Raw genomic sequence first — 115343 nt, 5'->3', positions numbered from 1 at the left:
TCATCGCCGCCAGCTGACCGGCGAAGAACGCGCCACCGGCGCGGAGCGCGTCGATGATGCGCTGCTCCGCCGCGGAGGGCTCCTCCGGGTCTTCGGGCGGGGCGAGGGTGAGGGTCACGGTGTCGGCCGGGTGGAGGGCGATCCAACCGTCGCGGCCCGGCAGCGAGCCATGGCCCGACCAGACGACGTCGCCGGTCGAGGTGAGCTCGTCGAGCATCGCCGGTGTGTAGTCGCTCACCCGCAGGGGCAGGATCAGCGACTCCCAGGCGCTCGCCGGAAGGGGCACGCCCGCGAGCTGCTCGATGACGGCGAGCACACCGTCGACGCCTTCGAGCGGACGTCCGCCGGCCGCCCCGGCGATGTGCTGCCACGCCGGGAGGAAGCGCGCGTAGGAGGCCGGCGCCACCGGTTCGACGGTGCCGCGGATCGAGGCGAGGGAGCGCAGGCGCAGACGTCGCAGCACCTCGCTGTCGCACCATTCCAGGTCATCGACGCCGGTGCGGGCGCCGCCCTCGTCGCCGGGAACCGATCGCGGGGCCGCCCCCTCAGGCAGGAAGAAGCCGCTCGCCACGCGCCCCTGCGACTCCAGGCGTTGCAGTGTCTGGCGGGCCACGGCGGCGCCGATGCCCAGCCGCCGGGCGACATCGGCCGTGCGGAACGGGCCGTGCGTGCGCGCGTGGCGCGCGATCAGGTCGGCGAGCGGGTCGACGACGGGTTCGAGGAAGGCCAGCGGGATGCCGACGGGCAGCGCGGCTCCCAGAGCGTCGCGGAGCCGGCCGGCGTCCTCGATGGCCGCGACTCGCTCCACGCCGCCGACACTCACGCGGATCGCGCGGCGCGCGGCGACGAGCTGGTCGAGGAAGGCGGATGCCGCGCCGTGTGCGGCCGCGTCGGCCTCGGCATCCGACGGGGGAGGTGCTGTTGCGGTCGCGGTGGCGGTGTGCGGGGCGCCGGCAGACGCATCCTGCGTCGGCGTGGCCGTCTCTGCCAGTCGCGCCGCGACCTCGGCGGCGTCGAGCGGTCCGAGAAGCCGCAGCAGATCGGCGACGCCCTCCAGCCCGCGGACGCGCCGCGACGGGTCGAGCCGCTGGGCCTCGCGTTCGAACTGCGCGATGACGGCGGGGTCGAGCAGCTCGCGCATCTCGACCTTGCCGAGCAACTCGCCCAGCAGGGCGGGGTCGACCGACAGTGCCGCCGCGCGCCGCTCGGCGAGGGGCGAGTCGCCCTCGTACATGAAGGCGCCGACGTAGCCGAACAGCAGGTCGCGGGCGAACGGCGAGGGGGTGCTCGTGGTGGTCTCGACCAGACGGATGCGGCGGTCGCCGATGGAGCGGGCGATGCGCAGCAGCGCAGGGAGGTCGTAGACATCCTGGAGCACTTCGCGGAGCGTCTCGAGGATGATGGGGAACGTGGGGTGGTTCTTCGCCACCTCCAGCAGCTGGGCCGACTTCTGACGCTGCTGCCACAGCGGCGAGCGCTTGTTGGGGTTGAGGCGGGGCAGCAGCAGGGCGCGTGCCGCGCACTCGCGGAAGCGGGAGGCGAACAGGGCCGAGCCGCCGACCTCGTCGGTCACGAGTTGTTCGAGCTCGTCCGGTTCGAAGACGAACAGTTCCGCTCCGGGCGGTTCGCTCTCGGCATCCGGCACCCGCGCGATGATGCCGTCGTCGCTCGCGACGGCCGAGCCTTCGACACCCAGGCGCTCGCGGATGCGCGCGTTGACGGCCAAGGCCCACGGCGCGTGTACGTGCATGCCGTACGGGGAATGCAGGATGATCCGCCAGTCGCCGACCTCGTCGCGCGAGCGTTCGACCGTGAGGGTGCGGTCGGTCGGAAGGCTGCCGGTCGCCTCTTTCTGCTCGTCGAGGTAGGCCAGCAGGTTGCCGATCGCATTGTCGTCGAGCCCCGATTCGCGCAGGCGTGCGGTTGCCTTCTCGGCGTCCGCCGCCGCCACCTCGCGCGAGAACCGGCCGAGGGCCTCGCCCAGCTCGGCGGGGCGGCCGAGCCCGTCGCCGTGCCAGAACGGGAGCTTTCCCGGCTGGCCGAACGCGGGCAGGACGTTGACACGATCGTGGGTGATCTCGACGATGCGCCAGCTCGTGGTGCCCAGGGTGAACACATCGTTCACGCGCGACTCGTAGACCATCTCCTCATCGAGCTCGCCCACGCGGGCGTTGCGCGTCTCGCCGGCGACGAAGACGCCGAACAGGCCACGATCGGGGATCGTGCCGCCGCTCGTGACCGCCACGCGCTGCGCACCGGGGCGCGCCGTGAGCGTGCCGTGATCGCGGTCCCAGACGACGCGGGGGCGCAGCTCGGCGAACTCGTCGGAGGGATACTTGCCCGCGAGCAGGTCGAGCGTGGCCTCGTAGGCCGAGCGGGGCAGCGTGCGAAACGGTGCCGAGCGCCGCACCGTCTCGAACCACCCCTCGACGTCGACCGCTCCCACCGCGCACGCGGCGATCGTCTGCTGCGCGAGGATGTCGAGCGGGTTCTGCGGCACGCTGATCGCCTCGATCTGGCCCGCGAGCATCCTCTCCGTCACGACGGCGGTGTGCAGGACATCGCCGCGATGCTTGGGGAAGAGGGCGGCGCGGCTCACTTCGCCCACCTGATGGCCCGCGCGTCCGACGCGCTGGAGGCCCGAGGCGGCGGACGGCGGCGCCTCGACCTGGATCACCAGATCGACCTCGCCCATGTCGATGCCGAGCTCCAGCGAGCTCGTCGCGACGACGCAGCGCAGGATGCCGCGCTTCAGCTCGTCTTCGACCTGGGCACGCTGCTCCTTCGACACCGAGCCGTGGTGGGCCTTTGCCAGCTCCGGTGGGGCGCCGGCACTCGCTCCTGCCTGGGCCATCGTGGCGGCGGGAACGGTCTGCTCGGGAAGGTCGAGACCGAGCCGTTCGGCGTAGATCTCGTTGAGGCGGCCCGTGAGACGCTCGGCGAGACGTCGCGAGTTGGCGAACACGATCGTCGAGCGGTGTGCGAGCACGCGGTCGACGATGGCCTCCTCCACGTGCGGCCAGACCGATCCGGTGATCTCGGACGGCTGTGACGGAGTGAACCAGTCCCCGTCGCCCTCGGCATCCGTCTCCGCGCTCGTCTCGGGGTCGGCCCGCTCCGGCGGCGGGGGCGGGTTGAGCATGTCGGCCATCGGCACGACGACGCGCAGATCGAACGCCTTCGTCGCACGCGGGGCGACGATCTCGACCGGGGCGGAGCCGCCGAGGAAGCGCGCGACCTCGTCGATCGGGCGCACCGTTGCCGACAACCCGACGCGCTGTGCGGCAGGGCGATCGGGATCGTCGCCGCGGCGCAGGGCGTCGAGCCGTTCCAGGCTCACCGCGAGGTGCGCGCCGCGCTTGGTCGCCGCGACCGCGTGCACTTCGTCGACGATCACCGTGTGCACGTCGCGCAGGGTCTCGGCCGCCTGCGACGTGAGCATCAGGTAGAGCGACTCGGGCGTCGTGATGAGGATGTCGGGCGGGTCGGCGATGAGCTTGCGGCGATCGGCGGCCGGCGTATCGCCGGAGCGCACGCCCACGGTGACCTCGGGAAGGGGGATGCCGAGACGTCGCGCGGCCTGCCCGATCCCCACCAGCGGCGACCGGAGGTTCCGTTCGACGTCGACGCCGAGAGCCTTGAGCGGAGAGATATAGAGGATGTGCGTGCCGGCGGCATCCGTCTTCTTCTTCGCCGCCCTCTTCTTGCGCGCATCGGCATCGTCCGCCGCTGCGGCCGGGGCCTTCTCGCGGAAGACGCGGTCGATCGCCCACAGGAACGCCGACAGGGTCTTGCCCGAGCCGGTGGGGGCGACGACGAGGGCGTGCTTGCCCGCGGAGATCGCCTCCCATGCCCCCGCCTGAGCGCTCGTCGGCTGGGCGAAGGCGCCACGGAACCAGTCCTGGGTCGCAGGACCGAACCGCTCCAGCACATCGGCCATCGATCCATCATCCCGCGGACCGCCGACACCCGGGCGGATGCTCGCGTTCGGCGTACACGGACGCACCCGGGCGCACCCGGACGCCGCGGCTGCGGCGCGCGCCCCGCCGTCCCCCGCTCGCCCTGTTCCGTCTTCAGTCTCTGCGCGCCCGGACCCGCGCCGGAGCCTGGAGAACCCGGGTCCGTGCGCCGCCGTCGCGTTCGCGCGGACTGAATACGGAACGGACGAGCCGACCCGTGCCGCGGCGCTCGCGCCGGTCGACCCCGCGGATGCCGCGACCCGCGGCATCCGCGCTCATTCGAGCCGCATCTCGGTCAGCACCCCCTCGCGCAGCTCCAGCACGAGGTGGGGGCGGATCCGCTCGAGGAACCCGTCGTCGTGGCTGACGAGCACGACGGCGCCGCGGAACGCGGCCAGCGCGGCGACGAGCTGGTCGACCGTGCCGAGGTCGAGGTTGTTCGTCGGCTCGTCGAGCACCAGCAGCTGCGGCGGCGGGTCGGCCATCACCAGAGACGCCAGCGCGAGGCGGAAGCGCTCGCCGCCCGACAGCGCTGCCACCGGGCGCATGACGGTGTCGCCGCGGAGCAGAAAGCGCGCGAGTCGGTTGCGCAACTCGACGTCGCCGACGCCGGGTGCCGCGCGGCGCAGGTTCTCCAGGGGCGTCGCCTGCTCGTCGAGGAGGTCGATGCGCTGCGACAGGTATCCGATGCGGTCGGTGTGGGCTGTCGCGTCTGCGCAACTCCGCCTGAGCGGGCCATCAGAGCCCGTTGTGCTCGCGTCGGTGTCGGTTGAGGCGGAGATGTGCACGCCGTCGACCGCCAAACCCGCAGGAGTCCCCGCGCCACCCGCGACCAGCCGCTCCAGGAGGGTCGTCTTGCCCGCGCCGTTGGGACCGATCAGCGCGACCCGCTCCGGGCCCTGGACCGTCCACGAGCGCTCGCCGTCGCTGATCGTCGCGATCCGTCGACCGGCCGCGACATCGGGGTCGGGCAGCTCGATGTGCACCGGCTCGTCGTCGCGGACGCGCCGTTCGGTGGCGTCGAGCACCGCGCGCGCCTCCGCCTCCTTGTCGCGCGCCTCGACGCGTAGCCGCCCCGCCGACGCCTGGGCGGCACGCTTCTTCTCGCCGAGGACGATCTTCGGTGCGCGCCGATCAGCGGCCGCCTTACGGCCGATCGCAGCGCGTGTGGCCATCACCTGTTCCTGGTGGATGCGGTCGCGCTTCTCGCGCCGCACCTGTTGTCGCGCCGCCGCCTCGGCCTGGCGGGCTGCCGCCTGCTGTTCCTCGTGAGCGGCGCGCCACGCCGAGTACGCGCCGCCGAACGTCGACAGCGAGCTCGCGTACAGCTCGGCGGTCTCGTCCATCAGCTCCAGCAGCGCCGTGTCGTGGCTCACGACGATGAGCGTGCCGCGCCAGCTGCGCACCAGATCGTGCACGCGCGCCCGCGCGTCACGGTCGAGGTTGTTGGTCGGCTCGTCCAGAAGCGCGATCGGGGCTCCGCGCAGTCTCACGCCGACGAGGGCGGCGAGGACGGCCTCGCCACCGGAGAGGGCGCCCACCCGTCGGTCGAGAGCGTCCTCGGGAAGGCCCGCTTCGGCGAGCGCAGCCGTGGCGCGTGCCTCGATGTCCCAGTCGTCGCCGACCGCGTCGAAGTGGCGCTGATCGACGTCGCCGGACGAGATGGCCCGCACGGCATCCAACGCCGCATCGACGCCCAAGAGTGCCGCGACGCGGGTGTCGGCGGTGAGCCGCTGGGGCATCACATCGACGGTGCCGCTGCGCACGACCGTGCCGGATGCCGGGATCAGGGCTCCCGCGATGAGGCCGAGCAGCGTGGACTTGCCGGCGCCGTTACGTCCGATGAGTCCGGTGCGCACAGCGGCGAAGGCCCCGGAGACGTCGTCGAGAGCGACGGTGCCGTCGGGCCAGGTGAAGGTGACGCGGTCGAGCACGACCGCGGGAGAAGCGTGGGGCATGGATGCCTCCTGTCGGTGTCGATGACACTGACGAGATCAGTGTCGGAGCGCAGGCGCGCACGACACCGTTCCCGGACGACGGGAGGGATCGACGGCCGGCGCGGATAGAGATGCGCCGACGCGTCGGAGAACCCGGTGTCCGAGGAGGGACGGAGGGTCGACGGCTCAGCGCGGGATCACAGCGCGGCGTCGAAACCCTTCAACGGTCTTCCTCACGGTCGGGACAAGAACGCCGACAGCCTAACGCACCCCCACGCCGAAGGCCACAGCCGGGTCAGCCCGCGGCGGCGAGCTGCTTGTCGAGGAAGACGTGGACGTCGTCGAGCTCCTCCTGCGACACGCTGTGGGTGAGCCCGGCGTAGACCCGGCCGCTCAGCTCCGCGTGCGCGGGCAGCCACTGCACCGTGTGGGCCACCGCAGCGGGGGGAATCACCTCGTCGCGCGCGCCGCGGCCCCAGAAGACCGGGGGGCGACGTTCGGCGAGCGCCTCGTCGCCCGGAAGGGGTGACGGGTCTGCGTAGCCGGCGAGGTTCACGACGAAGGCGAAACGCTCGGGCTGCAGGCGCAGAGCCTGCAGAGCGACCGCGGCGCCCTGAGAGAAGCCGAGGATGCCGATCGTCTCGGCATCCGTCGCCCGATCGATCCACGCGATCAGGGCGTCGGCGGCGGCCGTCACCGCTCCGCTCGAGCGGCCGTCGAGACCCTCGATGGGATACCACGACCAGCCGGGGGCGGGAAAGGGCGGCGCCAGCGGCGCACGAACCGCGGCCAGCACGAACGCGTCGGGGAGGAAGGGAGCGAGCCCGAAAAGATCGCGCTCATCCGAGCCGTATCCGTGCAGCAGCAGCAGGAGGGGTCTGCCCGCCCGCGTCTCGGGGCTTTCCGACCAGAGGACGGCCTCGTCGTCGATCGCGATCGCGCTCATGACCACCATCCTCGCAGGAGGCGCCGACACTCGCGTCGCCGCCCGGCCGACGGCACGGGCGCGCCACCGGCGGCGGTACGGGTATACATGGAGGCATGGCCGTTCGCACCCCCGACCCCGATCCGAACGAACGCGACGACGACGGGAACCCCCGTGACCCGCTGCGCGGCTTCGGCAGCGGCGGGGGACGGCCCGGCCACCCCCTCGGCGATGGATCGTTCGGCTCGCCGACGCCGGGAAGCGCCGGCAACCCCGGCTGGCTGAGCGACGTCGAGCTCGCCGAGGCGCGTCGACGGCTGCCGATCCTGTACGTCGAGGCGGTGCCGGTGCGCACCGACGGCGTCGGCGCGGTGACCCAGGTGGGCGTGCTGCTGCGGGCGACGCCGCTGGGCGAGATCACCCGGTCGATCGTCTCGGGGCGTGTCCGCTACGGCGAGACGGTCCGTGATGCCCTCTTCCGTCACCTCGAGAACGACCTGGGGCCCATGGCGTTCCCGCAGCTTCCGCCGCAGCCGGTGCCGTTCACGGTGGCCGAGTACTTCCCGCTGCCCGGGGTCAGCGCCTTCCACGACGACCGTCAGCATGCGGTGTCGCTGGCGTTCGTCATCCCGGTCACCGGCACGTGCGAGCCGCGCCAGGATGCTCTGGAGGTCACGTGGATGACCCCCGAAGAGGCCTCGTCGGAGGCGTTGGCTGCCGAAATGGAGGGCGGGCGCTCGACGCTCATCCGCCTGGCTCTGGCCAGCGTCGGCGCGCTGCGCTGATCGCCCGTCGTCCCTTGTCCCTCGTCTTCAGGTGATCACCGTGCCCCGCAGTGAGATGCTCGTCGAGGTCGCCGGCGCGCTGCCGCTCGCGCTGCTGCTGTCCTTCATGATCGCGTGGGTGCTGCGTCGCCTCTTCGGCGCTCGGCTGTCCCTGCCGCTGTCGGTCATGACGATCGTGTCGTTGCTGGGAGTGAGCCTCGGGCTCTTCCTGGCGGGCTGGTTCTTCGTCGGGCTGAGACTGTGGATGCCGACGGCGCTGCTCCTGGCGGTCGGCAGCAGCCTCGGGCTCTCGTTCCTCGTCGCGGGCATCGCCGCACTGCTGCGACGTGACGGCGCCATCGACGTCGCGGCGCTCCTGGAGAGGGGCGAGAGCGACCGCGTCGAGTTCAAGGAGACCGCGCGCTGGAACGTCCGCGACGACAAGAAGGACGCCCGCATGGAGCAGGTGGTCGCCAAAACCGTCGCCGCCTTTCTCAACAGCTCCGGCGGAACACTGCTCATCGGCGTCGACGACGCGGGTCGCGTCCACGGGCTGGACCGCGACTTCGCGACCCTGCGCACCCCCGACGCCGACCGTTTCGAGCTCTGGCTGCGCGACATGCTGGCGACGAGCCTCGGAAAGAACGCGGCCGCCATGCCGCGCATCCGCTTCGCCGAGATCGACGGCGCCACGGTCTGCGCCGTGCGCTGCCCGCGAGCACCCGAGCCCGTCTTCGTCGCCCAGGGCGGCGGCACCGAGCTGTGGGTGCGGGTCGGCAACTCGACCCGGGCGTTCGGCGTCGACGAAGCCGTCACCTACGTCGCCCGCCACTTCCGGCCCAACCTCGCCGATCTGCTGCTCGGGCGTCGCTGACGACGACACGGTGACGATCGGTTTCTCCGATATCATTCGCGTGCCGGCGCGCCCGAGTCGGTGACATGCCGCCGTGCCCACCGTGGCAGGCGCCGCTTCGGAGTGCTGCCATGACTGACCGCTACGAGTCCGACCACACCGCCTTCGATGACCTCATGTCGGGGTCGCAGGAGTCCCGATCCGACGGGGAGGCCGCCACGTTCCCGACCGTCTTCCGCGGCTACGATCGCGCCGCCGTGGATGCCGCCCTCGCTGCGCTGACGGCCGACGGCGATGCCCGTCGCGCCGACGCCGACGCGCTCGCTCGTCGGCTCGAGACGGCGCAGCAGGAGGCACAGGACCGCGCCGATGAGCTCACGCGAATGGAGGCGCGCGTCGCGCAGCTGGAGGGTGAACTCGCGGTGCAGTCCGCGCGGGCCGACAATGCGGAGGACAAGGTGCAGACCCTGTCGGCGGAGTTCGTGAGCTCTGCCGCGGAGTCCTCCCGCGAGCGCGAGCGGTTCGAGGACGTGCTGCGGGTCGCTGAGGATCAGGCATCCGTGATCATCAAGAACGCGAGTGTCCAGGCCGAGCGTCTTCTGCAGGCTGCGCGCGAGGAGATCGCCGCGCAGCGGGCGGGGGCTCAGGCCGACATCGAGACCCTCCGTGCCCAGGCGGCGACGGATGCCGCACAGGCGAGACTGACGATCGACACCGAGCTGACGGCACACACCGCCCAGCTCGAGCGCGAGGCGGCGCACGCCGCCGAGAAGGTCGCGCAGGCCGAGCAGGAGGCCGCTGCCATCCGCACCGAAGCCGAGAAGGGGGCCGCAGCGCTGCGCTCGCTCGTCTCGCGTGAGACGGAGCAGCTCCGTGCGGAGGCGGAGGACGCCGTGCGCGAGCAGCGCCTGCGCGCCCTGGAGTTCGAGGAGGCACTGAGCCGCCGGCAGGACGACGCCCAGCAGGAGTTCTTGATGCTGCACAACCAGGCCGTCGCGCACGCCGAGCGCATCACGCAGGACGCCAACGAGCAGGTCGCCGCGTCGCTGGAGCACGCGCAGCGCATCACGGCGAAGGCCGACGACTTCGACAAGCTCATGCGCGCGCAGGCTCAGCAGCACGAGGCCGACGCACGGTTGCGCTCGCGCGAGATCCTCGATCGCGCGAGCGTCAAGGCCCAGAAGATCATCGACACCGTCACCGGGCATTCGCAGAGCGTGCTGCGCGACGCCGAAGACCGCACGCGGGCACTGCGCTGGCAGCAGCAGCAGTTGACGAGCTTCATGTCCGAGGTCAAGGAGCTGCTGCGCACCGAGGCTGCGGCGGCCGACAGCGCCGAGGCCGCGCCCGCGCCTGGCGACGACGAGAACGACGACGAGAACGACGACGATCAGACGCCCGAGTGATCGCCGATCGTTGAGGTCGCAGCCCCGACGTAGGCTCGGATCATGACCTCGATCGAGCCCCTCGTCTTCCCGACCGACGCCGACGGCTGGGTGGCGTTCGCGTCCGGACGACCCGCCGCCGCTGTCGCTCTCGTCGCCGGGTTCGACGCCCGTCTCGTCGATGCGGCGGACGAGATGGATGCCGCGACGCGCCTGGACCTGTGGAACGACGCCGATCTGGCGCTGCGGCAGGCCACGTGCGAGGCCTATCTGCTGAGTGAGGCGCACCCGGATGCCGAGGTGCGCCGCATCGCGGAGGAGCAGGTGCAGGCGCTCGAGGCGCTCTCGGCATCCCGCCTTCTCGACGCGAAGCTGTTCGCCGCATTCGAGGCTCTCACCGATGACGCTCTCGACGCCGACCAGGCGCGGCTGGTCGCGCAGGTGCGCCGCGACTTCCACCGCGGGGGCGTCGCCCTTCCTGCGGCGGATCGTGAGCGTGTGCGCGTGCTCACCGACCGCGACACGGAGCTGAGTCTCGAGTTCTCACGCAACATCCGCGACGGACGGCGCGAGATCCGCGTCGCCCCCGCGGCACTGGCGGGTCTGCCGCAGGACTTCATCGACGCGCACCCCGTCGACCACGACGGGCTGATCGTGCTCACGACCGAGTACACCGACCTTATGCCGGTGCGGGAATACGCGACCGACCGAGCGACGCGCACGGCGCTCGTCGCGGCCTACAACGACCTCGCGTGGCCGGTGAACGACACTGTCCTCGCCGAGCTGCTGGCCGTCCGCGCGGAACGTGCGCAGCTGCTCGGCTACCGCGACTGGGCCGACTACGAGACCGAGACCCGCATGATCGGCGCCGATCGTGTCGACGGCAGCAGTGCGGCGATCGCGGAGTTCCTCGCGCGTCTCGACGACGCATCGGCCGACGCGGCCGCTCGTGAGTACCCGGTGCTGCTCGAACGGCTGCAGCAGGACGACCCGGCGGCGACCGAGGTCACGATCGCCGACTTCTTCTACCTTCTCAGTGCGCTGCGCCGTGAGCGTCACGACGTCGACGCTCAGCTCGTGCGCTCGTACTTCTCCTTCGACCGGGTGCTGCCGGGCGTGCTCGACACGACCGCGCGCCTGCTCGACGTCGAGTACGTGCCCGTCGAGATCCCCACCTGGCACGACGATGTGCGCTCGTACGACGTCGTCCGCGAGGGTCAGCGGCTCGGTCGCATCCACCTCGACCTGCATCCGCGTGACGGCAAGTACAACCACGCCGCCTGCTTCCCCCTCGCCCCCGGCGTCGCGGGGCGTGTGCTGCCCGAGGCGGTGCTCCTGTGCAACTTCGCGCGCGGGCTGATGACCCACGACGAAGTCGTCACGTTCTTCCACGAGTTCGGCCACCTCGTGCACGACATCCTCGGCGGTGCGCAGCGCTTCGTGCGCTTCTCGGGCGTGGCGACGGAGTGGGACTTCGTCGAGGCGCCGAGCCAGCTGCTGGAGGAATGGGCGTGGGATGCCGAGGTCCTCGCCTCTTTCACCGCGAACGCCGAGGGCGAGCCGATCCCGGCCGATCTGGTCGCCAAGATGCGCGTCGCCGACGGGTTCGGGCGGGCCCTGGAGGTGCGTCGCCAGCTCGGCCACGCGAACGTGTCGTACCACCTGCACGTCGACCGTCCGGAAGACCTGCAGGCGGCCACGGAGCACTGGTACGCCGTGACGAGCCCGGTGCAGCCCCTGCGCGGTCGGCACTCTTACGCCGGATTCGGTCATCTCACCGGCTACGGTGCCTGCTACTACACGTACCAGTGGAGCCTCGTCATCGCCCGCGACCTGCTCTCGGGCTTCGGCGGCGACCTCATGGATGCCGAGGCGGCCTCCCGCTACCGCCGCGAGATCCTCGAGCCGGGCGGCAGTCGTGACGCGACCGCGCTCGTCGAGGCGTTCCTCGGACGGCCGTACTCCTTCGACGCGTACCGGGCGTGGCTCGCCGGCGCCTGACCCGGTGACGGGTCGGTGTCGAGCCGGCGCGTGTCAGGTGAGGCGCGCGAGAGCGGCGACGAACGCGTCGACGTCGTCTTCGGACGTGTCGAACGAGCACATCCAGCGGACCTCGTTCTTCGCGGCGTCCCAGTCGTAGAAGCGGAAGCTCTCGCGCAGGGCATCGGCGACGCCGTCGGGCAGTACCGCGAAGACGCCGTTGGCCTGCGTCGGCTGGCTGAACGACACCCCGGTGACCGATCCGTCGGCGATCCCGGCTTCGACACCGGCCCGCAGGCGCTGGGCCATCGCGTTGGCGTGGCGCGCGTTGCGCAGATACAGGTCCCCCTCGAGCAAGGCGACCAGCTGCGCGGAGATGAATCGCATCTTCGACGCCAGCTGCATGTTCAGCTTTCGCAGGAACAGCAGCCCCTCCGCGGCCGCCGGGTCGAGGACGACGACGGCTTCGCCGCCCAGGGCGCCGTTCTTCGTGCCGCCGAAGCTCAGCACATCCACGCCCACGTCGGTGGTGAAGGCGCGCAGCGGCAGGTCGAGTGCCGCGGCCGCATTGGAGATGCGGGCACCGTCCAGGTGCAGGCGCATACCGCGCGCGTGCGCATGGTCGGCGAGGGCGGCGATCTCGTCGGGCGTGTACAGCGTGCCGAGCTCGGTCGACTGTGTGATCGAGACGACGAGCGGCTGCGCGCGGTGCTCGTCGCCCCATCCCCAGGCCTCGCGGTCGACGAGCTCAGGAGTCAGCTTGCCGTCGTCGGTGGGGACGTTCAGGATCTTGATCCCCGCAACCCGCTCGGGAGCGCCGCCCTCATCGACATTGATGTGCGCGGTGGATGCCGCGATCACCGCACCCCACCGCGGCAGCATCGACTGCAGCCCGACGACGTTCGCGCCCGTCCCGTTGAAGACGGGGAACGTCTCGGCGTGGTCGCCGAAGTGGTGGCGGAACACCTCCTGCAGCCGGGCCGTGTAGGCGTCCTCGCCGTACGCGATCTGATGCCCGTGATTGGCGGCGGCGATGGCTTCGAGGATCTCGGGGTGGACGCCCGAGTAGTTGTCGCTGGCGAAGCCGCGGACGGTCGTGTCATGCAGGGTGGTCACGGATATCCAATCTAGTTCGGCGCGCCGAGGCTGACGATCGTGTCGTTGACCTCGGCCGCGTCGGCATCCCAGAGCCCGACGAAGGCCGATCCGAGCGCCTCCTCCAGGCCCGCGAGAGCCCGGACGCGGAAGATGACGGATGCCGCGGTCTGCGCGACCCCGCGATCGCGCGCGTCCTTCGCGAAGCCCTGCGCCATCGCGCGAGCCCACGCCTCCTCCGCGGCCTTGACAGCGGCGTAGTTGGCCCCGCCCGCCAGGGGACGCGCGACCGCCGTGGACGACACGATCGCCGTCCGGGCGGCGGGGGAGGCGCTCAAGTCGTCCCACCACGCGCGCGTGACGTGTCGCAGGGCGCTCAGCCCGCTCTCCAGCGCGCGGTAGTCGGCCTCGGTCTGGCCGCGGAGCCCCCCGCCGCCGCGCCACCCCCCGACGAGGTGCAGCAGCCCGTCGACACGCACGCCGTCCGCCGCGAGTATCGCCGCGAACGCCGCGACCTCCGCCTCGTCGGCGAGGTCGCACACGGCCGTGCGCGCGCCCAGGTCGCGCAGGGGAGCGAGAGCGTCATCGCGGCGCCCCACCGCGATGACGCTCGCTCCGGCCGCCACGAGCGCGCGGGCGGCGGCGTGGCCACTCGCGCTCGTGGCGCCGGCGACGACGACCGTCCTCCCGCGGACGCCGTCACCCATCGCGGCCCGTGATGCCCGCGGTCGAGGAGATGACGCCGTGCATCTTCTTGTCGAGCGCCTCGAAGAACATCGACAGCGGGAACTCGTCGTCCAGCACGGCGTCGGTGTAGCCCTTCGGAGCTCCGGCCAGCACCTCGTCGGGCAGACCCCGCGCCCACACAGACGCCGGATGGGGCGTCACGACGCCGCGGACGAGCTCATACGCGGCGAGCCAGTGCGCGACTTTCGGCCGGTCGATCGACTCCCAGTACAGCCGGTCGATGGCGTCGCTGAGGGCGATGACCGCCGCCGGCACGTCGTCCCAGTCGAACGCCAGTGCGGTGTCGGTCCAGTGCAGCACGCCGCGCTGATGCAGCCAGGCGAACAGCAGCTGGCCGCCCAGTCCGTCGTAGTTGCGCACCCGCGTCCCGGTGATCGCGAACCGGAAGATCCGGTCGAAGAGCACGGCGTACTGGACGAGTCGCGCGTGATCGAGCATCTCCCGCTCGGCATCCGTCAGATCTTCGCCCTGATCGGCCCGCGCGCTCAGCCGCGCGGCGATGCCGACGCACTCCCGGTACGCGGTCAGATCGCAGCGCAGCTCCTCGAGCGAGTACAGGAAGTACGGCATGCGCTGCTTGATCATGAACGGGTCGAACGGCAGGTCGCCGCGCATGTGACTGCGGTCGTGGATCAGGTCCCACATGACGAAGGTCTGCTCGGTCAGGCCCTGGTCGGTGAGCATGCGCGCGACGCCCTCCGGTACGTCGAGCTTCGTGATCTCGGATGCCGCGGCCACCACGCGCCGGAAGCGCGCCGCTTCGCGGTCCTGGAAGATCGCGCCCCACGTGAACGCCGGAATCTCACGCATGGCGACCGTCTCGGGGAACAGCACCGCGGAGTTCGTGTCGTAGCCGGACGTGAAATCCAGCAGGCGCAGGGAGACGAACAGACCGTTGGTGTACGTGTGCTCCAGCTCGGCGATGAACTCCGGCCAGATCACCTCGCAGAGCACCGCCTCCAGGTGCCGGTCGCGGGAGCCGTTCTGCGTGTACATCGGAAAGACGACGAGATGGCGCAGGCCGTCGACGCGGTCGCGCTGCGGCTGGAAGGTCACCAAGGAGTCGAGGAAGTCGGGCACGCCGAAGCCGCTGTCGGCCCACCGGTGCAGGTCGACGACACACGCCGACAGGTAGGCGGCATCGTGCGGGAACAGCGGGGCGAGGCTCGCGATCGCCTCCGCGACGACGGCGACCAGTTCCGCGGCGTGATCACGGTGGGCGGGATCCGTCACCGAGCCGTCCTGTGCTTGCAGCGGCTGCAGTTGCGAGACGGCATCCTTCAGGGCCAGCCACGCCGGCTGCTGCGTGATCGGTCGGTCGTCTTCGACGAGCTGAGTGATCGGTCGGTCGTCTTCGACGAGCTGCGTGATCGGTCGGTCGTCTTCGACGAGCTGCGTGATCGGTCGGTCGTCTTCGACGACCTCGGGCTCTCCGATGACGGACTTCGCGGGCGTGAGAAGGGACATGGTGGGCACCTCCGATCGTTCGGACAGGAATATTTACGGCCTGAGCGGCTCGCATCGGATATTCTTCCATGTGTGGAAGATGATGTCGACCGTCGAATCGTTGCCGAGGTCTCCCGTGACGGGCGGATGACCCTCGCCGATCTGTCCGCCGCGGTCGGACTGTCCGTCTCGGCGGTGCAGGCGCGGCTCAAGCGCCTCGAGTCCCGCGAGGTCATCACCGGGTACCGCGCCCTCGTCGATGCCGACGCGGCCGGACGTCCTCTGGCCGCATTCATCGAGATCACTCCGCTCGACCCCGCGCAGCCCGACAATGCGCCCGAACTGCTCGAGCACCTCGACGCCATCGAGGCGTGCCACTCCATCGCGGGCGACGCCAGCTACATGCTCTTCGCGCGGGTCGCCTCGCCGCGCGCACTCGAAGACCTCGTGCGCGACATCCGTCTCGCCGCGTCGGTCCGCACGCGCACCACCGTCGTGCTGCAGACGTTCTACGAGCACCGGCCGATCGTTCCGCTCGGCGCGTCGTAGCGCCGCGTCGCAATACACCCCGCGATGGATGCCGCCGCTCGCGCCGTCGCGTAGCGTCGAAGCGTGTTCCGCAGGCTCACCCGTACGCAGCTGACGGTCGACATCGTCGCCGCCGGCGTCTTCGCGATGTTCGCGGTGCTGGCCACCGTCGCGCCCTGGGACGCCGTCAGCTCGGGCGTCCTGCCCCCGCGCGTGGCGCTCGCCGTCGCGATGGTGCTCACCGTGGTCTTCTCGGCCGCCGCCGCGATCCGGCGGCTGGCTCCGGAGCTGGCGCTGGCGGTCTGCTGGGCGGCCGCGATCCTGCAGATGGCCGGCGGGCTGCCGCCGCTGCCCGCGAACGTGGTGATCTTCGGCGTGCTCTACACCACCGCCGCGTACGGGGCCCGACGCACGTTCTGGCTCGGGCTCGCCTCATCGCTGGTCGGCGCGGTCGCGATCGCCGTGTACATCATCGTGGTGCCGCTCCTGCTCGGATCGGGCACCCCGAACGGCATCGGCACCTACGTGTTCGCCAGCATCGCCACCTTCGCCTCCGCCGCGTTCGCCCTGCTGCTGTCGTGGACGACCGGTGCGCTGGTGCGCACCACGCTGCGTGCTCGCGAGAACCGCCGCGCGCAGGAGCTCGCCGAGGCCACGGCGCTCGCCGAGGCCGAGCGCACCCGCATCGCCCGCGACATGCACGACGTGGTCGCACACTCGCTCGCGGTCGTGATCGCTCAGGCCGACGGTGCCCGCTACGCCGCGGCATCCGACCCGGCGGTCGCCGCAGCGACGCTCGGCACGATCTCCGCCACGGCCCGCGCCGCACTGTCGGACGTGCGGATGCTGCTGACGCAGTTGCGGCACACGCAGGCCGAAGGCCCTCAGCCCACGCTCGCCGACCTGGAGCAGCTCTACGCGCAGGTGCGCGCGGCGGGCGTCGCACTGCGGGTCGACATCGACCCCGTGCCGACCGCCGAGGTGCCGTCGGCGGTGCAGCTCGCCGTCTTCCGCATCCTGCAGGAGGCGCTCACCAATGCGTTGCGCCACGGCGCGGGCGCCGAGGTGAGCGTGGGCCTGGCGTGGCACCCTGAAGGGGTGGAGCTGAGCGTGAGCAACCCCATCGATCCGCCGTCACCGCTTGCCGCCGCGCACGGCGACCGCGGGGAGGGCGAGACGCGCGGACACGGGCTCATCGGCATGCGCGAGCGCGCACAGCTCGTCGGCGGGCACCTCGAGGCGGCGCCCCGCGGGCAGGTCTTCGTCGTGACCGCCTCGCTGCCGATCGCCGGGCAGCCGATCACTCCGGGACCCCTCCCCGGGCCGAACCTTCCGGGTTCGCACGTGCCGGGGGAGGCCCTGTGAGCGCGCCGATCCGCGTCGTCCTCGTCGACGACCAGGCCCTCTTCCGTGCCGGCATCCGCATGGTCATCGACTCGCAGCCGGATCTGACCGTCGTCGGCGAAGCCGGCGACGGGGCCGAAGGCGTGCGCGTCGTCCGCCAGACGCGACCCGACGTCGTGCTCATGGACATCAGGATGCCGGTGATGGACGGCCTCGCAGCGACCGCCGAGCTGCTGGCGGATCCGAGCCTGGCGGCCGCGCCGCCGCGCATCGTCATGCTCACGACGTTCGACCTCGACGAGGCGGCCGCCCGCGCGATTCGTCAGGGGGCGAGCGGCTTCCTCCTGAAAGACGCCGATCCGGAGTTCCTGCTCGCCGCGATCCGCACGGTGCAGTCGGGCTCGGCAGTCATCGCCGCCGCGGCCACCCGCGAGCTGTTCGCCCAGTTCTCCGCCCCCCTGCGCGCGACGCCCCCGGCCTTCGCCGAGCTCACCGAGCGGGAGCGGGAGATCTTCGCCCTCGCCGCCCGCGGCCTCTCCAACGCCGAGATCGCCCAGCGTGAGTTCCTCTCCGAGGCCACGGTGAAGACCCACATCAGTCGCGTACTGGGAAAGCTCGGACTCCGCGACCGCGTGCAGCTGGTCGTCTTCGCCTTCGAGCACGGCCTGGCCTGAGAGAGCACCCGCCCCGGATCATCCTTGCGATGTACGGCGCCGCGACGCGAGGCCGACGCGGCGGCGCGGGCGCCCTCCGTAGCGTCGGGGGCATGCAGATCACCACGACCGAACTCGGGCTCGCCGCTCGCGTGCAGAGCCTCACCAAGACCTACGGCGGCGGCGAGAGCGGGGTGCGCGCCCTCGACGGCGTCACCGTCGGCATCCGCCGTGGCGAGTTCACCGCCATCATGGGCCCGTCGGGATCGGGAAAGTCGACGCTCATGCACATCATGGCCGGGCTGGACGGCGCCACCAGCGGTCGGGCATGGATCGGCGACACCGAGATCACGGCGCTGTCCGACCTCGAGCTGACGATTCTGCGCCGTCGTCGGATCGGCTTCGTCTTCCAGGCGTTCAACCTCGTGCCGACGCTCGACGCGATCGGCAACATCATGCTGCCCTTCGATCTCGACGGGCGCCGTCCGACGGCACTGGAGCGGGCTCGCATCGACGACCTCATCGACACCCTGGGTCTGCGGGCACGCCTGCAGCACCGGCCGCACGAGCTCTCCGGCGGGCAGCAGCAGCGCGTCGCCATCGCCCGCGCCCTCGCGACGTCTCCCGACCTCGTCTTCGCCGACGAGCCGACCGGCAATCTCGACTCCCGATCGAGCCGCGAAGTGCTGGCCCTTCTCGCCGCCGCCAGCCGGGAGCGCGGGCAGTCCATCGCGATGGTGACGCACGACCCGGTCGCCGCCGCCCATGCCGACCGCGTGCTGTTCCTCGGCGACGGCCGCGTCGTGGCCGACAAGCCGGCGCAGACCGCCGAACAGGTCTCGGCGTTCATGCTGGCCGCGGAGGTGAGGGTGTGAGCGCGCTCGTCGCCGACCGCGCGGCGCCGCCGACGGCCGCGCCCCGCCGCGCCTGGACACGAGGGGCGTGGCTGCGCGAGCGCGGCATGGGAGCGAGCATTCTGGTCGCCGCGATCTCGTCCGCGTTCGGCGTGCTGCTGCTGACCGCCACCGGCTACATCGCGACGTGGGCGCGCACCGACCCCTACCTGGGAGACAGCGAGACGGTCGCGATCGTCCTCGGCATCCTCAGCGTCCTGCTGGTCGGCGTCGCCGTGTACGTCGCGGCGATCGTGACGGCCAACACCTTCGCGACCATCGTCGCCGGCCGCACACGCCAGATCGCCCTGATGCGGCTGATCGGCGCGTCCGCGCGGGCTCAGCGCCGCCAGGTGGGGAGTCAGGGCGTCGGAGTCGGCGTCATCGGAGCCACGGCGGGCCTCGTCGTGGGAGCGGCCGTCGCCGCCGCGCTCGTTCGTGCCGCCGACGCACTGCTGCACGTCACCGTCGGCTATGCCGTGCTGCAGCCGGTGCTGCTGGTTCCGGCCGCCGTCGTGGCGCTGACGACCTGGGCCGGTGCCTGGAGCGGGTCGCGCCGGGTGCTGGCGGTGACGCCCCTGCAGGCGCTCGGTGGAGCGACGCCGCGCACGCGCGACGAGACCCGATCGCGCGGGCGTACCGCGGTCGCGGTCGCGCTCGGGTCCTCCGGTGCGGCGCTGCTCGCCGGCGGCGTGGTCGTCGGGACGGCATCGCCGCTGGGTGTCATCGTCGCCTTCTTCGGCGGCGTGCTGTCCTTCACCGCTCTCGCGCTGGGCGCCGTCCTCGTCATGCCGCCGCTGTTGCGCCTGAGCGGACGCGCCTTCGGACGCTCCGCGCCCGCGCGTCTGGCCGCCGAGAATGCGCTGCGCTACCCCGAGCGCGCCAGCCGGATGGCGATCGGTGTCGTGATGGGGGTGACCCTCGTGGTGATGTTCGCGGTCGCGAGTGCGTCGGTGAAAGCGCTGCTGACCGCCGCAGCCGATGGGGTTCCGGCCGCCGAGCTGAGCCGCGTGCTCGACACGTTCGCGGCCATCATGATGGGGCTCGTCGCGGTGTCGGCCGTGATCGCCGCCGTCGGACTCGTCAACCTTCTGACGATCGGTGTCGTGCAGCGTCGGCGTGAGCTCGGCCTGTTGCGCGCGCTGGGGCTGTCGTCCGCGCAGGTGCGCACCGTGGTGCTGCTGGAGGCCGTGCACGTGACGATCACGGCGCTGGCGTTCGGGCTCGTGCTCGGCGTCGTCTACGGCTGGGTGGCGGCGCAGTCGCTGCTCGGCTCGGTCGCGCTGCCGCCGTCGTTCGCGGCGCCGACGGTCGTGGCCCCCGCCGTGCCGTGGATGCCGGTGCTCATCGTCGTCGCGGCGACGACGCTGCTGACCGTTGTCGCCACGGTCGTTCCCACGCGGCTGGCGACGCGGGTGAGTGCCGTGGAGGCCCTCGCCGAGTGAGACTCCGGGCGCGTCGGGAGCGCCCGGACGCCGGCTGCCGCGGTCACGGCTTCGACCGCGGCGGCCGGCTTTTTCGGGAAGGCGGCTGTCAGCGTTCGGACGGATCGACGGAGGTGTCCTCCGCGGCTTCGGGGTCGTACGCCCAGGTCGGCGCCAGCGCCTTCAGCCGCGCGCCGCGCCACTGCCACGTCGCCCAGAGCACGGGCCACAGCGGGGCCGCCGCCGCACCGCCGATGACGAGCCGGTCACGCCAGAGCGTGCGAGACGGATCGCCCGGCGCGGGGGAGACGGCCATCTGGTGGTCCCAGACATCGAGGGCCGCGAGGGGACCGGTCAGCGGGATGCCGCTGTCACGGAAGATGCGCACGGGACCGTTCGCATCGTCGACGTGCCGCTCGCTCACATGGATCAGCTGCTGGCCGAGCCCGATCCGTCCGGCGACGCTCATGCGCACGGGGACGTCGGCGCCCGGCTCGAGACGCAGCGGCAGTCCCTCCGCCGCCATCGGTGCCAGCTCGACGAACGGGCCGTACAGGTCGGCGACCGCGCGCGGCGAGTGCAGGGCGCGCCACGCGGCATCCGCGTCGCAGTCCAGGACGAGCTTCAGCATGATCCGCATGCGCCCAGTCTCGCATCCGCCTGCCCGTAGCCTGGAGACATGGCTTCCCCGTTCGATCAGTCCCGCTATCAGGTGCGCATGGAATGGGGTACCTCGGGGCTCGAGCGCGTGGCGGCATCCGATGTCGTGGTCGTCGTCGACGTGCTCCGATTCTCAAGCACGGTCGCGCGGCGCATCGAGGCGGGCGAGACCGTCGCGCTGGATGCCGAAGCCCACGCCCTGTCGCTGAACGGCGCCGCCGTCGCCGCCCGCGCCGCCGAGAGCGACGCGGTGGTGTTCCTGGGGGCACTGGTCAATGCCGCCGCGGTGGCCGCCGCCGTCATGGCCGAGCAGCAGCGCCGCGCGGCGCGCACGAGCATCCTCGTCATCGCCGCCGGCGAGCTCTCGTCCCGTGAACCCGGCGCCGCCCTTCGCGTCGCGGTCGAAGACCTCCTCGGCGCCGGCGCGATCGTCGATGCGCTCGGAGCGCTCGGCATCGACCACACCTCGCCCGAGGCGGCGGCCGCCGGTGAGGCGTTCCGAGGCCTGCGTCCTGCGCTGCGGCACCTTCTGACCGCCGGCGGATCGGGGCAGGAGCTCATCGACCGGGGCCTGCGCGATGACGTGCTCGCCGCGGCGCAGGTGGATGCCGTGTCGTCGGCGCCCGTGCTGCGTGACGGGACGTTCGCGGCGTACGCCTGAGCCGCGCTCAGAACGGCGCGCCGACCGCCTCCCGCGGCGTCATCGCCGCCCGACGTGTGGCCGGTGAGATCTCGCGGCGCGTCCAGACGAAGAGGAAGCGGTCATCGAAGGATGCCGAGCAGCGCGCGCACGACGTCGGCCTCGTGGCGCGGCGATGCCGATAGGCGATGTGACCGGTGGGGCAGACGCCCACCCATGGGGCCAGCTCGGTGGCCGTCTCGCCGTGATGGGTCGTGCCGCCGGTGTAGCCGAGCATGCGGGCCGTGCGCTTCCACGCCGCGCCGTGCCCGGCCCGCGGACCGGCGAGCGCGTGCGCGACCTCGTGCAGCAGCGTCTGGCGGTTGGTCTCGTCGTCGTATCGCGCGGCGAGGTACCGGGAGACGGTGATGCGCTGGCGGGTGTAGTCGCAGGCTCCCGCGCGCCGCTTCGCGTTGTCGAAGGCGAACGTCCACGACGCGTCGAGATGCGTGCGGATGAGAGCCTCGGCCTCGCGCCGGACGACGTCCAGATCGGTCATGCGGACACGCTAGAACGGGTGTCCGACACTCAGCTCGCGACGGCCGTGCTGCGACGGCGGTCGGCGGCTTCGATGGCCAGCAGCGTCGATTCGAGCTGCTCCTCCGGCGCGCCCGTCTGCTGACGCAGGAACAGCGCGCGCTTGAAGTCGGCGCGGGCGTCGGCGTAGTCCTCGGCGTCGTAGCTCACCTTGCCGCGATGTTGGAAGGCGAACGCCGCAAGGGCTGCCCAGCCCTGCCCTTCCGCCTCTTCGGCGCACGTGGTCAGCTCCTGGTGGGCCGCGGCGTACGCTCCCCGCACCTGCAGCACGCTCGCGTGCAGGATCCGCGCGCGCAGCAGATCCTTGCGGGTCCCGCCCATCCGTGCCACACGCACCGACTGCTCCGACACGACGAGGGACTCGTCCCACCGACCGAGCACCTTCAGCAGCCACACCCGTTCGAGCAGAGCCGGAAGGCTGCGCTGGTCGCCCAACTCGTCGAGGCGCTCCTGGCACTCGCGAGGGTCCACCATCTCGCGCAGCGTCTGCGGGTCGTATCCCTTGATGTAGCTCACGGGCAGGCCCCCTTCGTCGTGCGGATCGTCGTGCGAACGCGCCCGCGTGAGGCGCACCCCTCCAGTGTGACCCGAGGCCATCGGGGGGCCCGCCTGTACACGCCGCGGCCGCCGATTCTCAGCGTTCGAACACGGATGCCGCGGGCTTGGGCGATGCGGTGGCATCGGCATCCGTCGCCACTCGGGCACCTCGGACGAACTCGTCGAGCTCTGCGCCCTGCGCGACCTTCGCCGGGTGGGGACCGGCGGCCATCAGTCGCGGCAGCCACTCGACGGGCAGGGGAGAGGGGGAGGCCGCGATGACGAGATTGCCGAAGCGGCGACCCTTCAGCGTCTGCACCTCCGCGAGCACGATGACTTCGGGAAGCACCTCTCGCACGGTGGCGACCTCGCGGCGGGCGAAGGCGAGTCCCGCGCCGTCGGCGACGTTGACGAGAAGCACCCCGTCGGGCGCGAGCAGCCCGCCGAGGATGCGGAAGTACTCGACGGTGGTGAGGTGCGCGGGCGTCTGCGCACCGGCGAACACGTCGGAGACCACGAGGTCGGCGGCACCCTGCAGCCCGGCCGGAAGGCGACCGGCGACGTCGCGCGCATCGCCGATGCGCACCCGCACCTGCGCGCCGCGCGGCAGCGGCAGACGGGCGCGCACGAGGTCGACGAGGGGCTGCTCGAGCTCGATCACCTGCTGTCGCGAGCCGGGGCGCGTGTGCTCGACGTAGCGGGGGAGGGTGAGCGCTCCCGCGCCGAGGTGGATTGCGGTGAGCGGCTGCCCCGGCATCCGGAGCCGGTCGATGACCGCGCCCATCCGGGCGACGTACTCGAAGTGGAGGTGCCCCGGGTCGTCGAGGTCGACGTGCGACTGCGGTGTGCCGTCCACATCCAGCTCGTAGCCGCCGGCGTAGCGGCTCGGCACGACCCGCGCGATCGTGCCGTCCGACAGGCGCGCCTGCGGTTCGTCGTCCTCCACGTGCGCGCGAGCCATGCCCCCACGCTAGTCGGGACGCCACCACGCGTCGCGTGTCGCTGACCCCGCCGACGGAGCCGGCGGCCGGGCACCCCCGCCGCCGGTACGCTCGGATCGTGGCGGTCATCGATCTCAACGCCGATCTCGGCGAGACGGTCGACGGGGTGCCCACCGCCGATGACGACGCCATGTTCGCCCTGATCTCCAGCGCCTCCGTCGCGTGCGGGGGCCACGCCGGCGACACGACGTCCATGCGCTCCGCGGTCGAGCGCGCCGCCCGCACCGGCGTCGCGATCGGGGCGCATCCCTCCTACCCCGACCGGGCGGGATTCGGACGGACGCCGCTGTCGATCACGCAGGCCGACCTCCGCGCGAGCGTCGACGCCCAGCTCCGCGCGCTCGCAGGAGCCGGAGCCGACATTCGCTACGTCAAGCCCCACGGAGCGCTCTACCACGCGGTCCGCGGCGACGTCGGGCACGCCCGCGCGGTGGTGGATGCCGTGGCCTCGGTGTCGGCCGCGCTCGGCCGCGCCGTTCCGATCCTGGGTCTGGACGGCGTCATCGCCGACGAGGCGTCGCGCACCGGCCTTCCGTTCGTGCGCGAGGCGTTCCTCGACCGCGGCTACCTGCCCGGCGGTGGCCTCGTGCCGCGGAGCGATCCCCGTGCGCTCCTGCGTGACCCCGAGGCGGTGGCCGCGCGCGCCGTGCGTCTGGCCCGCAGCGGCGTCGTCGAGGCGATCGACGGCAGCCTCGTCGAGGCCGCGGCGGCGTCGCTGTGCGTGCACGGTGACTCGCCGGGTGCGCTCGCCATGGCCCGCGCCGTGCGGGCGGCCCTGGATGCCGCGGGCGTCGACATCGCCGCGCCATGGTGATTCCCGGCGAGGGGGTGATGGCCGGCGAGGGGGTGATTGCCGGCGGCATCCGCGTGCGGCCCTTCGGTGAGCGCGCTCTGCTCGCGGAGGTGGACGACCTCGACGCCGTTCTCGCGCTGCACGCTCGACTGGCGGCGACACGGCCGCCCGGCGTCGTCGACCTCGTGCCGGCGGCGCAGACGGTGCTCGTCGTCGTCGACCCGACGATGCTGCCGCTCGCGTCGGCGCGGACGTGGGTGCTCTCGGCCCCGACGCACGTCACGCACGTCGCGATGCCGGGCCGCACCGTCGAGATCCCGGTCGTCTACGACGGTGAGGACCTCCACCCGCTCGCCGCCGAGCTGGGCATCAGCGTCGCGCAGCTGACGGCGCGCCACGCGGCGGCCGACTGGACGGTCGCGTTCACGGGGTTCGCCCCCGGGTTCGGCTACCTCGTCAGCGCGGACTGGCCCTACGACGTGCCGCGGCGGTCGCGCCCACGGCCGCGCGTGCCGGCCGGCGCCGTCGCGCTCGCCGGACGCTTCTCCGGTGCGTACCCGCGGTCGACGCCCGGCGGCTGGCAGCTGATCGGCACGACGCCCGCCGTGCTGTTCGACCCCGACGCCGCGTCCCCCGCCCTGCTGCAGCCCGGCGACCTCGTGCGCTTCGTCCGCGTGACCGGCCGCTCCTCCGCGGAACGCCCGGTGGATGCTCGCGGTGCGTCACCGGCGTCGCGCGCCGGCGGCGGCATCCGGGTGCAGGCGCCCGGCCTCGCGGCGACCGTGCAGGATCAGGGGCGGCGCGGCACGCTCGCCTCCGGTGTCGCGGTGTCCGGGGCGGCCGACCGCGCGGCGCTGCGCGTCGCCAACCGGCTCGTCGGCACCGCGGCGGCCGCGGCCGGCATCGAGATCACGATGGGCGGGTTCCGCGCGGTGCGGGATGCCGCGGCATCCGCGGACGACCTCTGGTTCGCCCTCGCGGGTGCCTGGGGCCCGATGCGCCTTGACGGCCGCCCGCTCGACCCCTATGTCGCCTACCGGTGGCCGGCGGGCGCGGAGCTGGAGATCGAGGGGTTCACACACGGCGCGCGCGCCTACCTCGCCGTCCGCGGCGGCGTCGCCGCGCGGTCACTGCTCGGCTCGAGGGCGACCGACACTCTCGCGGGCCTCGGCCCGGCCCCGCTCGCGGCGGGCGATGTGCTCGCCGTGGGCGGCGACGTCGTCGGGGCCGTGCCCGCCGTCGATCTGCGACCGTGGACCCCGCCCGCCGCCCAGCTCGAGATCGCGGTGGCGCCCGGTCCGCGCGCCGAGCGGTTCGCCGCGCTGACGCCCTTGTTCGCGGAGGTCTGGACGGTGTCCACCCAGGCCGACCGGGTGGGCATCCGCCTGGACGGACCACCGCTCGAGCGCACCGATGCTTCGGAGCTGGCGAGCGAGGGCATGCTGCCCGGCGCGATCCAGGTGCCCCCGGACGGGCATCCCGTCATCCTCGGCCCGGACGGTCCGGTCACCGGCGGCTACCCGGTCGTCGCGGTGGTGACGGATGCCGATCGCGATCTGCTGGGCCAGGCGCGGCCGGGCACGCGGCTGCGCTTCCGCCACGCCGGCGGGGCCTCGTCGGGCCGCTTCTGAGAGCGCGTCCGCGCGGTTATACCGCAGCCGGGGAGGCGCGTCAAGAATCGACTGGACATGGCGCGTCGTGCGGACTATAGTGGGTAGTTGCGCTCCCTTCCCCCATGCCCTCATATGGTGGTCGGCTTGTGCCTGCGTTGAGTGAACGTGCCCCCGGATCATCGGAGGCGTCGCGCAGGAGTGGAACGGAGCACTCCACCTGACGACAAGGAAACCAGCCCCTGCCCGGGCTCATGGAGGTAATCCCCTTGGCTGCTGCGCGCAACGCAACCAATTCCACCACCACCCCCAAGAACGGCCGCGGCGCTTCGCGCCTGTCGTTCGCCAAGATCTCCGACACGCTGACGGTCCCCGACCTTCTCGCGCTGCAGACGGAGTCCTTCGACTGGCTCGTCGGCAACGACGCCTGGAAGGCCCGTGTCGCAGAGGCGAAGTCCGTCGGTCGCACCGACGTGCCGGAGACCAGCGGCCTCGAGGAGATCTTCGAGGAGATCTCGCCCATCGAGGACCTCGGCGAAACGATGCAGCTGAGCTTCACGAACCCCTACCTCGAGCCGGAGAAGTACTCGATCGAGGAGTGCAAGGAGCGCGGCAAGACCTACGCCGCCCCGCTGTACGTCGAGGCCGAGTTCATGAACCACCTCACGGGTGAGATCAAGACGCAGACCGTCTTCATGGGCGACTTCCCGCTGCAGACCGGCAAGGGAACCTTCATCATCAACGGCACCGAGCGTGTCGTCGTCTCGCAGCTGGTGCGCAGCCCGGGTGTCTACTTCGACAAGACCCCCGACAAGACCAGTGACAAGGACATCGTCTCGGCCCGCGTCATCCCCAGCCGTGGCGCCTGGCTCGAGTTCGAGATCGACAAGCGCGACCAGGTCGGCGTGCGCATCGACCGCAAGCGCAAGCAGTCGGTGACCGTCTTCCTCAAGGCCCTCGGCCTGTCCAGCGAAGACATCCTCGCCGAGTTCGCCGGCTACGAGTCGATCGCCGACACCCTGAGCAAGGACACGATCCTCACCAAGGAGGACGCGCTCCGCGACATCTACCGCAAGCTCCGTCCGGGCGAGCAGGTCGCCGCCGAGGCCGCCCGCGCGCTGCTGGACAACTTCTACTTCAACCCGAAGCGCTACGACCTCGCCAAGGTCGGCCGGTACAAGATCAACCAGAAGCTCGGCCTCGACAAGCCGCTGAGCGACTCGGTGCTCACCGTCGACGACATCGTCGCCACGATCAAGTACCTCGTCGCCCTGCACAACGGCGACGCGAGCATCCCGGGCGTGCGTAACGGCCAGGTCGCTGAGATCCGCCTGGACGTCGACGACATCGACAACTTCGGCAACCGTCGCATCCGCGCCGTCGGCGAGCTCATCCAGAACCAGGTCCGCACCGGCCTGTCGCGCATGGAGCGCGTCGTCCGCGAGCGCATGACCACCCAGGACATCGAGGCGATCACGCCGCAGACCCTGATCAACGTCCGTCCCGTCGTGGCGGCGATCAAGGAGTTCTTCGGCACGTCGCAGCTGTCGCAGTTCATGGACCAGAACAACCCGCTCGCGGGTCTGACGCACAAGCGTCGCCTCTCGGCCCTGGGCCCGGGCGGTCTGTCGCGTGAGCGCGCCGGCGTCGAGGTCCGCGACGTCCACCCGTCGCACTACGGCCGCATGTGCCCGATCGAGACGCCGGAAGGCCCGAACATCGGTCTGATCGGCTCGCTCGCCTCGTTCGCCCGCATCAACGCGTTCGGCTTCATCGAGACGCCCTACCGCCGCGTGGTCGAGGGCAAGGTCACCGACCAGATCGACTACCTCACGGCATCCGAGGAGAACGACTACATCGTCGCGCAGGCGGGCGCCGAGCTCACCGCCGACGGCTCGTTCGCCACCGATCGCGTTCTCGCCCGTCGCGGCAAGGGCGGCGAGGTCGACCTGTTCCACGCCGACGAGATCGGCTACATGGACGTCTCGCCGCGCCAGATGGTGTCGGTCGGTACCTCCCTCATCCCGTTCCTCGAGCACGACGACGCCAACCGCGCCCTCATGGGTGCGAACATGCAGCGTCAGGCCGTGCCGCTGCTGCGCAGCGACTCGCCGTTCGTCGGAACCGGTATGGAGGGCTACGCCGCCATCGACGCCGGTGACGTCATCACCGCCGACAAGGCCGGTGTCGTCATGGAGGTCTCCGCCGACGTCGTCACCGTGCAGCTGGACGAGGGCGGCACGAAGGACTACTTCCTCCGCAAGTTCGACCGCTCCAACCAGGGCAACTCCTACAACCAGCGCGTCATCGTCTCGGCGGGCGACCGGGTCGAGGTCGGCGAGGTCATCGCCGACGGCCCCGCCACCGAGAACGGCGAGCTGGCGATCGGAAAGAACCTGCTCGTCGCGTTCATGACGTGGGAGGGTCACAACTTCGAGGACGCCATCATCCTCAGCCAGGACCTCGTCAAGAACGACACCCTCTCCTCGATCCACATCGAGGAGTACGAGGTGGATGCTCGTGACACCAAGCTCGGCAAGGAGGAGATCACCCGTGACCTCCCCAACGTCAGCCCCGACCTGCTGAAGGACCTCGACGAGCGCGGCATCGTCCGCATCGGCGCCGAGGTGCGTCCCGGCGACATCCTCGTCGGCAAGGTCACGCCGAAGGGTGAGACCGAGCTCAGCGCCGAGGAGCGCCTGCTGCGCGCGATCTTCAACGAGAAGAGCCGCGAAGTCCGTGACACCTCGCTGAAGGTGCCCCACGGCGAGCAGGGCACGATCATCGCCGTCAAGGAGTTCAACGCCGAGGACGGCGACGACGAGCTCGGCTCGGGCGTCAACCGCCGCGTCGTGGTCTACATCGCCCAGAAGCGCAAGATCACCGAGGGTGACAAGCTCGCCGGCCGCCACGGCAACAAGGGCGTCATCGCGAAGATCCTCCCCGTCGAGGACATGCCGTTCCTCGCGGACGGCACGCCGGTCGACGTCGTGCTCAACCCGCTCGGCATCCCGGGTCGAATGAACTTCGGCCAGGTGCTGGAGACCCACCTCGGGTGGATCGCCAAGCAGGGCTGGAAGGTCGAGGGCACCCCGGAGTGGGCCGTGCACCTGCCGAAGGAGGCCCGCGAGGCCGCTCCCGGCACGAAGGTCGCGACTCCGGTGTTCGACGGTGCGCACGAGGCGGAGATCGCGGGTCTGCTCGACTCGACGCTGCCCAACCGCGACGGCGAGCGTCTCATCGACAGCTCGGGCAAGACGACGCTGTTCGACGGTCGCTCCGGCGAGCCGTTCCCGGCGCCCATCTCGGTCGGCTACATGTACATCCTGAAGCTGCACCACCTCGTGGACGACAAGATCCACGCGCGCTCGACGGGCCCGTACTCGATGATCACCCAGCAGCCGCTCGGTGGTAAGGCGCAGTTCGGCGGTCAGCGTTTCGGTGAGATGGAGGTGTGGGCCCTCGAGGCCTACGGCGCCGCGTACGCGCTCCAGGAGCTCCTGACGATCAAGTCCGACGACATCGTCGGCCGCGTGAAGGTCTACGAGGCCATCGTCAAGGGCGAGAACATCCAGGAGCCCGGCATCCCCGAGTCGTTCAAGGTGCTCATGAAGGAGATGCAGTCGCTCTGCCTGAACGTCGAGGTCCTCTCGGCCGATGGCACGCCCGTCAACCTCCGAGACACGGATGACGAGGCCTTCCGCGCCGCGGAGGAGCTCGGCATCAACATCTCCAGCCGCTTCGAGTCCTCGTCGATCGACGAGATCTGACCCGCGGCCTGATTTCGAAACTTTTCTGAGACACAGGAGAACCAGTGCTCGAGTCCACCACTTTCGATCAGCTTCGTATCGGCCTGGCCACTGCTGACGACATCCGTCGTTGGTCGTTCGGCGAGGTCAAGAAGCCCGAGACCATCAACTACCGCACCCTCAAGCCCGAGAAGGACGGTCTGTTCGGTGAGCAGATCTTCGGCCCCTCGCGCGACTGGGAGTGCGCCTGCGGCAAGTACAAGCGTGTGCGCTTCAAGGGCATCGTCTGCGAGCGCTGCGGCGTCGAGGTCACCAAGAGCTCGGTCCGCCGTGAGCGCATGGGCCACATCGAGCTCGCCGCCCCCGTCACCCACATCTGGTACTTCAAGGGCGTTCCCTCGCGCCTCGGATACCTGCTCGACATGGCGCCGAAGGACCTCGAGAAGGTCATCTACTTCGCCGCGTACATGGTGATCTCGGTCGACGAGGATGCCCGTCACCGCGACATGCCGACCCACGAGGCGAACCTGCGCCTGGAGATCAAGAACCTCGGCGACCGTCGCGACGCCCGCGTGGCGGCGCGTCTGGCCAAGCTGGAGGAGGAGCTCGCGGCTCTCGAGGCCGAGGGTGCCAAGGCCGACCAGAAGAAGAAGGTCAAGGACGCCGCCGAGAAGGAGATGGCCTCCATCCGCAAGAACGCGGACGACCAGGTCGCCAAGCTCGAGCGCATGTGGGACGAGTTCCGCGGCCTCGAGGTCGGCCAGCTCAAGCAGGAGGACGACGTCTTCCACGAGCTGCAGGACCGCTTCGGCCAGTACTTCGAGGCCTACATGGGTGCGGAGTCCATCCAGCGCCGCCTGCAGGCGTTCGACCTGGCCGCCGAGTCGGAGTCGCTGCACCTGCAGATCTCCGAGGGCAAGGGCCAGCGCAAGATCCGTGCGATCAAGCGCCTCAAGGTCGTCAACTCGTTCCTGCAGACCGGCATGAGCCCGGCATCCATGGTTCTGGACGTCGTCCCGGTGATCCCGCCGGAGCTGCGCCCGATGGTCCAGCTCGACGGTGGCCGCTTCGCCACCAGCGACCTGAACGACCTGTACCGCCGCGTGATCAACCGCAACAACCGTCTTCGTCGTCTGATCGACCTCGGCGCCCCCGAGATCATCGTCAACAACGAGAAGCGGATGCTGCAGGAGGCCGTCGACGCACTGTTCGACAACGGCCGCCGCGGCCGGCCCGTCACCGGTACCGGCAACCGTGCCCTGAAGTCGCTGTCCGACATGCTCAAGGGCAAGCAGGGCCGTTTCCGTCAGAACCTGCTCGGCAAGCGCGTGGACTACTCGGGCCGTTCGGTCATCATCGTCGGCCCGCAGCTCAAGCTCCACCAGTGCGGTCTGCCCAAGCAGATGGCCCTCGAGCTGTTCAAGCCGTTCGTGATCAAGCGCCTGATCGACCTCGGTCACTCGCAGAACATCAAGGCCGCCAAGCGCGCCGTCGAGCGCACCCGTCCCGAGGTCTGGGACGTGCTCGAGGAGATCATCCGCGAGCGTCCGGTGCTGCTCAACCGTGCGCCCACGCTGCACCGCCTCGGCATCCAGGCCTTCGAGCCTCAGCTCGTGGAAGGCAAGGCCATCCAGCTGCACCCGCTCGTGTGTGCCGCGTTCAACGCGGACTTCGACGGTGACCAGATGGCCGTGCACCTGCCGCTGTCGGTCGAGGCTCAGGCCGAGGCCCGCGTGCTCATGCTCGCGTCGAACAACATCCTCAAGCCCTCCGACGGTCGCCCGGTCACCCTGCCTTCGCAGGACATGATCATCGGCCTGCACCACCTGACCACCGTCATCGAGGGTGCCAAGGGCGAGGGTCGCGTGTTCGGTTCGGTCGGCGAGGCCATCCTGGCCAAGGACGAGGGCACCCTCGACCTGCAGGCCAAGGTGCGCATCCGCATCCCGGGTCTCACCTTCCTCGAGGGCGAAGCCCCCGAGGGCTACGAGCGCCACGGCCTCGTGGACGCCTCGCTCGGCCAGGCGATCTTCAACGACACGCTCCCCAAGGGCTACCCGTTCGTTCGCGAGCAGGCCGACAAGGGCAAGCTGTCGCAGATCGTCAACAAGCTGGCCGAGGAGTACCCCAAGGTCGAGGTCGCGGCGTCGCTGGACCGCATCAAGGACGCCGGCTTCTACTGGGCCACGCGCTCGGGTGTCACGGTCGCGCTCAGCGACATCCTGACCCCGCCGAACAAGGGCGAGATCATCGCCAAGTACGAGAAGCAGGCGCAGAAGGTCCAGGGCCAGTTCGAGAAGGGTCTCGTCACCGACGCCGAGCGTCGTCAGGAGCAGATCAAGATCTGGACCGAGGCGACCGACGAGGTTCAGGCGGCGATGAAGGCCAACTTCCCGGCCGACAACACCATCAACCGCATGGTGAGCTCGGGTGCCCGTGGTAACTGGCTGCAGATCCGAAACATCGCCGGTATCCGAGGCCTGGTCAACAACACCAAGGGTGAGATCATGCCCCGCCCGATCATCTCCTCGTACCGCGAGGGGCTGTCGGTCGCGGAGTACTTCACCGCGACGCACGGTGCCCGTAAGGGTCTGGCCGACACGGCCCTGCGTACCGCTGACTCGGGTTACCTGACGCGACGCCTCGTCGACGTCTCGCAGGACGTCATCATCCGTGAGGACGACTGCGGCACCTCCAAGGGCCTCGAGTTCACGATCGCCGCTGCGGGTGCCGACGGCACCCTGGTGCGCGACGCGAACGTCGAGAACTCGGTGTTCGCCCGTACGCTCGCGGCCGAGGTGGTCGCGCCGTCCGGCGAGATCGTCGCCGAGGCCGGAGACGACGTGGGCGACGTGCTCATCGACAAGCTCGTGGCCGCGGGTGTCGAGACCATCAAGGTGCGCTCCGTGCTCACCTGTGACTCGGCCGTCGGTGTCTGCGCGAAGTGCTACGGCCGTTCGCTCGCGACCGGCAAGCTCGTCGACATCGGAGAGGCCGTGGGCATCATCGCGGCCCAGTCGATCGGTGAGCCCGGCACGCAGCTGACGATGCGTACCTTCCACACCGGTGGTTCGGCGTCGGCCGACGACATCACGCAGGGTCTGCCCCGCGTGCAGGAGCTGTTCGAGGCGCGTACCCCCAAGGGTGCGTCCCCGATCGCCGAGGCCGACGGTGTCATCAAGATCGACGAGACCGACAAGGCCAAGAAGGTCATCCTGACGCCCGACAACGGCGACGAGCCGCACGTCTACCCGGTCCTGAAGCGCGCGACGCTGCTGGTCGAGGACGGCCAGCGCGTCACGGTCGGCCAGCCGATCCTGGTGGGCACGCTCGACCCCAAGGAGGTCATGCGCGTCATGGGCGCCCGCGAGGTGCAAAAGTACCTCGTCAACGGCGTGCAGGGCGTCTACCGCTCGCAGGGTGTGCCGATCCACGACAAGCACATCGAGGTCATCGTGCGCCAGATGCTGCGGAAGGTCACCGTGGTCGACCACGCTGACACGACGCTGCTGCCCGGTGAGCTGGTCGACTTCAAGCGCTACCAGCAGATCAACCGCGAGGCCGTCGCCGAGGGCAAGCGCCCGGCATCGGGCCGTCCGGAGCTGATGGGTATCACGAAGGCGTCGCTCGCGACGGAGTCGTGGCTGTCGGCGGCATCGTTCCAGGAGACTACCCGCGTCCTGACGCAGGCGGCCATGGAGGGCAAGAGCGACCCGCTCGTCGGCCTCAAGGAGAACGTCATCATCGGAAAGCTCATCCCCGCCGGCACCGGCCTTGCGAAGTACCGCAACGTCGTGGTCGAGGCGACGGAGGAGGCCAAGAGCGAGCGGTACCCCAACCGCATCTTCGCCTCGGACGGCGCGTACAGCGACGCCGACCTGAGCTACGTCGACTTCGACAGCTTCTCGACGGACGACTTCACGCCCGGCACCTACAACTGATCGAGGCCAAAGGGCCCCGGGGACACACGTCCCCGGGGCCCTTTCCCATTCCCGCGAGCCGCCACGTTCCGCGCGAGCCGCCATGATCTGGCGCGCCGGAACATGGCGGCTCGGGCAGATCTTGGCGGCTCGCGGAAGGGTGCGGGGGGTGCGCGGGGGCGTGGCGTTAGCCTGAGCGCGTGGCTCGGGTCGGAGGAAGAAACGCGGCGTTCGCGTGGGTCGTCGGCGTCGCGTGTGCGGCGACCGTCGGCGTGCTGGCGTTCCTCGCGATTCCGATGATCCCGGCATCCGTGTCGTGGCTCGGCGACGCGGTCGGACGCCCGTCGACCTCGACACCGGCTGCGGACGCGACGGGGGAGGCGGGGCCTGTCGGGGGCGCGGCGCCGACCCGGTGCGCCGACCTCTACGACGAGGCTCTCGACGCGACGCTGACCTTCGCCCCCGGGGCGGCCGGGCTGACCGCCTCCGCCGACGCTCCCATGACCACCGCGACGCAGCTGGTCGACGCCCTGCGACCGCAGGTCGTGTTCACCTGTGCATGGCGCGCCGACGCCGGCACCGTCACCACGACGCTCGCGAACGTCCCCGCGGATGCCGGGCCCATCGCCGCGGCGGCGCTGCCGGCGGCCGGATTCACGTGCTCCTCGCAGGCCGAGCGCACGCGGTGTACCCGCACCGACGGCGAACTCACGGAGACGATCGAGGCCGGTGGGGGCCGGTGGCTGTCGACGAGCGAGACGGGCTGGCACCCGACGGACTACGTCACCCGCATCGCCAAGCGCGTCTGGGGCTGAGCGCGACTATCGCGAGGTCTGCGGCCTCGCGAGCCAGGTCGGCAGCAGGTCCACCATGAGTCGCACGATGCGCTCGTCGTCGACGTCGCCGTGAACCACGATGTCGACGAGGAGCGCGACGAGGCCGCCGGCGATGAAACTGCTGGCCGTGCGTATCGTCGCGTCGTCGTCGGCGGGGCGTTCCGCGCGCACCGCGTCGCGCACCGACGTCGCGAGCGCGGCGAACACATGTTCGCGCAGCCGGAGTGTCGAGGGGCCGGCCAGGACGTAGAGGAAGAACTCGCGTTTCTCGCGGAGCGCGGCCAACAGGTCACGCGTCGCCAGCTCTGCGATGACGTCGCCGGGAAGCTCGTGTTCGTGGCGGCGACGGGCGTCACGGGGGCCCAGCTCCGCGAAGACCTCGTCGACCACGAGCTCGGCGACGTCGTCGACCGATCCGAAGTGCGCATAGAACGTCGAGCGGCCGACGCCGCCCCGCGTGCAGATCGCGGCGACCGACACGCTCTCACCGCTGCGAAGCAACTCTCCGAGCGCCTGCACGATGCGGCCGCGCGTGCGCGCTGGGCGCGGATCCCTGGAAGCCTTCGGCGTCGAGCGGGGGGTGTGCGATTCGAGCGCAGCCACCGCCCCATCATGACAGATGAGTTTCGAGACAGATGTTCAGAATCGCGAGTAGTCTGACGGAGTCCGCACTGACGCGGACGACCTACCGCGACGCTGATGTCACGGGTGACGGGCCGCGGGGCTGCGGCAGAAGAAGGAGAACAGAGATGAAGGCATCGGTCGTGCGCGAGTTCGGCGGAGGATTCCACACAGAAGAGGTGGCGATCGCCGAGCCACGAGGTCGCGAGGTACTGGTCCAGGTCAAGGCCTCGGGGCTGTGCCATAGCGATGAACTCGCGGCCAACACCCCGCTCGGCTACGAAGTGCCGATGGTCCTCGGGCACGAGGTATCCGGCGTCGTCACAGCGGTGGGCCCCGACGTCGTCGACCTCGCGGTGGGTGACCACGTCGTCGCCTGCCTGGTCCAGTACTGCGGATCGTGCGCGAAATGCCTCATCGGACGCGTTCATCTCTGCGAGCACCCGGAGTTCACGGTGCGCGCCGGGCGTCTGGCCGATGCGGACGGCAACGAGCTCGCGCAAGGCATGGGACTCGGGGGCTTTGCGGAGTTCGCACTCATCCACGAGAACCAGCTCGCCAAGATTCCGGATGCCGTTCCGTTTCCGCAGGCGGCGCTGCTCGGCTGCGGGGTTGTGACGGGGGCCGGCGCGGTGATGAACACCGCCGACGTCCAACCCGGTGAGACCGTCGCGATCATCGGCACCGGCGGGGTCGGCACCAACGCCATCAGCGGCGCAGTGATCGCCGGAGCAGGTCGTATCATCGCCATCGATGTCGCCGACGACAAGCTCGACAATGCGCGGCATTTCGGCGCGACCGACGTCATCAACTCCCGCGAGGTCGACGCCGTCGCCGCGGTCAAGGAGCTCACCGGCGGTCTCGGGGCGGACTACGTCTTCGACTTCGTGGGGATTCCCGCAGTGACGCAGTCGGGGCTCTCGATGCTGGCGCCCGGTGGCGGGCTCTACCTCATCGGAATTCTCGACCCGGCCAACCATATCGACGTGTCCGCGCTCCAGCTGCTCGGCGCACGTAACCGGGTCGAGGGCGTCTACATGGGCTCGACAAACCCGAAGCGTGACATCCCGATGATCGCCGAACTCTATCTGCAGGGCCGGTACAAGCTCGACGAGCTCGTGTCGAGGGAGATCTCGATCGACGAGGTGCAGCAGGGCTACGAGTCTCTTCGTGACCCGAAGATCAACCGCGTCGTCGTGACCTCGTTCTGACGTCTCGGAAAGGCCCCAGACCCGGCCCGTCCGCCGCTATCGCGTCGCGGACGGGCTGGGTGTCGGCGCCGGCGTTCTCGGCACCGACCCGGCGGGCGGCCAGAGCGCGTCGATGATGGCGTCGGTGTACCCGGCCGGGGCGAGGTTCGAATACTGCGTGTCGACGATCACGCCGTCGCGGTAGAAGAGGGTGCGCCCCTCCTGCACGGGAAGGGTCGCGGACTGCCAGGTCTTCTCGCAGCGGATGCCGCCGTGCGGCTCATAGCACGTGAAGCCGTCGTTGCCGAGGGCGTAGAGCGCATCGCGTGCCGGCTGGTCGGGTGCGTAACCGATGAGGGTCACCAGTCGGGTGCCGACCGCGCCCGGCTCGCCCCAGACGCACACGCGCGTGCTGTCGCTGCGGATGCCGCCGCCCATCCCCTCGGCGTTCAGCGGCACACCGTCGAGCTCCTGCAGGACGCTCGCGGTAAGGATGTCGCGGCACCCCTGCGGCAGGTTCGAGGGCAGCGGCGTCGTCGAGGTGGCCGGGCCCATCGGGAACGGCGCGAGCGTCATCACCGGTGTCGGCGCCGCAGACGACGCCCCCGACGTCGCGCTCGTCGTGCCACCGTCGGGAGTGCCGGCGCAGGCGCTCAGCGCGAGAACCGCGAGCAGGCTGATGCCGAGGGCGGCGAGTCGGCGTGAGGTCATGGCCTCACGATAAGCGGCGCGCGCGGCACGGGCGTCGAGACACGTCGGCATGGCTCCCCGTCGGCGCGCCGGCCCGGCGTTACGCTCGCTGTGCGGCGGCACACGTCCCGCGTGAGGAGCACACGCCATGAGCGACCCCAAGTACGGCGAACCGATCGAGGAGCACCCTCCGGTCGAGACCACGTCGGTCGACGAGGCCGTCGCGAGTGCCCATGCGGGGCTCGCCGACGCCGAAGCCGCCTCTCGCGAGGCCGCCGTCGATGCGCCCTCGACGGCGGATGCCGAGGCCGCCGACGCTGTCCACACGTCCGCGCCGGCCGCGTCCGAACAGGCGCCGCAGCCCGTGGTAGCCGAGCCGGCCCGCGCGGAGTCGACGCCCGCCACGCACACGGAACCGGTCTACGGATCCTCCTTCGCCGACGATCCGGTCGACGAGACGTACGTTCCGGGCGCCTATTCGTCTTCTGCGGAGACCGTCGTCGTCGCGGAGCCGGTCGTGCCGGTCGTCCCGGCCGCGGCCCCCGCCCCGCAGCCGATCTTCGTCCAGGCCCCCGAGCCGCCGCGTCAGCGCGGCAACCGTGGCGCTGCCGGCGCGATCGGCCTGCTGGCGGCGGTGGCCTTCGGCATCCTGTACCTCGGCGCCGCCCTGGGTCTGCAGGCCATCCGGGGCGAGGTGACGGGAGCCAATGTGGGCACCGCCGCGCTCGCTGCGGTGCAGTCGTGGTGGCTGTGGGTGCCGGCGGTCGTCTTCTTCATCGGCTTCTGGCTGCTCGGCGCCGTCATCAATCGTGGACGCTGGGGCCACTGGGTCGTCTTCGGCCTTCTCGTCGGCGTCGTCGCCTACGCGGGGCACCTCCTCGGCCAGCTGTTCCAGGCGCCGTTCTGGTCGCTCACCGCGCGGCAGGGAGCCGACCTCGTTCAGGGGCAGCTGCTCGCCCCGCTCGCGATCGTGGCCTTCGTGCTCGGACGTGAGCTGACGATCTGGTTCGGCGCGTGGGTCGCGGCTCGGGGCAAGCGTGTCACCGAGCTCAACGACGAGGCACAGCGCGAGTACGAGCGCACGCTCGAGGCGGGCCCGCGGCTGCACCAGAGCTGATGACCGATCCGCGCGAACGCGGTGGCGCAGGCGGGCTCACCCCGCCGGTGGCCACCGCGTTCGCCGTCGTGGGGTTCTTCGCCCTGCTGATCGGCGGGTTCGGGATGCTCAGCCTGTTCACGGGCGCGGAGGTGCTGCCGGTCTCCGGGCTGGGGCAGCTGCCCGGCATCGTCGGGGGCGCGTTCGCCGTCGGTGCCTTCGCCCTGTCGACCTGGTTCGCCGTCCGCCCCGAGCGGACGCGATACGGCAGCGCGGCGATCGTGACGGTGGCGACGGTGCTCGCCTACCTGGTCGGCGTGCTGGCCGGCGGTGTGCTCTCGGGAGTGGACGGCGCGCGCATCGTGGCCGCTGTGGGCGCATTCGCGACCTCGTGGTTCGCCGTCGTGCTGGCCGCCGCCGCGCTGGTGGGCGGATGGGGAGCGATCGCGCTCGTGCGCACCGCTGCCGAACGGCCTCGGTGGCCGTGGGAGCGCGACGAAGACTGAGTCGTGGCCGGAAATCCCCCGCGATCGGCGCGGATGCCGCAACAATGGAGCCGTGGAGCGGTCGATCGAGACCCAGGTCAGCCAGGCGGTGGACGCCTGGCTGCGCTGGCTGCCGCGCTGGGAGCCCGCCACCCACCGCGGGCGCGTCGCGCCGTGCCGCCGCTGCTTCGGCTCGCCGGTGCTGTCGGCCGCGGGCCTGGGGGCGGATGTTCCGCACGGCGTGCAGCATGGGCTCTCGACCCGCATCAAGACGATCGTCGATCATGCCGTCGCGGAGTACACGTCGCGGAACCTCCCGATGCTGCAGGCCGAACTCGACCAGCAGGCCGCCCGCAACCGGGCGCGCAGCTACCGCCCCTCGGAAGGGCTCGACCCCGAGTTCGAGGGACTTCCCCTCGATCCGGATCCGGTCCCGGGAGCGCCGTTCCTCTTCACGATCGGCGGGCTCGCGGAACAGGAGGACGCCGACATCCCGGCCTTGCCGCCGCTCAGCGATGATGCGAAGGCGGCCCTTCGCCAAGAGGTCGGACTGGCCGACGATTACGCGAACATGGTGGGTCGCGAGGTCTGCGCCGTGCTGCTGCACCATCGCCTGCGTATCCAGGCCGCTATCGCGCAGTACGTCGAGCCGCAGATCGCCGCCATGCTCGAGGAGCTCACGCGCTCGCTGGATGCGCCGTTCGAGCCGAACGCCGACCCCGGCCTTCCCGAGCTCTGATCGGTGCCGGCTCGACGCGGTGCGGAGCGGGCGCCGCGGTGTGTCGAGGTGGCTTTGTTAGCATGGCCGGGTTCCCGAGGTCGTCGGGAATGGGGTCGCGAGATGACTGAGGGGTGCCATGACGCGCAGGCTCCCGTCTGCGCCGCCGCAGCTGCCGGGGCTCGATTACGTGCGGCCGCTGGGATCCGGCGGCTTCGCCGACGTCTTCCTCTATCAGCAGGACATGCCGCGGCGTGCGGTCGCGGTGAAGGTGCTGCCGGCGGGCGAGCGTGACCCCGATCTGCTGCGGATGTTCAACGCCGAAGCCGACGTTCTGGCGCATCTGTCGGCGCACCCGGCGATCGTCACGGTCTACCAAGCGGGAATCTCCGCCGACGGACGCCCGTACATCGTGATGGAGTACTGCCCCGGCTCGCTCGCGCAGCGCTATCGCATCGAGCGGATGCCGGTGGACGAGGTGATGGCCGTCGCGGTGCGTCTGGCCGGGGCACTCGAGTCCGCGCACCGGGCGGGGCTGATCCACCGCGACATCAAGCCGAGCAACATCCTGGTGACCAGTTTCGGGTCGGCGGTGCTGGCCGACTTCGGCATCTCCGCGTCGTTGCAGCGCAGCGCGGCATCCGACGTCCTCGCGATGTCGATCCCGTGGAGCGCCCCGGAAGTCGTCGCCGAGCACAGCGGTGGCACGATCGCGAGCGAGGTGTGGAGCCTGGGCGCGACCGTGTACTCGCTGCTGGCCGGGCACAGCCCGTTCGAGAGGCGCGAGAAGGATCAGAACACCCGCGAGCTGATGCGCCGCCGCATCGCGCGGGCGACATTCGTGCCGATCGCCCGCCCGGATGTGCCCGACGCGCTGCAGCAGGTCCTCGCGACGGCGATGACCCGAGACCCCGACCGTCGCTACGCCTCGGCGCGGGAGTTCGGCGAGGCCGTCCGCGAGGTGCAGCGCGCGGCCGGGATCGCGCCCACCCCGCTGGAGGTGCCGACGGAGGAGTGGATGCCGGCATCCGACGCGATCGATTTCACCGACGTGTCGGCGCGCGGGCCCGCGCGCAGTCGCGTGGCGGAGGGGCGCCGGCGCACGACGCCGGACGCCACGGCGCGTCGAACGCCCAGCGCGGACGAGGACGCGACCGGTCTGAGCGCCTCCTCCCCGCGCGCACTGTGGTCACCGCGGGTGATCGCCCTCTCGGTCGTCGGCGCGCTCGTCGTGGGCGGCGGACTGCTTGCCGCGGGAGCGGCGCTGTGGACGGTGATCCGCTGATGAAGCGGGGTAGCGTCGTCGGTCTCGCCGCTGCGGGAGCGGCCTTGGCGCTCATCGCCGGGGTCAGCGTGGTCTGGCCGGGACTTGATGCCCAGCGCACCCCGCCGCAGCAGAGCACGGCGTGGGTGCTGCAGGCCGACACCCTGCGCTATGCCCGTGTGAACACCGCCATCGGCGAGATCGACACGGTGCGTGCGGTCAGCAACCCGAGCCGCATCGTGACCTCCGACGACGGTGCGTACATGTTCACCGACAACGATGCCAAGGTCGAGCGCATCGACGACGCCGCACCGGTCGATCTCGACGCCGAGGGGCTGCGCTCGGCGACGCCCGCGCCGGCCGGGACGGCCGACATCGACGCCTCCGGCGACGTCGTGGCATACCGCACCGACGCGGGGGCGGTGTTCGCGGGACGGCTGTCGGCCGGACCCGCCGCGCCGATCGAGGTCCCGGCATCCGCCGCCGTCGCCTCCTCCTCGTCGGGAGTGGTCTTCAGCTACTCGGCAGCGGCCGGCACCGTCTCGCGGATCGACCTCGCCTCGGGAAGAGTGGTGGCCACCGACACCGTCGCGGCCACGGTGGAGCGCCCCGTGCTCACCGCGGCCGGTGACGACTGGGTGCTCCTGGACACCGCCGGCAGCGGCGCGGGACGGTTCTGGACGAGCCGCGGGCAGGGCTCCGTGTCGCTGACGGGCGCCGTCGCGGTCAGTCGCGCCGCGGTCGACGGCGATGCCGTGTACGTCGCCGATGACACCGGGCTGGTCCGCATCCCGGTCTCCGGCGTCGCGGCCGAGCGCATCTTCGGCGACAGCACGACCTCGCGCGGCACCCCCGCCCGCCCGGTCAGCCGCGGCGGCGTCGTCAGCGCCGCATGGCTCGCCGAGGGCACGCGCGGCGGCACCCTGTGGACCTCCACGGGCGGGGATGTGCCCCTGGACTACGGCGGGCAGGGACTGGGCTCCCAGCGGCGTCCCGTCTTCGTGGATGCCGGCGACAGCGTGATCCTCAACGACGCGCGCTCGGGGTGGGTCTGGTCGGTTCCGGATGGGCGGCTGCTGCCCTCCAGCCAGAACTGGGACATCGAGGACGAGGTGCAGACCGCGCCGAAGACCTCGGATCAGAAGCCGCCGCCCATCATCGACCCGCGCCCGCCGGTCGCCGAGAACGATGAGTTCGGCGTGCGTCCGGGTGCCCTCGTGAGTCTTCCGGTGCTTCTGAACGACCACGACCCCAACGATGACGTTCTCGCCGTCGACCCGGCCTCGGTCGCCGGTCTCGACCCCGCGTTCGGCACCGTGACCACCACCGACGACCGCCAGCGCCTCGCGGTGCGCGTCGCCCCCGGAGCGAGCGGGTCCGCCACCTTCACCTACGCGGTGACCGACGGCACCACGGCGAACGGGCTCGTGTCGCCGCCGGCGACGGTGACACTGCGCGTGGCCGCCGAGGACGAGAACTCCGCGCCGGTGTGGTGCGGCGTCGAGGGATGCCGCCAGGACTGGCCGAGCCCCGAGGTGGCTCCGGGTGGCACGGTGACCGTTCCGGTGCTCGGGGACTGGGTGGATCCTCAAGGCGACCCCGTCCTGCTGCTGTCGGCGAGCGACGACTCCGGTCTCGGCGAGGTCGCGACCACCCCGGAGGGCGACGTCGTGTTCCAGCACCGCGACGCCGGAGTGGACGGCGAGCAGACCGAGTCGATCACCGTGACGGTCGCCGACGTCCGCGGCGCGACGGCGACCCGGCAGCTCGTCGTGCGCATCCGGGGTGACGCGCAGCCAGCCCTGCAGTCGTTCGCCGTCGTCGATGTCGCCGGTTCGCGGGTGTCGGTCGATGTCGCTCCGCACGTCACGGGCACCGCCGGCGACCTCACGCTCACCGCGGCGCGCGTGCTCGACGACGCGGCCGCCACGGCGACGGTCGTCGGCGGCTCCACCACGTTCGATGTCGTCGCGGCATCCCCCGGCGCCTACCGTGTGGCCGTCACGGTGTCTTCCGGAGGGCACGAGGCCACCGGCACGGTCCGGCTCACCCTGCTCGACCCGGCGGGTCCCGCCGATCTGTCGACCTCGCCGGTCGTCGCCTTCGTGCGTCCGCAGGCCGATGCCACCGTCGACGTCCTCGCCGCGGTCACCAACCCCACCCGACGGGTGCTCCTGCTCAGCGATCTCGTCATCCGACCGGTCACCGGCGCGTCCCTGTCGGCGGATGTCGTGGCCCAGAGCCAGTTGCGTGTATCGGGCTCGACGGCATCCGGAGAGTCGGGTCTGCTGGGGACCGTCTCGTACCGGGTCGGCGACGGGACGACCGACGAGGGGTCGGCCGTCACGGGCGAGGCGACGGTGTACCTGCTGCCGCCCGCCTCCGAGCAGGCGCCGATCGCCGTCGACGATCGTGCCATCGTGCGCGCCGGTGCACAGATCGACATCCCGGTGCTGGACAACGACGTCGCCGCGGTCGGCACGCGCCCCCGTCTGGACCCCGAGTCGATCGTCGCGTCGCGTCCCGACGTGCTCGCCTTCGCCGCCGGCGATGTGCTGCGGGTGCTGGCCCCCGCGTCGCCCGGTGACCTCACGATCTCCTATCGGGCGTTCACGACCGGCGCGCCGGCGCTCGGCGACACCGCGACGGTCCACCTGAGCGTGGTCGGCGACGGAGCGAACCGCGACCCCCAGCCCCGGGCGCTCTCGGGCCGGGTGCTCAGCGGACTGTCCACGGTCATCGCGTTCGACGGGTTCGGGATGGATCCGGACGGCGACGTCGTGCGCCTGGACCGTATCGTCGATCAGCCCGCGCACGGCTCGGCCGTGATCTCCGCCGACGGTGCCTCCATCGTCTACTCGAGCGACGCCGGCAGCTCAGGACAGGACACGTTCACCTATCGGGTCGTGGACCCCTCCGGCGCCTCCGGTGTCGGAACCGTCCGCGTCGGGGTGCTGAGCGGCGATGCCAGCCCCGCTCCGATCACCTACACCGACTACGTGCAGGTGCAAGCCGGTGACGGCAACGTCCTGCGTGTGCATCCCCTCGCCAACGACATCGATCCCCTGCAGGGCACGCTGACACTGCAACGGGTGCGCCCGGACGTTCCCCAGTTCGCGCTGGACGGGTCGCCGACGGCGGAGTACACCCGTCTGCAGCAGCGCCTCGTCGCGCAGAGCGACGACACGGTCACGATCGCAGCGGGGCCGACGCCCGGGACGATGTCGTTCCTCTACGACGTGGTCTCCTCCGCCGGCAACACCGCCCGGGGCCTCATCGTCGTGCGGGTGGTCGCCCAGCGCGTCGCCGACTTCCCGGTCGTCTCCGACACCGTGCTCGACGCCGACGGGCGCGCCGACCTCGCACGGGGTATCGACGTGCTGGCCGGCAAGGTGCTGTGGTCGGGCGGTGACGCGGGCGAGCTGTCGGTGGGGCTGTGGGGCACGGCGGACGGCATCACCGTCGAGGGGACGCGCCTCGTGGGCACCGTCGATGATCGTGCCCACCTGATCCCCTTCTCGGTGACCGGACAGACGTCCGCCGGACCGGTGACGACCTACGCGTTCCTGAGGATCCCGGCTGCTGCCGATACGCCGTTGGCGCTGCGCGCCGGCGCGCCGCCGCTGACGGTCGGCGAGAACGCGCAGGCCGACGTCGATCTCGCCTCTCTGGTCACCGTGCCGCGCGGTCGCGCCCTGGAGCTGTCGGGCGAGACCCGCGCCTCGGGCGCGCGGCCCGGTGCATCCTGCACGGCCGTCGGGGCCACCACCCTGCGCTACACGGCCGGAGCGGACGCGCCGTGGACGGACACCTGCCGCGTCCTCGTGCGCCTCACCGGGCAGCCGTCGTGGACCGTCCTGTCGATCCCGGTCGTCGTGACCCCGATCGCCCCGCAGCCACGGCTGTCTCCGGCCGCGCTGGAGGTCGCGCCGGGCGACACCCAGGTCTTCGACCTCGGCGCGATGACCACGTGGCAGGGGCGACCCGAGGCGATCGTCTACCGGGTCGAGGGGACCCCGGCATCCTTCGAGCTGAGCCTGCAGGGTGCGCAGCTGAGCGTCCGGGGCCGTGATGCGGCCGCGCCCGGAACGATCGAGAGCGTCGTGGTCCAGGTGACCTCCCACCCGGGTGTCGCACCGGCGCGGATCTCCCTGCGGGTCGGTGCCGCCCCGTCCACGCTGCCGCAGGGGGGTTCCGTGCAGCAGCAGTGCAGCCAGGCGTCGGGCACCTCGTGCACGATCGATGTCGTCGGCGCAGCCGGCGAGGTCAACCCGTTGCCGAGCACACCGCTGCAGGTGGTCTCCGTCGCCCCGGCGGGCGTCTGCACCGGCGTGAGCTTCGCGGTGGTCTCGCCCAGCCGTGTCTCCGCAACGTGGACCTCGGATGCGCCCGGTGCGACATGTGCGGCGAGTTTCACCGTCCGCGACGCCCAGGGACGCCAGAGCGCGAGCGCCCGAGACGGACGGATCCTGCTCGACCTGCAGGGCTACCCGAAGGCCCCGGCGAGCGTGGCGCAGTCCGCCTACGCGGACGGCTCGCTCACCCTCCGGGTCGATCCGGGGCCCGCGCAGGCCGCCTACCCCGCGCTCACCGGGTTCGAGGTCCGCCAGGCCGGCCAGCGCGTGGCCGTGTGCACGCCGCAGGGCATCTGCCCGCCGATCAGCGCCCCGAACGGAGAGCAGCGCTCGTACGAGGCTGTCGCGGTGAACGCGGTGGGCACTTCGCTCACCGCCGTGCGCACGACCGCCTGGGCGTACGATCCGCCGTCCGCTCCCACGGGCGCGACCGCGGCTCCCGTCGTCGCCGGGGCCGACGGCGGCGTCGCGTCGCTGGCGATCTCCGGGGTGGATGCCGCGAACACCGGGTCGTTGCAGATCACCAGCCCGGTCGGTGAGACGCAGACGATCGCCGTCGGCGCCACGCAGACCGACATCACGGTGCCCGCGTTCCGGGTGGGCGCCAACACGGCGACCGAGGTGACGATCACGCCGCTGTCGCGGTACACGGCTCCGCCGGGTCTTCCCGGTCCCGCCATCGGCTCCACGACGGTGTCGGCGCACGGCATCGGTGCGCCGACGCAGGGCGCGCTGACCCTCACGGCCGTCAACGTCGGCGGAGGCCGGGTCGACATCACGGCGGTGGGCACGGCGGCGCCGGGCGGCGACGACGCCCGGGTGCGTTACGGCATCGTGCGCCTGGACGGTCCCGTCGGTCAGGACGGCGCGCCCGTGTCGGCCGACAGCTGCCGCACGAGCGACGACGGCGGACAGCGGGTCTTCCGGGGCCTGCCGGACGGGCGCCTGTACACCTTCGCCCTCTGCGCGGAGTCGTGGTTCGGTTCACGCTCCTTCGGTCGGGCCACCGTGACCAACACGGTGCGCGCGACGCAGAGCGGTGCTGCGCCCACCGGCTACACCTTCGTGGTCGGTTCCACCGCGCACGTCGCCGGCGACGGCACCCCCTCGGGTCGCGCCACGTGGACGATCGATCAGACGCCGACGTCGCCCGAGACTCCGCCGAACGACAACAACGTGGTCTTCCGGGGACTGCCGAGCAGCGTGTTCGACAACGACCCCCAGATCCAGGTGCGCTACGAGCACAAGGACGGATGGTGGCAGTCGGCGTGGGGCGACGTGACCCCCGCTGCCGGCAGCGCGCCGTATCAGGTGCAGGCCTCGTGGTCGCTCGGCACGTGCACCGGCGGCACGACGCTCTCCCGCACCGCCAGTTCGAGTGGCTCGGATGCCGCGGTCACCTTCGATCCCGCTGCCATCCGCTATTACGACAAGAACGACACGCTGCTGGCTCCCGGCACGGATCCGTGGACGGTGCCCGCGAACGCCGCGCGCGTGGCCGGCATCCGCGTTGTCGTCGACTGGTCCGGGCAGGGCTGGAGCCTCGCCCCCGCGAGCGCGGAGCTCGCCACACGCTGTACGCCCGCCGCCGCGCCGAACCCGGCCGGCTGACCCGACGGAGTCCTCATGACGATCACCACCGAGCAGGCGAGCTGGTTCGCCCAGACCTTCGCGCAACTGGCCGACAACGTCGAGCGCGCCGTGCTCGGCAAGCGTCACGTCGTCGAGCTCATCCTGACCGCCATGCTCAGCGAAGGCCATGTGCTCATCGAGGACGTGCCGGGCACGGGCAAGACCTCCCTCGCCCGCGCCGTGGCCCAATCGGTGCAGGGGACGACGACCCGCATCCAGTTCACCCCCGACCTGCTCCCGGGTGACATCACCGGAATCACCGTCTACGACCAGAAGACCGGCGCGTTCGAGTTCCACGCCGGCCCCATCTTCGCCAACATCGTCCTCGCCGACGAGATCAACCGCGCAAGCCCCAAGACGCAGGCGGCGCTGCTGGAGGTGATGGAGGAGGGGAGCGTGACCATCGACGGCGTCACGCGTGCCGTCGGCGCCCCCTTCCTCGTGCTGGCCACGCAGAACCCGGTCGAGCAGGCCGGCACCTACCGGCTGCCGGAGGCCCAGCTCGACCGCTTCCTGCTGCGCACGGCGCTCGGCTATCCCGATCACGCGGCGACGGTCCGCATCCTCGACCGCGCCGCGGTCGCGATCGCCGACCTGTCGCCCGTGCTCACCCCGGGCGCGCTGGTCGGGATGAGCGAACTGGCCGCGGACGTCTACGTGGACGCGCTCGTGCTCGACTACATCGCGCGCCTCGTCGACGCGACCCGGGCCGCCGACGAGGTTCGCCTGGGCGTCAGCATCCGCGGGGCCCTCGCCCTGACGCGGGCCGCGCGCACGAGCGCCGCCGCCCACGGACGCACCTACGTCACGCCCGACGACGTCAAGCGGCTCGCGGTCCCGGTGCTCGCTCACCGGCTGATCCTGCACGCGGAGGCCGAGTTCGACGGCGTCGCCCCCGAGGCCGTCATCGGTCAGGTCCTTCTCGACGTGGCGCCGCCCACCCGCCGGGACAGCGCGTGAGCAGCGGCGAGAGTCGGTCGTCCGTGACCGACACACGGCTCACCCGGACCTCGGCCACCAGCCTCACCGGCGAGCGGACCGAGGTCACGGCGCGGCGCGGCCGTCGCCTGGTGGGTGCGGCCGTCCGCGCCTCGCGGGCCTGGGCGAGCGGGCGCGCGGCCGTCCGCGCCGCCACCGCGTGGTGCCGCGCGACGATCAGGCCCGCCGGGGCTCTGGTGGTGCTGACGGCGACCGCGGGCCTCGCGGCAGGGCTCGCGTTCGGATGGGTCGAGGCCCTCGTCGCCGGCGCGGCCGCGGCGGTGCTGCTCGTCATGGCCCTGCCCTTCCTCCTCGGGGCCCGCGCGTACGAGGTGCGCCTCGTGCTCGACCGGGAGCGCGTCGTCGCGGGAGCGGCGGCGCGGGCGACCGTCGCCGTGCGCAACATCGGGCGCGCCACAGCGCTGCCCGGCCGCATCGACATCCCGATCGGGCCCGGACTGGTCGAGTTCGGCGTTCCGATCCTCGCCGCCGACGGGGTCTCCCGGCACGCGGTGGAACTGCCGCCGCAGCGTCGCGGCATCGTGCGCATCGGTCCGGCGACCACGATCCGCTCCGACCCGCTCGGGCTGCTGTGCCGCGAGCACGCTTTCGACGACGTGCAGGAGCTGTTCGTCCACCCGCGCACCGTCGCCGTGCCGTCCACCAGCGCCGGACTCATCCGCGACCTCGACGGCAGTGCGACACGGCGCCTCGTCGATGCGGACATGTCCTTCCACGCGATCCGCGAGTACGCGCCCGGTGATGCCCGCCGACAGATCCATTGGAAGTCGACGGCGAAGACGGGCCGGCTCATGGTCCGGCAGTACGAGGAGTCGCGCCGCTCGCGGATGGCGGTCGTGCTGGGACTGTCGAGCGCGGAGTATGCGTCCGACGACGAGTTCGAACTCGCCGTCAGTGCGGCATCCTCCCTGGCCCTGCGCGCCGTGCACGACGCGCGCGACCTCGACATCGTCGTCGGTGCCGAGATCCCGCGCGTCGTCCGGGGACGCCTGCGCGCCATCCGCCACATCGCCGCGGGCGCCCCGCGCGCCGTGCTCGACGGCTTCAGCGGCGTCGATCGCCTCGTCGAGACGATGCCGTTCCCGGAGGTGTGCCGGCTGACCGCCGAGGCCAACGAACGGCTCTCGGTCGCTGTCCTCGTCGCCGGCTCGGGCGTGCCTCTCGCGGCGCTGCGCCTGGCGACGCTGGCCTTTCCGGTGGATGCCGCGGTCATCGCCGTCCGCTGCGACGAGCGCGCCCACCCGCGCGCACAGACGGTCGGTCCACTCACCGTCGTGACCATCGGCGCACTCGAGGATCTTGCCGGACTGCTCCTGCGCGGAGCCCGGTCGTGAGGGTCGTGGCCGGCGCGCTCTACGCGCTCGCCGCCGTGGGGCTGGCCGCGGTCGCGGCGTGGCCCGTCTACCGGTCCGGATCGTTTCTGCTGCTGGTGATCGCGGCATCCGTGCTCGCCGCCGCCATCGCGGCTCTCGTCGCCTGGCGGCGGTGGAACGGGTGGGCCGCGGCCGGACTGCTCGCCGGCGCCGTCCTCGTGGCGGGAGTACCCCTGGCCGTCCCCTCCCGTGCGGGGGCGCCGGCACCGTTCCTCCAGGGACTGGGAGAGCTCGCCGCGGGGCTTCTGTGGGGATGGAAAGACCTGCTCACCGTCGACCTGCCGGTCGGGTCGTATCGCAACCTGCTGGTGCCGGCGCTCGTGGTGTTCCTGGTCGGTACGGCCAGCGTGCTGCTGCTGAGTTGGCGCAGGGACGTGCTCGCCGTGCTCGCCGTGCCCGTCGCGATCGCGATGGCCGGCTTCGGGCTGCTGTTCGGCAGCACCGAGGTCAGCGCACCGCTGGTCATCGGCCCCTTCCTCCTCCCTGCCCCGGTCGAGACGGCCGTGGGAGCGGGAGTGCTGCTGACCGGCGTGCTGTGGTTGTCGTGGCGCAGCCGCGCCGCGCGTGTGCAGGCTCTTCGTCGGGCGTCGGGTGCAGCCCGCGTGCGGGTGGCCGGCGACGCCGCGCGGGGTGCGGGCTCGCGACTGCGCCGGCTCGGGCTCGGCGTCGGCATGGTCGCCGTCGCCGCGGCCGTCGCCGTCTCGGTGCCGGCGGTGGCGGTGCCGGCGCAGCGCGACGTGCTGCGCGAGGCGACGGGACCCCGTCAGGAGATCTCCCGTGCGATCAGCCCGTTGAGCTCGTATCGGACGCTGTTCGCCGACGCGCGCGTCGACGAGGAACTGTTCCGGGTCACCGGCGACGCTCTTCCCGACCGGGTGCGACTGGCTGTCCTGGACGATTACGACGGCGCGGTCTGGCGCACCGATCCGGCCGGCGAGCCGTTCGTGCGGCTTGCGGCGGCACGCGTTCTCGGTGAGGGGGCTCCCATCGACGCCGAGGTGACGATCGGCGCGCTGGACGGCATCTGGATGCCGACGGCCGGAGCCGTGGCATCCGTCGACTTCGCCGGGCCGCGCGCCGCCGCACTGGCCGACGGCTTCTACGTGAGCGGCGCACGGGAGGCGGCGGTCGAGACGGCCCCCTGGAGCGCCGGTGACACCTACCGTCTCCGCGCTGCCGCGCCGGCGGTGAGCGCCCTGTCTTCGGCCACTGCTCCCGGGGGGCAGGCGGGAGTGTCGGTGACCGCCGCCGATGGCAGCGAACTGGTGGCACCGGCGAGCCTGCGCACCTGGGTGCAGCAGCATGCCGTCGGCACGGGCGGGGCGGCTCTGGACGGCCTGGTCACGCTGCTGCGTTCGCGCGGCTACCTGAGCCACGCGCTGCGCCCGCCCGCTGTCGGCGCCGCTTGGATGCAGCAGCTCGGGGCGGGCTACACCTTCGCACCGAGCGCGTCGGGACACTCGCTGGCGCGCATCGACGCCATGTTCACGGCGCTGCTGGCCCGCGAGGCCGACCCCGCCGCCGTCGCCGCGGACGACCTCGTGGCCGCCGTCGGCGACGACGAGCAGTTCTCGGCCGCCGTCGCGCTCATCGCCCGTGAGCTGGGCTTTCCGGCGCGGGTGGTCGTCGGCACGCGCCTCACGTCGAGCGACCCGGATGCCGCGACCTGCGCCGGCGGGGTGTGTCGCGCCGGCGACGTCTCGGCGTGGGTGGAGGTGCGCGCCGCGTCGGGGGACTGGATCCCGGTCGACGTCACCCCCCAGCACGTGCGCCCGCCGCGCACCGAGCGCACCGAGCAGCCCGACCCCCAGATCGCCACCTCGGTGCGCCCCGACGGGGTCGACGAGGTGCAGCCCCAGCGTCCCGCGCAGGAGGACAGTGCCGCACCGACCGACCGCTCCGACCCTCTCGACCTGCGCTGGCTGTGGACGACGCTGGGCATCACGGGAGGTGTCCTTGCGGTTCTGCTCGTGCTCGCCGGTCCGTTCGCGGCGATCGTGATCGCCAAGGCGCTGCGGCGGCGCCGGCGGCGGCGCCAGGACCGTCCCGCCGACGCGATCGCCGGGGGTTGGGACGAGTACCTCGATGTCGCGATCGACGCCGGTCGCCGCCCGCCACCGGCCGCCACGCGTTCCGAGATCGCACAGGCGCTCGCGCGTCCGGCGGCGGGCGCGCTGGCGCGCACCGCCGACGAAGCGGTGTTCTCCGCCCGCCCGATGGCCCCCGACGAGGCCGATGAGTTCTGGCGGATCGTCGAGGACGAGCGTGCTGCGCTCGCGACGAGCAGGTGGCGCCGGCTGCGTGCAGCCGTATCGTTGAGATCGTTCGTCCCGCGATCGTTCCGGTCACACTTCGAGAGGGGGAGCCGCGCGGCCTCGCGCCCGCGGCGCACCGCATGAACGCACCCATCGGCGACTCCGTCGGCGCTCTGCTGGGCCTCGTCGCCCTCGCGGTGGGCCTCGCCCTGTATGTCTGGACCGCACTGGCCCTGGCCGCGATGTTCCGCAAGATGGGCGAGGCCCCCTACAAGGGGTGGGTGCCCGTCCTCAACGTCGCCACCGTGCTCGGGTGGGGAGGGTTCAGTCCGTGGCTCATCCTGATCGGGCTGTTTCCGGTGCTCGGGCCGATCGCGCTGTGGGTGCTGGTGATCATCTCGGCTCACCGGATCAATCCGGGCTTCGGATACGGCGGTGGCATGACCGTCCTCGCGGCGGTGCTGTTCGTCGTCTGGGCGAGCATCCTCGGTTTCGGGCCCTCGCGGTGGCTCGGCGCGCGCGCGAGCGGCGCGGCGGCGGCCTCGCGCGAGCAGCCCCGCGCGAGCCTCGGGGGAGTGTTCGCCGACCTGGCGCCGACCCCGCAGGAGGCCGCGGTCGTGTCTGAGCTGCCTCCGGGGCCGGCGCCCCTGGCGGCAGCGCCCGACGCGGCCGTGCCGGCCGGGCGCTCCGAGGGGGCGCGCGAGGACGACGATGACCTGGCACGGCTCTTTGCGCCTCCCGAGGCCGCCGCCGCTGTGGCGTGGACACCGCCGGAGACGACGGTGCCGCCCTCGCCCGCATCGCCCGCAGCCGCGCCGCCCGCAGCCGCGCCGCCCTCCGCAGACGCGGTCCCCACCGCGCGCGCCGCGGGAGCCGCCGACGCCGATGCGCTCGACGATCCTGCCGCCTCGCCGTCGCCAGCCGCCGTGGTCCGCCCGCCGGCGCCCGTGTCGGCATCCGCCGCCGTCCGCGCCGGAGAAGCCGTCGACGACGACGCGGCCTGGCCGTCGGAGATCGACGACGTCTCGGCGATCGCGCCGTCCCCGTTCCCACCCAGCTCGGGTGCCGGCTGGCGCCACGCCATGCCGCCGGTCACCGACGATGCGCCCATCGACTTCGTGCCGGGCCGGCGCAGCACCGCGCTGCCGTCGCCGCACGACGCCGCCGAGACGACGGGAGCCGAGGCGCCCGCGCCGCGGGTGTCCGCCGCCGCAGCGGCGGCGCGCGCCTCGCAACACCCCTCGGCCGACACGGCCTCGGACATCCCTGTCTCCGCGGCACCCGGGTCCGCGCCCGCCCCCGCAGCGGACCCCGCCCCCGCGCCCGAGGTCACGCCCGACGCGGCGGAGCCGCCGCTGCGCCGCGCGCGACCGTGGCCGGCGTTCGCGGTCGCTCCGAACGAGCCCGACGGCTTCCCGGAGCTGTCGGGCGAGGTGTCGGCGGTCATCGGCTCTCCGGCTGCAGGATCGCCGCGTTCGGCCGCGGGCGCGGTGGCCGCCCAGCACCTCCGCGGCGAGAGCGCCGACGACGACATCGACCAGACGGTCATCACGCGGCGGGTCCGCGCGGCGGTGTGGCAGCTCGTCCCGGCATCCGGTGCACCGGTCGCGATAACGGCAGACGTCGTCATCCTCGGGCGCCGCCCGGCCGCCGACGCGGCCTTCCCGAAGGCCCAGCTCATCGCCGTTGCGGGCGAGGCCCTCACCGTGTCCAAGACCCACGCCCGTCTCGAACGGCACGACGAGGTCTGGACGATCACCGATCTGGCCTCGACGAACGGGGTGCTCGTTCGCACCTTCATGGGCGAGGAGGTCGAGGTGGAGCCGGGCTCGAAGATCGACGCGGGGGAGCGGTTCTTCCTCGGCGACGAGGAGTTCCACCTCGCGCGCATCGAACGCTGAGACGAGCGTCGCGAGAGCAGAGCGCGACTCACCGGGCGCGTTTGCCCGAGTTCGTCATACGGCGTAGTATTGACCGGGTGTGCGTATACGCGCGCCGTCCGCCGTGCCACGGCATCCGGACGGGGTTCGGCACACGATCGGGACCGGTCTGCGAACAGGCCGCCCCCACGGCATATCCACCACCCAATGCTCGGCATCCGCCGTGCCGGTGGATCTGTGGTGAAACCACCATCGCTGTCACCGTGCAGCACCTGTGCAGGCGAGAGCCGGCACAGCTTTACAAGGAGAGAACGTGCCAACCATTCAGCAGTTGGTTCGCAAGGGACGTACGCCCAAGGTCACCAAGACCAAGGCGCCCGCCCTGAAGGCGAACCCGCAGCAGGCGGGTGTCTGCACCCGCGTGTACACGACCACGCCCAAGAAGCCGAACTCGGCCATGCGCAAGGTCGCCCGTGTCAAGCTTCGCAACGGCACCGAGGTCACGGCCTACATCCCGGGTGAGGGCCACAACCTGCAGGAGCACTCGCTCGTGCTCGTCCGTGGAGGCCGTGTCAAGGACCTCCCCGGTGTCCGCTACAAGATCGTTCGCGGCGCCCTGGACACCCAGGCCGTCAAGAACCGCAAGCAGGCCCGTAGCCGCTACGGCGCCAAGAAGGGCTGAGTCCGATGCCTCGCAAGGGACCCGCACCCCGCCGCGTCGTCGTCAACGACCCGGTCTACGGTGCTCCGATCGTCACCCAGCTGGTGAACAAGATCCTCGTCGACGGCAAGAAGTCGCTGGCCGAGTCGATCGTCTACAACGCCCTCAAGGGCGTCGAGGCGAAGAACGGCCAGGATGCCGTCGCAACGCTCAAGAAGGCGCTCGACAACGTCCGCCCCACCCTCGAGGTCAAGAGCCGCCGCGTCGGTGGCTCGACCTACCAGGTGCCGGTCGAGGTCAAGCCGCACCGCGCGAACACCCTCGCGCTGCGCTGGCTCGTCAGCTACGCGAAGGGTCGTCGTGAGAAGACGATGACCGAGCGTCTGCAGAACGAGATCCTCGACGCCTCGAACGGCCTGGGTGCCGCGGTCAAGCGCCGCGAAGACACCCACAAGATGGCCGAGTCGAACCGCGCCTTCGCGCACTACCGCTGGTAACGCGTCTCGACTCGCGGCTTCGCTGCTCGCTCAACGACCAGACCGGTCGTTGAGCGAGCGCAGCGAGTCGACACGTCCGCAACCCGAACACACACGTAAGGACACCCCGTGGCACAAGAAGTGCTCACCGACCTCAACAAGGTCCGCAACATCGGCATCATGGCGCACATCGATGCCGGCAAGACGACGACGACCGAGCGCATCCTGTTCTACACGGGTGTCAACCACAAGCTGGGCGAGACCCACGACGGCGCCTCGACCACCGACTGGATGGAGCAGGAGAAGGAGCGCGGCATCACGATCACGTCCGCCGCCGTGACCTGCTTCTGGAACAAGCACCAGATCAACATCATCGACACCCCCGGACACGTGGACTTCACGGTCGAGGTCGAGCGCTCGCTGCGCGTCCTCGACGGCGCCGTGGCCGTGTTCGACGGCAAGGAGGGCGTCGAGCCCCAGTCCGAGACGGTGTGGCGCCAGGCCGACAAGTACGACGTGCCCCGCATCTGCTTCGTCAACAAGATGGACAAGCTGGGCGCCGACTTCTACTTCACCGTCGACACGATCGTGAACCGCCTGGGCGCCAAGCCCCTCGTGCTGCAGCTTCCGATCGGCGCCGAGAACGACTTCCTGGGCGTCATCGACCTCGTCGAGATGCGCGCACTGGTGTGGCCCGGCGACGCCAAGGGTGATGTCACCATGGGCGCCAAGTACGAGGTTCAGGAGATCCCGGCCGACCTCGCCGACCGTGCTGCCGAGTACCGCGAGAAGCTGCTCGAGACGGTCGCCGAGTCCGACGAGGCGCTGCTGGAGAAGTACTTCGGTGGCGAGGAGCTCACGCTCGCCGAGATCAAGGGCGCCATCCGCAAGCTCACCGTCGCCGGTGACCTGTACCCGGTGCTCTGTGGCTCGGCCTTCAAGAACCGCGGCGTGCAGCCGATGCTCGACGCGGTCGTGGACTACCTGCCCTCGCCCCTGGACGTGCCCGCCATCGAGGCGCACGACCCCAAGGACGAAGAGAAGGTCATCGAGCGTCACCCCGACGCCAACGACCCGTTCGCCGCGCTGGCGTTCAAGGTCGCGGTGCACCCGTTCTTCGGTCGCCTGACCTACATCCGTGTCTACTCGGGTCACCTCGACTCGGGCGCGCAGGTCATCAACTCGACCAAGGGCAAGAAGGAGCGCATCGGAAAGATCTTCCAGATGCACGCCAACAAGGAGAACCCCGTCGACGCGGTCACCGCGGGCAACATCTACGCCGTGATCGGCCTGAAGGACACCACCACCGGTGACACCCTCGCCGACCCGAACGAGCCCGTCGTCCTCGAGTCGATGACCTTCCCCGAGCCCGTCATCGAGGTCGCCATCGAGCCGAAGACCAAGGCCGACCAGGAGAAGCTGGGCACCGCGATCCAGAAGCTGGCCGAAGAGGACCCGACCTTCCGCACCGAGCTCAACCCCGAGACCGGCCAGACGGTCATCAAGGGCATGGGCGAGCTGCACCTCGACATCCTCGTCGACCGCATGAAGCGCGAGTTCAAGGTCGAGGCCAACGTCGGAAAGCCCCAGGTGGCCTACCGCGAGACGATCAAGAAGGCCGTCGAGCGTCACGACTACACCCACAAGAAGCAGACCGGTGGTTCGGGTCAGTTCGCGAAGATCCAGTTCGCGATCGAGCCGCTCGAGGTCACGGCCGACAAGACGTACGAGTTCGAGAACAAGGTCACCGGTGGCCGCATCCCGCGCGAGTACATCGAGCCGACCAACCAGGGCTTCCAGGACGCGATGAACGTGGGTGTCCTCGCCGGCTACCCCGTCGTCGGTGTCAAGGCGATCCTGCTCGACGGTGCCTCGCACGACGTCGACTCGTCCGAGATGGCGTTCAAGATCGCCGGTTCCATGGGCTTCAAGGAGGCCATCCGCAAGGCGAACCCCGCCATCCTCGAGCCGCTCATGGCGGTCGAGGTGCGCACGCCCGAGGAGTACATGGGCGACGTCATCGGCGACCTGAACTCGCGTCGTGGCCAGATCCAGTCGATGGAGGACGGGTCGGGCATCAAGATCGTGCGCGCCCTCGTCCCGCTGTCGGAGATGTTCGGCTACATCGGCGACCTGCGCTCGAAGACCTCGGGTCGGGCCGTGTACTCGATGGAGTTCGACTCGTACGCGGAGGTCCCCAAGGCCGTCGCCGACGAGATCGTCCAGAAGAACAAGGGCGAGTAACCCTCTGGGATGCTGTGCGCCGAGCCTTCTGCGTAGACCGCTTTGCGCACAGCATCCGCACAAACTGAATACAGACCCAGTCGTCTAGACTGACACCCATCCCCGTAGAGCACCGGTCGCAATCCAGCGACCGGAACCTCTACATGAACGTCCTGAGGAGGACCCAGTGGCCAAGGCCAAGTTCGAGCGGACCAAGCCGCACGTCAACATCGGAACGATCGGTCACGTCGACCACGGCAAGACCACGCTCACCGCTGCGATCTCGAAGGTGCTCGCCGACAAGTACCCGTCGGCGACCAACGTGCAGCGTGACTTCGCGTCGATCGACTCGGCTCCCGAAGAGCGTCAGCGTGGTATCACGATCAACATCTCGCACGTCGAGTACGAGACCCCGAAGCGCCACTACGCGCACGTCGACGCGCCCGGCCACGCCGACTACATCAAGAACATGATCACCGGTGCCGCTCAGATGGACGGCGCGATCCTCGTGGTCGCCGCCACCGACGGCCCGATGGCTCAGACGCGTGAGCACGTGCTGCTGGCCAAGCAGGTCGGCGTGCCCTACCTGCTGGTCGCGCTCAACAAGAGCGACATGGTCGACGACGAGGAGATCCTGGAGCTCGTCGAGCTCGAGGTCCGTGAGCTGCTCAGCTCGCAGGACTTCGACGGCGACAACGCCCCCGTCGTTCGCGTCTCGGGCCTGAAGGCTCTCGAGGGCGACGAGAAGTGGGTCGAGTCGATCGTCGAGCTGATGAACGCCGTCGACGAGTCCATCCCGGACCCGGTGCGCGACAAGGACAAGCCGTTCCTCATGCCCATCGAGGACGTCTTCACGATCACCGGTCGTGGAACGGTCGTCACGGGCCGCGCCGAGCGTGGCACGCTGGCCATCAACTCCGAGGTCGAGATCGTCGGCATCCGCCCGACGCAGAAGACGATCGTCACCGGTATCGAGATGTTCCACAAGCAGCTCGACGAGGCCTGGGCCGGCGAGAACTGTGGTCTGCTGCTTCGCGGCACCAAGCGTGACGACGTCGAGCGTGGTCAGGTCGTCGTCAAGCCGGGTTCGGTCACGCCGCACACCGACTTCGAGGGCACCGCGTACATCCTCTCCAAGGAGGAGGGTGGCCGTCACAACCCGTTCTTCACGAACTACCGCCCGCAGTTCTACTTCCGTACCACCGACGTCACCGGCGTCATCACGCTGCCCGAGGGCACCGAGATGGTCATGCCCGGTGACACCACGGAGATGACGGTCGAGCTCATCCAGCCGATCGCCATGGAAGAGGGACTCGGCTTCGCGATCCGTGAGGGTGGCCGCACCGTCGGTGCCGGTACCGTCACGAAGATCCTGAAGTAAGCACTTCACACCATCGATGCCCCCGGGAGCCACGTGCTCCCGGGGGCATCGTCGTCTCCGCGGGGGGCACGCCTCTAGGCAGCCGGCGCCGGCGTCGCCAGAATGTCCTCAGTGCGCTCCGCACGACATCGATCGAACAGGAGGGGGACGGCCATGGGGCTGGATGACATCGTGAAACAGGGCACGCAGTTTCTGGAGCAGAACAAGGACAAGATCGACGAGGTGATCCACTCGGACAAGGCCGAGGAGGTCAGCGACAACGTCCTCGACGCGTCCGCCGACGTCGTGAAGAAGCTCGCGCCCGACCAGTTCGACGCGAAGGTCGACGAGGTCCGCGACCAGGTCGACGGCGCGATCGGCACGTGAGCTGCGAGCGGGTCCGACGGGCCGGATGAAGGGGTGGATGCCGGGGCATCCACCCCTTCGTCGCACCGTGTCGAAAACGAGATCAAATCCGACTTGACGCTGGGGTGTGCACCCTCTAGCGTCAAAAGTGGTCAGTACGACGCCGGGGGGCTGAAAACCGACTGAATGAACTGTGGGGGTTCGTTCCGCCGCATCGCGCAGAGTCTGCGCGTGTGCACGGTGACAGGTTGTGGGGGCATGAGCGCTGCTCGTGGATATATGGGGGATGTTGTTCGGGGGACCCGAGCACACTCGTCGCGGTACGGGCTATCCGACCGCGTGCCTCTGGCTCCTGCCGGCGATGGACGATTCGCCGTCGATGTGGATGCCGGGGGGCGTCCTCATCGCGGTCGTCCGCGCCTGCGCGTCGTTCTGAACGCTGCGCCATCGCGTCGGGGGGACGCGGCGCGCTGAGACCCGGGGCGCGCGGTCGGGGGGTCGCGCGTCCCGCGGAGACCGGGAGGGGTGGGCTTTCCCCAAGGGCCCACCCCTCCCCTTTTTGTGTCTGCCGCGCACGGCGAGGGACCAGGGGAACGCGTGGCATCCCGGCGCGACACGCCCGGGTTTGCGACACGCCCGGCGGACACGTAGACTAGACCAGTTCCACATTCCTGCGTGCGCGTCAGCGACGTGCGGGATCACTGCCAGGGCAGTGCATAGGCGGCGCATCCTCTTCGGAAACGCGCAATGACCTAGGCCGCGGGCAGCAGAACAACACAATCCGATCTCTCCTGGAAACAGGATTCGCCCGCGTGCGCGCGAACGATCGGGACTGACATCAGAACAGTGGTGCGCAAGTGCCCGGCACAACCCTGTGCCATGTGCGTCCAATGCCCCCTGAGCGATCAGGGCAGGTACGACGCGAGAAAGAGAGTGAGCAGACAATGGCGGGACAGAAGATCCGCATTCGCCTGAAGTCGTATGACCACGAGGTCATCGACACGTCGGCGCGCAAGATCGTCGACACGGTGACCCGCGCAGGCGCCACCGTTGTGGGCCCCGTGCCCCTTCCGACCGAGAAGAACGTCGTGTGCGTCATCCGGTCGCCCCACAAGTACAAGGACAGCCGCGAGCACTTCGAGATGCGCACCCACAAGCGCCTGATCGACATCATCGACCCGACGCCCAAGGCCGTCGACTCGCTGATGCGTCTCGACCTCCCGGCCGACGTCAACATCGAGATCAAGCTCTGAGGTCCCGGTCATGGCACACATCAACGAAAAGGTTTCCAAGGGCCTGCTCGGCACGAAGCTCGGCATGACCCAGGTCTGGGACGAGAACGGCAAGCTTGTTCCCGTCACCGTCATCGAGGTGGCCCCCAACGTGGTCACCCAGGTGCGCACGCCCGAGCGTGACGGCTACAACGCCGTTCAGATCGCCTACGGCCAGATCGACCCCCGCAAGGTCAACAAGCCCCAGACGGCCCATTTCGAGGCCGCGGGCGTGACCCCCCGCCGCCACCTCACCGAGGTGCGCACCGCGGATGCCGCTGACTACTCACTCGGTCAGGAGCTCACCGTGGACGCCACCTTCGAGGCCGGCCAGCTGGTCGACGTCGTCGGCACCAGCAAGGGCAAGGGCACCGCGGGTGTCATGAAGCGTCACAACTTCAAGGGTGTCTCCGCCTCGCACGGTGCGCACCGCAACCACCGCAAGCCCGGCTCCATCGGCGCCTCGTCGACGCCGAGCCGCGTCTTCAAGGGCATGCGCATGGCCGGCCGTATGGGTGGCGAGCGCGTGACCGTCCTCAACCTCACGGTGCACGCCGTCGACGCCGAGAAGGGTCTGCTGCTCGTCAAGGGCGCCGTCCCCGGTGCGCGTGGCCGCATCGTCTACGTCCGCAACGCAGTGAAGGGTGCCTGATCATGGCTGACTCGACTCTCGCGCTCGACGTCCACAGCCCCAGTGGCAAGAAGGCCGGCTCGGTCGCCCTTCCCGCTGCGCTGTTCGACGTCAAGACGAACATCCCGCTGATCCACCAGGTCGTCGTCGCGCAGCTCGCGGCGGCTCGCCAGGGCACGCACTCGACCAAGCGTCGTGGCGAGGTCTCCGGTGCCGGCCGCAAGCCCTTCAAGCAGAAGGGCACGGGTAACGCCCGTCAGGGCTCCATCCGCGCGCCGCACATGACCGGTGGTGGCATCGTCCACGGTCCGAAGCCGCGCGACTACTCGCAGCGCACCCCCAAGAAGATGATCGCCGCCGCCCTCCTGGGCGCGCTGAGCGACCGTGCTCGCGGTGGTCGTCTGCACGTGGTGGACTCCTTCGGCATCGAGGGCGCCCCGTCGACCAAGGCCGCTGCGGCCGTCCTCGCCGAGCTCGCTCCGACCAAGAACGTCCTGGTCGTCATCGAGCGCGGTGACGAGCTGGCGGTCAAGAGCGTGCGCAACCTCGCGTACGTCCACGTCCTCAGCTTCGACCAGCTGAACGCCTACGACGTGCTCGTCTCCGACGACATCGTCTTCACCAAGGCCGCCTACGACGCGTTCGTCGCGTCCAAGAGCGCCACCACCGAGGAGGTCTCGGCATGAACGTCTCCGTCAACAAGGACCCGCGCGACATCATCCTGAAGCCGGTCGTCTCGGAGAAGAGCTACGGGCTCATCGACGAGGGCAAGTACACCTTCCTGGTGGACCCGCGCTCCTCGAAGACCGAGATCAAGCTCGCGATCGAGAAGATCTTCGGCGTCAAGGTCGCTGCGGTCAACACGCTCAACCGCGCGGGCAAGTCCCGCCGCACCCGCTTCGGCACCGGCAAGCGCAAGGACACCAAGCGCGCCATCGTCACGCTCAAGTCGGGCACCATCGACATCTTCACGGCCGTCGGCTGACAGCTGGGATAGAGGACAACCAACATGGCTATTCGCAAGTACAAGCCCACGACCCCGGGTCGCCGCGGTTCGTCGGTGGCCGACTTCGCCGAGATCACGCGATCGACGCCCGAGAAGTCGCTGCTCCGTCCGCTGTCGAAGACCGGTGGTCGCAACAACCAGGGGCGCATCACCACGCGTCACATCGGTGGCGGTCACAAGCGTCAGTACCGCGTCATCGACTTCCGTCGCAATGACAAGGACGGCGTCAACGCCAAGGTCGCGCACATCGAGTACGACCCCAACCGCACCGCGCGCATCGCGCTGCTGCACTACGTGGACGGCGAGAAGCGTTACATCCTCGCGCCGAACAAGCTGCAGCAGGGCGACATCGTCGAGTCCGGTGCGGGCGCTGACATCAAGCCGGGCAACAACCTGCCGCTGAAGAACATCCCCACCGGTACCGTGATCCACGCGATCGAGCTCCGCCCCGGCGGCGGCGCGAAGATGGCGCGTTCGGCCGGTGCGTCGGTGCGTCTCGTCGCCAAGGACGGCCCCTACGCGCAGCTTCGTCTGCCGTCGGGCGAGATCCGCAACGTCGACGCGCGTTGCCGTGCGACCATCGGCGAGGTCGGCAACGCCGAGCAGTCGAACATCAACTGGGGCAAGGCCGGCCGCAACCGCTGGAAGGGCATCCGCCCGACCGTCCGCGGTGTCGCGATGAACCCGGTCGACCACCCGCACGGTGGTGGTGAGGGCAAGACGTCCGGTGGACGTCACCCCGTTTCTCCTTGGGGCCAGGCTGAGGGTCGCACCCGCCACGCCAACAAGGAAAGCGACAAGTACATCGTCCGTCGTCGCAACGCCGGCAAGAAGCGCAAGTAGGAGTAGAGGAAGATGCCTCGCAGCCTGAAGAAGGGCCCCTTCGTCGACGAGCACCTGCTTCGCAAGGTCGTCTCGCAGAACGATGCCGGCACCAAGAACGTCATCAAGACCTGGTCGCGCCGTTCGATGATCATCCCCGCCATGCTGGGACACACCATCGCGGTGCACGACGGACGCAAGCACATCCCCGTGTTCGTGTCCGAGACCATGGTCGGTCACAAGCTGGGCGAGTTCGCGCCCACCCGCACCTTCCGCGGCCACGAGAAGGACGACAAGAAGGGTCGCCGCCGCTGACGCGGTGGCGTTCCAGAGAGGACTAGAGGAGGAGAGAAATGGTGGAATCCATCGCACGCGTGAAGCACATCCGCGTGACCCCTCAGAAGGCTCGTCGTGTCGTCGCGCTGATCAAGGGAAAGCAGGCTCAGGAGGCCCTGGCCATCCTGAAGTTCGCCCCGCAGGCTGCCAGTGAGCCGATTTACAAGCTCGTGGAGTCGGCGATCGCCAACGCCCGGGTGAAGGCCGACAAGGACAGCGAGTTCCTGGACGAGCAGGACCTGTACGTGGCCAACGCGTACGTGGACGAGGGGTCGACGCTCAAGCGTTTCCGTCCCCGCGCCCAGGGTCGCGCCTTCCAGATCAAGAAGCGCACGAGCCACATCACCATCCAGCTCGCGACCCCCGAGGTTGCCGAGACCAGCAAGAAGGCGAGCAAGTAATGGGACAGAAGGTCAACCCCTACGGCTTCCGCCTCGGCATCACCACGGACCACGTGTCGCGTTGGTTCTCCGACTCCACGAAGCCGGGCCAGCGTTACGCCGACTACGTGGCCGAGGACATCAAGATCCGCAAGCTCCTCCAGACGCAGCTGGACCGCGCCGGCGTGAGCGGGATCGAGATCGAGCGCACGCGTGACCGTGTCCGCGTCGACATCCACACCGCCCGCCCCGGCATCGTCATCGGACGCCGCGGCGCCGAGGCCGAGCGCATCCGCGCCGACCTCGAGAAGCTCACGGGCAAGCAGATCCAGCTGAACATCCTCGAGGTCAAGAACCCCGAGGCCGACGCTCAGCTGGTCGCCCAGGGCATCGCCGAGCAGCTCTCCGCCCGCGTGGCCTTCCGCCGCGCGATGCGCAAGGGTCTGCAGGGCGCCCAGCGCGCCGGCGCCAAGGGCATCCGCATCCAGGTCTCGGGCCGCCTCGGCGGCGCCGAGATGAGCCGCTCGGAGTTCTACCGCGAGGGTCGTGTCCCGCTGCACACGCTGCGCGCGAACATCGACTACGGCTTCTACGAGGCCAAGACCACCTTCGGCCGCATCGGTGTGAAGGTCTGGATCTACAAGGGCGACCTCACCAACAAGGAGCTCGCTCGCGAGCAGGCCAACGCGCCGAAGGCGCCTCGCGGTCGTGACGACCGTGGTGGCGACCGTCGTCGCGCGCCCCGCAACGAGGCGCCCGTCGCAGAAGGAGCATCGGCATAATGCTTATTCCCCGTAAGGTCAAGTACCGCAAGCAGCACCACCCGGGGCGCTCGGGCCAGGCCACCGGCGGCACGAAGGTCTCCTTCGGCGAGTTCGGCATCCAGGCCATCACCCCCGCGTATGTGACCAACCGTCAGATCGAGTCCGCTCGTATCGCGATGACCCGTCACATCAAGCGTGGCGGCAAGGTGTGGATCAACATCTACCCCGACCGTCCGCTCACCAAGAAGCCGGCCGAAACCCGCATGGGTTCCGGTAAGGGTTCGCCGGAGTGGTGGGTCGCCAACGTCAAGCCGGGTCGCGTCCTGTTCGAGGTCGCGGGCGTCAACGAGCAGCTCGCTCGCGAGGCGCTCACCCGTGCAATCCACAAGCTGCCCCTGAAGGCACGCATCATCAAGCGCGAGGAGGGCGACGCGTAATGGCCGTCGGAACCAAGACGCTCGCTCCGAGCGAGCTGGACACGTTCGAGGACCAGCGCCTCGTCGAAGAGCTGCGCAAGGCCAAGGAAGAGCTGTTCAACCTGCGCTTCCAGTCGGCCACCGGCCAGCTCGAGAGCCACGGCCGCATCCGCGCGGTCAAGCGCGACATCGCGCGGCTCTACACCGTGATCCGCGAGCGCGAGCTGGGCATCCGTGCCACGCCCGCGCCCGTCGAGGTCGCGTCCAAGGCGAAGAAGACGAAGGCCAAGAAGGCGGATGACGCTGCCGAGGCCACGAAGGAAGAGGCCGAGTGATGGCTGAGACCACCGAGAAGAAGGCCGCCAAGAAGGCGCCGGCCGCCGAGGCCGTCGTTCAGGCGCCCGCTGCCGGTCACGAGTCGGCCGCTCACGACGTGCGCGACGCGGACGCCCGTGGCTACCGCAAGTCGCGTCGCGGCTACGTCGTCAGCGACAAGATGGACAAGACGATCGTCGTCGAGGTCGAGGACCGCGTGAAGCACCCGCTCTACGGCAAGGTCATCCGTCGCACGTCGAAGGTCAAGGCCCACGACGAGCAGAACAGCGCCGGCATCGGCGACCTCGTGCTGATCAACGAGACCCGGCCGCTCAGCGCCACCAAGCGGTGGCGTCTGGTCGAGATCCTCGAGAAGGCGAAGTAAGAAATGATCCAGACTGAGTCCCGCCTCAAGGTCGCCGACAACACCGGCGCCAAGGAGCTGCTCACGATCCGTGTGCTCGGCGGCTCCAACCGCCGTTACGCCGGTCTCGGCGACATCATCGTCGCGACCGTCAAGGACGCGATCCCCGGCGGCAACGTCAAGAAGGGCGATGTGGTCAAGGCCGTCATCGTCCGCACCAAGAAGGAGGTCCGTCGTCCCGACGGCTCCTACATCAAGTTCGACGAGAACGCCGCCGTCATCCTGAAGAACGACGGGGAGCCCCGCGGCACCCGTATCTTCGGACCGGTCGGTCGTGAGCTTCGTGACAAGAAGTTCATGAAGATCGTGTCGCTCGCACCGGAGGTGATCTGACCCTCATGGCCAAGATCAAGAAGGGTGACCTGGTTCAGGTCATCACTGGCAAGAAGCAGGACAAGGGCGGCGACCGCGGCAAGCAGGGCAAGGTTCTCGACGTTCTCGTCGAGCAGAACCGCGTCATCGTCGAGGGCGTCAACTACGTCACGAAGCACAACCGCGTGGGCCAGTCCCAGCGCGGCACCAAGACGGGCGGCATCGAGACGATGGAAGCCCCGATCCACATCTCCAACGTCGCCCTCGTCGACCCCTCGACCAAGAAGCCGACCAAGGTCGGTCACCGTGTCGAGGAGCAGACGAAGGATGGCGTGAAGCGCACCGTCCGCGTGCGCTACGCGAAGAAGAGCGGCAAGGACCTCTGAACATGAGCAGCACCACTGCCGCGGCGGCTGGCAAGATCCAGCCCCGCCTGAAGCAGAAGTACCAGGGCGAGATCAAGAAGGCCCTGCAGGACGAGTTCGGCTACGCCAACGTCATGCAGATCCCCGGGATCGTCAAGGTCGTCGTGAACACCGGTGTCGGCGAGGCAGCTCGCGACTCCAAGGTGATCGACGGTGCGGTCGACGACCTCACCAAGATCACCGGCCAGAAGCCGGTCGTCACGAAGGCCCGCAAGTCCATCGCGCAGTTCAAGCTGCGCGAGGGCCAGGCCATCGGTGCGCACGTCACCCTCCGCGGTGACCGTGCCTGGGAGTTCCTGGACCGTCTCGTCAACCTCGCCCTGCCGCGTATCCGCGACTTCCGCGGCCTGTCGCCCAAGCAGTTCGACGGTCACGGCAACTACACGTTCGGTCTGCAGGAGCAGTCGGTCTTCCACGAGATCAACCAGGACAAGATCGACCGCGTCCGCGGCTTCGACATCACGATCGTCACCACGGCGAAGACGGATGACGAGGGCCGGTCGCTGCTGCGCCAGCTGGGCTTCCCGTTCAAGACGGACGAGAACCAGGCCTGACACCCCCCGACCTCTCCGGTCGGTCCATCAAGAAGGTCGGCTGTCGTGTAACGGCATCCGAAACCGCTGAACAAAGGAAACCAAGAAATGACGATGACAGACCCGGTCGCTGACATGCTGACCCGTCTGCGCAACGCGAACTCGGCGCACCACGACTCCGTGTCGCTGCCGAGCTCGAAGCTCAAGACCCACATCGCCGAGATCCTCCAGCAGGAGGGCTACATCTCCGGCTGGGAGGTCTCCGACGCCCGCGTCGGCCAGACCCTCACCCTCACGCTGAAGTACGGCCCGAACCGCGAGCGGTCGATCGCCGGCATCAAGCGCGTGTCGAAGCCGGGTCTGCGCGTGTACGCACGCTCGACCGAGATCCCCAAGGTTCTCGGCGGCCTGGGCGTCGCGATCCTGTCCACCTCCTCCGGTCTTCTCACCGACCGTCAGGCAGAGCAGAAGGGCGTGGGTGGGGAAGTCCTCGCCTACGTGTGGTGATCTGACATGTCGCGTATTGGACGTCTTCCCATCGACATCCCCGCCGGCGTGACCGTTTCGGTCGACGGCCAGGATGTCACGGTCACGGGCCCGAAGGGCGAGCTCGCGCTCTCCGTCGCCAAGCCCATCGAGGTCAAGGTCGAGGAGAACCAGGTTCTGGTCTCGCGTCCCGACGACGAGCGCGAGTCGCGTTCGCTGCACGGACTGACCCGTACCCTCATCAACAACAACATCATCGGCGTCACCCAGGGCTACACCAAGGGCCTCGAGGTCGTCGGCACCGGTTACCGTGTCGCGCAGAAGGGAACGGCGGTCGAGTTCGCTCTCGGCTTCTCGCACCCGGTTCTCGTCGAGGCACCGGCCGGCATCACGCTGACCGTGGAGGGCAACAACAAGCTCACCGTCAGCGGCATCTCGAAGCAGGCCGTCGGTGAGGCCGCTGCGAACATCCGCAAGATCCGCAAGCCCGAGCCGTACAAGGGCAAGGGTGTGCGGTACGCCGGCGAGGTCGTTCGCCGCAAGGCCGGAAAGAGTGGTAAGTAATCATGGCTGTCAAGTCGAAGAGCGACGCGCGTTCGCGTCGTCACCTGCGCCTTCGCAAGAAGGTCGTGGGCACCGAGGCGCGTCCGCGCCTTGTCGTCACCCGTTCGGCCCGCCACGTCTTCGTCCAGCTCGTGGACGACAGCAAGGGCGTGACCGTCGCGTCGGCGTCGACCCTCGAGTCCGACCTGCGCACGTTCGACGGTGACAAGACGGCGAAGGCCCGCAAGGTCGGCGAGCTCGTCGCCGAGCGGGCCAAGGCGGCCGGCTTCTCGGACGTCGTGTTCGACCGCGGTGGCAACCGCTACGCGGGCCGTGTCGCAGCGATCGCCGAGGGCGCCCGCGAGGGAGGTCTGAACCTGTGAGCGATGCAACTACTCAGAATGTGGAGAACGAAGTGACCGAGCAGGCTGCGGCCACCGCTCCCGTCGAGCGCGAGGCCCGCGAGCCCCGTCGCGGCGGTCGCGAGCGCAACCCCAACCGCGACCGTGGTTCGCGCGACGCCGAGAAGAGCCAGTTCCTCGAGCGCGTCGTGACGATCAACCGCGTGTCGAAGGTCGTCAAGGGCGGTCGCCGCTTCAGCTTCACGGCGCTCGTCGTCGTGGGTGACGGCAACGGTCTCGTCGGCGTCGGCTACGGCAAGGCGCGTGAGGTCCCCCTCGCCATCTCCAAGGGTGTCGAAGAGGCCAAGCGCAACTTCTTCCGCGTGCCCCGCACCGGCTCCTCCATCCCGCACCCGGTGCAGGGTGAGGCCGCTGCCGGTGTCGTGCTCCTGCGTCCGGCCGCCGCCGGTACCGGTGTCATCGCCGGTGGCCCGGTGCGCGCCGTGCTCGAGTGCGCCGGTATCCACGACGTGCTCTCCAAGTCGCTCGGTTCGTCGAACACGATCAACATCGTGCACGCGACCGTCCAGGCGCTGAAGCAGCTCGAGGAGCCTCGTGCGGTCGCCGCTCGTCGCGGTCTCGACTTCGACCAGGTGGCTCCGGCCCGTCTGATCCGTGCCGAGGCTGACGCCGCGGCCGCTGCGAAGGTAGGTGCCTGATGGCCGCGCGTCTCAAGGTGACCCAGGTCAAGTCCAAGGTGAGCGAGAAGCAGAACCAGCGTGACACGCTGCGTTCGCTCGGCCTGAAGCGGATCGGCGACTCGGTCGTCCGTCCCGACGACGCGCAGACGCGCGGCTACGTCAAGGCTGTCGCCCACCTCGTCAAGGTTGAGGAGATCGACTGATGGCCGAGAAGGCTGAGAAGGCGACCGAAGAGGTCGCTGTGAAGAACACCGAGAAGAAGGCCGCCGCCAAGCCGGCTGCCAAGAAGACCGCCGAGAAGCCGGCCGCGAAGAAGGCTCCCGCCAAGAAGGCGGCTGCCGAGGTGTCGCGCCCCGGTGTGCTCAAGGTCCACCACCTGCGTCCGGTCCCGGGCTCCAACACCGCGAAGACCCGTGTCGGTCGCGGTGAGGGCTCGAAGGGCAAGACCGCCGGTCGTGGCACCAAGGGTACGAAGGCCCGCTACCAGGTGAAGGTCGGCTTCGAGGGCGGCCAGATGCCGCTGCACATGCGTACGCCGAAGCTGCGCGGGTTCAAGAACCCGTTCCGCGTCGAGTACCAGGTGGTCAACCTCGACAAGCTGGCTGAGCTGTACCCGGCCGGTGGCGATGTCACCGTCAGCGACCTCGTCGCCAAGGGCGCCGTGCGCAAGAACGAGAAGGTCAAGGTGCTCGGCACCGGCGACATCTCGGTCAAGCTCACCGTCGCCGTCGACAAGGTCTCGGGTTCGGCCGAGCAGAAGATCGTCGCCGCAGGCGGTTCGGTCAAGTAATTCCACGGCAGGGGCCGGAGGCGAGCCTCCGGCCCCTGTTGCCGTACTCTGGAAGCGGTGTCCTCGGACCCGCATCGAGACACCGGTCAGCTCTCTGGAGGAAATCCCCTTGTTCAGCGCCGTCAGCGCCATCGCGCGGGTCTTCCGCACCCCGGATCTCCGGCGGAAGATCTTCTTCACCCTCGCGATCATCGCCATCTATCGCCTTGGCGCGCACGTTCCGGCGCCCTTCGTGAGCTTCCCGAACGTGCAGTCCTGCCTGCAGCAGACCGGTTCCGCGAGTGAGGGTCTGCTCTCGCTGGTCAACTTGTTCTCCGGCGGTGCGCTGCTCCAGCTGTCGATCTTCGCCCTGGGCGTCATGCCCTACATCACGGCGACGATCATCGTGCAGCTGCTGCGCGTGGTCATCCCGCACTTCGAGGCGCTGTACAAGGAGGGCCAGTCCGGCCAGGCGCGGCTGACGCAGTACACGCGCTACCTCACGATCGCCCTCGCGCTGCTGCAGTCCACGACACTTGTCACCGTGGCGCGCTCGGGCCAGCTGTTCGGCACGACCGGCATCGCCGAGTGCAACGCTCTGCTGACCAACGATGTGTGGTGGGCCCAGCTGCTGATGATCATCACGCTGACCGCCGGCACCGGGCTCATCATGTGGTTCGCCGAGCTCGTCACCGAGCGTGGTGTGGGCAACGGCATGTCCATCCTCATCTTCACCTCGATCGCGGCGCAGTTCCCGGCGGCCATGTGGGCCATCGCCACGTCGCGCGGTTTCGAGGTCTTCCTCCTCGTGCTGGCCGTCGGCATCGTCGTCGTCGCTCTCGTCGTGTTCGTCGAGCAGTCGCAGCGACGCATTCCGGTGCAGTACGCGAAGCGTATGGTCGGTCGCCGCACGCTGGGCGGCACCAACACGTACATCCCGATCAAGGTGAACATGGCGGGTGTCGTTCCGGTCATCTTCGCCTCGTCGTTGCTGTACATCCCGGCTCTCATCGCCCAGTTCAACCAGACGCCGGACGCCAACGGCAACATTCCGGGCTGGGTGACCTGGATCCAGCAGTACCTCACCAAGGGCGATCACCCGCTCTACATGCTGCTGTACTTCCTGCTCATCGTCGGGTTCACCTACTTCTACGTCGCGATCACCTTCAACCCCGTCGAGGTCGCCGACAACATGAAGAAGTACGGCGGGTTCATCCCCGGCATCCGTGCCGGTCGTCCCACGGCCGAATACCTCGACTACGTGTTGACGCGCATCACGTTGCCCGGCTCGATCTACCTCGGTCTCATCGCCCTGCTGCCGCTGGTGGCGCTCGCGACGGTCAGCGCCAACCAGAACTTCCCGTTCGGCGGCGCCTCGATCCTCATCATCGTCGGTGTGGGTCTGGAAACCGTGAAGCAGATCGACGCCCAGCTGCAGCAGCGTCACTATGAAGGGCTCCTGCGATGACCGCCGCGCGTCTGCTCATCATCGGACCCCAGGGCTCCGGCAAGGGCACGCAGGGCGTGCGCGTCGCCGACGCTCTCGGCATCCCTGCCGTCTCGACGGGGGACGTCTTCCGCGCCAACGTCAAGGAAGGCACCGAGCTCGGCCTGAAGGTCAAGGCGATCATCGACGCCGGCGACCTCGTGCCGGACACCCTGACGGGGGAGATCGTGCGCGATCGGCTCGCCCAGGCGGATGCCGCCAACGGCTTCCTGCTGGACGGCTACCCGCGCAACCTCGGCCAGGTCGGCGACCTCGACGGCTTCCTCGATGAGCGGGGCGAGCCGCTCACGGCGGTGATCGAGTTGGTCGTGCCGCGCGACGAGTCCATCCAGCGCCTGTCGCTGCGGGCGACCGAGCAGGGCCGTGCCGACGACAACGCCGAATCGATCGCGAAGCGTCTGGCCATCTACGAGTCCGAGACGGCGCCGATCCTCGATGTCTACCGCGAGCGGGGCATCGTCGATCAGATCGACGGCGTCGGGTCGCTGGACGAGGTCTACGCGCGGATTCAGGCCGCCTTGGCAGCTCGCGGCATCGCAGCCTCCTGATGGGACTTCGTCGCTCCTTGTACAAGACCCCGGCGCAGCTACGCTCGATGGTCGAGCCGGGCCTGATCACGGCGGCCGCGCTGGATGCCGTGCGTGCACTGATCGCCCCGGGCGTGACCACGGCTGAGCTGGATGCCGCGGCATCCGAGGTCATCCTCGCCCGCGGTGCCGAGTCGAACTTCCAGCTCGTGCGCGGATACCGCCACACGACCTGTATCTCGGTCAACGACCAGGTCGTCCACGGCATCCCGGGGGAGCGGGCGCTCGAGCCGGGCGACATCGTCTCGATCGATGCGGGTGCGCAGTTCAAGGGGTGGAATGGCGACTCCGCCATCACCGTCGTCGTTCCCGGCGGGGATCCGGCCGTACGGGCATCGCGCGAGCGGCTCTCGCAGGTGACCGAAGGGTCGCTCTGGGCGGGCGTGGCCGCACTGGCGTCGGCGTCGCGCGTCGGCGAGATCGGTGACGCGGTGCAGGGCTACATCGAGCGGTCGGGGGAGAGCTACGGCATCCTTCGCGACTACGTCGGCCACGGCATCGGCCGCCGCATGCACGAGGGCCCGACGATCTTCAACTACCGGGTGTCCGACCTCGGCCCCGCGGTGCGTCCCGGTCTGTGCGTCGCGATCGAGCCGATGATCACCGCCGGCTCCGAGGAGACCTTCGTCGAGGACGACGATTGGACGGTCACCACCGTCGACGGCAGCGACGGCAGTCACTGGGAGCACAGCGTCGCCGTGCACGAGAACGGCATCTGGGTGCTGACCGCTGCCGACGGCGGCGCGGCGGGCCTCGCCCCGTTCGGCGTCACACCCACCCCCATCGCCTGAGCTGTCCTCCCCGCGAACCGCCATCCTTCGCGCGAGCCGACATCATCCTCCGCGCCGCAGCATGTCGGTTCGGTGCCGCAGTAGCGGCTCGCGGGGTGCGTGAAGGCTCCTCCCCAGGCCACCCCACGCCGAGTCGTGCGCTGGGGCACGGCCGACGTCGCGACGGCAGCCCACCTCGGCGCGCGCCTGCGCGCGTTCGGCATCCATGCGCGACGCTGACGAGTCACGCCGAGCCGCTACGAACGTGCCGAACCGACGCGAAAGGGCGCGCGAGGACATGGCGGCTCGCGGAAGAGATAGCGGTTCGGCGCGGAGGAGGGGGGCGAAGTCACGGCTTTCACGGGCAACGCATAAGACCGTGTGAGCCACAATGGTAGAACGGCGGCGACAGCCGCACATCGGAGAGGCATCGAGGTTATGGCGCAGGCAGCAGCGGGTAAGAGGAACTGGTTCGCGATCTGGGTGAGCGTGGCGGCCGTCGTCGTGGTCGCGCTGGTCATCGGCCTTGTCGTGTGGATGAACAACATCAGCTCCGGACCCGGCGCGCAGCCTTCGTCGAGCAACATCAACACCGATACCGGTGCGATCTCCTTCGGCAGCGGCCCCGACGTCGTCGACACCTACGTCGACTTCATGTGCCCGATCTGCAACCAGTTCGAGAAGACCGAGGGCGAGACGATCAAGCAGCTCGTCTCCGACAACAAGATCACCCTCAACATCCACCCCGTGTCCATCCTCGACCGGGCGTCGCAGGGAACGAAGTTCTCCAGCCGCTCGGCCAGTGCGATGTTCGCCGTCGCCGAGGCGGACCCCGCCAACGCCTACGCGTTCATGGAGGCGATGTTCCAGAACCAGCCGCAGGAGAGCTCGCCCGGTCTCTCGGACGACCAGATCGTCTCGATCGCCAAGGGCGCGGGCGTCAACGTCACGAGTGATCTCGAGAAGGCGATCACCTCGGGCAAGTACATCAAGTTCGTCCAGGCGCACGGTCTGCCCGACGGCGCCAAGGGGACACCGACGCTGGTGGTGAACGGTACTTTCGTGAACGTCACCTTCAACCCGCAGACGGACATCGTCGCCAACCTCAAGGGCTGACGACGTGATGCGCGTCTGAGACGAGCGAGAGGGCCGCGCGGCAGTTTGCCGTGCGGCCCTCTATCACGTACACTGGATCTTTGGTGCCTTGCGCCTTTATTGGCGTGTCGCCGCACCACATCCCACTCACCGCAGACCGACCGGTCTGCACAAGCGTCAGCGAGGCTATGGCTAAGAAAGACGGTGTCATCGAAATCGAGGGCGTCGTGTCAGAAGCGCTGCCCAACGCGATGTTCCGCGTTGAGCTCACCAACGGACACAAGGTACTCGCCACGATCTCCGGCAAGATGCGGCAGAACTACATCCGCATCATCCCCGAAGACCGCGTCGTCGTGGAGCTCTCGCCCTACGACCTCACGCGCGGTCGCATCGTCTACCGCTACCGCTAGACCGGTCGAGAAGTAACGAGCGGGCGGATGCCGCGGCATCCCGTCCGACTCGAAGACAGCGAACAGGAAAATCATGAAGGTCAACCCCTCCGTCAAGCCCATCTGCGACCACTGCAAGGTCATCCGTCGCCACGGTCGCGTCATGGTGATCTGCAAGTCGAACCCGCGTCACAAGCAGCGCCAGGGCTGAGTCGCTCGCGGCTCGAGGACGCGTGAGGCCCGCAGGGCCGAGCCGACACCTCACGACGAAGACACAACTCAATACGCACACAGGCAGGATCAGAACCTCTTCGGAGGGGACACCTCGGGGCGGAGGCCCGGGCACCGATCCTGCTCCACACCTCCACTACTCCTAGGAGAACCGCATGGCACGTCTTGCCGGCGTTGACATCCCGCGTGACAAGCGCGTGGTGATCGCCCTCACGTACATCTACGGCATCGGCCGTACCCGTTCGGTCGAGATCCTCACGGCCACCGAGATCGACGAGTCGATCCGCGTCAAGGACCTCACCGACGACCAGCTGGTCGCACTGCGCGACCACATCGAAGGCAACTACAAGGTGGAGGGTGACCTTCGCCGCGAGGTCGCCGCCGACATCCGCCGCAAGGTCGAGATCGGCTCGTACGAGGGTCTGCGTCACCGCCGCGGCCTTCCGGTGCGCGGTCAGCGCACCAAGACCAACGCGCGTACCCGCAAGGGCCCGAAGCGCACCGTCGCCGGCAAGAAGAAGGCCGGCCGCAAGTAAGCGCGGCCCCCCCGGTACAGGTTTAGGAGAACAGACACATGGCACAGGCCAAGACTGCTGCGCGCAAGCCGCGTCGCAAGGAAAAGAAGAACATCGCGCTGGGCCAGGCCCACATCAAGTCGACGTTCAACAACACGATCGTTTCGATCACCGACCCCTCGGGCGCCGTCATCAGCTGGGCGTCCTCGGGTGGAGTGGGCTTCAAGGGCTCGCGCAAGTCGACCCCGTACGCCGCCGGCATGGCCGCCGAGTCGGCTGCCCGCCAGGCCGCCGAGCACGGTGTCAAGAAGGTCGACGTCTTCGTGAAGGGCCCGGGTTCGGGCCGCGAGACCGCGATCCGCTCGCTGCAGGCCGCCGGCCTCGAGGTGGGGTCGATCTCCGACGTCACCCCGCAGGCGCACAACGGCTGCCGCCCGCCGAAGCGTCGCCGCGTCTGACTTCCGGGCCGGGTGCCCCCGTGTGACGGGCGGCACCCGGCATCCGTCGTCTTTGAAAACTCAACACCTCTTGCAATCGCACGTGTCATATAGCGGGCACGTGACGGAAAGGAACACATAGTGCTCATTGCACAGCGTCCCACTCTGACCGAGGAGAAGATCGGCGAGTTCCGCAGCCGCTTCGTCATCGAGCCGCTGGAGCCCGGCTTCGGCTACACGATCGGCAACGCGCTGCGCCGCAGCCTGCTGTCCTCGATCCCCGGCGCGGCTGTCACCAGCATCCGCATCGACGGCGTGCTGCACGAGTTCAGCACCATCCCGGGCGTGAAGGAGGATGTCACCGAGATCATCCTCAACATCAAGCAGCTGGTCGTCTCCTCGGAGCGCGACGAGCCGATCACCGCGTACCTGCGCAAGACCGGCGCCGGTGAGGTCACCGCTGCCGACATCTCCGCTCCGGCGGGTGTCGAGGTGCACAACCCCGAGCTGGTCATCGCGACGCTCAACGACTCGGCGAAGTTCGAGCTGGAGCTCACGATCGAGCGCGGCCGCGGCTACGTGTCGGCCACGCAGAACCGCAACGAGTACGCCGAGGCGGGTCAGATCCCGATCGACTCGATCTACTCGCCCGTCCTGAAGGTCTCATACCGCGTCGACGCGACCCGTGCCGGTGAGCGCACCGACTTCGACAAGCTCGTCCTGGACGTCGAGGCCAAGGCGTCGATCTCCCCGCGGGATGCCGTCGCGTCGGCCGGTCGCACGCTCACCGAGCTGTTCGGTCTCGCCCGCGAGCTGAACGTCGAGGCCGAGGGCATCGAGATCGGCCCCGCGCCGGTCGCCGAGGTTCTCACCAACGAGCTGTCGATGCCGATCGAGGACCTCGATCTGTCGGTGCGTTCGTACAACTGCCTCAAGCGTGAGGGCATCAACACGGTGTCCGAGCTGGTCGCCCTCTCCGAGACGCAGCTGATGAACATCCGCAACTTCGGTCAGAAGTCGGTCGACGAGGTGCGCGACAAGCTCGTCTCCCTCGGCCTGTCGCTGAAGGACTCGGTCCCCGGGTTCGACGGTGCGCACTTCTACGGCGGCTACGACGACGAGGCCCTCTGAGCCTCGGCGCTCGGAACGGCAAGACCTTCTGCGCGCACCGGCCCCGACCGGTTCGCTGACCTTTTCCCTCTGGAGTAACTGACATGCCCAAGCCCACCAAGGGTCCCCGCCTCGGAGGCGGCCCCGCCCACGAGCGTCTGCTGCTGGCCAACCTGGCCTCGGCGCTGTTCACCCACAAGTCGATCACGACGACCGAGACCAAGGCCAAGCGCCTGCGTCCGCTCGCCGAGCGCATGGTCACCTTCGCCAAGCGCGGCGACCTGCACGCTCGCCGCCGCGTGCTGTCCGTGCTCGGCAACAAGGACGCCGTCCACGAGCTGTTCGCCGAGATCGCGCCGCTGGTCGCCGAGCGTGAGGGCGGTTACACCCGCATCACGAAGATCGGCAACCGCAAGGGCGACAACGCGCCCATGGCCGTGATCGAGCTCGTCCTCGAGCCGGTCAACCCGAAGCCGAAGTCGACCAAGAAGGCGGCTGCGGCCGCTCCGGTCGCTGCCCCGGCCAAGGACGAGGACGCCGCTGACGAGGTCGCCACGGACGCCGTCGCTGAGGCCGATGAGGCTCAGGACGCCGCTGACGAGGTCGCCACGAACGACGCCGCCTCCGCGGGCGCCGAGTCGCCCGAGGAGGGCGCGGTCGCTGAGGCTGCGGCCGAGGACGCCGCGAAGTAGGCAGGCTGTCTTTCGAGAAGGCCCGTACCCGACAGGGGTGCGGGCCTTCTCGCTGTGTGTCCGGTCCGGCTCTCCCCGCGCGCAGCCGGCACGTCGCAGCTACAGTGGCGTGGGTGAGTGAACTGTCTCTGAGTGAGCGCATCGACGAGTTCCGACGTCGCGCGGGCTCCGACCGTGGCCCTGTGCTGCCGCGGCACCCGGAGGTCGCGTCGTGGCGTACCGCGACGGTGGAGGACATCGATGCGATCCACGCCGTGATGGTGGCGGCCGATCGCGTCGACCACCCGACGTGGACCACGCCGCGCGAGGACGTCGCGGACACGTTCGATCTTGCGCACATCGACCACTCCCGCGACACGGTGCTGGCGCTGGATGCCGCGGGCGAGGTGATCGCCTTCGGAAGCTCGTTCTTGCACCCGTCGCGTGAGGGCGCCCTGAACGTGCACCTGTCGGGTGCCGTGCTGCCTTCGCTCTGGCGCCGCGGCATCGGACGTGCCGTGTTCGGCTGGCAGTACGCGCGCGGCCTCGAGCAGCTCGCGGAGGCCGCCCGCGCCCTGCCTGATGCGCAGGATGTCGAAGGGACCGCTCAGCTGCGGGTGTACGCGGAGGAGTCCAACGTCGGCAACCAGCGACTCGCCGAGTCGGCGGGTCTGGCCGCGGAACGCTGGTTCGCGACGATGCTGCGCGACCTGTCGGCCGGCGCGCCCGAGGTGACGCTGCCGGAGGCCGCCCGCGAGAGCGGGATGCGCCTCGTCGCGTACACGCACGATCGCGACGAGGCCGCCCGCCTCGCGCGCAACGATGCCTTCCGTGACCACTGGGGGAGCCTGCCGAGCCCGCCCGAGTCGTGGGCGAAGTTCGTGGGCGGGGAGTTCTTCCGTGCCGATCTGTCTCGGCTGGTCGTCGGGCCCGACGGTGCCATCGCGGCGTTCTGCCTCGCGTCGGTGAACGAAGACGACTGGGCGAGTCTGGGTGCCTCGAACTCGTACATCGACCTCATCGGTGTCGTTCGTGCGCACCGCCGACGGGGGCTGGCTCCCGCCGTCGTCGCGGCGACGCTGGGGGCGATGGCGGACGCGGGGTTGGAGAAGGCGGTGCTGGACGTCGACACGGCGAGCCCGACGGGCGCCGACGCCCTGTACGAAGGGCTGGGCTTCGTGGCGGACGAACGGTCCGTCGCCCTGGTGGCGCACATCTGACGCGGGCAGCGCTCCCGCCGGCGGCGTGAAGCGGCTCAGGAGGGCGGCACGGGGGCGAGCGCCCGGGTCGTGGCCCAGCGGATCAGCTGCACCTGATACCGCGTCTGTGCGCGCTGGTTCGCCACGGCATCCACGGCGTGGGTGACGGTGTCGGCGTAGATGCGCCCACCGGTCTCACCCGGGTGGATGCCGTCGCCGGCCAGCACATCGGTGTGCGGCGCGATCGCGCCGGACCAGTCGGCGATGACGACGCCGGGGTGGCTTGCCGCGAACGCGGTCAGCTCGGCGTTGACGCCGGGGATCCAGTCACGAGGAGCGAACGCGGTGACCAGTACGAGCGTGCGTTCGCGGCCGACGCGGTCGTAGATGTCCTGGAGAGCCTGCGTGTCGACGGGACCGTTGGTGCCGAGGCCCACGACGACGTAGTCGCGCAGGGCGCCCTGATCGGAGAGCCGGTCGATGATCTTGCTGCCAGCCCACATCGAGCGCGACACCTCGGCGTCGATCTGCACGCCCGGCAGCTCGTCGAGAAGCCCGCCGGCCGAGGCGAGCATCACCGAGTCGCCGACGGCGGTCACCCGGTCGCCGCTCACGGTGACGGGCGCCGGGGGCAGCGGTTCGCCGTCGGGGCCCTCGGTCGCTGTGGGGGTCGGCGTCGGCACGGGGGCATCGGTGCTCTCCGACGGCGGGGTGGGGGCGGCGGATGCCGCGTCGAGCGCGCGCTGGCCCGCCTCGACCACCGCCTGGCTCGAGCTGACCTGCGGTGACGCGGCGACAGCGGCGGTCGTGCCGCCGAGCACGAGCGCCCCGACGCCCACGGTCGCAATCGCCCCGAAGCGCCGTGACGGCGTCGAGTGCAGGCGCGCCCACAGTGCCCGCCCGGCTCCCCGGAAGCCGAGGCGGCGTACGGGCCGTTCGAGCAGGCGGTACGAGGCTGCGGAGACGGCCAGTGTGAGGGCGGCGGCGGCGAGCCCGACGGCGAGCGGGACGGTCTGCTCGACGAAGGCACCGGTCGTCGCCAGGGCGAGCAGCACGACGACGGGCCAGTGCCACAGGTAGATGCCGTAGGAGCGTTCGCCGATCCAGCGCAGCGGTGCGACGTCGAGAGCGCGCCCGAACCATGAGCCGGCGTGCGTCGCCGCCGCGATCGCGACCGCGGTCAGCACGCTCGCGACCGCCGGGACGAGCGGGTACTGCTCCGCGCCCCCCGGGACGGCGCCGACGACGACGATGCCGATCACGCTCGTGGCGCCGATGACGGCGGTCCAGGCGGGAACGACGCCGCCGATCGATTCGCGCGCCGACGCACTCCAGGCGGTGCGTCCGGCCAGGGCGAAGGCCAGCGCCACGCCGATCAGCAGGCCGAAGGCGTGTGTGTCGGTGCCGTAGTACGCGCGCGTCAGGTCGACCGCTGCCGACCCCGCGCCCGCGAGCTGCGCGGCCCATGCCAGGGACGCCGCGGCCAGGACCACGGCGACCGCGGCGCGCAGGGCGCGGCGCGGAAGCAGGAGGAAGACGGGCAGCAGCAGCGGCCAGAGGACGTAGAACTGCTCCTCCACGGCGAGCGACCACAGGTTTCGCAAGAGCTCGGGCTGGGTTCCCGCGAAGTAGGACGCCCCGGCGGACAGGGACGCCCAGTTGGAGGAGAACGTGATCGCGCCGAGCACCTGTCGCCCGAGTCCCAGCAGAACATCGCCACCGACGAGCCAGGCGGCGCTGGCGCTCACGGTGACCACCACGGCGAGCGCCGGCAGGAGCCGTCGGGCACGGCGCGTCCAGAAGGCGAGGAGGGCGATGCGCCCGGTGCGATCGTGTTCGCGCAGCAGCAGCGACGTGATGAGGAAGCCCGAGATGACGAAGAAGACGTCGACGCCGACGAAGCCGCTGTGCAGCGCCCAGCCGGGGAACAGGTGATACACGACGACGAGCACGACGGCGAGCGCGCGCAGGCCGTCGAGGCCGGCGTAACGCGGTACCGGAGGGGGGGATGTCATGGCGGGCGCTGAGATTCCGTGGTGGTTCCGTAGGGTTCCGTGCGGGCGCCACGCCGGCCACGTCGGGTCGGCGCGAGCGGATCTTCCAGTGTACGTACCCTCCCTGAACGCGAGGGGTCCGCCGCATCGCGCGCCGATGACGGGCGCGCACGCCGCGTGCGGTGCGCCAGACTGGTCACATGGATACGGATGTGCTGGTCATCGGTGAAGCGCTCATCGATATCGTCGGGAGCGCCGAGGGTGACCGTGAGCTCGTGGGCGGCAGCCCCGCCAACGTGGCCGTCGGTCTTGCGCGTCAGGGCCACGCCGTGCGTCTTCTGACGCGGCTGGGGCGCGATGCGCGCGGCGAACGTATTGCCGCCCAGATCACCGACTCGGGTGCCCTCGTCGACGAGGCGTCATGGACGGATGCCCCGACGTCCACGGCCCGCGCACGACTGCGTTCCGACGGTTCCGCGGAGTACGAGTTCGCGATCGACTGGGCCGTGCCGACGGCATCCCTGGAGGGGACGCGCATCGTCCACACCGGTTCGATTGCGCTCTTCCTCGAGCCCGGCGGCAGCGCCGTGATGGAGGTGCTGCGTCGCGCCGCCGACACGGGTGCCGCGCTCGTCAGCCTCGACCCGAACATCCGGCCCGCGCTGGTCGGCGCACACGAGGTCGCGCGGGCGCGCTTCGCGCAGGCGGCGGCATCCGCCGATCTGGTGAAGCTCAGCGACGAAGATGCTGCGTGGCTGTATCCGGGTCTGGATGCCGAGGCCGTGCTGCATCAGATCGCAGCCTTCGGGCCGCGCCTGACGGTCATGACGCGCGGTGGCGAGGGAGCGATCGGGCTCGGGCCCGGCGGCGTGAGCGCCGTCGATGCGCTGCCTGTCACGGTCGCCGACACGATCGGCGCCGGCGACGCGTACATGGCGAGCCTCATCTCGAGCGTGCTGGACGATCCCGCGATCTTCGAAGACGCCGCCTCGTTCGCCGCGGCCCTTCGCCGTGCCGCCGTCACCGCCGGCATCACCGTCTCGCGCGCCGGTGCAAACCCGCCCACCCGTGCCGAGGTGGACGAGCGCCTCGGCTGAGCCCGGCCACGTACGTCCACACCCAGAAGAGAGGTCCCCTCCCATGACCGTCGTCGTCACCGCCGTCTTCCACCCCGTCGAGGGCCAGCGCCCCGCGCTCATCGAGGCGCTCAGCGCCGCCATGCCCGCTGTCCATGCCGAGAACGGATGCCTCCTGTACGCCATCCACGCCGCCTCGGACGGGACGGTCGTCATGATCGAGAAATGGGCCGAGCCCGCCGCCCTCGCCGCGCACGCACAGGGCGACGCCGTGAAGGCTTTGCAGGCCGCCGTCGCCGGCCTGGTGACCGGGCCCGCCGAGGTCGTGACGATGACCCCGGTGCCGGCCGGCACGCAGTCCCAAGGCGCTCTGTGACGGCAGACGGCGTGGTCACCGATCCGCCGGGAGGCGTGCGGCTGCGCCTCGATCTCGCCTACGACGGCACCGACTTCCGCGGGTGGGCGCGTCAGCCGGGCCTGCGCACCGTCCAGGGCACGCTCGAAACGGCGCTGGCCCGTGTGCTCGGCGGCGACCCGCAGCTGGTCGTGGCCGGCCGAACCGATGCCGGTGTGCATGCGGCCGGGCAGGTCGCTCACCTCGATCTCACCGATCGGCAGCAGGAGCGCCTGGCCGCGAGCCGCGGCGGCACCGCCGAGGCGCTCGCCGCCCGCATCAACGGCGTGCTCGGCGCGTATCCCGACGTCGTGGTGCACCGCACCGCCGTAGCACCGGACGGATTCGATGCGAGGTTCTCGGCCGTCTGGCGCCGCTACGAATACCGCATCGCCGATCGCACTGCCGGCTACGATCCCCTCGAGCGGGTGCGCACGACCAGCGTGAAGGCCGCGCTGGACGTGGAGGCGATGGATGCCGCCGCGCGTTCCCTCATCGGTCTGCACGATTTCGCGGCGTACTGCAAGTGGCGGGAGGGGGCGACGACCATCCGCACCCTGCTGGAGTTCGGCTGGCATCGAGATGATCGCGGCATCCTGGTCGCGCGTGTCAAAGCCGACGCGTTCTGCCACAGCATGGTGCGCGCCCTCGTCGGCGCGTGCGCGGCGGTCGGCGAAGGGCGTCTGCAGATCGCCGACGTCGCCGCGATCCGCGACGGCGGTGTGCGCACGAGCGACGTCAAGGTGCTCGCGGCCCGCGGCCTCACCCTCACCGCGGTGGGCTACCCCGCCGACGATCTGCTCGGCTCACGCGCCGCGCAGACTCGCGCACGCCGCAGTCTGGACGCCGACTGAGGCGAGCGGCGCCCCGGTGTCAAGACGGAGCAGATTCCTAGGACCGCCGCTTAGGCTGAGAGCGACGGAAGGCGGGGGATGAAGGTCATCTCGTACAACCTCAACAAGCACAAGGCGATCGGCGAGCTCAGTGACCTCGTCGAGAGCACGGGGGCGGACATCCTCTGCCTTCAAGAAGCGGTCTCGAGCGACCTGCCGTCGGAGATCGGCGACCTCCACCTCGCCGAGGCGACGGCGCGCAACCGCCTGGGACTTGCGCTCTACTACCGGCGGAACATCTTCGACGCGCGAGAGGTGCGCTCGCTCGCGCTGAAGAAGTCGCTGCACGACCGCGTGCTCAAGCCCGCGGAGGAGCGCATGCTGGCCGTGCGCCTGCACGACATCGACCTGGGTCGCGAGATCATCGTCGCGAGCTTTCACGCCGCCCCTCTGACGGCACTGAACTCCCTGCGGCGCAAGCAGATCCAGGCGGCGCTGGAGGAGCTCTCCAGCCTCGGTCCCGACCTGCCGATCCTCATGGTCGGCGACTACAACTATCCGGTGTTCAAAGAGAACCTCGGCCAGCACGTGCGCGAGTCGGGGTACGAGCTCACGCTGAGCGATGCCCGCACCTACACGCGCTACAAGTTCTTCCGCGGCCACTACGACTTCGCGACGAGCGTAGGCTTCGACATCGCGACGATCACGACGCTGCCGCAGGGGCGCAGCGATCACCTCCCGATTCTGATCACCGCCGAGCCGCGCGCCCTGGCCCCGCGGGAGCCCTGACCCCTCCCTTTGTCACGGCCCGCGACCCTGCGGCCGTGGGTGCCGCGGCGTAACGTGGAGGCACCGATCCCAACGGAGGGACGAATCATGGTCGAGAAGATCGTCGTGGCGGTGACGGGGGCAGCCGTCTCCGAACGTGCGGTGCGGTGGGCGCTGCAGCGGGCACAGGCCGCTCCGCCCGGTTCGCAAGGCATCGAGCTGGTGTCGATCGTCGGGGGAGCGCTCGGCGCGGTCGGCGAGGCGGAACTGATCGCACAGGCCGTCGCCGACACCGAGGCGGTGCTCGAGCGCCTGGCGGAGCCGGTGAGGGATGCCGGGATCACCGTCATGACGCGCGTGGAGACCGGCAACCCCGTCGCCCGCCTCATCGACGCCAGCGTCAACGCCTCGCTGCTGGTGCTCGGCAGCGACTACCGCGGGCCGGGTGACGGGCCGGCGCGCGGCGCCCACGGCATCCGCATCGTCGCCGGAGCCGCCTGCCCGGTCGTGGTGGTGCCCGACGCGGCACTGGTCGGTCGGCACGGGGTCGTCGTCGGCATCGACGGGTCGCCGGTGTCGGAGCATGCGCTGCGGTTCGCGGCGCGCGAGGCCGACCGGCTGGGCGAGCCGCTCACCGCGGTCAGTGTCTGGACGCCCATCGAGGCGCCTCGCAACGGACTGGCCGTCTATCCGGAGATGTACCTGTCGAACATGCAGGCCGCGACGGAGGAGATGCAGGCGGTGGCCCTCGCCGGGCTGGCCGTGGACTTCCCGGACCTGGTGGTCGAGCGCGTCGTGGAGCGCGGTTACCCGTCGCGCGTGATCGCCTCGCGCGGTCTCACCGCTCGCCTCGTCGTCGTCGGCACGCACGGTCGGGGCGCCGTCGCCCGCTTCCTGCTCGGCTCGATCAGCCAGGAAGTACTGTCTCGCCTGCCCGCCGTGACCGCGGTGGTCCGCTGACGACGCGCACTCCGCGCACAACGAGAGAGCCTTCCCGGCCGTGACCGGGAAGGCTCTCTCGTTGTCGTGCTGTCGTGCGTCAGGCGTTGCTCTCCTTGCGGTTGCGACGAACCGTGGCGGCCACGGCGACGGTCGCACCGGCGAGGACGAGAGCGCCACCGCCGACCCAGATGCCGAGAAGCGACTCGCTGTTGCCACCCGTGGAGGGCAGCGTGCTGCCACCCGCCTCGGAGGAGGAGCGCGCACCGGTCGCGGCGAGCGTCCACGACGCGCCGGCCGGCGGCGTGCCGACGACCGTCGCCGTGGCGACACCCGAGGAGTCGGCGGTCTTCGTGGTGCTCGCCGAGGTGACGGCGAACTTGACGGCCGCGATGTTGGCGCCGGTGACGCCCTCACCGACGAGCGTGAACGTGACGGTCGCGCCGGGCTGGAACCCGGCCACGGGAACGGGGCCCGGGGCCGTCACGGTGATCGTGACGGTGTCGGGGCCGGTCGGAGTGTATGCCTGTGCCATTGCCGGGGCGGCGATAACCAGCCCTGCGGCGATCGCAATGGAGGCCGCGATCTTGGAGAAACGGTGCTTCATGAGTGCCTGCTTTCGAATCCGGTCTGGGGGTACCTGATGATCCGCTCGTTCCGTGTATCCGGTCTTGATGCAGATGGGGGGATGAACATTGAAGCGGTATGGTGGTGCTGATGCTCTCCCGAGTATTCCCTAGGGGTCTACCGGATTGCAAACTCTTGCGGTTTCCGATATGTAAATGTTCCGCGACGTGAAGGAGACCTGCCGGATGGAACGCCCCGGGAGGCGCACCGCGAGCACCGCGCTCACCGCGCGTCGTCGGCGCGGCCCGATCGCCGCGCTCGCTGCGCTGGTCGTGGTGGTCCCCCTGGTCGGTTGCGGCCCCGCGCCGTGGGCGACGTCGGCGACGACACCCGCGCCCACGCTGACGACGGCCGTCCCCGTTCCCACGCCGGTCTCCAATGATCTGTCGGGCGGATCGACCCAGCGCACGCTCACAGCGGGCGCGGTCTCGGCCGCCGTGAACTACTGGTCGACGTTGCGGATGGACCGCTGGACACCGGCGGCGATCAAGCCGATCAGTCTGTCGATGGTGACCACGATCACCCCCAATGACGGGCAGAAGGTCTATCTTCAGCGCGCCACGATGACGGCGATCCCCGCGAACGCGTCTCAGACGTTCGCGCCGCTGGAGGCCCAGGTGGATCAGGCGACGGTCTCTCCCGGATACCTGGTGCTGTCGCCGTACAGCTACTCCAACACCTTCAACGTCGGCGCGGTTCCGGCCGAAGCCACCTACGTCACCGTGCAGTTCGACTACGACTTCCTCGTGCAGACGACCCCCACCTCGACCGAGTTCGCCAAGCAGACCGCGAGCGACACCCTCACGATCGCGATCGCCGCGCAAAACGGCGGCTGAACGCGCCTTCCTCAAGATCGGGTAAAGACCGTGTCGAGGTTTCCCTGATTCGAACGTCTCCTGGACGGTGCGCAGATAGCGTGTGGATCATGCTTCCCGCCCCCTCCCGCTCTCCCCGCTTGCGCGCCCTCGGCGCGGCCGCCGCGGGCCTCGTGGTGCTGACATCCCTGACCGGCTGCACCCAGATCGCCAGCGTCTTCAACGGTCTGCAGCAGAACGTGGTGGCCACGCCCGCCCCGCGCCCGGCCGTCACTCAGGCCGTCAGCATGCCTTACGACTCGAAGTTCACCTACGACGGGTCGGTATCGCTGTCCACCGACGTCGCAGACGGGCTCGAGGTGCGCCTGGACGTCTGGGCCGCCGATCCGAAGCGCACCCAGGAGTGGGCACCCGACAACGACAAGACCTTCGGCTTCGCCGTCAACGTCGTCGATCACCGCGTCGATGAGAAGGCGGTGCTCACGCAGAAGCGACGCGTGTACCTGTCGATGGTCAGCATCACCTCGCAGGTGTCGCAGTCCACGATCGGCCAGCAGCAGATGATGTCGCCATTCCAGTTCTCGGCTGACCCGCGCACCCTGGTGCCGTCAGACACGATGCGCTCCGACCGCGGTCTCTTGCTCAACACCTTCCAGGGTGGGCTGCTCGTGCCGGCGACGACGATCCATCAGCTGCCGGCCGACACCTACGGAATCACCCTCCAGTTCGCCCTGCAGGTGTGGGTGGAGGGAACCGCCAACACCGACACCAGCTTCCAACAGCAGACCGTCTACCAGGTTCTTCCGATCGCCATCTTCTCCCCGACCAACCCCACTCAATAGTCTGTTGTCCACACCGACACGAGGTACACCGTGAGCACGCCCTTCGACACTGGCCGGCAGACCGCCTCCGGACCGCAGTTCCGTGCGGCTGCCTTCGGGGCGCCGCCGGCGCCGCCGGCGCAGCCCTACGCGTTCCCCGTGCCGCAGGAATCCTTCCACGCCGCGGATCTCACGATCCCCGAGTTCGACGATTTCTCCTCGGTGCTCGAGCACACCAGCGTGCACCGCTCGACCATCGGGTGCGTCGTGCCGGCGTACAACGAGGAGGAGTCGATCGCCGATGTGCTGCGCTCGCTGCTCGGTCAGAGCCGGGTGCCCGACGTCATCCACGTCGTCGTCAACAACACGTCCGACGCGACCGTCAAGATCGCCTCGGAGTTCAGCGGACCGCATGAGATCACGACCGAGCTGGGCGAGCAGTTCACCGAGGTGTTCGTCCACGACATCGGCAAGAACCCCGACAAGAAGGTCGGCGCTCTCAACTACGGTTACGCCCTCGTCGAGGGATATGACTACCTGCTGGGGGTGGACGGCGACACGATCGCCGATCGCCGGGCTGTCGAGTTCCTCGAGGGCGAAGCCGTCGGCGACTCCCGCATCGGCGGGATCTCGGCGATCTACTCGATCGACGACCGCCCGATCAAGGGCGGCGTCGCGAAGTTCCTCATCGCCGGCCAGCGCACCCAGTTCGCGGCCTTCAACCTGCAGAACCTCCTGCGCGGTCGCAACATGGCGGTGCTGGGCGGGCAGTTCTCGATCTTCTCGACGACGGCGCTGCGCGACGTCATGAAGGCGAATCACCAGAATTCGCCGTGGGTGAAGGACAGTGAGGTGGAAGACTCCCTGCTGTCGTTGCAGATCAAGAGCGCCGGCTACCTCACCAAGATCAGCCCGTTCGCCCGCGCCGACGTGGGCGGCATGACCACGCTCAAGGGCTACGACGCCCAGCAGGTGAAGTGGACCTACGGTGCGATCGAGCTCATGTGGCCGGGCCAGCGCGGCGACACCAAGGGCCAGCCCTTCCACCCGAACCTGCGCCTGCGATGGTTCGAGAACTTCTCGATGCTCACCAACCTCTTCGTGCGTGTCGCCTTCCTCACCCTGTTGATCGCCTCGCTGTCGATCAACGCGTTCGTCTTCTCCGCGTGGTGGCTCATTCCGCCGGTGGTCGCAATGCTCCTGAACGTGCGGGTCGCGCGCGCGATGGAGGCATGCAACAGTCGTGACCTCTTGTTCGCCGGGCTCATGTTCCCCGCGGAGATCTTCATGTGGGTGCGGATCAGCCACTTCCTGCGCTCATGGACGCGCTTCCTGTCGCGCAAGAAGGTCGACAACTGGGCCATGCAGGCAAAAGCGGAGCGCGGCGGCGGCAGCATCGGTCACTGGGTGCCGTTCATCATGCTGGCGATCGTGGCGATCGCGGTCGCGGTGATCTGGAACATGCTGGACTCGGTCGCGCAGTCCACGATCCTGTGGGTCGGCTGGCCGATCGTCGGCGTCGTCACGGTCATCCAGACCGTGTTCATGGCCTTCAAACTGTTCCAGCGTCACCAGGGCTTCAAGGTCTGACGCGCCGGTCGCTCGGCGCGCTCCTCAGGCGGCGTGCTCTGCCGTGAGGCGATAGCCCACGCCGCGCACCGTCTCGATGTAACGCGGGTTGGCGGGGTTGTCGCCGAGTTTGCGGCGCAGGTTCGTCATGTGGGCCTCGATCGCGCGCTTGTCGGCCTCGCCGACGAAGTAGCTCGTCACATACGACTCTCCGCGCAGTACGAGGGTCAGATCGGCCTTGCTGCGCACGCGTCGTTTGGACTCCATGAGGGTCGCCAGCAGGTCGAACTCGGTGCGGGTGAGCACCAGCTCTTCGCCGGCGATCGCGGCGACGCGCTGCTCCGGGTTCACGGCCAGATCGCGGTGTGCGACCCAGCCGGGCCCGGCGAAGGGACCCACCAGATCGCCGGCGGCGCCGGCTGTGGCCAGCGCGCTCCCGGGCGACTGCGGCCCGACGCTCGAGGGCACGACGATCGGCGCCCCCGGTGCCGCAGCGGACGGTGCGGGTGCGGCGGATGCCGGGGCCGCCTGCTCCGCCGGCGAGGGCACGGCGCTCGGTTGCGCGCCGTCGAAGCTGTAGGGCGGGTCGGCCGGCGCAGCGGGAGCCCAGCCGACGGCCTGCTGCGGGTACCCGTAGCCTGCGGCGGGAGCCTGCGGCATCCCGTAGTCGGGCATGCGCTGCGCGCCCGGGCGCGCTCCCGGGAAGGACGGTCCGCCGACTTCCTGGCGGGGCGCGGACGCCTGCGGCGTGTTGCCCGCCGTGGCGCGCGGGCGTCGCAGGAGCGAGTCGATGCGGGCGCGCAGCTCGCGCGGACGGAACGGCTTCACGATGTAGTCGTCGGCACCGGAGCCGAGCCCGACGACGACGTCGGCCTCTTCTTCCAGGCCGGTGATCATGATGATGAAGGTGTCACTCTGCGCGCGGATGCGCCGCGCCGCCTCGAACCCATCGATACCGGGCATGTTCACATCGAGGGTGGTCACGAGAGGCTGGTAGGAGAGCACCGCACGAACGCCGTCGATGCCGTTGCCGACCGACACGGTCGAGAATCCCGCAGCTTCGAGCACCTCCACGATGAGGTGACGGATGTCGGGATCATCCTCGATGATCACGGCGGTTTTCATCGGTAACGAAGGATCGGTCATGGTCCCGGGACTCTCCAGTAGGGGGGTGTGGAGCACGGTGCTGAGCCACAGTCTAGCCACGCCTCGCGGCGGCGGGATCCGAGCGGCGTCAGCGCACGCCGCTGGTCAGTTCGGCGGCTGCCGCCGGCCACCACAGCCCGGCCGCGGGACCGCCGTTGCAGACGCCGTCGCTCTCGCCGGGAGGCTTGATCCAGAGGTTGGTGTCGACGACGTCGTCACCGAACGTTCCCGCGGGGTCGCCGACGCGCTGCCCGGAGGGGTTGCACCAGGTCGCTCCGGCGGTCGCGACACCGTTGCGGGAGGTGTCGATGATCGCATGGGTTCCCCCCAGCCGGTCCGAAAGGGCATGCGCGTAGGCGAACTCGTCGTAGGTCGACTGGTAGTTCGAGACGTTGGTGGCCACACCGCGCACCCGGTCGATGATGCCCATCTGTCGGATGAGCTGGGCCATCTCGTCGGGGCTGTGCCAGGAGCTGTGCCCGCCGTCGATGTAGATCCACGTCGCGGTCGAGGAGAGGGCATCGACGGCGCCCGAGAGGAAGGTCGCACGCGTCGCGATATCACCGCAATCGCTGGTCAGGGCGATGCTGTCGGGCTCGAGGATGATGATCTTCTGCTGGTCGGGTGCCGTCTTCAGCGCTTGTCCGATCTCGGCGACCCATCGGGGGTAGTCGGCGGGGGAGAGGCCGCCGGCGGAGTGGCTGCCGCAATCGCGGTCGGGCAGACCGTAGACGACCATCGCCGTGGCACGCTTCTGATCGCGGCCCTGGGCGATGAGGCTGAGCACCGTTCCCCCGACGGTTCCGATGGGCGCCTGTTCGGGGGTCAGCCAGTAGGCCGTCGGCTGCGCGGCGAGGTAGGTCGTGCCGGCGGTCGCATCGGCATCCATCTGCAGGTTCTCCAGCGCGACCCGCGCCTTCGACTGCTGCGGCGCGATCACGGTCGTTCCTACCGCGGGCGGCTGGGCGAGCATGGCATGCACTCCCTGAGTGACGAAGATCCCCACGGCGGCGATCGCGCCCACCACGATCACGGCAGCGAGGGCGATGGCGGTGATGACGATCCCACGTTTCGGCGCGCGCCGAGGTGACAGGATGCGCCGGCGGGGGGAGGGGGACACCTCTGAACTGTACCGGTGCGGGGCCGTAACGGCGGCCGCTCAGAGGTCGTCGCGGTCGCGGCGACGGCGCACGGTGAGGGCGATGAGCACGACGGCGCCCGCGAGGACGAGTGCTCCGCCGCCCACCCAGACGCCGATGAGCTGACCGCTGTCGCCGCCCGTGCGCGGGAGACCGTCGGCGCCGGTGATCGACGCGCTCGCCGCGCCGCCGGCCGAGCTGCGCGAGATCGCAGCGATGTTGTAGACGCCGCTCGCGGTCGAGGGCAGGACGATGCGGACCTCGCCGAGGGCGCCGTTCGCGTCGGAGGTGCGGGTGATGCTCCCGGTGCTGATGCCGAGGTGCACCATGGCGAAGGACGCGTTCGCGCCGTCTTGTCCGGTGACGGTGATCGTAACCGGTTCATTGGCGCCGAACGTGCGCTCCGCGCAGGAGAACGACAGGGTGCCGCCGGCGGTGACGCCGGCCGGCGAGGTCGTGCACGAGTCGACCGGCGGGTAGATCGTGGACGCGTGGGCGGCGTTAGGGACGAGGGTGAGAAGCGCCCCGGCCAGGGCCGCCCCCGCGGCGCGGGCCAGCGGCCGAGCGGTGCGACGGTGCGAGCGGGTCATGGAGCTTCTCCCTGCGATGTGCGCCCGACCGGCAAGAACTCGGGCGAGCGCGCGATGCAGGGAGTCTACCCCGCGCCGCAGGTCGCGACGACGATCGGAGCGCGCGCGGCATCCGCGGTGGGTGTGACGAAGGCCTGGGCATCGCCGGCGGCGGTGTCCGCCCGGACGGTGACCGTCACGCCCGTCGACGCCCCGGGGTTCAGGTCGATGCCGAAGGTGAGCACCCGCCGTCCCTCGTTCATGCCGCCCGCGAAGCCGGCCCCGTTCGTGGCGGTCGCAGACACCAGGTCGAACCCTTCGGGCAGGTAGATGTTGCCGACGACCTCGGCGGCGCCGGGTGCAGTGCCGTAGACGCCGCCGCCCGTGATGTACTCCGGCAGCGCCGTCCCGGCGTCGGCGGGAGCGCGACTGGTCAGCGTGAGCTGCAGGGTGAGCTGGCGAGAGGACGTCTGGCCCGCCGGTCGGCACGATCCCCACGTGAGGGATACATCCGGGTCGATGTAGTAGCTCATCTTCGATCCGGTGCCGTCGTTGAGGTAGACGCCGAACCTCGCCGTGTGCTCATCGGTGACGGGAAGCTGACCGGCCACAACGGTGCCGTCGATGATCGCCTGCTCGTCGGCGTGGGCGCTCCAGGCGAGGAGGCGATGCTCCTCGCCGGCGCGGGTGAGGGCTGAGATGAGGCCGGATGCCGAGCCTCGCCCATCGGCGAGGGCCTGGAAGACCGCGCCGGCGGCACCGGCGAAGAACGCGTCCTGATCGGCGGGCTTCGCGTAACGCAGGTAGACCTCGTTGAGCAGCAGCGGGATGGCGTTGTCGGCGGTGAGGCTGTCGCCGCTGGGGAGGGTGACAGGGCCGGTGGTCTGCAGCAGGTACGAGAGCACGACCGGGTCGACGGAGAGGACACCGTCGATGTCGGTGCCCGTCTTCAGTCGGTACATCTCGCGCGCGATCGGACCGTCGACGGAGAAGTCGGGGATCTGCGTGAGGTTCTGGAAGTAGCGGGCCGGCTTGGTGTCGTAGATCTTCGTGATCTCATCAGGCAGGGCGACGACGGGGCTCGTGAAGCCGCGGGGGAGATCGCCGGAGGAGAGCGCGCCGACCAGCGACAGGCGCCCGCCGTCGGCGCGCAGCACCACGGCGGCGCCGGCGATGCCGCCCAGCGAACGCCACTCGGCGTTGTTCTGGACGAGCACCAGGTAGGTCCGCGGCCCGTTCTGACCGAGCATGTCGGGCAGCAGTCGAGAGGTGCGCGACAGGGTGTCCACGGCGGTCGACACCGTCGAGAACAGGTCGTCGGCGCGGTCGACGGCCGTACCCACGACGCCGATCAGCGGGGTGCGGTCGATGTCCTGCACGGCGCCGGCGGCGCCGGCCGCGCGCGTCGCGGCATCCTGAGCGGGGCCCACGAGCGCCGCGAGGACGCTCGTGTCGATGCGGCCGTCGACGGGGCGCAGGCCGTCGATCGACACGTTCTGAGCGGCGGTGGCCAAGGGCAGCAGACTCTCCCGGAGGAGTTCGTCGGATGCCGCGGCGACCGTGCCGAACGCCGCCAGCTGCGGGCCGATCCAGGGTGCGTGGCGGGCGAGCGCCCAGACGGGGTCGGAGGTGAGCTGGTGCGCCTCGGAGGCATCGGCGGCCAGTCGTGCCAACGTCGGCGCGGCGGCCGCCGGGTCGGCGGCCAGGGCCGCGGTACTCTCCGCCGCCCCGGTCTGGATCCGCTGCAGATGCTGATACGCGAGCGCGCCGCGCACGCCCACCCACACGGCGATGACCGCGGCCAGCAGCAGCAGACCGGCCACGGTCCACGCGAAGATGCGGCCCGCGGTGCGCGCCGGGCGGGGGAGTGCGCTCACGCCACCGATCCTACGGGCAGGCGTTCAGACGATCATGCTCGCGCGTTCCCAGCGGTCGCCGCCGGCCAGTTGCGCCTCGTCGGCGGCGGCAGCGGCCGCGGCGATCAAATCGTCGAGGTCGTAGCCGACACGCGACACACTCGCCCAGCCGATGCTGGCGGACAGACGGACGGTGATCGACTGGTCGGTCGAGACGGTGGCGACCCTCTCCAGGAGGGCGCGCAGAAGCGGGCGCACCGCGGCCTCGTGGCGCGGCAGGAGCACGAGCACGCGCGACGGCTCGATGGCGTGGAGATCCGCTTCGGCGGGGAAGACGGCGGAGACGTCGGAGAAGAAGCGGTCGAGCACACGACTGTAGGCCTGCGCGCTCGAAGCTTCGCGAAGGGCGATCGGGTCGTCGAGGCGCACGTCCAGCAGCGACCACCATGCATCGTCATACCGCTCGGCGCGGGTCAGGCGGTCGCGAGCGATGGTGCGAAAGCCCGGCACGGTGACGGTGACCGCCGCGGGGTTCTCGGCGCGCGTCAGCAGCAGCAGGGTCGTGAGGGCGGTGACGAGGGTGATGGCCATCACCACCGGTGTGAACTGTTCGGTCACCGGCAGCTGGTCGTCTGTTACCAGACGCTCGCCCACCAGATCCACGCACAGCCAGACCACGGAGAAGACCGCGACGATGCCCGAGGAGAGCGCGAGCGGGACGATGACCCCGCGCGGCGCGTGGCGGATGCCGACGAGCTCGATCGTGATCGCAGCCGAGACCGCGGTGAAGACGACCAGCTCGACGTTGCCGACGAGGTCTTCCACCGCGGTGCCGGTGGTCAGTGCCACGGTGACGGTCACCACGACGCTCCCCCCGATCATCGCCGGCAGCAGGACGAGGCGCCGGCCGCGTCGAACGCGGATGCCGACCCACACCAGGCCCAGAGAGAAGAGCATGAGTCCGTCGCCGAGGGCATCCAGCCACGCGGTGTCGAGAAGCGCGGTGCTGGTCTGTGCGTAGGTGGCCGCCATCGCGGCGATGAAACCGCACGACCAGATGGCGGCTTCGCGCGAGGGACGTTGCAGGAAGCCCAGCCCGATCATCACGGCCGTGCACAGTGTCGTCAGGGTGACCATGATCGTGGAGATGCTCATGTGGATGCTCCCGCAGTGGTGTCGCGATGGGGTCGGGTGAGCGGAAGACGCACGGTCGCGACCGTGCCCGTGCCGAGGGTGCTCTCCAGGGTGATGGTGCCGCCGCTCTCCTCGATGATCTGCCGGGCGATCGACATGCCCAGGCCCGTGCCGGCGATGCCGCTGGCGGTGGCGCTGCGGGCACGGAAGTACGGCACGAACACACGCTCGAGATCGTCGGAGCCGATGCCGATGCCGGTGTCGATGACGCGCAGCACGGCGTCATCGCCATCGGCCTCGGTCGTGACGTCGACCCTGCCGCCGCGAGGCGTGTACTTGATGGCATTGCTGATGAGGTTGTCGACCACTTGGCGCACGCGGAAGCCGTCGCCCGAGATCGCCAGCGGCGTCGCGGTGTGGGTGCGCAGGTCGATGTCGGATGCCGTGGCAGCGGGCGCAAAAGCGTCGGCGGTGGCTTCGGCGATCGCCGACAGGTCGAAGCGGTCTGCGGCGTCGGAGGCGCGATGGGAGTCGAGCAGCGACCTCGTGAGGGCCAGCATCCGCTCGGCCGCGCTCTCGATGACGCTCGCGTGCTCGCGCTGCCCGGGGGAGAGATCGTCGCCGTCCAGCATGAGGTCGGCGTGGCCGATGATGACCGTGAGCGGGTTGCGCAGTTCGTGTGAGACGGCGCTCGTGGCCGCGCGCTGCTCGCGGCGTTCGCGCTCGATGGCGGTGACGTCGTCGAGCTGGATGATCGAGACCTCGGTGTCTTCTCCGATCTCGGTGCGCACCGACCCGCCGCGGATCGACATCGACAGCGCGCGCCACTCGCCGCTCGCGTCGTAGAGCCAGATCAGGTCGTTGTCGACGCGCTCGCCGCGGACGGCGCGCGCGATGGAGGTCGCGTCGCGGGGCAGCGCCGTGCCGCGGTAGCCGTCGTACTCGACGGCGCGGGGCGGATGCCGGTAGTCGTCGTTGTCGTAGGCGTACAGGTGCCGGTACGCGGAGTTGGCGAGGTCGATGTGGCCGCGGTCGTCGACGCGCGCGATGGCCGTGCTGATGGTGTCGAAGAGGCCGTTCGCGCGGTCTTCGTGCGCGCTCATCCGGGCCACGGCGCGGTCGAGCTGGCGGGACTGGCGCCGGATCAGCAGACGGAACGCGCGGGTGCGGCGGGCGCCGTGGTTCATCGCGATGCCGAGGAAGCCGAGGCCCAGCAGCACGATCATCACCTCCAGCGGCGATGTCAGCGGTGTCCCGGGGATCCACCAGCGCGCGATCTGCAGCGCGAAGGCGAGGATGAGGGTGAACACCACGGCAGCCATCGAGTAGTACGCCGCGACCCACGCCATCGGCACGACCCAGAGGTATCCCAGGGTTTCGTCCGTCATGGCCAGGAACCCGATCGCGACGGTGTCCGCGAGGGGTAAGAGAAGCACGAGCTCGCGATGGCGGGCCCATGGCATGACGATCGCCCACGATGTGATCGCGCTGATGAGAGCGAGGCCGACCAGCAGCGAGACGTTCTCGAACATGCGCGGGCTGAGCAGAACCACGCCCAACGCGACCGCGATCGTGCTGAAGCCGACGATGAGCTGCCACTGCCACACAGACCTCACGACGGTGCCGATCAGCTGGCTGTCGGCCCATCGGCTTTCCGTGTGGGGGGTCGTCATCGGTTCCTCTTTGGGCAGTCTATTGATCGCTCTCTGCGGATCCGTCCAGGGCCGGGGTGCCGCTCGGGACGGCTGGTGCAGCCGGGCGGGGCAGCAGAAGGGTTGCCTTCGTGCCGTGCCCGGGCAGGGACACGATCATGACCTCGCCGCCGTTGCGGCGGGCGAGCATGCGGGCAATGGGCAGTCCGAGGCCGGTGCCCGGCGTGGCCCGGACCTCGGCCTGTTCTCCACGGTAGAACGGGTCGAACACCTGCGCGAGGGCGTCGGTGCCGATGCCCGGTCCGGTGTCGCTGACCGTGAGCATCACGTCGGCGGCGACGCCCGCGATCTCGACGCGGACGTCGCCGCCGGGGGGCGTGAACTTCAGGGCGTTGGAGAGCAGGTTGCCCAGTGCGCGCGCGGCGTCGTCGCGATCGGCGAAAACGGCGAACCCTTCGGCGCTGGCCATATCGACCTCGACGGAGCGCGTGGTGGCGCCGCCGGTGTGGTCGGCCACGACCTCGTTCACCAGGTCGGATGCCGCGATCTCGCGTGGTCGCGGCCGTTCGGCCCGTGTGCGGCTGAAGGCGAGAAGGTCATCGAGCATGCCGGACAGCCGCCCGGTGTTGCGGTGGATCGCGTCGACCCACGCTGCGGCCTCGGCGGGCAGATCGGCCTCGGAGAGCAGCTCGCTGTAGCCGGCGATGATCGTGATGGGGGTGCGCAGTTCGTGGCTCGTCGTGGAGAGGAAGTCCTGCCGCTGGCGTTCGAGGTCGTAGCGCACCTGGATGGTCGCGGCGGTCGCGCGCGCGGCCTCGGCGCTCTCGTCCGCGGCATCCACCGCCGTGCGGGCGTTGCGCAGCGACTCGTTGCGTTCGGTGGTCGTCAGAACCGTGAAGATCGCGAGTGCGGCGACGAAGGCGGCGACGGTGATGGCGCGCTCGACCGGACCGATGCGTGCCGGGTCGAACACCCCGATGCTCAGCGGGCTGAACAGCATCGTCGTCAGTGCGACGAACAACGCTTGGATCTGAGCGAGCAAGGGGGGAAAGCGCAGGCTGGCCCAGGCCAGCGGCACGAAGACGAGGAACGCGAGCGGCAGGGGGCTGAGCGGTCCGATGCACGCCGCGATGACGGCGAGCATCGCGAGGATCTGCGCCGCCAGCTCGCCCGGCCGCGACGGCGGCTGCGGTTGCGCGTCGAAGAGCGCGAGAGGAACGATCAGCAGCACCGCCGACAGGTGCGAGGCGCAGGTGACGAGGGCCGAGGCGAGGGGCTCACCGTCGACGAGAGTGATGTTGATCAGCGCGATGAGCAGGGCGAAGACCAGTGCGGAGAGCGCCGACAGGGCGACGAACTGCACGGCATCGGTGGTCGTGCGAAGGCGTGCATCTCGGCCGCCGCGCAGCAGCAGCACGCTCAGCAGTGTCGCTTCGATCGCGTTCGCCAGGCCGTACAGCCCGCTGATCTCAAGAGATCGCCCGGCCACGAGGTTGCCGGCAATCGTGGCGACGAGCACGACGAGCACCGATACCGCACGGCGGTGCCGCGGCGCGCGCAGGATGAGCACCACCGAGACGCCGGCTGCGGGCCACCACAGTGCGACCGGTACACCGGGAACGGAGAAGCTGACGGCGACGATGGAGAGGACGAAGATCAGCAGTGCTCCGCCCAGCCAAAACACCGCCGCCTGCCAGGGCGAGGTGCGGCGATCGACGGGGTGATCCACCCCGAGGGCTGTCATACGAGTACGCTAATGGCAATCGGGGGAAATCTAGACAGGCTAGTTATTCGAGGGGCTGAGTCGGTGGAGGACGCACCCATGGCGAACGTGCTCATTGTCGATGACGACGCCGATGTCGCTGAACTGGTGCGAACGGTGCTGAGCATCGCCGGTCATGAGGTCACCGTCGCCGGAGACGGGGAGCGAGCGATTGCGGCGGCATCCGCCGCGCACCCCGATGTCATCGTGCTCGACTGGATGATGCCGGGGATGACGGGAATCGAGGTCTGTCGTGTGCTTCGGCGCGACCCCTCGCTCGATGCCACCCGCATCATCATGCTGACGGCCAAGTCGGCGCCGTCCGATATCGACGCGGCGCGCGGTGCCGGTGCCGATGACTATGTCGTGAAGCCCTTCGCGCCGCGCGAGCTGCGTCGCCGCGTTGCCGAGATGCTCGCCTCGTGAGGGCGGCCGGCTCAGCCGGCGACGTCGATCAGGCGTGAACCTGCCCACAGGGTGAGCACGGTTCCCGACGAGCTGCTGCTCGCATCCAGCGCGAGAGGCCCTGCTGCGTCGGCGGCATCGAGCGCCGTGCACCCGAGGTCGGTCGCATCGGTCGCATCGCTCGAGCGGGCGGTGATGCGGATGCCGGTGCACGCGGCATCCGTCTCGGCGATGTAGACGGTGCGTGCGGCGACGGCGACGGCGCGTGCTCCCGCGGCCAGACGGGTCCAGTTCTGGCCTTCCAAGCGGTAGGCGGTGCCGTCGCAGACGAGTGCGGTGGTGCTGCCTGCGGAGCGCAGGCCCCACGGGCTCGCGCAGGGGGCCGCGATGCGCGTGCCGTCGACGATCACGGCACGCTCGCCGGGCAGCACGTAGGTATCGGCGGCGAAGATGTCGGGGTAGGGCTCCCAGAACTGGCCGTCGGTGTAGGTGCGCAGAGTGTTCAGGGTGCAGCTCGTGCCGAGTGCCGTGACCGCGGTGGCGTTGCGTCCGCCGAACGAGGTGAGGCTGAGGATCTGGGCGGCGCCCTTGGTCGTCGGGGTGACGGCCTGCCAGGTCGCGCCGCTGTCGCCGGAGCGTTCGACGACGGGGGCGGCGCCGCCGCACGTTCCCGCGGTGGCGCGCCACATCGCATCGGCGCCGACGGACAAGAACCGTTCCGCCGCTCCGGGGGCGGCTGCGGATGCCGGGGTGGGCGAGGCGGACGCGGTGGGTGTCGCCGTCGGGGTGCGGACGGCGTAGGTGAAGGTGGGGGCCGGGCCGACGGTGGCGTCGAGGTCGCCGGGGCCGCGACCCTGCCGGAGCGCGGCGACGCTGAGCCCGACGGCCGCGACGGTGAGCGCGATCAGTCCGATCGCGATGACCGTCGCGCCGCCGCGGCTCGTTGCGGAGCGGCGCTGGCGGGGCATTGCTCAGCTCTCCCTGTCGGCCTCGCGCGCGTCACGGCGGGAGTCGAACCCGAGCTCGTCGAGCGTGGGTGAGGTGGGGACGCTGGCGAGCGGAGTGGTGCGTCCGCGGCGCTTGGCCGCCTTGCGCTCGGCCTTGGATACCTTGGCCGGAGTCTCGCGGTAGCCGTATCCGTATCCGTAGCCGTACCCGTAGGCGGAGTAATAGGAGTCGGGCCCGCGCGTGGGCACCATCGACATCACGAAGCCGGCGAGCTTGGCGCCGACCGTGTTGAGCGCCTCGGTCGCGCCCTGCAGCTGGTGCTTGGTCGTGCGACCGGCCGAGATGATCAGCAGCGCACCGCTGGTGGCGCGGGCGAGGATCGCCGCGTCGGTGACGGGCAGCAGCGGCGGCGCGTCGCAGAGCACGACATCGAAGTCCTTCTCGAGCATCTCGAGCAGGGTGTTCATCTGGCGGGAGCCGAGCAGCTCGCTCGGGTTCGGCGGGATCTTGCCGGCGGGCAGCACGTAGAGGCTGCGGCCGCCCCAGGGGAGCATGACCTCGCTGACCTTCGCGCGGCCGATGAGGACGTCGGTGAGACCGGCGCCGCCTTCCATGCCGAGGTATTCGGCGACCTTGGGCTTGCGCAGGTCGGTGTCGAGCAGGGCGACGCGCTTGCCGGCGTCGGCGAGGGCGATGGCGAGGTTGATCGTGGTGGTCGACTTGCCTTCGCTCGGGATGGAGCTGGTGACGACGAAGCTCGATCGGCCGCCCATGTCGAGGAACTGCAGGTTGGTGCGCAGGGCTCGGAACGACTCGGCGCGAGGACTGAGCGGATCGGCGTGCACGATGAGCGGGCGCTCTCGCGCCTTGGCGTCGTACGCGATCGCGCCGATGCTCGGGGCGCCGGTGATCTGCTCCGCGTCGCGCGGCGTGCGCACGCGGTTGTCGAGGGTGGTGCGCAGAACAGCGACACCGATGCCGAGCGCGAGGCCGACGAGCACGCCGAGGGCGAGGTTCAGCGGCACGTTGGGGCTCGACGGCTTGAGGGCGGGCTGCGCGTCGCTGACCCGGCTGAGGCGGATGGCGCTGGCGCCGCTGTTGCTCTCGGGTTCGAGCTGCGGCACCGCGGAGGCGAGGCTCGCCGCGACCGCATTGGCGATCTTGGCCGCCTGGACGGCGTCGGGGTCGGAGACCGTGATGGTGATGAGCGTGGAGTTGAGGGCCGCCGACGCCTTGACGTCCTTCGCCAGGTCTTCGGCGGTGCGGGCGAGGCCGAGGTCGGCGATCACCGGGTTCAGAACGACGGGTGTCGTCGTGAGCCCCACGTAGGTGTTGATGCGCGCCTGCGCGAACGAGGATCCCTGCTGCAGCTCTTGGGCGGTGTTGCCCGACTGCGTCGAGACGAACACCGTGCTCGCGGACTCGTAGATCGGGGTCCTCGTGAGGGAGTAGCCCGCCGCCGCGCCGAGTCCCAGCAGGGTCAGCACGACGATCACGAGCCAGTTCTTGCGGAGGATGCGGATGTAGTCGCTGAGCTCCATGGTGCCTCTCGAGGACGCGCTGCCAGCCAGGGGGAGGGGTGCAAGGCCGGGACGATCGGACTCAGTCTGCCATAGCGGATGTTTCGGGTCGGTGTCCGCGCGGCAACACCTGCGTGAGGACCCTGCGCAGCGCATCCGTCAGCACCGCAGCGCACAGCGGGCGCTCCCTCCGATGCGGGGCGTGCGGTCGGCGTCGATCCACGGTGGCGGGATGAACCACACCCGCGCCGTCACTCCGACGCCGTCGACGCGGATCTCCCACCCGTCGGCGTGAATGCGATGGTGGCAGCCGGTGCACAGCAGCACGCCGTTGTCGAGGTCGGTGGGCCCGGCATCCCTGTTCCACCAGGCGATGTGGTGGCCGTGGGTCCACGCCGGCGGTGCGCCGCAGAACGCGCAGCCGCCGTCTCGTTCGGCGAGGGCGAGCTTCTGGGCGGGAGAGAACAGGCGGCGCGCGCGGCCCCAGTCGAGAATGTCGCTGTCGCCGCCGAGGACGCACGGAATGACCTGCAGGTCGGCGGCGAGTCGACGCACCTCCCGCGCGGGCAGCGATGCGTCGAAACCATCGATGCTCGCGACGCCGCATCCCGACTCGAGCTGGTCGAGCGTCATGCGCACGACGACCGTCGTCGTCGCAGCGGTGGGCACCTGTTCGCACCCCAGAGCGTGCGCACACAGCTCGTGCAGCGCGTCGGCCCGCATCTGCGGCAGCGTGCGCTCATCGCGAATGTCATCGCGCGCGGCACCTTCGACGCGGTCACCACCACGCGCGTCGCCGTGCCCGTGCACGTGCTCGCGCCGTGGGGCGTGCTCGTTGGTCTGCAGCACGCGGGTGACCATCGCGTCGAGAGCGGTCTTGATGGGAGCGGCGGTGGCCAGGTCGAAGACGCCGGTGAGGTGCAGCATGCCGTCTCGCTCCTGCATCCGCAGTGCTCGGGCCGATCGATGTTCCTCGTGCGCGGCGGTGATCCCGTCGGGGTCGAGCTCGGCTTCGGCGCGCGCCAGCAGCCGGGTGAGCTCGTCGGCGCGCAGTCCGGGTGCCCGCTGGCAGAGGTCGCGCTCCGCGGCATCCCGGCGGGAGGGATCGACGCGCAGCGACAGCTTGTCGAGCAGGGTGATGATCGCCGACGCCGCCATCATCGACAGGGCGCCCGCCGAAACGGCTGCCGCCACGTGCGGATGCGCGGCGGGGCGGGGCTCCCCGCTGATCGTGGTGCGCGGCGCGGTGCTCTCGCCCACCTGCACGAGTTTGATCGCCTCGCCCACGCTCGCGCCGGTGGTGGCTTGGATCAGCGCGACAGGGGAGCGGAATCCCTGCTTCTTCGCGAGGGAGTCGCCGCCGAGCTGAGGCCGCGACTGACGGGAGATCTCGGCTGCGACGGGGGCGAAAGCGGCGTCGACCTGGCGCATGAGCACGCCGAAGGCGCGGTTCACCTCGACGAGTGCACTCGGCGACAGCGCGGCCGGCGCCTGCGCGCCACCCGCCGCCGCGAGCGCCTCGAGCGCTGCGGCGATGCCATCGAGCCGGTTCTCCATGACTTCGACATTAGAACATACGTACGACATTCATTCGAGTTGTCCACAGGCTCGGGTAGGTGCGTTTTGACTCGCTGCGCTCGCTCAACGACCGGGGTGCGAGCGCGAAACGCCGACCCCGTCTCTCAGCCGAAGGCGATCCGCACGACGCGCTCGACGGCGGCCAGGCCCGGCTCGAGCTCGGCGGCGGAGCGTTCGTACGTCGCGGCGGAGCGACCGTAGGGGTCGATGACGTCGTCGTCCTCGGCGGATGCCGGCGGCAGCGTGATCCCGCGCCGCCCGGCGATCGCGCCCAGAGCGGCGGCGAAGCGCTCCCGCGGTGGTGCGCCCTCCCCGGCCGTCGCGGCAGCCGTCCGCAGGTCGTCGTCGCTCAGATCGGCGGCGAGGCGGGCGAACTCGCGGGCGGTGAAAGCCTGTCGCATGCGCGAGGGGTCGAGCTCGACGACCTCGCGGCGGTGGTCGCGCGCCATGGCGAGCACGAGATCGGCCGTGCGCACGTGCACTGGGGTGAGGAAGCGGGCGCCGTGGGCGCCGACGAGCGCCGGGTCGACGCCGCGGGCGACGGCGAGGTCTGCGGCTTCGGGTGTCATCGGCATCCCGTCGCGCGCGCGAGCGCCGGCGCTGGAGACGCGCACCGGAAGGTCGGCGAGGCGAGTGGCCAGCAGCTGGGCGGCCAAAGGGGAGCGGCAGATGTTGCCGGTGCACACGGTGAGGATCTCGAGCACGCTGACTTCCGGTGTCGATAGAGCGGGGAGGGAGTGTGTGGCTCGCCGCGTGACCGGTAGTTTGGCCACGTGCCCGATCAGCTTAGCGACCCCGGTTCGTCAGCCCTCGAGGCGTCGACGCCCCCGCGCCGGTCGTCGAGCGAGCGCAACGAGCCGGAAGGCTCGGCGGCCAGCGAGACGGCAGCGCCCGGGCGCCGTCGCCGCATGCGCACCGACTGGCGTCTCGGAGGCACGGCGGTGCGCAAGTGGGACCTCTCCGTGCTGTCGGCGGCTCTCATCGGGGTCGGGCTCGGGGTGGTCGGCGGGGGCGCGGTGAGCCGCGTCGCTGCACCGTGGGCCCCGATCGCGTCGACTGTGGTGCTGTGGCTCGGTCTCGGCGCCGCGGTGGCGTTCGCGTTCGTGAGGTCGCGGCCGGCCGGGCTGCTGCGGTTTCGGCCCATCGATGTGCTGTGGGGGGTCGGGCTGGGGCTCGGTCTGCGTCTGCTGCAGGGCTGGGTGAGTGGTGCGGATGCCGAGGCCTTCCCCTCCGCGATGGCGCTCGACGGCGGGCTGCCCTCGGGGTGGTGGCTCACGGAGGCGGTTCCGGCGGGGCTGGTCGCGCCGCTGGTGGAGGAGTTCTTCTTCCGCACGGTCGTGCTGATCGCGGTGTATCAGCTGCTGCGGCGGAGTGTGGGCGGGGTTGCGGCCGGGGTGACGGCGGCGCTCGTGTCGGCGGGAGGGTTCGTGCTGCTGCACGCGACGGCGGGGACGTTGACGCTGGTCGACGGCATCCAACTCTTCGCGGTCGGCGGCACGTGCGCGCTGGTGGTCCTGCTCACGGGGCGCATCTGGGGCGCGGTGCTGACGCACTTGACGTACAACGTGTCGTATCTGGTGCTGGTCGTCGTCGGAACGCTGGGTGCCGTCGCGCCGACGGCGCCGTCGCTCGGCTGAAGCATGTCTGAATATTCGGACATCGCTTCGTGTCGGAATATCCGGACATCTTCTCGAGTCTGAATATCCAGACATGGTAGATTGTCGGGATATTCAGACATCCAGGGGGTGCTCATGGCCGGGAGGCGAATCGACGTCGAGGTGCGCAGGGCGAACGACCTCGGACCTGTGCTTGCGCGTGTGCGAGAGGAGCGCGGCATCCGTCAAGAGGACCTCGCCGACGAACTCGGCTTCGCCCGCTCGTACCTCGCAGCCTTGGAAACGGGGACTCCGGTCATTCAGTTGCGACGCCTTTTTCAGGTGATGAGAAGGCTGGGTATCCGTCTGACGGTCTCCTTCGAGCGGACGGGCACGTGAGTGGTGAACTGGACGTCTACCTCGCCGGCCACCACATTGCCACTCTGACGTCGACGTCGAACCGACGGGTCGTGGAGCTCACGTGGTCGCAAGAGGCAGATGTCGGCGACATCCGGTTGTCGGAGAGCTTCGCGCAGATCGTGGGGCTGAGCCCCGACAGGCAGCGGCTCTCGCGATTTCTCGGCGGGTACCTGCCCGAAGGGCAGCAGCGCGCCGCCATGGCGAAGCATCGCGGCATCGCTGCGGATGATCTCTTTGGCTTCTTGCGCGAATACGGGGGATCACTTGCGGGGGCGCTCGCCTTTCGCAAGGCTGACGACCAGCCAAATTACGAGTTGCTGACGCCGAAGAAGCTCGCACGTGCCTTCCGTGAGGCCTCTGCCCGATGGAACCAGGGCCTGCGTGACGACAGTCGCTCGATGATTCCCGGCTTCCAGCCGAAGGTGCTGGTCACCAAGCTGGACGACGGCCGGTGGTACCAACCCCATGGAGGCGCGCACTCTACGCACATCCTCAAGCCGCCCCGAGAAGACGCGGCGGCTCGCCTCTATGACGAGTTTTATGCTCACGAGCTGGCCCGTCACATGGGGTTGGCGTCGTTCCAGAGCGAGATCCGCAAGGTCGCGGGCGAGCCCTACCTCGCGATCGAACGATACGACCGGCGTCAGCGCGACGGCGTGGTTGAGGTGATCCACCAAGAGGACGCCGCGCAGGCGCTCGGGTTGGACTGGACGTCGGATGCCGTGAAGTTCCAGAACCAGGATCGACCGAACGACCGCTCGCACGCCTCGGCCGGCGCTATCGCTGAAGCGCTCGTCGCCCTGGACAGCGACCCGCTGCAGGGCTGGCTGCGTCAGCTGACTTTTCGCGTGTTGATCGGCGACAACGACGGACATGCGAAGAACGTCTCGATCATGCACCTACCCGGTGAAGACAGGCTCGCCGATTTGTACGATGCGGTTCCCAATCTCTTTCAGCCGGGGCGCGTCGACTTCACACTCGCGCTCTCGGTCAACCGGGTGTTCGATCATCGCGACCTCACCAAGGATCACCTGGAACGCGAGGCCGCAGCATGGGGAGGGCTCAACCCGCGAGCGATTTCGGCGACGGTGGATGACGTCTTCGGCCGATTCGAGGCGGCGCTTGAGGCGGTGCCGTTTCCCCATCAAGGTTCCCCCGATGTCGTCGCTGCTCTCCGCCGCACTCTTGAACGGCTCCGCACCGGCAAGACCATCGGCCAGTACGCCTGAGACACCAAGTTTTCACCAAAGGGATGATGAGAGGCCTCTCATCCTGCTCGTAGGCTCGGGTCTCACCGGGAGCTATCAGCCCGTCATACGTCACACATTTGACACATGCGGCTGGTACCCTCCCGACAACCGGGGGGCCGAAACCGAGATCTAGGAGGAAGCCGAAGTGTCGACCGATATTCAGGTCGATGCGACGACGGAGTCGCCTCACGACTCGACAGCATCCCGCGCGGACAGCGGCTCCATCACTGCTCCGGCCGGTGCGTCGACTCAGGCCACCAGCACCATGCGTCCCGCTGCCCCACCCTTCAATGATTGGCGTCGCCGCTTTCAGCGACGGCTGATCGTCAGCGACTTCCTCGTGCTGACCTGGGCCGTCTTCGGCGCTCAGATCGCATGGTTCGGGTTCGGAAATGCGCAGGTCGCGATGCGCGCCGACTCCCGCATCACCGACTTCTCCTACTGGGGGTTCTCCGTTCTCCTCATCGTCCTGTGGATGGGCGCGCTGTCGTGGAGTGATTCCCGCAGCTACCGCGTCATCGGCATCGGCACGAGTGAGTACGTGCGTATCGCGGTGTCGAGCTTCCGTCTGTTCGGCGTGATCGCGATCGTCGCGTTCCTGACGCGCATCGACGTCGCCCGCGGCTTCCTTCTCCTCAGCCTGCCGGTCGGTGTCGCCGTGCTCCTGTGGACGCGGTGGCTCTGGCGGCAGTGGCTGCTGTCGAAGCGCCGCCACGGGCAGTGGTCGGCACGGCTCCTCCTCGTCGGGTCGGAGTCTTCGGTGGGGCAGATCGCTCGCGAACTGCAGCGCTCGCCGCGGTCGGGGTACGTCGTCGTGGGCGCGTGTGTTCCCCACGGCAAGATCGCCGATGTGATCGAGGGCACGAACGTGCCGGTGATGGGCAGCGTCAACGCGGTGCCGTCGGCGATGCACGCCGTCAACGCCGACACCGTCGCGATCACGAGCACCGATGAGCTTCCGCCCGACAAGGTCAAGGAGATCTCCTGGGGTCTGGAGGCGGGGCGTCAGCACCTGGTGCTCGCGCCGAGCATCATCGACATCGCCGGCCCGCGTCTGCACACGCGCCCCGTCGCCGGTCTGCCGCTCATCCACGTGGAGACGCCGCGGTTCACGCGCGGTCAGCTCTTCGTCAAGCGGACCTTCGATGTCATTACGGCGTCGGTCCTCATCGTTCTGCTGTCACCGGTGCTGCTGATCGTGACGATCGCGGTGTCGTGGACCAGCGTGGGTCCTCTTCTTTATAAGCAGGAGCGCATCGGCCGTAACGGCCAGCCGTTCAAGATGCTCAAGTTCCGGTCGATGCGCGTGGGCGCCGACAAGGAACTGAAGGCGCTGCTCGAAGCGCAGGGCACGAGCGAGAAGCCGCTGTTCAAGATCAAGGACGACCCGCGCATCACGCCGGTGGGCAAGTTCATCCGCAAGTACTCGCTCGACGAGCTGCCGCAGCTGTTCAACGTGCTCGGCGGCTCGATGAGCCTGGTTGGCCCTCGTCCGCAGATCGCAGCGGAGGTGGCTCTGTACACGGATGCCGCGCGCCGGCGCCTGCTGACCCGTCCCGGCCTCACCGGCCTCTGGCAGGTGAGCGGCCGTTCGAGCCTCGATTGGGAGGATGCCGTGCGCCTCGACCTCTACTACGTCGAGAACTGGTCATTGGTCGGCGACCTGGCGATCTTGATGAAGACGGCAAAGGCTGTCATCGCGCCGGGGGAGTCGGCGCACTGAGCTTGGCTGCGACCAAAGGACACCAATGAACAACGACCTCAAGATTCGCACCTTAAGAAACGCGATCCCCCGGCACTGGATCAACCTTCAGATCCGAATCAAGAAGCTTCAGATCAGATTCTTGCTTGATCGGCGGTCCGCACGAGCCGTGTCCCGCTCGCATGCGGCGACCGCAGAGCAGAAGAGTCGAGCGCGCGTCGCAGTAGATATCAGCCCGTATCCGCTCCTCGGACATCAGGTCTCCTCATGGATCGCTGGGTATATGTGGTCGCGAGAACTAGGCGTTGCGTATCGAGGAGGCGTTGTGCCGGCTGATCGCCGGGGCCTTTTCGACTTCTCTGAGGACGAAGACCACACGCGGATGAAGGATGAGCGCCATGTGAGGGCTCTCCCCGTTCACGACGAGCGCGATGGTAAAGGTGTCCCAGTGCTATCCGACCAACTCGCAAGGATCCTAGGGCGGACAAGCCGGGGAGTAGTTCTCCGACTTCGACGTGATCCCCAGTGGTGGGATCAGATTCCTGCCGCGCCAGCAATCAGGCGGGCTCTCCTGGCTGGTTATATGGGGGAAAGCCTTCGAGAATTTGAGGCGGGAGAACCATACATCGCGCTGCATGTCCGACGTGGCGGCGACATCGACAAGACGACCACGGGTGGCGCTGATGACAACCAGTCTGTTCATCGGTGGGTCGAGGAGGACTATTACCTCTCGCTCGTCTCACAGATCAGAGATACTCCTCAACTTGCTTCGCTTCCGATTTTTGTCGTTTCAGTCGATGACCTCGGTGATTTCAGCGAGCTCGCGTCGATCGACAACCTTGAGTTTCGCGTTGACGGTGATCGTGACAGCGATCTTGTCTTCCTGGCAGGCGCCGCCGTGCTGGCGACCTCCCCGAGTTCATTCAGCTTCACAGCGGCACTAGCCTCTCGCGGGGTCGTGATCGCACGATACCCGTGGTGGCACAACGTTCCAGAAGAAGGGCGCTGGGTGCGTGCGGATGAAGCGGGAACCTTGTCGCCTGACCGACTCTCCAGTGCCCTGGCGCACGTTGGTGTCTCGTGACTTTGCAAATTCGTTATCTACTCATCTACCGGACGGAGAGGTAGCGAACGAGTGGCTGGCTTGATTGTTCATGAGTGGGTCGAGAAGACGGGCGGCTCGGAGAAAGTCGTCGATCAATTCGTGCACCAGTTCCCCGATGCAGATGTCTTCGTTCTGTGGAGCAACGATCCTGGAAGATTTGGTCAGAACCTAAGAGAGAGCTGGATCTCTCGGACGCCCTTGAGGCGATCAAAGGTGACGGCTCTCCCCTTTGAGATTCCTACTTGGCGACGGATTCCTGAGAGGAGGAGTTACGAGTGGATCTTGTCGAGTTCGCATCTCTTCGCGCACCACGCCCGCGTGCCGCGACAGCGGGATATCCCGAAATTCGTGTACGCCCATACCCCAGCGAGATACATCTGGGAACCGGACTTGGACGAGAGGGGCAGATCGGCAGCTGCTAGGGTGATATCCACAGCTATAAAGCCGCTTGATCGCATCCGTGCGCAGGAGGCTCGGGCTATCGCCACGAATAGCGAGTTCACACGTGCGCGTGCCAAAAGAACATGGCACCGCGACTCGGTAGTCATCTATCCGCCTGTGGATGTGGCGCGGATCACGTCCACGTCGGTATGGGCAGAGGCCCTAGATGAGCAGGAGCGACTTCTCCTGGAAAGTATCCAGCCCGGGTATCTTCTCGGAGCGTCACGGTTCGTTAGTTATAAGAGACTCGACCTGGTGATCGCCGCCGGTGAGGCCTCGGGAAGGCCTGTTGTAATTGCGGGAGCTGGCGGACTCAAGGGAGATATCGTACGCCGAGGCAAGGAAGCTTCGGTCCCCGTCGTAGTTGTCGAAAGTCCTCGCGACCGGCTCCTCTTTGCTTTGTACCAGCGCGCTTTCGGGTTTGTTTTCCCGGCAGTCGAGGATTTTGGAATCATGCCTGTGGAGGCAATGGCGGCAGGGACGCCCGTAATCGTCGGCCCCGTTGGCGGCGCTAAAGAGAGCGTGAATGCTGCGCAGGGGGGAGTGGTTTTGCGTGACTATAGTTCGGAGTCTCTGCGCGAGGCAGTGATCGATCTCGAGCATGTTGATCGCCGGGGCTTGCCCGCAAGAGCGGGAATGTTTTCAAATGAAGCTTTCCGAGCTCGGATCGGCGACTGGATCGCGAATGGAATTTGAGGGCGGTATGCATCAGCCCCGGAAAATTCGCGTCGCTCATGTGGACCATACTGTCGTGTCCGGAGGCGCAGAGATTGCCCTCGCGCGTCTCATAAATTCTGAACCAGGCTGGGAGCCATATCTCTTCGTTCCTCGAGGCTCGGATAGAGCCGAGATGCTTGCACGCGCGAATTTCATGGACGTAGTTGAAACTGGGCCTCAACAGAAGCCCGGTCTTGCAAGCGCCGGGTTGAGGGGTGCGTTTCGTTTTTCTGGCGCATTGGCGCGCCATGCCCTGGCGCTCACTTTGAGTCGCCGCTTTCGTTCGGTCGATATCGTTCATGCCAACTCCACTCGTGCGGCGCTCTACTCTGTGTTCGCGGCGAAGCTCTCCAGGAAACCGCTGGTCGTGCATTTGCGAGACGCGGTCTCCTCCGATTCTTTGGGCCGGATCGGGTACCGCGCCATGACGAAGCTTGTGCTTCCGGCAGCCCGCGGTGTGGTGGCTAACTCGCAGTACACCTTGGGAACAGCCCGCGAACATGTCGCGGCTGGCGTGGTTGCTCGTGTGATTCCGAGCGCGGTCGGACTGCCGAGGCGGGCGGCGCCGACTCATGAGCGCCCCGAGGTTCTGACGATCGGTATGGTGGCTCGGGTCGCAGAGTGGAAGGGACAGAGACTGGTGCTCGAGGCGTTTGCGCGCGCCTTTCAAGCTGGATCAGTCCGCCTCTCATTCGTCGGAGGAACCGAATTGGGCGGGTCCGATTATCTTCGGACGTTGCGATCTTTGGCGGATAACCTTGGCGTTTCGTCCCGTGTGGACTTTCTCGGCCAGGTGCCGAGTGGTGCAGTAGAGGCGCTGATCGACGATTTGGATATCTGCGTCCAGGCGTCGATCCGTCCCGAACCCTTAGGTCAAAACGTGCTTCAGTACCTCGCGCGGGCGCGTCCGACGGTCGTGGCCGATCGAGGGGGACCTGTGGAGTGGATCCGAGATGGTCACAATGGGCGCACGTTTCGCAGCGGGGACGTCGAGGATCTCGCGCGAGTGCTGAAGGAGCTCGAGCCAAGAGAGCAGCGCGAAGCTTTGGCGCGAGGCGCCAGTCAGACGCCGTTGCCGACCCTCGAGTCGGTGGCAGCGATGCACCAGGACATGTATGTCGAGTGCATGCGACCTTGAGAGGCTTTAGTTCAATGCAGATACGGTTTCACGTTGCGAGTCGCGAGCCCATCACACGATCCGGAGGCTTGCACAACTACGTCATCTCTCTGGCTGCGGGTCAGGCGGCGCTCGGCAGGCGTGCGCTGATTGCGCACGAGATCGGTGCGAGAGGTGCATATCGAGTCACAGGCGAAGAACCCGTGCCGGACTTTTCGGACCTACGCGAGGATGATAGCGTTCACCTCCACTTTGCTCAGTCGGCGAGACTAATTCGTCCCGCGCTGTCTCACACACGTGCCCAGCGGATCTTTCATTTCCACGGGCCATGGGCCGCCGAGGGTAGGGTGCAGGGCGACGGCCGCATGAAGCAAGTAGCAAAGGCTCTGCTCGAGCGTCGAGAATATCGACGATATGGTGCCTTCATCGTGGCGTCAGATGCGTTCGGCCGAGTGCTGGCTGAAGAGTACGGAATGGACCCGGCCCGCATCACCACCGTTTATCCAGGCGTAGATACCTCTCGATTCTCCCCGGGGAGCCGCCGGGAGGCTCGACTGCGGCTCGGGGTAGACGTCGACGCGCCCACCATTTCCTGCGTGCGCCGCCTTGAGCCGCGCATGGGGCTCTTCAATGCGATAGAAGTAGCGGCGCTTCTGCCCGACGTTCAGCTTCTGATCGCCGGCACAGGTTCTTTGGAGCGCGACCTGAGGGAGAGGGTGAAGGCTCTCGGGCTGGAGGCGAGAGTGCATCTGCTCGGGCGAGTCTCCGATGAGCAGCTGCCGGATGTGTTTCGCGCCGGAGACGTCACACTTGTGCCGACTCTAGCGCTGGAAGGCTTCGGCCTGATCGTTCTCGAGTCGATGGCGAGCGGGACTCCTGTGGTTGCCACGCGCGTTGGGGGCTTGCCGGAAGCGATGGGACCATTCAGGGTTGACTACGTAGTCGATGAGCCTACGGATGCGCATCTGATGGCGTCACTATGCTCGAGCGCCATCCGCCAGGGAGCGACGCTCGCGGCTTCGGTGCGTACATACGCCGAAACCAGATCGCTGATTGAGATGGCCAAGAGTGTCGAGGTCGTCGTAGAGGGGGCTCAGCATGCGAGGTGAGCATCCGAAGATCCTGTTCGTCGGTGATGCGTGGCTTGGCAGCAACGCCCGATCACTAGCAAATGGCTTTCGAGAAGCGGGCGCGACGACCATTCAGATCGATACGACGCCGATCTCCCGTCCGAAGCGGCTGAGTCCGTCTTGGATCTATCTGAAGACGGGCGGCCGAAGGTCGCCCGGAACCCTGGCCGCAGTGCATGAGCAGATCGAGCGACTAGCAGCCGTGGAACGCCCTGACGTCCTTTTCTGCTTTAAAACCATTCATCTCGATCAAGATAGACTTCTGGGCCTGCCGATCAGGACGAAGGTTCACTATTCTGCAGACGACGTTTCGAATCCGATAAACACGACTCCCGAATACATGAAACGCGAGCATGAGTGGGATCTCATCGTCACGACCAAGCGGCACAACGTTGACGAAGTTCGCGAGAGAACCGGTCGCGAACCCCTATTCGTGTGGAGCGCCTATGATCGCGCCTGGCATCACCCGTTCGCCCAGAACTCCGAGAGCCTTGCTTTAGTTTCCTTTATAGGGAACATGAGGCCGGATCGGCGCGATTTTATGGTGGATCTCGCGGATAAGTATGGCAAAGGTCTGCGACTTCTAGGGCCCGGGTGGAATTCGATTCCGCAGCTGCGGCGAAGTCCGGCGTTCGTTGGTCGCGGCGTGTACGGTGAGGATTTTTCGCGTGAGGTGGCAAGGTCACGAGCGCATCTGATCTTACTCAATTCGGATAATCGGGACACGCATACTTGTCGATCATTCGAGGTTCCGGCCGCAGGCGGACTATTCGTTGGTCAACGGACATCTGAGCATCAGCAATTGATTGACGATGGCGAGACAGGTTATCTGTTCGACAATGCTGATGAGCTCCACGATATAATCGATCGAGTTTCTTCTGAGCCGGAGAAATCGGCGAAGATTGCTTGGCGCGGTTACAAGCATATAGCAAGCGCAAAGAATGACTACCGCGCAAGGGCAGAAGAGATTCTTCGGCACCTCGACTATGGCGGCGGGATGCGCGCATGACCCAATTAGCAGTCACTACAATCCTCCTAGCAAGTCTTACTCTCGTTGGCCTGCTCTATTCAGGAATCCCTAGGTTGCTGATCTGGGTGCAGGTTGGGTATTGGGCTGTTTCATACGTGATCCGCCCCGCGATCCTCCTATACGTCGTACCCGCGCCGCGGCTGGGAGACTCTGTGGCCGATCCGCGCCTGGCTCTGGATGCGTACACTGCCGCTCTATCGGAGGTGCTGACGATTGTCGATATTGGGCTCGGTATCTACCTCGGGACTCTGATATTAATCCGAGCAATTTTTAGGCACAGGATTAATTCAGTTTCCGTCGGCGGAGCTCGATCCGTGCCGGGGCTTTTTGCAACCCTAGGAATCAGCTGGATTATTGGTTGGGTGGGACGGATTGGGGTTGTGGCCGGAGGAAGCAACGCTTTCCTCGATCTTCTTGGATACTTCGCTGTCGCGGGCGCATTCGGATTGCTGCTACGACTTCCGGCTACAACGCGTGCATCCCGGATTATCCTCGTAGTGGTTGCTTCTTCGGAGGTCTTGTGGGCAGTCGCTTCAGCGTCCAAGACGCCGCTAATGTCTACGGCCCTGGCGCTCCTGCTCCGCATATTCGTCATTGGTGACGGGCGTAGAGGGGTCAAAGTCGCGGCGATTCTGGGCGTGACGCTTTTGATGTTCCCGCTCATTCAGGCCCTCAAGATCGACGCACGGGTAGGGGGTGAACTATCCGCGGTGGATGCTGCTTACCCGATTCTGGTGCGGCCATTCTTGAGTCTCGTGCGACGCTTCGATCTTCTTAGTGCCGCAACTGACGCCATGTATCTTGGTCCGGGGAACTGGATCTCCGTCGAAGACTTTTGGGGCAGAGCGCTTGCTGCTTTCGTTCCCACCCCGCTATTGCCCGGTCAGAAGACATTCGCTGGTCAAGCGTGGGCGGATGAGGTGCGTTCGTTCTCTACCGGTTCACTTGGCGGCGGCGTTTCGCTCGCAGACGGCTTTATCGCCGAGGGGTGGGCTCTCGCTGGCGTCTGGGGGATCGTTTTGGAATCTGTTGTGCTAGCAGCTCTGCTCTTTTTTGCGGCATGGGCCGTTGCGCGTGGGACGCCAGCGCTGGTGGGCCTAGGGGGGTGCTTGCTCACCTACCCGATCTTGTTCGAGCGCGGCATGCTGGGGAGTTTCAGTGTTCTGGGCAAGTCTCTGCAGGCTGCACTTATCATCTGGCTGATCGGGCTCGTGGTTTCCGAGCTGGCCCGTCGGTCGGCACGTCAGCAAGCCATCTTGACGAGAGGATTGCCAGCGTGAGGTTCAGTTCCCTCTGGTCATTACTTAGGGACTCGGGCCTCGTGCTAGTCGGCCGCTACGGCCAATATATTGTCGCGCTCATCTCGATACCAATCGTCGCTCGTTCACTTGGGGTCGAGGGCTTCGGTCAGTATGCGGTGGCGACCGCGGGCGGCTTCTTCGGTTCGTTAGCGGTCGATCTGGGCCTATCAAGCGTGCTCGCTAGTGACTATGCCAGAGGCGAAGTTCGCGGGCGGTCTCGCACAACCTACATAGCTTTGCGCTTCGCAGTATTGCTTATTCTTGTGGCTTTGCTCGTCGCGGCGCTGTTGTTGAATCTCTCCTACACCAGCTTAGTTCTGGCCGGTACAGTCATGGGTGGTATGTCTTCCGTCGGAGAGGACTGGCTCTTAATCGGTTCTTCGAGGTACATGTTTCTCGCCATCAGTCAGTTGGCTGTTAGATTGGCGTCGCTGGGGGGGCTTGTATTTGTGCTGCCCGCGCACCCCTCCGTTTGGATTGCTGTCTGGATACTTGCAGTCGCTAATCTGGTAGGGGCCGCTCTCACCTGGACCGTAACTTGGCGTCTCGTTCCCTTTTGGCCTCCTACTTTGGAGGAGGCGGGCGTGCTCCTGCGGATAGCGGTGCCGGTAGTCGCCAGCCGCGCACTCGGTGTCGCGAGCAATCAGGGTCCTACCCTCGGCTTTTCTGCGTTCATCGGTCCACAAGTGTTCGGGCTTTTCGCTGCTTCCGACAAACTTGTGCGCGCGGCGCAGTCCTCAATGGATGCTTTGAGTATCGCTCTGATTCCAAGGTTGGGCCGTGCTGCCGGGCGCTCGGGCGATGCCTTCGCCTCCCGTGTACGGCGATCGGTGCTCCTTGCTATGGCCCTCGGTGCAGCAGGGGCAGCCACGCTTACGGTGCTGGCGCCGTGGGGTGTGCCGTTCTTGCTCGGTTCTGAATTCACCGGAGCCGTGCAGGCCCTACAAATTCAGGCGTGGTCGCTGCCTGCTGCCGGCGTAACATCCGTATGTCTTGGCGCGGTGCTGATCACGGCGAAGGACTATCGCGGGATGCTGATCGTAAGTCTTGCGGGCCTCGGTGCGCTGCCTGTCGGTCTTGCGGTCGGTGCGATGTTCTCCGATACGCCGGTGGCGCTGGCTGTAGGCGCATTGATCGTTGATTGGACGCTTTCGTGCGCGGCGCTCTTGCGTACTTGGGTTCGCCATGGGGGTAGCGCGCTTGAAAAATCATAGTTCTCAGAGGCGAAAGATGGCGAGTTCCTGCTTGACAGGCTGTCGTCGATCCCTGTGCTCATTCGTGCGCCCTTTACCTCATGCTGAAATATTGATCCGTTAAGCGCGCTTTGCCGAACATTGAGAGTGGCGCATTCTCGTCCAGCCAACAATCCCGGGAGAGTAGTTATGAAGCTGTCAGTCATCGGTTGTGGTTACCTCGGCGCGGTGCATGCTGCGGCCATGGCGTCGATCGGTCATGAGGTCGTCGGCATCGACGTCGACCAGCGCAAGATCGACGCGCTCTCCAAGGGACAGGCGCCGTTCTTCGAACCCGGCCTGCAGGAGATCCTCACGGCCGGCATCGCGGCAGGAAACCTCCGCTTCACCACTGACATGGCCGAAGTCGCGGGCGCGAAGGTCCACTTCGTCGGTGTGGGAACCCCGCAGCAGAAGGACAGCTACGCCGCCGACCTCACGTACGTCAACGGCGCGTTCGACGGACTGCTGCCGTACCTCGCGCCCGGCGACATCGTCGCCGGAAAGTCGACCGTCCCTGTCGGCACCGCGGCGAGTCTTGCGCCGCGGGTTTCGGAGACCGGCGCGACACTCGTCTGGAACCCGGAGTTCCTTCGCGAGGGTTACGCGGTGCAAGACACCGTTGACCCCGACCGCCTCGTCGCGGGCGTGCCGGCAGGAGAAGAGGGTGAGCTCGCGGCATCCGTGCTGCGTGAGGTCTATCACCCCTCCGTCGCCAAGGGCACGCCGTTCATCGTCACCGACTATGCGACCGCCGAACTCGTCAAGGTGTCGGCGAACGCCTTCCTCGCGACCAAGATCAGCTTCATCAACGCGATGGCCGAGATCGCCGAGGTCACCGGCGCCGACGTCACCCAGCTCGCCGACGCCATCGGCCACGACGCGCGCATCGGTCGTCGCTTCCTCGGCGCCGGCATCGGCTTCGGCGGTGGGTGCCTACCGAAGGACATCCGTGCGTTCTCCGCTCGCGCGGAAGAGCTCGGGCGCGGTGAGTCCGTCGCGTTCCTGCGTCAGGTGGACGAGATCAACCTGCGCCGTCGCGAACGCGCCGTGCAGCTCGTCGTCGAGGGTCTCGGCGGCTCGGTGTTCGAGAAGAACGTGACCGTGCTCGGCGCGGCCTTCAAGCCGCACTCCGACGACATCCGCGATTCCCCCGCCCTCGACGTCGCCGTGCGCCTGCACGGACTCGGCGCGAACGTCACCGTGACCGACCCGGCCGCGATCGAGAACGCCCGCCGCATCCACCCGCAGCTCACCTATATCGAAGACCGCGACGACGCCATCCGCGATGCGGACGCGCTCGTGCTGGTCACCGAGTGGGACGAGTACCGCCGCCAGCTGCCGCCGGAGCATGCATCCTCGCTCGCGCGTGGACGCGTGGTCATTGATGGTCGCAACGGGCTCGACGCGGCGGCGTGGCGTGAGGAGGGATGGACGTATTACGGGATGGGGCGGCCGTAGGGCTCACGCGCGACGCGAGGCGTGCTGAGCCCGCAGCGGCAGGGGACTGCGCCGCCACCAGCCGTGGCGTGCTCGGAGAACGTCTCTGGGCGAAGTGGGCATCCGCTCGAGAATGTGCTCCTCGAGCCGTGCGCGACGTCGCTCGAGCCGCTTGAGCATTCCCCGGTCCGCGTGTGCAAAGACCGACTGAAATGCTCCTGCGCCGAAGAGCGAACGACGCGAAGCGCTGGTCGCCTCAAGCAAATACCACACAGCCACCGCGCCAAATAATGCGCTGAGCGTGAGTTCCCCTGATGAAGGATCATGAATCGCGCCGAGGAGCCTGACCCGCTTTTCCGGACGGGTTGTTTGTGTTGATCATGCCGCGGTTGCGGCGGGGATGTGAAGTCGTTCGAACTCCACGGGGCTGAGG

At 69.2% G+C, this 115343-nt stretch carries 107 protein-coding genes (1 of these 107 running past the window's edge); 82 read left to right on the top strand and 25 right to left on the bottom strand.

Features of this window, described 5'->3' with window-relative positions; genetic code table 11:
* From DEU37_RS06145 to DEU37_RS06135, 3 genes are all read right to left on the bottom strand, one after another.
* A protein-coding gene (locus DEU37_RS06145) for a DEAD/DEAH box helicase (protein WP_121189720.1) crosses the window boundary here: on the bottom strand, positions 1-3940 show its 5' portion. 884 nt of this gene lie to the left of the window's left edge; 3940 of the gene's 4824 nt are visible here — the first part of the coding sequence; the start codon lies at positions 3938-3940; its stop codon lies off the left edge, out of view.
* Positions 3941-4234: 294 nt separating this feature from the next.
* Complete coding sequence (locus tag DEU37_RS06140) at positions 4235-5917, bottom strand: ABC-F family ATP-binding cassette domain-containing protein (RefSeq protein WP_121189719.1); 1683 nt, start codon at positions 5915-5917, stop codon at positions 4235-4237.
* Positions 5918-6191: 274 nt separating this feature from the next.
* Positions 6192-6842, bottom strand: a complete 651-nt coding sequence (locus tag DEU37_RS06135; protein WP_121189718.1) for an alpha/beta hydrolase — start codon at positions 6840-6842, stop codon at positions 6192-6194.
* Between the two features lie 95 nt (positions 6843-6937).
* Between DEU37_RS06135 and DEU37_RS06130 the strand changes: the two genes are divergently transcribed.
* The 4 genes from DEU37_RS06130 (at position 6938) to DEU37_RS06115 (ending at position 11824) form a co-directional block, all read left to right on the top strand.
* Positions 6938-7606 carry an NUDIX hydrolase family protein gene (locus DEU37_RS06130; protein WP_005050573.1) on the top strand — a complete coding sequence of 223 codons (669 nt, stop codon included), beginning with the start codon at positions 6938-6940 and terminating at the stop codon, positions 7604-7606.
* Between the two features lie 40 nt (positions 7607-7646).
* The gene (locus DEU37_RS06125) at positions 7647-8459 is read left to right on the top strand and encodes a helix-turn-helix domain-containing protein (RefSeq protein WP_232212034.1); all 813 of its coding nucleotides are present in this window, start codon (positions 7647-7649) and stop codon (positions 8457-8459) included.
* 110 nt (positions 8460-8569) lie between these two features.
* On the top strand, positions 8570-9844 hold the full coding sequence (locus DEU37_RS06120) for a DivIVA domain-containing protein (protein ID WP_121189717.1): 1275 nt from the start codon (positions 8570-8572) through the stop codon (positions 9842-9844).
* Between the two features lie 42 nt (positions 9845-9886).
* Positions 9887-11824 carry a M3 family metallopeptidase gene (locus tag DEU37_RS06115; RefSeq protein ID WP_121189716.1) on the top strand — a complete coding sequence of 646 codons (1938 nt, stop codon included), beginning with the start codon at positions 9887-9889 and terminating at the stop codon, positions 11822-11824.
* Positions 11825-11857: 33 nt separating this feature from the next.
* On the opposite strand, the gene DEU37_RS06110 is transcribed toward DEU37_RS06115, so the two are convergent.
* The 3 genes from DEU37_RS06110 to DEU37_RS06100 are packed head-to-tail and all read right to left on the bottom strand — an operon-like array spanning position 11858 to position 15112.
* The gene (locus DEU37_RS06110; protein WP_121189715.1) at positions 11858-12919 is read right to left on the bottom strand and encodes a low specificity L-threonine aldolase; all 1062 of its coding nucleotides are present in this window, start codon (positions 12917-12919) and stop codon (positions 11858-11860) included.
* An 11-nt stretch (positions 12920-12930) separates the two neighbouring features.
* Positions 12931-13605, bottom strand: a complete 675-nt coding sequence (locus tag DEU37_RS06105) for an SDR family NAD(P)-dependent oxidoreductase (RefSeq protein WP_121189714.1) — start codon at positions 13603-13605, stop codon at positions 12931-12933.
* Positions 13598-15112 carry a DUF6421 family protein gene (locus tag DEU37_RS06100; RefSeq protein WP_121190024.1) on the bottom strand — a complete coding sequence of 505 codons (1515 nt, stop codon included), beginning with the start codon at positions 15110-15112 and terminating at the stop codon, positions 13598-13600. Before DEU37_RS06100 ends, DEU37_RS06105 begins: the two co-directional genes overlap by 8 nt.
* Positions 15113-15184: 72 nt before the next feature.
* Here DEU37_RS06100 and DEU37_RS06095 point away from each other — a divergent pair, with 72 nt between their 5' ends.
* From DEU37_RS06095 to DEU37_RS06075, 5 genes are all read left to right on the top strand, one after another.
* A complete protein-coding gene (locus DEU37_RS06095; protein ID WP_082230660.1) occupies positions 15185-15640 on the top strand; it encodes an Lrp/AsnC family transcriptional regulator in 456 nt (151 codons plus the stop codon).
* A 63-nt stretch (positions 15641-15703) separates the two neighbouring features.
* Positions 15704-16984 carry a sensor histidine kinase gene (locus tag DEU37_RS06090; RefSeq protein ID WP_121189713.1) on the top strand — a complete coding sequence of 427 codons (1281 nt, stop codon included), beginning with the start codon at positions 15704-15706 and terminating at the stop codon, positions 16982-16984.
* Complete coding sequence (locus DEU37_RS06085) at positions 16981-17637, top strand: response regulator transcription factor (RefSeq protein WP_121189712.1); 657 nt, start codon at positions 16981-16983, stop codon at positions 17635-17637. The genes DEU37_RS06090 and DEU37_RS06085 overlap by 4 nt, the downstream gene beginning before the upstream one ends.
* Positions 17638-17729: 92 nt before the next feature.
* Positions 17730-18491 (top strand): ABC transporter ATP-binding protein, encoded by a 762-nt coding sequence (locus tag DEU37_RS06080; protein WP_121190022.1) that lies wholly within the window; start codon positions 17730-17732, stop codon positions 18489-18491.
* Positions 18488-19954 carry an ABC transporter permease gene (locus DEU37_RS06075; RefSeq protein WP_121189711.1) on the top strand — a complete coding sequence of 489 codons (1467 nt, stop codon included), beginning with the start codon at positions 18488-18490 and terminating at the stop codon, positions 19952-19954. Before DEU37_RS06080 ends, DEU37_RS06075 begins: the two co-directional genes overlap by 4 nt.
* A gap of 88 nt (positions 19955-20042) precedes the next feature.
* Here the strand turns inward: DEU37_RS06075 and DEU37_RS06070 are convergent, their stop codons facing one another.
* On the bottom strand, positions 20043-20573 hold the full coding sequence (locus DEU37_RS06070; RefSeq protein WP_005050552.1) for a hypothetical protein: 531 nt from the start codon (positions 20571-20573) through the stop codon (positions 20043-20045).
* 39 nt (positions 20574-20612) lie between these two features.
* Here DEU37_RS06070 and DEU37_RS06065 point away from each other — a divergent pair, with 39 nt between their 5' ends.
* Complete coding sequence (locus tag DEU37_RS06065; RefSeq protein WP_121189710.1) at positions 20613-21254, top strand: 2-phosphosulfolactate phosphatase; 642 nt, start codon at positions 20613-20615, stop codon at positions 21252-21254.
* 7 nt (positions 21255-21261) lie between these two features.
* Here DEU37_RS06065 and DEU37_RS06060 read toward each other — a convergent pair whose 3' ends face one another.
* The 3 genes from DEU37_RS06060 to DEU37_RS06050 form a co-directional block, all read right to left on the bottom strand.
* Positions 21262-21771, bottom strand: a complete 510-nt coding sequence (locus DEU37_RS06060; RefSeq protein WP_121189709.1) for a SprT-like domain-containing protein — start codon at positions 21769-21771, stop codon at positions 21262-21264.
* Positions 21772-21800: 29 nt separating this feature from the next.
* Complete coding sequence (locus DEU37_RS06055) at positions 21801-22325, bottom strand: hypothetical protein (protein WP_121190021.1); 525 nt, start codon at positions 22323-22325, stop codon at positions 21801-21803.
* A 118-nt stretch (positions 22326-22443) separates the two neighbouring features.
* The gene (locus DEU37_RS06050) at positions 22444-23307 is read right to left on the bottom strand and encodes a spermidine synthase (RefSeq protein ID WP_121189708.1); all 864 of its coding nucleotides are present in this window, start codon (positions 23305-23307) and stop codon (positions 22444-22446) included.
* 98 nt (positions 23308-23405) lie between these two features.
* Between DEU37_RS06050 and pxpA the strand changes: the two genes are divergently transcribed.
* The 5 genes from pxpA to DEU37_RS06025 all read left to right on the top strand — a co-directional run bounded on the left by pxpA (position 23406) and on the right by DEU37_RS06025 (position 34234).
* Complete coding sequence (gene pxpA, locus DEU37_RS06045; protein ID WP_121189707.1) at positions 23406-24161, top strand: 5-oxoprolinase subunit PxpA; 756 nt, start codon at positions 23406-23408, stop codon at positions 24159-24161.
* Positions 24155-25771, top strand: a complete 1617-nt coding sequence (locus DEU37_RS06040) for an urea amidolyase family protein (RefSeq protein ID WP_259457169.1) — start codon at positions 24155-24157, stop codon at positions 25769-25771. The genes pxpA and DEU37_RS06040 overlap by 7 nt, the downstream gene beginning before the upstream one ends.
* 248 nt (positions 25772-26019) lie before the next feature.
* Positions 26020-29520: a DNA-directed RNA polymerase subunit beta gene (locus tag DEU37_RS06035; protein WP_121189706.1), complete on the top strand. Its 3501-nt coding sequence runs from the start codon at positions 26020-26022 to the stop codon at positions 29518-29520.
* A 44-nt stretch (positions 29521-29564) separates the two neighbouring features.
* Positions 29565-33440 carry a DNA-directed RNA polymerase subunit beta' gene (rpoC, locus tag DEU37_RS06030; protein ID WP_121189705.1) on the top strand — a complete coding sequence of 1292 codons (3876 nt, stop codon included), beginning with the start codon at positions 29565-29567 and terminating at the stop codon, positions 33438-33440.
* A 179-nt stretch (positions 33441-33619) separates the two neighbouring features.
* The gene (locus DEU37_RS06025) at positions 33620-34234 is read left to right on the top strand and encodes a hypothetical protein (protein WP_121189704.1); all 615 of its coding nucleotides are present in this window, start codon (positions 33620-33622) and stop codon (positions 34232-34234) included.
* A gap of 6 nt (positions 34235-34240) precedes the next feature.
* Here the strand turns inward: DEU37_RS06025 and DEU37_RS06020 are convergent, their stop codons facing one another.
* Entirely contained in the window at positions 34241-34858 is a 618-nt protein-coding gene (locus tag DEU37_RS06020) for a TetR/AcrR family transcriptional regulator (RefSeq protein ID WP_121189703.1), read from the bottom strand.
* Between the two features lie 146 nt (positions 34859-35004).
* Here DEU37_RS06020 and DEU37_RS06015 point away from each other — a divergent pair, with 146 nt between their 5' ends.
* The gene (locus DEU37_RS06015) at positions 35005-36087 is read left to right on the top strand and encodes a zinc-binding dehydrogenase (RefSeq protein ID WP_036320754.1); all 1083 of its coding nucleotides are present in this window, start codon (positions 35005-35007) and stop codon (positions 36085-36087) included.
* Between the two features lie 36 nt (positions 36088-36123).
* Here the strand turns inward: DEU37_RS06015 and DEU37_RS06010 are convergent, their stop codons facing one another.
* Positions 36124-36777 carry a hypothetical protein gene (locus DEU37_RS06010; RefSeq protein ID WP_121190017.1) on the bottom strand — a complete coding sequence of 218 codons (654 nt, stop codon included), beginning with the start codon at positions 36775-36777 and terminating at the stop codon, positions 36124-36126.
* 127 nt (positions 36778-36904) lie between these two features.
* On the opposite strand from DEU37_RS06010, the gene DEU37_RS06005 reads away from it, so the two are divergent.
* The 45 genes from DEU37_RS06005 to DEU37_RS05785 all read left to right on the top strand — a co-directional run bounded on the left by DEU37_RS06005 (position 36905) and on the right by DEU37_RS05785 (position 76906).
* Entirely contained in the window at positions 36905-37873 is a 969-nt protein-coding gene (locus tag DEU37_RS06005) for an ABC transporter (protein ID WP_121189702.1), read from the top strand.
* Positions 37873-38358 carry a hypothetical protein gene (locus tag DEU37_RS06000; protein WP_121189701.1) on the top strand — a complete coding sequence of 162 codons (486 nt, stop codon included), beginning with the start codon at positions 37873-37875 and terminating at the stop codon, positions 38356-38358. The genes DEU37_RS06005 and DEU37_RS06000 overlap by 1 nt, the downstream gene beginning before the upstream one ends.
* A gap of 52 nt (positions 38359-38410) precedes the next feature.
* Positions 38411-39076 (top strand): spermidine/putrescine ABC transporter substrate-binding protein, encoded by a 666-nt coding sequence (locus tag DEU37_RS05995; RefSeq protein WP_121189700.1) that lies wholly within the window; start codon positions 38411-38413, stop codon positions 39074-39076.
* A 118-nt stretch (positions 39077-39194) separates the two neighbouring features.
* Positions 39195-40340, top strand: coding sequence for a serine/threonine-protein kinase (locus tag DEU37_RS05990; protein WP_121189699.1), 1146 nt, complete (start codon positions 39195-39197; stop codon positions 40338-40340).
* A complete protein-coding gene (locus tag DEU37_RS05985; protein ID WP_121190015.1) occupies positions 40340-46285 on the top strand; it encodes an Ig-like domain-containing protein in 5946 nt (1981 codons plus the stop codon). The genes DEU37_RS05990 and DEU37_RS05985 overlap by 1 nt, the downstream gene beginning before the upstream one ends.
* A gap of 15 nt (positions 46286-46300) precedes the next feature.
* A complete protein-coding gene (locus DEU37_RS05980; RefSeq protein WP_121189698.1) occupies positions 46301-47266 on the top strand; it encodes a MoxR family ATPase in 966 nt (321 codons plus the stop codon).
* Positions 47267-47289: 23 nt separating this feature from the next.
* On the top strand, positions 47290-48639 hold the full coding sequence (locus DEU37_RS05975) for a DUF58 domain-containing protein (protein ID WP_259457168.1): 1350 nt from the start codon (positions 47290-47292) through the stop codon (positions 48637-48639).
* On the top strand, positions 48636-51077 hold the full coding sequence (locus DEU37_RS05970; protein WP_121189696.1) for a transglutaminase domain-containing protein: 2442 nt from the start codon (positions 48636-48638) through the stop codon (positions 51075-51077). The genes DEU37_RS05975 and DEU37_RS05970 overlap by 4 nt, the downstream gene beginning before the upstream one ends.
* On the top strand, positions 51074-52834 hold the full coding sequence (locus tag DEU37_RS05965; RefSeq protein WP_121190014.1) for an FHA domain-containing protein: 1761 nt from the start codon (positions 51074-51076) through the stop codon (positions 52832-52834). The genes DEU37_RS05970 and DEU37_RS05965 overlap by 4 nt, the downstream gene beginning before the upstream one ends.
* 292 nt (positions 52835-53126) lie before the next feature.
* Positions 53127-53495: a 30S ribosomal protein S12 gene (rpsL, locus tag DEU37_RS05960; protein ID WP_005050525.1), complete on the top strand. Its 369-nt coding sequence runs from the start codon at positions 53127-53129 to the stop codon at positions 53493-53495.
* 5 nt (positions 53496-53500) lie between these two features.
* Positions 53501-53971: a 30S ribosomal protein S7 gene (gene rpsG, locus DEU37_RS05955; protein ID WP_005050524.1), complete on the top strand. Its 471-nt coding sequence runs from the start codon at positions 53501-53503 to the stop codon at positions 53969-53971.
* A gap of 108 nt (positions 53972-54079) precedes the next feature.
* Positions 54080-56194: an elongation factor G gene (gene fusA, locus DEU37_RS05950; RefSeq protein ID WP_121189695.1), complete on the top strand. Its 2115-nt coding sequence runs from the start codon at positions 54080-54082 to the stop codon at positions 56192-56194.
* Positions 56195-56360: 166 nt separating this feature from the next.
* Positions 56361-57554: an elongation factor Tu gene (tuf, locus tag DEU37_RS05945; protein WP_005050522.1), complete on the top strand. Its 1194-nt coding sequence runs from the start codon at positions 56361-56363 to the stop codon at positions 57552-57554.
* Between the two features lie 153 nt (positions 57555-57707).
* The gene (locus DEU37_RS05940) at positions 57708-57920 is read left to right on the top strand and encodes a hypothetical protein (protein WP_121189694.1); all 213 of its coding nucleotides are present in this window, start codon (positions 57708-57710) and stop codon (positions 57918-57920) included.
* Positions 57921-58843: 923 nt separating this feature from the next.
* Positions 58844-59152: a 30S ribosomal protein S10 gene (gene rpsJ / locus DEU37_RS05935; RefSeq protein ID WP_005050520.1), complete on the top strand. Its 309-nt coding sequence runs from the start codon at positions 58844-58846 to the stop codon at positions 59150-59152.
* A gap of 10 nt (positions 59153-59162) precedes the next feature.
* On the top strand, positions 59163-59822 hold the full coding sequence (rplC, locus tag DEU37_RS05930) for a 50S ribosomal protein L3 (protein WP_005050519.1): 660 nt from the start codon (positions 59163-59165) through the stop codon (positions 59820-59822).
* Positions 59823-59824: 2 nt separating this feature from the next.
* Entirely contained in the window at positions 59825-60487 is a 663-nt protein-coding gene (gene rplD, locus DEU37_RS05925; RefSeq protein ID WP_005050517.1) for a 50S ribosomal protein L4, read from the top strand.
* Positions 60484-60786, top strand: a complete 303-nt coding sequence (gene rplW, locus DEU37_RS05920) for a 50S ribosomal protein L23 (RefSeq protein WP_005050515.1) — start codon at positions 60484-60486, stop codon at positions 60784-60786. Before rplD ends, rplW begins: the two co-directional genes overlap by 4 nt.
* Positions 60787-60810: 24 nt before the next feature.
* The gene (rplB, locus tag DEU37_RS05915) at positions 60811-61650 is read left to right on the top strand and encodes a 50S ribosomal protein L2 (protein WP_005050513.1); all 840 of its coding nucleotides are present in this window, start codon (positions 60811-60813) and stop codon (positions 61648-61650) included.
* 12 nt (positions 61651-61662) lie between these two features.
* Complete coding sequence (rpsS, locus tag DEU37_RS05910) at positions 61663-61944, top strand: 30S ribosomal protein S19 (protein WP_005050512.1); 282 nt, start codon at positions 61663-61665, stop codon at positions 61942-61944.
* 38 nt (positions 61945-61982) lie between these two features.
* On the top strand, positions 61983-62366 hold the full coding sequence (rplV, locus tag DEU37_RS05905; protein WP_005050511.1) for a 50S ribosomal protein L22: 384 nt from the start codon (positions 61983-61985) through the stop codon (positions 62364-62366).
* Entirely contained in the window at positions 62366-63127 is a 762-nt protein-coding gene (rpsC, locus tag DEU37_RS05900; RefSeq protein WP_005050510.1) for a 30S ribosomal protein S3, read from the top strand. The genes rplV and rpsC overlap by 1 nt, the downstream gene beginning before the upstream one ends.
* A complete protein-coding gene (gene rplP / locus DEU37_RS05895) occupies positions 63127-63546 on the top strand; it encodes a 50S ribosomal protein L16 (RefSeq protein ID WP_005050509.1) in 420 nt (139 codons plus the stop codon). The genes rpsC and rplP overlap by 1 nt, the downstream gene beginning before the upstream one ends.
* Positions 63546-63860: a 50S ribosomal protein L29 gene (rpmC, locus tag DEU37_RS05890; RefSeq protein WP_005050508.1), complete on the top strand. Its 315-nt coding sequence runs from the start codon at positions 63546-63548 to the stop codon at positions 63858-63860. Before rplP ends, rpmC begins: the two co-directional genes overlap by 1 nt.
* Positions 63860-64225, top strand: a complete 366-nt coding sequence (gene rpsQ / locus DEU37_RS05885) for a 30S ribosomal protein S17 (RefSeq protein ID WP_016463571.1) — start codon at positions 63860-63862, stop codon at positions 64223-64225. The genes rpmC and rpsQ overlap by 1 nt, the downstream gene beginning before the upstream one ends.
* 3 nt (positions 64226-64228) lie before the next feature.
* Positions 64229-64597 (top strand): 50S ribosomal protein L14, encoded by a 369-nt coding sequence (gene rplN, locus DEU37_RS05880; protein WP_005050506.1) that lies wholly within the window; start codon positions 64229-64231, stop codon positions 64595-64597.
* A 5-nt stretch (positions 64598-64602) separates the two neighbouring features.
* Positions 64603-64962, top strand: coding sequence for a 50S ribosomal protein L24 (rplX, locus tag DEU37_RS05875; protein ID WP_005050505.1), 360 nt, complete (start codon positions 64603-64605; stop codon positions 64960-64962).
* Positions 64963-64964: 2 nt separating this feature from the next.
* Positions 64965-65555: a 50S ribosomal protein L5 gene (gene rplE, locus DEU37_RS05870; protein ID WP_036284609.1), complete on the top strand. Its 591-nt coding sequence runs from the start codon at positions 64965-64967 to the stop codon at positions 65553-65555.
* An 87-nt stretch (positions 65556-65642) separates the two neighbouring features.
* Positions 65643-66041 carry a 30S ribosomal protein S8 gene (gene rpsH, locus DEU37_RS05865; protein ID WP_005050503.1) on the top strand — a complete coding sequence of 133 codons (399 nt, stop codon included), beginning with the start codon at positions 65643-65645 and terminating at the stop codon, positions 66039-66041.
* A gap of 6 nt (positions 66042-66047) precedes the next feature.
* Positions 66048-66584: a 50S ribosomal protein L6 gene (gene rplF / locus DEU37_RS05860; RefSeq protein ID WP_005050502.1), complete on the top strand. Its 537-nt coding sequence runs from the start codon at positions 66048-66050 to the stop codon at positions 66582-66584.
* Positions 66585-66586: 2 nt separating this feature from the next.
* Complete coding sequence (gene rplR / locus DEU37_RS05855; RefSeq protein ID WP_005050501.1) at positions 66587-66946, top strand: 50S ribosomal protein L18; 360 nt, start codon at positions 66587-66589, stop codon at positions 66944-66946.
* A gap of 32 nt (positions 66947-66978) precedes the next feature.
* Complete coding sequence (rpsE, locus tag DEU37_RS05850) at positions 66979-67623, top strand: 30S ribosomal protein S5 (RefSeq protein WP_259457166.1); 645 nt, start codon at positions 66979-66981, stop codon at positions 67621-67623.
* A complete protein-coding gene (gene rpmD, locus DEU37_RS05845; RefSeq protein WP_005050499.1) occupies positions 67623-67808 on the top strand; it encodes a 50S ribosomal protein L30 in 186 nt (61 codons plus the stop codon). Before rpsE ends, rpmD begins: the two co-directional genes overlap by 1 nt.
* Complete coding sequence (gene rplO, locus DEU37_RS05840) at positions 67808-68395, top strand: 50S ribosomal protein L15 (RefSeq protein WP_121189693.1); 588 nt, start codon at positions 67808-67810, stop codon at positions 68393-68395. Before rpmD ends, rplO begins: the two co-directional genes overlap by 1 nt.
* 109 nt (positions 68396-68504) lie before the next feature.
* Positions 68505-69842, top strand: a complete 1338-nt coding sequence (gene secY, locus DEU37_RS05835) for a preprotein translocase subunit SecY (protein ID WP_016463565.1) — start codon at positions 68505-68507, stop codon at positions 69840-69842.
* Positions 69839-70429 (top strand): adenylate kinase, encoded by a 591-nt coding sequence (locus DEU37_RS05830; RefSeq protein WP_121189692.1) that lies wholly within the window; start codon positions 69839-69841, stop codon positions 70427-70429. The genes secY and DEU37_RS05830 overlap by 4 nt, the downstream gene beginning before the upstream one ends.
* Positions 70429-71259, top strand: a complete 831-nt coding sequence (map, locus tag DEU37_RS05825) for a type I methionyl aminopeptidase (protein ID WP_121189691.1) — start codon at positions 70429-70431, stop codon at positions 71257-71259. The genes DEU37_RS05830 and map overlap by 1 nt, the downstream gene beginning before the upstream one ends.
* Positions 71260-71676: 417 nt before the next feature.
* Complete coding sequence (locus DEU37_RS05820) at positions 71677-72354, top strand: thioredoxin domain-containing protein (protein ID WP_005050494.1); 678 nt, start codon at positions 71677-71679, stop codon at positions 72352-72354.
* Between the two features lie 167 nt (positions 72355-72521).
* Entirely contained in the window at positions 72522-72743 is a 222-nt protein-coding gene (infA, locus tag DEU37_RS05815; RefSeq protein ID WP_005050493.1) for a translation initiation factor IF-1, read from the top strand.
* A gap of 73 nt (positions 72744-72816) precedes the next feature.
* Positions 72817-72933 (top strand): 50S ribosomal protein L36, encoded by a 117-nt coding sequence (gene rpmJ / locus DEU37_RS05810; RefSeq protein ID WP_005050492.1) that lies wholly within the window; start codon positions 72817-72819, stop codon positions 72931-72933.
* A 175-nt stretch (positions 72934-73108) separates the two neighbouring features.
* A complete protein-coding gene (gene rpsM / locus DEU37_RS05805) occupies positions 73109-73489 on the top strand; it encodes a 30S ribosomal protein S13 (protein ID WP_005050491.1) in 381 nt (126 codons plus the stop codon).
* 38 nt (positions 73490-73527) lie between these two features.
* Positions 73528-73926 (top strand): 30S ribosomal protein S11, encoded by a 399-nt coding sequence (gene rpsK, locus DEU37_RS05800; RefSeq protein WP_005050490.1) that lies wholly within the window; start codon positions 73528-73530, stop codon positions 73924-73926.
* A 120-nt stretch (positions 73927-74046) separates the two neighbouring features.
* A complete protein-coding gene (locus DEU37_RS05795) occupies positions 74047-75036 on the top strand; it encodes a DNA-directed RNA polymerase subunit alpha (RefSeq protein ID WP_121189690.1) in 990 nt (329 codons plus the stop codon).
* Between the two features lie 83 nt (positions 75037-75119).
* Positions 75120-75707, top strand: coding sequence for a 50S ribosomal protein L17 (gene rplQ, locus DEU37_RS05790; RefSeq protein WP_121189689.1), 588 nt, complete (start codon positions 75120-75122; stop codon positions 75705-75707).
* A 113-nt stretch (positions 75708-75820) separates the two neighbouring features.
* Positions 75821-76906 carry a GNAT family N-acetyltransferase gene (locus DEU37_RS05785; RefSeq protein WP_259457165.1) on the top strand — a complete coding sequence of 362 codons (1086 nt, stop codon included), beginning with the start codon at positions 75821-75823 and terminating at the stop codon, positions 76904-76906.
* Positions 76907-76941: 35 nt separating this feature from the next.
* Here DEU37_RS05785 and DEU37_RS05780 read toward each other — a convergent pair whose 3' ends face one another.
* Entirely contained in the window at positions 76942-78900 is a 1959-nt protein-coding gene (locus DEU37_RS05780; RefSeq protein ID WP_121189687.1) for an acyltransferase family protein, read from the bottom strand.
* A 179-nt stretch (positions 78901-79079) separates the two neighbouring features.
* Between DEU37_RS05780 and DEU37_RS05775 the strand changes: the two genes are divergently transcribed.
* The 5 genes from DEU37_RS05775 (at position 79080) to DEU37_RS05755 (ending at position 82910) form a co-directional block, all read left to right on the top strand.
* Complete coding sequence (locus DEU37_RS05775; protein ID WP_121189686.1) at positions 79080-79976, top strand: carbohydrate kinase; 897 nt, start codon at positions 79080-79082, stop codon at positions 79974-79976.
* 43 nt (positions 79977-80019) lie between these two features.
* Complete coding sequence (locus DEU37_RS05770; RefSeq protein ID WP_121189685.1) at positions 80020-80331, top strand: putative quinol monooxygenase; 312 nt, start codon at positions 80020-80022, stop codon at positions 80329-80331.
* Positions 80328-81203 carry a tRNA pseudouridine(38-40) synthase TruA gene (gene truA, locus DEU37_RS05765; RefSeq protein WP_259457164.1) on the top strand — a complete coding sequence of 292 codons (876 nt, stop codon included), beginning with the start codon at positions 80328-80330 and terminating at the stop codon, positions 81201-81203. The genes DEU37_RS05770 and truA overlap by 4 nt, the downstream gene beginning before the upstream one ends.
* 78 nt (positions 81204-81281) lie before the next feature.
* Complete coding sequence (locus DEU37_RS05760; protein ID WP_121189684.1) at positions 81282-81971, top strand: endonuclease/exonuclease/phosphatase family protein; 690 nt, start codon at positions 81282-81284, stop codon at positions 81969-81971.
* Positions 81972-82058: 87 nt separating this feature from the next.
* A complete protein-coding gene (locus DEU37_RS05755; RefSeq protein WP_121189683.1) occupies positions 82059-82910 on the top strand; it encodes a universal stress protein in 852 nt (283 codons plus the stop codon).
* 79 nt (positions 82911-82989) lie between these two features.
* Here DEU37_RS05755 and DEU37_RS05750 read toward each other — a convergent pair whose 3' ends face one another.
* The gene (locus tag DEU37_RS05750; RefSeq protein WP_121189682.1) at positions 82990-83496 is read right to left on the bottom strand and encodes a hypothetical protein; all 507 of its coding nucleotides are present in this window, start codon (positions 83494-83496) and stop codon (positions 82990-82992) included.
* Positions 83497-83671: 175 nt separating this feature from the next.
* On the opposite strand from DEU37_RS05750, the gene DEU37_RS05745 reads away from it, so the two are divergent.
* From DEU37_RS05745 to DEU37_RS05735, 3 genes are all read left to right on the top strand, one after another.
* Positions 83672-84352 (top strand): hypothetical protein, encoded by a 681-nt coding sequence (locus DEU37_RS05745; RefSeq protein WP_259457163.1) that lies wholly within the window; start codon positions 83672-83674, stop codon positions 84350-84352.
* A gap of 89 nt (positions 84353-84441) precedes the next feature.
* Positions 84442-85173 carry a fructose 1,6-bisphosphatase gene (locus DEU37_RS05740; RefSeq protein ID WP_121190009.1) on the top strand — a complete coding sequence of 244 codons (732 nt, stop codon included), beginning with the start codon at positions 84442-84444 and terminating at the stop codon, positions 85171-85173.
* Between the two features lie 30 nt (positions 85174-85203).
* The gene (locus DEU37_RS05735; protein WP_121189681.1) at positions 85204-86742 is read left to right on the top strand and encodes a glycosyltransferase; all 1539 of its coding nucleotides are present in this window, start codon (positions 85204-85206) and stop codon (positions 86740-86742) included.
* Positions 86743-86766: 24 nt separating this feature from the next.
* Here the strand turns inward: DEU37_RS05735 and DEU37_RS05730 are convergent, their stop codons facing one another.
* The 7 genes from DEU37_RS05730 to DEU37_RS05700 all read right to left on the bottom strand — a co-directional run bounded on the left by DEU37_RS05730 (position 86767) and on the right by DEU37_RS05700 (position 95961).
* Entirely contained in the window at positions 86767-87867 is a 1101-nt protein-coding gene (locus DEU37_RS05730) for a response regulator transcription factor (protein WP_121189680.1), read from the bottom strand.
* Positions 87868-87955: 88 nt separating this feature from the next.
* Positions 87956-88987 carry a glycoside hydrolase family 6 protein gene (locus DEU37_RS05725; RefSeq protein WP_121189679.1) on the bottom strand — a complete coding sequence of 344 codons (1032 nt, stop codon included), beginning with the start codon at positions 88985-88987 and terminating at the stop codon, positions 87956-87958.
* Positions 88988-89026: 39 nt separating this feature from the next.
* Positions 89027-89596, bottom strand: coding sequence for a cell wall protein (locus tag DEU37_RS05720; protein WP_121189678.1), 570 nt, complete (start codon positions 89594-89596; stop codon positions 89027-89029).
* Positions 89597-89661: 65 nt separating this feature from the next.
* Positions 89662-91452: a DUF4012 domain-containing protein gene (locus DEU37_RS05715; protein WP_121189677.1), complete on the bottom strand. Its 1791-nt coding sequence runs from the start codon at positions 91450-91452 to the stop codon at positions 89662-89664.
* A gap of 24 nt (positions 91453-91476) precedes the next feature.
* On the bottom strand, positions 91477-92586 hold the full coding sequence (locus DEU37_RS05710; RefSeq protein WP_121189676.1) for a hypothetical protein: 1110 nt from the start codon (positions 92584-92586) through the stop codon (positions 91477-91479).
* Positions 92583-94238 carry a cell wall metabolism sensor histidine kinase WalK gene (locus DEU37_RS05705; RefSeq protein WP_121189675.1) on the bottom strand — a complete coding sequence of 552 codons (1656 nt, stop codon included), beginning with the start codon at positions 94236-94238 and terminating at the stop codon, positions 92583-92585. Before DEU37_RS05705 ends, DEU37_RS05710 begins: the two co-directional genes overlap by 4 nt.
* Positions 94239-94257: 19 nt before the next feature.
* Positions 94258-95961: a HAMP domain-containing sensor histidine kinase gene (locus tag DEU37_RS05700; RefSeq protein ID WP_121189674.1), complete on the bottom strand. Its 1704-nt coding sequence runs from the start codon at positions 95959-95961 to the stop codon at positions 94258-94260.
* Between the two features lie 63 nt (positions 95962-96024).
* Here DEU37_RS05700 and DEU37_RS05695 point away from each other — a divergent pair, with 63 nt between their 5' ends.
* Entirely contained in the window at positions 96025-96405 is a 381-nt protein-coding gene (locus DEU37_RS05695) for a response regulator transcription factor (RefSeq protein WP_259457161.1), read from the top strand.
* 11 nt (positions 96406-96416) lie between these two features.
* Here DEU37_RS05695 and DEU37_RS05690 read toward each other — a convergent pair whose 3' ends face one another.
* The 4 genes from DEU37_RS05690 to DEU37_RS05675 all read right to left on the bottom strand — a co-directional run bounded on the left by DEU37_RS05690 (position 96417) and on the right by DEU37_RS05675 (position 101134).
* A complete protein-coding gene (locus DEU37_RS05690) occupies positions 96417-97352 on the bottom strand; it encodes a hypothetical protein (protein ID WP_121189672.1) in 936 nt (311 codons plus the stop codon).
* Between the two features lie 3 nt (positions 97353-97355).
* Positions 97356-98873, bottom strand: coding sequence for a polysaccharide biosynthesis tyrosine autokinase (locus DEU37_RS05685; RefSeq protein ID WP_121189671.1), 1518 nt, complete (start codon positions 98871-98873; stop codon positions 97356-97358).
* Positions 98874-99011: 138 nt separating this feature from the next.
* Complete coding sequence (locus DEU37_RS05680; protein ID WP_220699824.1) at positions 99012-100409, bottom strand: HNH endonuclease signature motif containing protein; 1398 nt, start codon at positions 100407-100409, stop codon at positions 99012-99014.
* A 125-nt stretch (positions 100410-100534) separates the two neighbouring features.
* The gene (locus DEU37_RS05675) at positions 100535-101134 is read right to left on the bottom strand and encodes a low molecular weight phosphatase family protein (RefSeq protein WP_121189670.1); all 600 of its coding nucleotides are present in this window, start codon (positions 101132-101134) and stop codon (positions 100535-100537) included.
* A gap of 69 nt (positions 101135-101203) precedes the next feature.
* On the opposite strand from DEU37_RS05675, the gene DEU37_RS05670 reads away from it, so the two are divergent.
* From DEU37_RS05670 to DEU37_RS05625, 12 genes are all read left to right on the top strand, one after another.
* Entirely contained in the window at positions 101204-102067 is an 864-nt protein-coding gene (locus DEU37_RS05670) for a CPBP family intramembrane glutamic endopeptidase (RefSeq protein WP_259457160.1), read from the top strand.
* Positions 102068-102181: 114 nt separating this feature from the next.
* The gene (locus DEU37_RS05665; protein ID WP_147424857.1) at positions 102182-102424 is read left to right on the top strand and encodes a helix-turn-helix domain-containing protein; all 243 of its coding nucleotides are present in this window, start codon (positions 102182-102184) and stop codon (positions 102422-102424) included.
* Positions 102421-103674: a type II toxin-antitoxin system HipA family toxin gene (locus DEU37_RS05660; protein WP_121189668.1), complete on the top strand. Its 1254-nt coding sequence runs from the start codon at positions 102421-102423 to the stop codon at positions 103672-103674. Before DEU37_RS05665 ends, DEU37_RS05660 begins: the two co-directional genes overlap by 4 nt.
* Positions 103675-103840: 166 nt before the next feature.
* Positions 103841-105418 carry a sugar transferase gene (locus tag DEU37_RS05655; protein WP_121189667.1) on the top strand — a complete coding sequence of 526 codons (1578 nt, stop codon included), beginning with the start codon at positions 103841-103843 and terminating at the stop codon, positions 105416-105418.
* A gap of 562 nt (positions 105419-105980) precedes the next feature.
* Positions 105981-106481 carry a hypothetical protein gene (locus DEU37_RS14740; RefSeq protein ID WP_147424856.1) on the top strand — a complete coding sequence of 167 codons (501 nt, stop codon included), beginning with the start codon at positions 105981-105983 and terminating at the stop codon, positions 106479-106481.
* Positions 106482-106532: 51 nt separating this feature from the next.
* Complete coding sequence (locus DEU37_RS05650; RefSeq protein ID WP_121189666.1) at positions 106533-107639, top strand: glycosyltransferase; 1107 nt, start codon at positions 106533-106535, stop codon at positions 107637-107639.
* Positions 107545-108798 (top strand): glycosyltransferase, encoded by a 1254-nt coding sequence (locus tag DEU37_RS05645; RefSeq protein ID WP_121189665.1) that lies wholly within the window; start codon positions 107545-107547, stop codon positions 108796-108798. Before DEU37_RS05650 ends, DEU37_RS05645 begins: the two co-directional genes overlap by 95 nt.
* Positions 108799-108812: 14 nt before the next feature.
* Positions 108813-109886 carry a glycosyltransferase family 4 protein gene (locus tag DEU37_RS05640; protein WP_121189664.1) on the top strand — a complete coding sequence of 358 codons (1074 nt, stop codon included), beginning with the start codon at positions 108813-108815 and terminating at the stop codon, positions 109884-109886.
* Positions 109876-110916, top strand: a complete 1041-nt coding sequence (locus tag DEU37_RS05635) for a glycosyltransferase (protein WP_121189663.1) — start codon at positions 109876-109878, stop codon at positions 110914-110916. The genes DEU37_RS05640 and DEU37_RS05635 overlap by 11 nt, the downstream gene beginning before the upstream one ends.
* A 173-nt stretch (positions 110917-111089) precedes the next feature.
* Positions 111090-112217, top strand: a complete 1128-nt coding sequence (locus DEU37_RS14815; RefSeq protein WP_183043599.1) for a hypothetical protein — start codon at positions 111090-111092, stop codon at positions 112215-112217.
* The gene (locus DEU37_RS05630) at positions 112214-113452 is read left to right on the top strand and encodes an oligosaccharide flippase family protein (protein ID WP_183043598.1); all 1239 of its coding nucleotides are present in this window, start codon (positions 112214-112216) and stop codon (positions 113450-113452) included. The genes DEU37_RS14815 and DEU37_RS05630 overlap by 4 nt, the downstream gene beginning before the upstream one ends.
* Before the next feature lie 168 nt (positions 113453-113620).
* Positions 113621-114931, top strand: coding sequence for a UDP-glucose/GDP-mannose dehydrogenase family protein (locus DEU37_RS05625; RefSeq protein ID WP_121189661.1), 1311 nt, complete (start codon positions 113621-113623; stop codon positions 114929-114931).
* The last annotated feature ends 412 nt before the right edge of the window (positions 114932-115343 follow it).

The organism is Microbacterium sp. AG790 (assembly GCF_003634765.1).
GTDB lineage: Bacteria > Actinomycetota > Actinomycetes > Actinomycetales > Microbacteriaceae > Microbacterium.
The sequence above is the reverse complement of the archived record's forward strand: the minus strand, read 5'-3'. Positions and strand labels throughout refer to the sequence as shown.

Bases quoted from the DNA above. Each gene is read 5' to 3' on its own strand.
- DEU37_RS06140 (WP_121189719.1), bottom strand. From the start codon at position 5,917: ATGCCCCACGCTTCTCCCGCGGTCGTGCTCGACCGCGTCACCTTCACC.
- DEU37_RS06135 (WP_121189718.1), bottom strand. From the start codon at position 6,842: ATGAGCGCGATCGCGATCGACGACGAGGCCGTCCTCTGGTCGGAAAGC.
- DEU37_RS06130 (WP_005050573.1), top strand. From the start codon at position 6,938: ATGGCCGTTCGCACCCCCGACCCCGATCCGAACGAACGCGACGACGAC.
- DEU37_RS06120 (WP_121189717.1), top strand. From the start codon at position 8,570: ATGACTGACCGCTACGAGTCCGACCACACCGCCTTCGATGACCTCATG.
- DEU37_RS06115 (WP_121189716.1), top strand. From the start codon at position 9,887: ATGACCTCGATCGAGCCCCTCGTCTTCCCGACCGACGCCGACGGCTGG.
- DEU37_RS06105 (WP_121189714.1), bottom strand. From the start codon at position 13,605: ATGGGTGACGGCGTCCGCGGGAGGACGGTCGTCGTCGCCGGCGCCACG.
- DEU37_RS06100 (WP_121190024.1), bottom strand. From the start codon at position 15,112: ATGTCCCTTCTCACGCCCGCGAAGTCCGTCATCGGAGAGCCCGAGGTC.
- DEU37_RS06080 (WP_121190022.1), top strand. From the start codon at position 17,730: ATGCAGATCACCACGACCGAACTCGGGCTCGCCGCTCGCGTGCAGAGC.
- DEU37_RS06070 (WP_005050552.1), bottom strand. From the start codon at position 20,573: ATGCGGATCATGCTGAAGCTCGTCCTGGACTGCGACGCGGATGCCGCG.
- DEU37_RS06065 (WP_121189710.1), top strand. From the start codon at position 20,613: ATGGCTTCCCCGTTCGATCAGTCCCGCTATCAGGTGCGCATGGAATGG.
- DEU37_RS06060 (WP_121189709.1), bottom strand. From the start codon at position 21,771: ATGACCGATCTGGACGTCGTCCGGCGCGAGGCCGAGGCTCTCATCCGC.
- DEU37_RS06050 (WP_121189708.1), bottom strand. From the start codon at position 23,307: ATGGCTCGCGCGCACGTGGAGGACGACGAACCGCAGGCGCGCCTGTCG.
- DEU37_RS06040 (WP_259457169.1), top strand. From the start codon at position 24,155: ATGGTGATTCCCGGCGAGGGGGTGATGGCCGGCGAGGGGGTGATTGCC.
- DEU37_RS06015 (WP_036320754.1), top strand. From the start codon at position 35,005: ATGAAGGCATCGGTCGTGCGCGAGTTCGGCGGAGGATTCCACACAGAA.
- DEU37_RS06010 (WP_121190017.1), bottom strand. From the start codon at position 36,777: ATGACCTCACGCCGACTCGCCGCCCTCGGCATCAGCCTGCTCGCGGTT.
- DEU37_RS06005 (WP_121189702.1), top strand. From the start codon at position 36,905: ATGAGCGACCCCAAGTACGGCGAACCGATCGAGGAGCACCCTCCGGTC.
- DEU37_RS06000 (WP_121189701.1), top strand. From the start codon at position 37,873: ATGACCGATCCGCGCGAACGCGGTGGCGCAGGCGGGCTCACCCCGCCG.
- DEU37_RS05990 (WP_121189699.1), top strand. From the start codon at position 39,195: ATGACGCGCAGGCTCCCGTCTGCGCCGCCGCAGCTGCCGGGGCTCGAT.
- DEU37_RS05985 (WP_121190015.1), top strand. From the start codon at position 40,340: ATGAAGCGGGGTAGCGTCGTCGGTCTCGCCGCTGCGGGAGCGGCCTTG.
- DEU37_RS05980 (WP_121189698.1), top strand. From the start codon at position 46,301: ATGACGATCACCACCGAGCAGGCGAGCTGGTTCGCCCAGACCTTCGCG.
- DEU37_RS05965 (WP_121190014.1), top strand. From the start codon at position 51,074: ATGAACGCACCCATCGGCGACTCCGTCGGCGCTCTGCTGGGCCTCGTC.
- rpsG (WP_005050524.1), top strand. From the start codon at position 53,501: ATGCCTCGCAAGGGACCCGCACCCCGCCGCGTCGTCGTCAACGACCCG.
- DEU37_RS05940 (WP_121189694.1), top strand. From the start codon at position 57,708: ATGGGGCTGGATGACATCGTGAAACAGGGCACGCAGTTTCTGGAGCAG.
- rpsJ (WP_005050520.1), top strand. From the start codon at position 58,844: ATGGCGGGACAGAAGATCCGCATTCGCCTGAAGTCGTATGACCACGAG.
- rplC (WP_005050519.1), top strand. From the start codon at position 59,163: ATGGCACACATCAACGAAAAGGTTTCCAAGGGCCTGCTCGGCACGAAG.
- rplD (WP_005050517.1), top strand. From the start codon at position 59,825: ATGGCTGACTCGACTCTCGCGCTCGACGTCCACAGCCCCAGTGGCAAG.
- rplW (WP_005050515.1), top strand. From the start codon at position 60,484: ATGAACGTCTCCGTCAACAAGGACCCGCGCGACATCATCCTGAAGCCG.
- rplB (WP_005050513.1), top strand. From the start codon at position 60,811: ATGGCTATTCGCAAGTACAAGCCCACGACCCCGGGTCGCCGCGGTTCG.
- rpsS (WP_005050512.1), top strand. From the start codon at position 61,663: ATGCCTCGCAGCCTGAAGAAGGGCCCCTTCGTCGACGAGCACCTGCTT.
- rplV (WP_005050511.1), top strand. From the start codon at position 61,983: ATGGTGGAATCCATCGCACGCGTGAAGCACATCCGCGTGACCCCTCAG.
- rpsC (WP_005050510.1), top strand. From the start codon at position 62,366: ATGGGACAGAAGGTCAACCCCTACGGCTTCCGCCTCGGCATCACCACG.
- rplP (WP_005050509.1), top strand. From the start codon at position 63,127: ATGCTTATTCCCCGTAAGGTCAAGTACCGCAAGCAGCACCACCCGGGG.
- rpmC (WP_005050508.1), top strand. From the start codon at position 63,546: ATGGCCGTCGGAACCAAGACGCTCGCTCCGAGCGAGCTGGACACGTTC.
- rpsQ (WP_016463571.1), top strand. From the start codon at position 63,860: ATGGCTGAGACCACCGAGAAGAAGGCCGCCAAGAAGGCGCCGGCCGCC.
- rplN (WP_005050506.1), top strand. From the start codon at position 64,229: ATGATCCAGACTGAGTCCCGCCTCAAGGTCGCCGACAACACCGGCGCC.
- rplX (WP_005050505.1), top strand. From the start codon at position 64,603: ATGGCCAAGATCAAGAAGGGTGACCTGGTTCAGGTCATCACTGGCAAG.
- rplE (WP_036284609.1), top strand. From the start codon at position 64,965: ATGAGCAGCACCACTGCCGCGGCGGCTGGCAAGATCCAGCCCCGCCTG.
- rpsH (WP_005050503.1), top strand. From the start codon at position 65,643: ATGACGATGACAGACCCGGTCGCTGACATGCTGACCCGTCTGCGCAAC.
- rplF (WP_005050502.1), top strand. From the start codon at position 66,048: ATGTCGCGTATTGGACGTCTTCCCATCGACATCCCCGCCGGCGTGACC.
- rplR (WP_005050501.1), top strand. From the start codon at position 66,587: ATGGCTGTCAAGTCGAAGAGCGACGCGCGTTCGCGTCGTCACCTGCGC.
- rpmD (WP_005050499.1), top strand. From the start codon at position 67,623: ATGGCCGCGCGTCTCAAGGTGACCCAGGTCAAGTCCAAGGTGAGCGAG.
- rplO (WP_121189693.1), top strand. From the start codon at position 67,808: ATGGCCGAGAAGGCTGAGAAGGCGACCGAAGAGGTCGCTGTGAAGAAC.
- DEU37_RS05830 (WP_121189692.1), top strand. From the start codon at position 69,839: ATGACCGCCGCGCGTCTGCTCATCATCGGACCCCAGGGCTCCGGCAAG.
- map (WP_121189691.1), top strand. From the start codon at position 70,429: ATGGGACTTCGTCGCTCCTTGTACAAGACCCCGGCGCAGCTACGCTCG.
- DEU37_RS05820 (WP_005050494.1), top strand. From the start codon at position 71,677: ATGGCGCAGGCAGCAGCGGGTAAGAGGAACTGGTTCGCGATCTGGGTG.
- infA (WP_005050493.1), top strand. From the start codon at position 72,522: ATGGCTAAGAAAGACGGTGTCATCGAAATCGAGGGCGTCGTGTCAGAA.
- rpmJ (WP_005050492.1), top strand. From the start codon at position 72,817: ATGAAGGTCAACCCCTCCGTCAAGCCCATCTGCGACCACTGCAAGGTC.
- rpsM (WP_005050491.1), top strand. From the start codon at position 73,109: ATGGCACGTCTTGCCGGCGTTGACATCCCGCGTGACAAGCGCGTGGTG.
- rpsK (WP_005050490.1), top strand. From the start codon at position 73,528: ATGGCACAGGCCAAGACTGCTGCGCGCAAGCCGCGTCGCAAGGAAAAG.
- rplQ (WP_121189689.1), top strand. From the start codon at position 75,120: ATGCCCAAGCCCACCAAGGGTCCCCGCCTCGGAGGCGGCCCCGCCCAC.
- DEU37_RS05780 (WP_121189687.1), bottom strand. From the start codon at position 78,900: ATGACATCCCCCCCTCCGGTACCGCGTTACGCCGGCCTCGACGGCCTG.
- DEU37_RS05775 (WP_121189686.1), top strand. From the start codon at position 79,080: ATGGATACGGATGTGCTGGTCATCGGTGAAGCGCTCATCGATATCGTC.
- DEU37_RS05770 (WP_121189685.1), top strand. From the start codon at position 80,020: ATGACCGTCGTCGTCACCGCCGTCTTCCACCCCGTCGAGGGCCAGCGC.
- DEU37_RS05760 (WP_121189684.1), top strand. From the start codon at position 81,282: ATGAAGGTCATCTCGTACAACCTCAACAAGCACAAGGCGATCGGCGAG.
- DEU37_RS05755 (WP_121189683.1), top strand. From the start codon at position 82,059: ATGGTCGAGAAGATCGTCGTGGCGGTGACGGGGGCAGCCGTCTCCGAA.
- DEU37_RS05750 (WP_121189682.1), bottom strand. From the start codon at position 83,496: ATGAAGCACCGTTTCTCCAAGATCGCGGCCTCCATTGCGATCGCCGCA.
- DEU37_RS05745 (WP_259457163.1), top strand. From the start codon at position 83,672: ATGTTCCGCGACGTGAAGGAGACCTGCCGGATGGAACGCCCCGGGAGG.
- DEU37_RS05740 (WP_121190009.1), top strand. From the start codon at position 84,442: ATGCTTCCCGCCCCCTCCCGCTCTCCCCGCTTGCGCGCCCTCGGCGCG.
- DEU37_RS05730 (WP_121189680.1), bottom strand. From the start codon at position 87,867: ATGACCGATCCTTCGTTACCGATGAAAACCGCCGTGATCATCGAGGAT.
- DEU37_RS05720 (WP_121189678.1), bottom strand. From the start codon at position 89,596: ATGACCCGCTCGCACCGTCGCACCGCTCGGCCGCTGGCCCGCGCCGCG.
- DEU37_RS05710 (WP_121189676.1), bottom strand. From the start codon at position 92,586: ATGAGCATCTCCACGATCATGGTCACCCTGACGACACTGTGCACGGCC.
- DEU37_RS05705 (WP_121189675.1), bottom strand. From the start codon at position 94,238: ATGACGACCCCCCACACGGAAAGCCGATGGGCCGACAGCCAGCTGATC.
- DEU37_RS05700 (WP_121189674.1), bottom strand. From the start codon at position 95,961: ATGACAGCCCTCGGGGTGGATCACCCCGTCGATCGCCGCACCTCGCCC.
- DEU37_RS05690 (WP_121189672.1), bottom strand. From the start codon at position 97,352: ATGCCCCGCCAGCGCCGCTCCGCAACGAGCCGCGGCGGCGCGACGGTC.
- DEU37_RS05685 (WP_121189671.1), bottom strand. From the start codon at position 98,873: ATGGAGCTCAGCGACTACATCCGCATCCTCCGCAAGAACTGGCTCGTG.
- DEU37_RS05680 (WP_220699824.1), bottom strand. From the start codon at position 100,409: ATGGAGAACCGGCTCGATGGCATCGCCGCAGCGCTCGAGGCGCTCGCG.
- DEU37_RS05665 (WP_147424857.1), top strand. From the start codon at position 102,182: ATGGCCGGGAGGCGAATCGACGTCGAGGTGCGCAGGGCGAACGACCTC.
- DEU37_RS14740 (WP_147424856.1), top strand. From the start codon at position 105,981: ATGGGGGAAAGCCTTCGAGAATTTGAGGCGGGAGAACCATACATCGCG.
- DEU37_RS05645 (WP_121189665.1), top strand. From the start codon at position 107,545: ATGTTGATCGCCGGGGCTTGCCCGCAAGAGCGGGAATGTTTTCAAATG.
- DEU37_RS05640 (WP_121189664.1), top strand. From the start codon at position 108,813: ATGCAGATACGGTTTCACGTTGCGAGTCGCGAGCCCATCACACGATCC.
- DEU37_RS05635 (WP_121189663.1), top strand. From the start codon at position 109,876: ATGCGAGGTGAGCATCCGAAGATCCTGTTCGTCGGTGATGCGTGGCTT.
- DEU37_RS05625 (WP_121189661.1), top strand. From the start codon at position 113,621: ATGAAGCTGTCAGTCATCGGTTGTGGTTACCTCGGCGCGGTGCATGCT.